103 protein-coding genes, 1 tRNA gene and 2 pseudogenes (2 of these 106 cut by a window edge) are annotated in these 115343 nt (G+C 65.2%); 53 read left to right on the plus strand and 53 right to left on the minus strand.

Annotation, left to right across the window (positions count from 1 at the left end):
* Positions 1-1341 carry the 5' portion of a glucose-1-phosphate adenylyltransferase gene (gene glgC, locus KTR40_RS09135; protein ID WP_139029159.1) on the minus strand. 69 nt of this gene lie to the left of the window's left edge, so the window shows 1341 of its 1410 coding nt (coding positions 1-1341); its start codon is at positions 1339-1341; the stop codon falls past the left edge of the window.
* Positions 1342-1443: 102 nt separating this feature from the next.
* Here glgC and glgA point away from each other — a divergent pair, with 102 nt between their 5' ends.
* The gene (glgA, locus tag KTR40_RS09140) at positions 1444-2649 is read left to right on the plus strand and encodes a glycogen synthase (protein ID WP_139029160.1); all 1206 of its coding nucleotides are present in this window, start codon (positions 1444-1446) and stop codon (positions 2647-2649) included.
* 84 nt (positions 2650-2733) lie between these two features.
* Here the strand turns inward: glgA and KTR40_RS09145 are convergent, their stop codons facing one another.
* Both KTR40_RS09145 and KTR40_RS09150 read right to left on the minus strand, forming a co-directional pair.
* Positions 2734-4848, minus strand: a complete 2115-nt coding sequence (locus KTR40_RS09145; protein ID WP_228405951.1) for an acyl-CoA dehydrogenase — start codon at positions 4846-4848, stop codon at positions 2734-2736.
* 95 nt (positions 4849-4943) lie between these two features.
* A complete protein-coding gene (locus tag KTR40_RS09150; protein ID WP_370633184.1) occupies positions 4944-5630 on the minus strand; it encodes a TetR/AcrR family transcriptional regulator in 687 nt (228 codons plus the stop codon).
* 61 nt (positions 5631-5691) lie between these two features.
* Between KTR40_RS09150 and KTR40_RS09155 the strand changes: the two genes are divergently transcribed.
* From KTR40_RS09155 to KTR40_RS09165, 3 genes are read left to right on the plus strand one after another with little or no spacing between them, the layout of a single operon-like run.
* Entirely contained in the window at positions 5692-7053 is a 1362-nt protein-coding gene (locus tag KTR40_RS09155; RefSeq protein ID WP_139029162.1) for an acetyl-CoA C-acetyltransferase, read from the plus strand.
* 9 nt (positions 7054-7062) lie between these two features.
* Entirely contained in the window at positions 7063-8403 is a 1341-nt protein-coding gene (locus KTR40_RS09160; protein WP_228405952.1) for a 3-oxoacyl-ACP reductase, read from the plus strand.
* The gene (locus KTR40_RS09165; protein WP_228405953.1) at positions 8400-9311 is read left to right on the plus strand and encodes a MaoC/PaaZ C-terminal domain-containing protein; all 912 of its coding nucleotides are present in this window, start codon (positions 8400-8402) and stop codon (positions 9309-9311) included. The genes KTR40_RS09160 and KTR40_RS09165 overlap by 4 nt, the downstream gene beginning before the upstream one ends.
* On the opposite strand, the gene KTR40_RS09170 is transcribed toward KTR40_RS09165, so the two are convergent.
* The 5 genes from KTR40_RS09170 to KTR40_RS09190 all read right to left on the minus strand — a co-directional run bounded on the left by KTR40_RS09170 (position 9308) and on the right by KTR40_RS09190 (position 13966).
* Positions 9308-10360 (minus strand): aromatic acid exporter family protein, encoded by a 1053-nt coding sequence (locus tag KTR40_RS09170; RefSeq protein ID WP_228406089.1) that lies wholly within the window; start codon positions 10358-10360, stop codon positions 9308-9310. The two genes, KTR40_RS09165 and KTR40_RS09170, sit on opposite strands and share 4 nt — an antisense overlap.
* A 147-nt stretch (positions 10361-10507) precedes the next feature.
* Complete coding sequence (locus KTR40_RS09175; protein WP_228405954.1) at positions 10508-11617, minus strand: serine hydrolase domain-containing protein; 1110 nt, start codon at positions 11615-11617, stop codon at positions 10508-10510.
* A gap of 25 nt (positions 11618-11642) precedes the next feature.
* Positions 11643-12755, minus strand: a complete 1113-nt coding sequence (locus tag KTR40_RS09180) for a glutathione S-transferase family protein (protein ID WP_139029166.1) — start codon at positions 12753-12755, stop codon at positions 11643-11645.
* A 9-nt stretch (positions 12756-12764) separates the two neighbouring features.
* The gene (locus tag KTR40_RS09185; RefSeq protein WP_139029167.1) at positions 12765-13505 is read right to left on the minus strand and encodes a M50 family metallopeptidase; all 741 of its coding nucleotides are present in this window, start codon (positions 13503-13505) and stop codon (positions 12765-12767) included.
* 158 nt (positions 13506-13663) lie between these two features.
* On the minus strand, positions 13664-13966 hold the full coding sequence (locus KTR40_RS09190; RefSeq protein ID WP_066275770.1) for a DUF4193 domain-containing protein: 303 nt from the start codon (positions 13964-13966) through the stop codon (positions 13664-13666).
* A gap of 208 nt (positions 13967-14174) precedes the next feature.
* On the opposite strand from KTR40_RS09190, the gene KTR40_RS09195 reads away from it, so the two are divergent.
* Both KTR40_RS09195 and KTR40_RS09200 read left to right on the plus strand, forming a co-directional pair.
* Positions 14175-15320 (plus strand): glycosyltransferase family 9 protein, encoded by a 1146-nt coding sequence (locus tag KTR40_RS09195; RefSeq protein ID WP_228405956.1) that lies wholly within the window; start codon positions 14175-14177, stop codon positions 15318-15320.
* A complete protein-coding gene (locus KTR40_RS09200; RefSeq protein ID WP_228405958.1) occupies positions 15317-16288 on the plus strand; it encodes a glycosyltransferase family 9 protein in 972 nt (323 codons plus the stop codon). Before KTR40_RS09195 ends, KTR40_RS09200 begins: the two co-directional genes overlap by 4 nt.
* A 327-nt stretch (positions 16289-16615) precedes the next feature.
* Here the strand turns inward: KTR40_RS09200 and KTR40_RS09205 are convergent, their stop codons facing one another.
* Positions 16616-17278 carry a GDSL-type esterase/lipase family protein gene (locus KTR40_RS09205; protein WP_228405960.1) on the minus strand — a complete coding sequence of 221 codons (663 nt, stop codon included), beginning with the start codon at positions 17276-17278 and terminating at the stop codon, positions 16616-16618.
* Positions 17279-17442: 164 nt separating this feature from the next.
* On the opposite strand from KTR40_RS09205, the gene KTR40_RS09210 reads away from it, so the two are divergent.
* Entirely contained in the window at positions 17443-18147 is a 705-nt protein-coding gene (locus KTR40_RS09210; RefSeq protein ID WP_228405961.1) for an HNH endonuclease family protein, read from the plus strand.
* A 53-nt stretch (positions 18148-18200) separates the two neighbouring features.
* Here KTR40_RS09210 and KTR40_RS09215 read toward each other — a convergent pair whose 3' ends face one another.
* Both KTR40_RS09215 and KTR40_RS09220 read right to left on the minus strand, forming a co-directional pair.
* Positions 18201-18434 carry a hypothetical protein gene (locus KTR40_RS09215; protein ID WP_228405963.1) on the minus strand — a complete coding sequence of 78 codons (234 nt, stop codon included), beginning with the start codon at positions 18432-18434 and terminating at the stop codon, positions 18201-18203.
* 226 nt (positions 18435-18660) lie between these two features.
* Positions 18661-19686: a DUF808 domain-containing protein gene (locus KTR40_RS09220; protein WP_228405965.1), complete on the minus strand. Its 1026-nt coding sequence runs from the start codon at positions 19684-19686 to the stop codon at positions 18661-18663.
* Positions 19687-20579: 893 nt separating this feature from the next.
* Between KTR40_RS09220 and KTR40_RS09225 the strand changes: the two genes are divergently transcribed.
* Entirely contained in the window at positions 20580-20753 is a 174-nt protein-coding gene (locus KTR40_RS09225) for a hypothetical protein (RefSeq protein WP_171058986.1), read from the plus strand.
* 53 nt (positions 20754-20806) lie between these two features.
* The gene (locus KTR40_RS09230) at positions 20807-21076 is read left to right on the plus strand and encodes a hypothetical protein (RefSeq protein WP_228405967.1); all 270 of its coding nucleotides are present in this window, start codon (positions 20807-20809) and stop codon (positions 21074-21076) included.
* Between the two features lie 544 nt (positions 21077-21620).
* Here KTR40_RS09230 and KTR40_RS09235 read toward each other — a convergent pair.
* Positions 21621-21703: transfer RNA gene (locus KTR40_RS09235), tRNA-Leu, on the minus strand.
* Between the two features lie 170 nt (positions 21704-21873).
* Between KTR40_RS09235 and KTR40_RS09240 the strand changes: the two genes are divergently transcribed.
* Entirely contained in the window at positions 21874-23178 is a 1305-nt protein-coding gene (locus KTR40_RS09240; RefSeq protein ID WP_228405969.1) for a M20/M25/M40 family metallo-hydrolase, read from the plus strand.
* 11 nt (positions 23179-23189) lie between these two features.
* The gene (locus KTR40_RS09245) at positions 23190-24350 is read left to right on the plus strand and encodes an acyl-CoA dehydrogenase family protein (protein WP_228405970.1); all 1161 of its coding nucleotides are present in this window, start codon (positions 23190-23192) and stop codon (positions 24348-24350) included.
* Position 24351: 1 nt separating this feature from the next.
* Here KTR40_RS09245 and KTR40_RS09250 read toward each other — a convergent pair whose 3' ends face one another.
* Positions 24352-24585, minus strand: coding sequence for a DUF5703 family protein (locus tag KTR40_RS09250; RefSeq protein ID WP_139029176.1), 234 nt, complete (start codon positions 24583-24585; stop codon positions 24352-24354).
* A 40-nt stretch (positions 24586-24625) separates the two neighbouring features.
* Between KTR40_RS09250 and KTR40_RS09255 the strand changes: the two genes are divergently transcribed.
* Complete coding sequence (locus KTR40_RS09255; protein WP_104997960.1) at positions 24626-24892, plus strand: hypothetical protein; 267 nt, start codon at positions 24626-24628, stop codon at positions 24890-24892.
* 24 nt (positions 24893-24916) lie between these two features.
* Here the strand turns inward: KTR40_RS09255 and KTR40_RS09260 are convergent, their stop codons facing one another.
* Positions 24917-25852: an aldo/keto reductase gene (locus tag KTR40_RS09260; RefSeq protein ID WP_139029177.1), complete on the minus strand. Its 936-nt coding sequence runs from the start codon at positions 25850-25852 to the stop codon at positions 24917-24919.
* A gap of 52 nt (positions 25853-25904) precedes the next feature.
* Between KTR40_RS09260 and KTR40_RS09265 the strand changes: the two genes are divergently transcribed.
* Together KTR40_RS09265 and mshC are read left to right on the plus strand one after the other, a co-directional pair.
* Positions 25905-26738, plus strand: coding sequence for an undecaprenyl-diphosphate phosphatase (locus KTR40_RS09265; protein ID WP_104997962.1), 834 nt, complete (start codon positions 25905-25907; stop codon positions 26736-26738).
* A gap of 15 nt (positions 26739-26753) precedes the next feature.
* Positions 26754-28031: a cysteine--1-D-myo-inosityl 2-amino-2-deoxy-alpha-D-glucopyranoside ligase gene (gene mshC / locus KTR40_RS09270; RefSeq protein WP_228405972.1), complete on the plus strand. Its 1278-nt coding sequence runs from the start codon at positions 26754-26756 to the stop codon at positions 28029-28031.
* Positions 28032-28040: 9 nt separating this feature from the next.
* Here mshC and KTR40_RS09275 read toward each other — a convergent pair whose 3' ends face one another.
* Positions 28041-28946 carry a PAC2 family protein gene (locus KTR40_RS09275; protein ID WP_139029179.1) on the minus strand — a complete coding sequence of 302 codons (906 nt, stop codon included), beginning with the start codon at positions 28944-28946 and terminating at the stop codon, positions 28041-28043.
* 151 nt (positions 28947-29097) lie between these two features.
* Here KTR40_RS09275 and KTR40_RS09280 point away from each other — a divergent pair, with 151 nt between their 5' ends.
* The 18 genes from KTR40_RS09280 (at position 29098) to KTR40_RS09365 (ending at position 49584) form a co-directional block, all read left to right on the plus strand.
* Positions 29098-29841, plus strand: coding sequence for an HAD family phosphatase (locus KTR40_RS09280; RefSeq protein WP_228405974.1), 744 nt, complete (start codon positions 29098-29100; stop codon positions 29839-29841).
* Positions 29834-31000 (plus strand): site-2 protease family protein, encoded by a 1167-nt coding sequence (locus KTR40_RS09285; protein ID WP_228405976.1) that lies wholly within the window; start codon positions 29834-29836, stop codon positions 30998-31000. Before KTR40_RS09280 ends, KTR40_RS09285 begins: the two co-directional genes overlap by 8 nt.
* A gap of 93 nt (positions 31001-31093) precedes the next feature.
* Complete coding sequence (locus KTR40_RS09290) at positions 31094-32161, plus strand: tRNA (adenine-N1)-methyltransferase (protein WP_228405978.1); 1068 nt, start codon at positions 31094-31096, stop codon at positions 32159-32161.
* Positions 32162-32243: 82 nt separating this feature from the next.
* Complete coding sequence (gene arc / locus KTR40_RS09295; RefSeq protein ID WP_139029183.1) at positions 32244-33995, plus strand: proteasome ATPase; 1752 nt, start codon at positions 32244-32246, stop codon at positions 33993-33995.
* The gene (gene dop, locus KTR40_RS09300; RefSeq protein WP_228405980.1) at positions 33992-35662 is read left to right on the plus strand and encodes a depupylase/deamidase Dop; all 1671 of its coding nucleotides are present in this window, start codon (positions 33992-33994) and stop codon (positions 35660-35662) included. Before arc ends, dop begins: the two co-directional genes overlap by 4 nt.
* 85 nt (positions 35663-35747) lie before the next feature.
* Positions 35748-35951 (plus strand): ubiquitin-like protein Pup, encoded by a 204-nt coding sequence (locus KTR40_RS09305; RefSeq protein WP_104187137.1) that lies wholly within the window; start codon positions 35748-35750, stop codon positions 35949-35951.
* Positions 35952-36031: 80 nt separating this feature from the next.
* A complete protein-coding gene (prcB, locus tag KTR40_RS09310; protein WP_228405982.1) occupies positions 36032-36853 on the plus strand; it encodes a proteasome subunit beta in 822 nt (273 codons plus the stop codon).
* A 1-nt stretch (position 36854) separates the two neighbouring features.
* Positions 36855-37565, plus strand: a complete 711-nt coding sequence (prcA, locus tag KTR40_RS09315; protein WP_228405984.1) for a proteasome subunit alpha — start codon at positions 36855-36857, stop codon at positions 37563-37565.
* Between the two features lie 13 nt (positions 37566-37578).
* Positions 37579-38943 carry a Pup--protein ligase gene (pafA, locus tag KTR40_RS09320; protein ID WP_139029187.1) on the plus strand — a complete coding sequence of 455 codons (1365 nt, stop codon included), beginning with the start codon at positions 37579-37581 and terminating at the stop codon, positions 38941-38943.
* Positions 38944-39055: 112 nt separating this feature from the next.
* Positions 39056-39982: an FKBP-type peptidyl-prolyl cis-trans isomerase gene (locus KTR40_RS09325; protein ID WP_139029188.1), complete on the plus strand. Its 927-nt coding sequence runs from the start codon at positions 39056-39058 to the stop codon at positions 39980-39982.
* Positions 39983-40082: 100 nt separating this feature from the next.
* Positions 40083-40478, plus strand: a complete 396-nt coding sequence (locus tag KTR40_RS09330; protein WP_104997974.1) for an FKBP-type peptidyl-prolyl cis-trans isomerase — start codon at positions 40083-40085, stop codon at positions 40476-40478.
* Between the two features lie 118 nt (positions 40479-40596).
* On the plus strand, positions 40597-42576 hold the full coding sequence (locus tag KTR40_RS09335; protein WP_228405985.1) for a YafY family protein: 1980 nt from the start codon (positions 40597-40599) through the stop codon (positions 42574-42576).
* A 10-nt stretch (positions 42577-42586) separates the two neighbouring features.
* A complete protein-coding gene (locus KTR40_RS09340; protein ID WP_228405987.1) occupies positions 42587-42937 on the plus strand; it encodes a hypothetical protein in 351 nt (116 codons plus the stop codon).
* A 27-nt stretch (positions 42938-42964) separates the two neighbouring features.
* Positions 42965-43237 carry a Sec-independent protein translocase subunit TatA gene (gene tatA / locus KTR40_RS09345; protein WP_045731378.1) on the plus strand — a complete coding sequence of 91 codons (273 nt, stop codon included), beginning with the start codon at positions 42965-42967 and terminating at the stop codon, positions 43235-43237.
* A gap of 48 nt (positions 43238-43285) precedes the next feature.
* Positions 43286-44080: a twin-arginine translocase subunit TatC gene (tatC, locus tag KTR40_RS09350; protein ID WP_228405989.1), complete on the plus strand. Its 795-nt coding sequence runs from the start codon at positions 43286-43288 to the stop codon at positions 44078-44080.
* A gap of 20 nt (positions 44081-44100) precedes the next feature.
* Entirely contained in the window at positions 44101-47034 is a 2934-nt protein-coding gene (locus tag KTR40_RS09355) for an RNA helicase (RefSeq protein WP_139029192.1), read from the plus strand.
* A gap of 54 nt (positions 47035-47088) precedes the next feature.
* Positions 47089-48744 carry an amidohydrolase gene (locus KTR40_RS09360; RefSeq protein ID WP_228405991.1) on the plus strand — a complete coding sequence of 552 codons (1656 nt, stop codon included), beginning with the start codon at positions 47089-47091 and terminating at the stop codon, positions 48742-48744.
* A gap of 93 nt (positions 48745-48837) precedes the next feature.
* Positions 48838-49584 (plus strand): polyprenol monophosphomannose synthase, encoded by a 747-nt coding sequence (locus tag KTR40_RS09365; protein ID WP_228405993.1) that lies wholly within the window; start codon positions 48838-48840, stop codon positions 49582-49584.
* 101 nt (positions 49585-49685) lie between these two features.
* Here KTR40_RS09365 and KTR40_RS09370 read toward each other — a convergent pair.
* From KTR40_RS09370 to KTR40_RS09400, 6 genes and pseudogenes are all read right to left on the minus strand, one after another.
* A pseudogene (locus tag KTR40_RS09370) lies at positions 49686-50970 on the minus strand (IS3 family transposase).
* 161 nt (positions 50971-51131) lie between these two features.
* Entirely contained in the window at positions 51132-51479 is a 348-nt protein-coding gene (locus KTR40_RS09380) for an RNA polymerase-binding protein RbpA (protein WP_013600997.1), read from the minus strand.
* Positions 51480-51742: 263 nt separating this feature from the next.
* Positions 51743-52684: an SPFH domain-containing protein gene (locus KTR40_RS09385; protein WP_228405995.1), complete on the minus strand. Its 942-nt coding sequence runs from the start codon at positions 52682-52684 to the stop codon at positions 51743-51745.
* Between the two features lie 33 nt (positions 52685-52717).
* Positions 52718-53182, minus strand: coding sequence for an NfeD family protein (locus tag KTR40_RS09390; protein WP_139029201.1), 465 nt, complete (start codon positions 53180-53182; stop codon positions 52718-52720).
* Positions 53183-53307: 125 nt separating this feature from the next.
* Positions 53308-54189, minus strand: a complete 882-nt coding sequence (locus tag KTR40_RS09395) for a putative RNA methyltransferase (protein WP_228403480.1) — start codon at positions 54187-54189, stop codon at positions 53308-53310.
* 94 nt (positions 54190-54283) lie between these two features.
* Entirely contained in the window at positions 54284-54964 is a 681-nt protein-coding gene (locus tag KTR40_RS09400) for a peptide deformylase (protein WP_139029203.1), read from the minus strand.
* 59 nt (positions 54965-55023) lie between these two features.
* On the opposite strand from KTR40_RS09400, the gene KTR40_RS09405 reads away from it, so the two are divergent.
* Complete coding sequence (locus KTR40_RS09405; RefSeq protein WP_139029204.1) at positions 55024-55437, plus strand: nuclear transport factor 2 family protein; 414 nt, start codon at positions 55024-55026, stop codon at positions 55435-55437.
* Between the two features lie 34 nt (positions 55438-55471).
* Here the strand turns inward: KTR40_RS09405 and KTR40_RS09410 are convergent, their stop codons facing one another.
* Genes KTR40_RS09410 through KTR40_RS09420 form a run of 3 tightly spaced genes read right to left on the minus strand, consistent with a single transcriptional unit; the run spans position 55472 to position 58531 of the window.
* Positions 55472-56620 (minus strand): NAD(P)/FAD-dependent oxidoreductase, encoded by a 1149-nt coding sequence (locus tag KTR40_RS09410; RefSeq protein ID WP_139029205.1) that lies wholly within the window; start codon positions 56618-56620, stop codon positions 55472-55474.
* A gap of 1 nt (position 56621) precedes the next feature.
* Entirely contained in the window at positions 56622-57272 is a 651-nt protein-coding gene (locus tag KTR40_RS09415; RefSeq protein ID WP_255708892.1) for a methyltransferase domain-containing protein, read from the minus strand.
* A gap of 50 nt (positions 57273-57322) precedes the next feature.
* Positions 57323-58531 (minus strand): type III polyketide synthase, encoded by a 1209-nt coding sequence (locus KTR40_RS09420; protein WP_228403482.1) that lies wholly within the window; start codon positions 58529-58531, stop codon positions 57323-57325.
* 333 nt (positions 58532-58864) lie between these two features.
* On the opposite strand from KTR40_RS09420, the gene KTR40_RS09425 reads away from it, so the two are divergent.
* Positions 58865-59527: a DUF4304 domain-containing protein gene (locus KTR40_RS09425; protein ID WP_171058988.1), complete on the plus strand. Its 663-nt coding sequence runs from the start codon at positions 58865-58867 to the stop codon at positions 59525-59527.
* A 92-nt stretch (positions 59528-59619) separates the two neighbouring features.
* Here the strand turns inward: KTR40_RS09425 and KTR40_RS09430 are convergent, their stop codons facing one another.
* The 3 genes from KTR40_RS09430 to KTR40_RS09440 all read right to left on the minus strand — a co-directional run bounded on the left by KTR40_RS09430 (position 59620) and on the right by KTR40_RS09440 (position 63395).
* The gene (locus tag KTR40_RS09430) at positions 59620-61203 is read right to left on the minus strand and encodes a triacylglycerol lipase (RefSeq protein WP_139029209.1); all 1584 of its coding nucleotides are present in this window, start codon (positions 61201-61203) and stop codon (positions 59620-59622) included.
* 564 nt (positions 61204-61767) lie between these two features.
* Positions 61768-62484, minus strand: a complete 717-nt coding sequence (locus tag KTR40_RS09435) for a BTAD domain-containing putative transcriptional regulator (protein WP_228403483.1) — start codon at positions 62482-62484, stop codon at positions 61768-61770.
* 437 nt (positions 62485-62921) lie between these two features.
* Complete coding sequence (locus KTR40_RS09440; protein ID WP_139029211.1) at positions 62922-63395, minus strand: VOC family protein; 474 nt, start codon at positions 63393-63395, stop codon at positions 62922-62924.
* 72 nt (positions 63396-63467) lie between these two features.
* Here KTR40_RS09440 and KTR40_RS09445 point away from each other — a divergent pair, with 72 nt between their 5' ends.
* Both KTR40_RS09445 and KTR40_RS09450 read left to right on the plus strand, forming a co-directional pair.
* A complete protein-coding gene (locus KTR40_RS09445) occupies positions 63468-63869 on the plus strand; it encodes a DUF3054 domain-containing protein (protein ID WP_139029212.1) in 402 nt (133 codons plus the stop codon).
* Between the two features lie 104 nt (positions 63870-63973).
* A complete protein-coding gene (locus tag KTR40_RS09450; protein WP_139029459.1) occupies positions 63974-64255 on the plus strand; it encodes an Lrp/AsnC family transcriptional regulator in 282 nt (93 codons plus the stop codon).
* A gap of 20 nt (positions 64256-64275) precedes the next feature.
* On the opposite strand, the gene trpD is transcribed toward KTR40_RS09450, so the two are convergent.
* On the minus strand, positions 64276-65331 hold the full coding sequence (gene trpD / locus KTR40_RS09455; protein ID WP_139029213.1) for an anthranilate phosphoribosyltransferase: 1056 nt from the start codon (positions 65329-65331) through the stop codon (positions 64276-64278).
* Between the two features lie 229 nt (positions 65332-65560).
* Between trpD and KTR40_RS09460 the strand changes: the two genes are divergently transcribed.
* The 4 genes from KTR40_RS09460 to KTR40_RS09475 all read left to right on the plus strand — a co-directional run bounded on the left by KTR40_RS09460 (position 65561) and on the right by KTR40_RS09475 (position 69813).
* Positions 65561-66118: a heme-copper oxidase subunit III gene (locus KTR40_RS09460; RefSeq protein WP_240793685.1), complete on the plus strand. Its 558-nt coding sequence runs from the start codon at positions 65561-65563 to the stop codon at positions 66116-66118.
* 86 nt (positions 66119-66204) lie between these two features.
* Positions 66205-66993 (plus strand): c-type cytochrome, encoded by a 789-nt coding sequence (locus KTR40_RS09465; RefSeq protein ID WP_139029214.1) that lies wholly within the window; start codon positions 66205-66207, stop codon positions 66991-66993.
* A 98-nt stretch (positions 66994-67091) separates the two neighbouring features.
* Positions 67092-68165: a ubiquinol-cytochrome c reductase iron-sulfur subunit gene (locus KTR40_RS09470; RefSeq protein WP_139029215.1), complete on the plus strand. Its 1074-nt coding sequence runs from the start codon at positions 67092-67094 to the stop codon at positions 68163-68165.
* Positions 68143-69813, plus strand: coding sequence for a ubiquinol-cytochrome c reductase cytochrome b subunit (locus KTR40_RS09475; RefSeq protein ID WP_139029216.1), 1671 nt, complete (start codon positions 68143-68145; stop codon positions 69811-69813). Before KTR40_RS09470 ends, KTR40_RS09475 begins: the two co-directional genes overlap by 23 nt.
* A 120-nt stretch (positions 69814-69933) precedes the next feature.
* On the opposite strand, the gene KTR40_RS09480 is transcribed toward KTR40_RS09475, so the two are convergent.
* Positions 69934-70704 (minus strand): GntR family transcriptional regulator, encoded by a 771-nt coding sequence (locus KTR40_RS09480; protein WP_139029217.1) that lies wholly within the window; start codon positions 70702-70704, stop codon positions 69934-69936.
* A 164-nt stretch (positions 70705-70868) separates the two neighbouring features.
* On the opposite strand from KTR40_RS09480, the gene KTR40_RS09485 reads away from it, so the two are divergent.
* On the plus strand, positions 70869-71162 hold the full coding sequence (locus KTR40_RS09485; protein WP_139029218.1) for an HPr family phosphocarrier protein: 294 nt from the start codon (positions 70869-70871) through the stop codon (positions 71160-71162).
* 75 nt (positions 71163-71237) lie between these two features.
* Here the strand turns inward: KTR40_RS09485 and KTR40_RS09490 are convergent, their stop codons facing one another.
* From KTR40_RS09490 to KTR40_RS09510, 5 genes are all read right to left on the minus strand, one after another.
* Entirely contained in the window at positions 71238-71639 is a 402-nt protein-coding gene (locus KTR40_RS09490; protein ID WP_139029219.1) for a cytochrome c oxidase subunit 4, read from the minus strand.
* 2 nt (positions 71640-71641) lie between these two features.
* Positions 71642-73363 carry a cytochrome c oxidase subunit I gene (gene ctaD / locus KTR40_RS09495; protein WP_139029220.1) on the minus strand — a complete coding sequence of 574 codons (1722 nt, stop codon included), beginning with the start codon at positions 73361-73363 and terminating at the stop codon, positions 71642-71644.
* Between the two features lie 10 nt (positions 73364-73373).
* On the minus strand, positions 73374-74246 hold the full coding sequence (coxB, locus tag KTR40_RS09500; RefSeq protein ID WP_139029221.1) for a cytochrome c oxidase subunit II: 873 nt from the start codon (positions 74244-74246) through the stop codon (positions 73374-73376).
* 186 nt (positions 74247-74432) lie between these two features.
* Complete coding sequence (locus KTR40_RS09505) at positions 74433-74822, minus strand: iron-sulfur cluster assembly accessory protein (RefSeq protein ID WP_066275924.1); 390 nt, start codon at positions 74820-74822, stop codon at positions 74433-74435.
* A 189-nt stretch (positions 74823-75011) separates the two neighbouring features.
* Positions 75012-76454: a dipeptidase gene (locus KTR40_RS09510; RefSeq protein ID WP_228403485.1), complete on the minus strand. Its 1443-nt coding sequence runs from the start codon at positions 76452-76454 to the stop codon at positions 75012-75014.
* Between the two features lie 91 nt (positions 76455-76545).
* Here KTR40_RS09510 and KTR40_RS09515 point away from each other — a divergent pair, with 91 nt between their 5' ends.
* Positions 76546-77145 carry a DUF3043 domain-containing protein gene (locus KTR40_RS09515; protein WP_139029223.1) on the plus strand — a complete coding sequence of 200 codons (600 nt, stop codon included), beginning with the start codon at positions 76546-76548 and terminating at the stop codon, positions 77143-77145.
* Between the two features lie 77 nt (positions 77146-77222).
* Here KTR40_RS09515 and KTR40_RS09520 read toward each other — a convergent pair whose 3' ends face one another.
* Positions 77223-78293, minus strand: a complete 1071-nt coding sequence (locus KTR40_RS09520; protein WP_228403486.1) for a quinone-dependent dihydroorotate dehydrogenase — start codon at positions 78291-78293, stop codon at positions 77223-77225.
* 75 nt (positions 78294-78368) lie between these two features.
* Between KTR40_RS09520 and KTR40_RS09525 the strand changes: the two are divergent.
* Positions 78369-79369, plus strand: a pseudogene (locus KTR40_RS09525) (alpha/beta hydrolase).
* Entirely contained in the window at positions 79366-80394 is a 1029-nt protein-coding gene (locus KTR40_RS09530; RefSeq protein WP_228403487.1) for an alpha/beta hydrolase, read from the plus strand. The pseudogene KTR40_RS09525 and the gene KTR40_RS09530 overlap by 4 nt, the downstream one beginning before the upstream one ends.
* On the opposite strand, the gene KTR40_RS09535 is transcribed toward KTR40_RS09530, so the two are convergent.
* The 3 genes from KTR40_RS09535 to leuA form a co-directional block, all read right to left on the minus strand.
* Positions 80375-81217 (minus strand): isoprenyl transferase, encoded by an 843-nt coding sequence (locus KTR40_RS09535; protein WP_139029227.1) that lies wholly within the window; start codon positions 81215-81217, stop codon positions 80375-80377. The two genes, KTR40_RS09530 and KTR40_RS09535, sit on opposite strands and share 20 nt — an antisense overlap.
* A 2-nt stretch (positions 81218-81219) precedes the next feature.
* The gene (gene recO, locus KTR40_RS09540) at positions 81220-81972 is read right to left on the minus strand and encodes a DNA repair protein RecO (RefSeq protein ID WP_228403488.1); all 753 of its coding nucleotides are present in this window, start codon (positions 81970-81972) and stop codon (positions 81220-81222) included.
* 98 nt (positions 81973-82070) lie between these two features.
* Entirely contained in the window at positions 82071-83810 is a 1740-nt protein-coding gene (gene leuA, locus KTR40_RS09545; RefSeq protein WP_139029229.1) for a 2-isopropylmalate synthase, read from the minus strand.
* A 252-nt stretch (positions 83811-84062) separates the two neighbouring features.
* Here leuA and KTR40_RS09550 point away from each other — a divergent pair, with 252 nt between their 5' ends.
* The gene (locus KTR40_RS09550) at positions 84063-86015 is read left to right on the plus strand and encodes a M13 family metallopeptidase (protein ID WP_139029230.1); all 1953 of its coding nucleotides are present in this window, start codon (positions 84063-84065) and stop codon (positions 86013-86015) included.
* Positions 86016-86070: 55 nt separating this feature from the next.
* Here the strand turns inward: KTR40_RS09550 and KTR40_RS09555 are convergent, their stop codons facing one another.
* The 5 genes from KTR40_RS09555 to KTR40_RS09575 form a co-directional block, all read right to left on the minus strand.
* Positions 86071-87519 carry an LCP family protein gene (locus tag KTR40_RS09555; protein WP_228403489.1) on the minus strand — a complete coding sequence of 483 codons (1449 nt, stop codon included), beginning with the start codon at positions 87517-87519 and terminating at the stop codon, positions 86071-86073.
* Positions 87520-87737: 218 nt separating this feature from the next.
* On the minus strand, positions 87738-88697 hold the full coding sequence (era, locus tag KTR40_RS09560; RefSeq protein WP_228403490.1) for a GTPase Era: 960 nt from the start codon (positions 88695-88697) through the stop codon (positions 87738-87740).
* On the minus strand, positions 88681-90012 hold the full coding sequence (locus KTR40_RS09565; protein ID WP_228403491.1) for a hemolysin family protein: 1332 nt from the start codon (positions 90010-90012) through the stop codon (positions 88681-88683). The genes era and KTR40_RS09565 overlap by 17 nt, the downstream gene beginning before the upstream one ends.
* A complete protein-coding gene (ybeY, locus tag KTR40_RS09570; protein ID WP_139029234.1) occupies positions 90009-90482 on the minus strand; it encodes an rRNA maturation RNase YbeY in 474 nt (157 codons plus the stop codon). Before ybeY ends, KTR40_RS09565 begins: the two co-directional genes overlap by 4 nt.
* Positions 90479-91567: a PhoH family protein gene (locus KTR40_RS09575; protein WP_228403492.1), complete on the minus strand. Its 1089-nt coding sequence runs from the start codon at positions 91565-91567 to the stop codon at positions 90479-90481. Before KTR40_RS09575 ends, ybeY begins: the two co-directional genes overlap by 4 nt.
* A gap of 359 nt (positions 91568-91926) precedes the next feature.
* Between KTR40_RS09575 and KTR40_RS09580 the strand changes: the two genes are divergently transcribed.
* Positions 91927-92874, plus strand: a complete 948-nt coding sequence (locus KTR40_RS09580) for a GerMN domain-containing protein (RefSeq protein ID WP_228403493.1) — start codon at positions 91927-91929, stop codon at positions 92872-92874.
* Positions 92875-92901: 27 nt separating this feature from the next.
* On the opposite strand, the gene KTR40_RS09585 is transcribed toward KTR40_RS09580, so the two are convergent.
* From KTR40_RS09585 to hrcA, 3 genes are all read right to left on the minus strand, one after another.
* Positions 92902-93696: a 16S rRNA (uracil(1498)-N(3))-methyltransferase gene (locus tag KTR40_RS09585; protein WP_228403494.1), complete on the minus strand. Its 795-nt coding sequence runs from the start codon at positions 93694-93696 to the stop codon at positions 92902-92904.
* A 2-nt stretch (positions 93697-93698) separates the two neighbouring features.
* Entirely contained in the window at positions 93699-94826 is a 1128-nt protein-coding gene (gene dnaJ, locus KTR40_RS09590; RefSeq protein ID WP_228403495.1) for a molecular chaperone DnaJ, read from the minus strand.
* A gap of 80 nt (positions 94827-94906) precedes the next feature.
* Positions 94907-95920, minus strand: a complete 1014-nt coding sequence (gene hrcA, locus KTR40_RS09595) for a heat-inducible transcriptional repressor HrcA (protein ID WP_139029239.1) — start codon at positions 95918-95920, stop codon at positions 94907-94909.
* A 176-nt stretch (positions 95921-96096) separates the two neighbouring features.
* Between hrcA and KTR40_RS09600 the strand changes: the two genes are divergently transcribed.
* Positions 96097-96951: a DUF3097 domain-containing protein gene (locus KTR40_RS09600; protein ID WP_228403496.1), complete on the plus strand. Its 855-nt coding sequence runs from the start codon at positions 96097-96099 to the stop codon at positions 96949-96951.
* A 146-nt stretch (positions 96952-97097) separates the two neighbouring features.
* Complete coding sequence (locus tag KTR40_RS09605; RefSeq protein ID WP_139029241.1) at positions 97098-97520, plus strand: DUF4870 domain-containing protein; 423 nt, start codon at positions 97098-97100, stop codon at positions 97518-97520.
* 82 nt (positions 97521-97602) lie between these two features.
* Here the strand turns inward: KTR40_RS09605 and hemW are convergent, their stop codons facing one another.
* Both hemW and lepA read right to left on the minus strand, forming a co-directional pair.
* Positions 97603-98832: a radical SAM family heme chaperone HemW gene (gene hemW / locus KTR40_RS09610; RefSeq protein ID WP_228403497.1), complete on the minus strand. Its 1230-nt coding sequence runs from the start codon at positions 98830-98832 to the stop codon at positions 97603-97605.
* Between the two features lie 36 nt (positions 98833-98868).
* Positions 98869-100722 carry a translation elongation factor 4 gene (gene lepA / locus KTR40_RS09615; RefSeq protein ID WP_228403498.1) on the minus strand — a complete coding sequence of 618 codons (1854 nt, stop codon included), beginning with the start codon at positions 100720-100722 and terminating at the stop codon, positions 98869-98871.
* 187 nt (positions 100723-100909) lie between these two features.
* Between lepA and KTR40_RS09620 the strand changes: the two genes are divergently transcribed.
* Positions 100910-101473 carry a type II toxin-antitoxin system PemK/MazF family toxin gene (locus KTR40_RS09620; protein WP_228403499.1) on the plus strand — a complete coding sequence of 188 codons (564 nt, stop codon included), beginning with the start codon at positions 100910-100912 and terminating at the stop codon, positions 101471-101473.
* Between the two features lie 170 nt (positions 101474-101643).
* Positions 101644-101904 (plus strand): 30S ribosomal protein S20, encoded by a 261-nt coding sequence (rpsT, locus tag KTR40_RS09625; RefSeq protein ID WP_011692086.1) that lies wholly within the window; start codon positions 101644-101646, stop codon positions 101902-101904.
* 208 nt (positions 101905-102112) lie between these two features.
* Here the strand turns inward: rpsT and holA are convergent, their stop codons facing one another.
* The 5 genes from holA to leuS form a co-directional block, all read right to left on the minus strand.
* Positions 102113-103129, minus strand: coding sequence for a DNA polymerase III subunit delta (holA, locus tag KTR40_RS09630; RefSeq protein ID WP_228403500.1), 1017 nt, complete (start codon positions 103127-103129; stop codon positions 102113-102115).
* On the minus strand, positions 103063-105228 hold the full coding sequence (locus KTR40_RS09635) for a ComEC/Rec2 family competence protein (RefSeq protein WP_228403501.1): 2166 nt from the start codon (positions 105226-105228) through the stop codon (positions 103063-103065). The genes holA and KTR40_RS09635 overlap by 67 nt, the downstream gene beginning before the upstream one ends.
* A 112-nt stretch (positions 105229-105340) precedes the next feature.
* A complete protein-coding gene (locus KTR40_RS09640) occupies positions 105341-106252 on the minus strand; it encodes a ComEA family DNA-binding protein (protein ID WP_139029246.1) in 912 nt (303 codons plus the stop codon).
* Between the two features lie 49 nt (positions 106253-106301).
* On the minus strand, positions 106302-107315 hold the full coding sequence (locus KTR40_RS09645) for a DegV family protein (protein ID WP_139029247.1): 1014 nt from the start codon (positions 107313-107315) through the stop codon (positions 106302-106304).
* A 56-nt stretch (positions 107316-107371) separates the two neighbouring features.
* Positions 107372-109900 carry a leucine--tRNA ligase gene (leuS, locus tag KTR40_RS09650; RefSeq protein WP_139029248.1) on the minus strand — a complete coding sequence of 843 codons (2529 nt, stop codon included), beginning with the start codon at positions 109898-109900 and terminating at the stop codon, positions 107372-107374.
* Between the two features lie 570 nt (positions 109901-110470).
* Here leuS and KTR40_RS09655 point away from each other — a divergent pair.
* The 3 genes in view from KTR40_RS09655 to KTR40_RS09665 are tightly spaced (at most 1 nt apart) and all read left to right on the plus strand, a layout consistent with a single transcriptional unit that may run on beyond the window.
* Positions 110471-113617 carry an efflux RND transporter permease subunit gene (locus KTR40_RS09655; RefSeq protein WP_228403502.1) on the plus strand — a complete coding sequence of 1049 codons (3147 nt, stop codon included), beginning with the start codon at positions 110471-110473 and terminating at the stop codon, positions 113615-113617.
* Positions 113614-114069 carry a hypothetical protein gene (locus KTR40_RS09660; RefSeq protein WP_139029250.1) on the plus strand — a complete coding sequence of 152 codons (456 nt, stop codon included), beginning with the start codon at positions 113614-113616 and terminating at the stop codon, positions 114067-114069. Before KTR40_RS09655 ends, KTR40_RS09660 begins: the two co-directional genes overlap by 4 nt.
* A 1-nt stretch (position 114070) precedes the next feature.
* Positions 114071-115343: the 5' portion of an efflux RND transporter permease subunit gene (locus tag KTR40_RS09665; protein ID WP_139029251.1), read on the plus strand. Its footprint extends 1868 nt past the window's final position; only the first 1273 of its 3141 coding nucleotides appear in the window; its start codon is at positions 114071-114073; its stop codon lies beyond the right edge, outside the window.

Below are 115343 nucleotides of genomic sequence, written 5' to 3' on the forward strand. Positions count from 1 at the left end.
GGAATCGCGCACATCCGGGTACTGCGCAGCTGCTGCCTTGACGGCGTTGGGCACTAGGTGCAGGTTGGCGGCCGCGAGCTTGCGCTCATCCTCACCGGGTTCTGGAACTTCCTGGCCCTTGGACAGGACCGTGATTCCGGAGTCCGTGACCTTGAAACCACGGGCACGGTCCAGGTCCGCGTCAAGGCCGATCGCCGCCCCAGCCGGTACCTTGACGTTCTTGTCGATGATGGCGCGGTTGATCACGGCGCCCTCGCCGATCTGGACCTTGTCCATCAGGACCGAGTCGATCACCCGGCTGCTGGTGGCCACATAGACGTCGTTGGACAGGACGGAGCCCTCCACGACGCCGCCGGAGATTACCACCCCGCTGGAGACGATCGAGTCCAGGGCGGTGCCGACGGTGTTGTTCTGGCCGCGGACGAACTTGGCCGGGGGTGAGATGCTCTGCCGGGTGTAGATGGGCCACTCGGAGTTGTAGAGGTTGAAGACCGGCAGCGGGGAAATGAGGTCCATGTGGGCATCGTAGAAGGAGTCGATGGTGCCCACGTCGCGCCAATAGGTGCGGTCGCGTTCTGTGGAGCCGGGAATGTCATTGAGGGTGAAGTCGTAGACATCTGCTTCGCCCTGGTTCACGAAGTAGGGAATGATGTCCCCGCCCATGTCGTGCTTGGTGTCCAGCCGTTCTGCGTCGACATGGAGCGCCGCCACCAGCGCGTCGGCGTCAAAGACATAGTTGCCCATGGAAGCCAGGAACTGGGAGGGATCGGCTGCCAGGCCGGGAGTGCTGGCAGGCTTTTCCACAAATGCCGAAATCTTCTGGGGATCGTTCTGGTCCACCTCGATCACGCCGAACTGGTCGGCCATGTGAAGTGGCTGCCGGACGGCAGCGACCGTTGCTTTGGCACCGCTGTTCACGTGCTGCGCCACCATCTGGGCGAAGTCCATGCGGTAGACGTGGTCCGCGCCCACCACCACCACGATGTCGGGGTTGGCGTCATGGATGAGGTTCAGGGACTGGTAGATGGCGTTGGCGCTGCCCAGGAACCAGCTTTTGCCCACACGCTGCTGCGCCGGAACCGAGGCCACATAGTTGCCCAGCTGGGTGGACATTCGCCAGGTCTCCGAGATGTGGCGGTCCAGGCTGTGGGACTTGTACTGCGTGAGCACGACGATCTGCAGGTACCGCGAATTCACCAGGTTGGACAGCGCGAAGTCGATCAGGCGGTAGCTCCCTGCGAAGGGTACGGCAGGCTTGGCCCGGTCTGCCGTCAGTGGCATCAGCCTGTTCCCCTCGCCGCCTGCGAGGACAATGGCCAGGACTCTTTTGTTCAACGGCATAATGGTCGCTCCTGTACGCCTTCGTAACTCCCCAAGACAGTCCGGCATGCCCGGACTCCTTCACACTAGAACAGTTAAGCGTGAAGGACTACCTTGGGTCTTGTGCGAATAGACATTGTGACTAAAGAGTTCCCGCCGGAGATCTACGGTGGCGCCGGAGTCCACGTGGCCGAATTGAGCAGGGTGCTTAGTAAGCATGTTGACCTGCAGGTTCGTGCTTTTGGTGCTCCCCGCGACACCGACTATCATGGCGCCACCGTGACGTCCTACCAGGTACCGGAGGACCTCGGCGGGGCCAACGCCGCGGTGCAGACCCTCGGGGTGGACCTCCGGATCGTCCCGGACGTGGAAGGCGCGGATGTGGTCCATTCGCATACCTGGTACGCCAACATGGCAGGCCACCTCGCGTCCCTGCTGCACGGCATCCCGCATGTCCTCAGCGCCCACAGTCTGGAGCCCCTCCGCCCCTGGAAGGCCGAACAGCTCGGCGGCGGCTACGCGCTCTCGTCCTGGGTGGAGAAGACTGCCTACGAGGCGGCGGCAGCAATCATCGCAGTTTCCGAAGGCATGCGGCAGGACATCCTGCGCAGCTACCCGGACGTCGATCCCGCGAAGGTCAAGGTGGTCCACAACGGCATCGACGTCGAGCTGTGGCAGCGTGACGAAAATGACGACGCCGTCCGTGCCCTGGGCATCGATCCGGCCAAGCCCAGCGTGGTTTTTGTGGGCAGGAACACCCGCCAGAAAGGTGTTCCCTACCTGCTGCGGGCCGCAGCCAAGCTGCCCGCCGACGTCCAGCTGGTCCTGTGCCTGGGGGCGGCCGATACCCCGGAGCTCGCCGCCGAGACCGCCCGCCTGATCGAGGACCTGCAGAGCCAGCGGACAGGCGTGGTGCTCATTGAGCGCATGCTGCCACGGCACGAGCTCATCCAGGTCCTCAGCCACGCCACCGCGTTCGCCTGCCCGTCCATCTATGAGCCGCTCGGCATCGTGAACCTGGAAGCAATGGCGTGCGGGGCGGCAGTGGTTGCCAGCGCCACGGGCGGTATACCGGAGGTCGTGGAGCACGGCCAGACCGGACTCCTCGTTGACCTTGAGCAGGTCACCGACGGCACCGGGACGCCCCTCGATCCGGAAAAGTTCGTCACCGAGTTCGCGGCCGCCCTCACCGAGGTTGTCTCCGATCCGGAGCGGGCGCGCGCCATGGGCCAGGCCGGCCGGCTGCGCGCCGAGAAGCACTTCTCCTGGGAGTCCATCACCGAGACCACCCTTGAGGTGTACCGCTCGGTGCTGCCGTCCAAGGGCTAGCGACCCCTTCGTAATTAATCACGACGGCGCCGCTCCCCTCGCGGGGGGAGCGGCGCCGTCGGAATTCATGCCGTCAGCCGGAAATTAGTTCCGTTTCGCCGCAACGGTCCTGGCCAGCAGCACCTTCTCGTCCACCGGGGACTCGCCGCTGGCCCGCTGGCGTCGGAAGTAGGCCCTTGCCTCGTCCTGCCGTTCTTTCTCGGCGCCAGTGGCAATTGCCGCGCGCACGTGGTCGCCGTCGTAGCCAAAGGCATCCACGAGGTGCAGCGCGTGCGGGCGGATCTTCACAAGCAGCCTGTTGATGTATTCACCCACGGTCCGGGCCCGTTGCATGGAAAGGCGGCCGTTCATGAGGTACCAGGACAGGTTCTTTTCGATCAGCGACAAGCCAAAGAGGTCACGCAGCCATGTCAGCACCATCTTGGTGCCGGGATCCTCCACCTCGCGGAGGGCGTCGGTGAAGGCCTCCCATTGCAGCAGCTCGGCGTGCGCCTGCGCGGCATCGATCAGCTCGTTCTGGTGCCGGTTGAAGAGCGCGGCGCCCTTCTCCTGCGATAGCCGGCCTGTGCCCTTCAGCGCTGTTGCCGCTTCCGCCACCATGGTCTGCACCCGGTCGGTGAGGAGCTCGCGCTGGCCTTCCTCGTCGCGCAGGGCGATCGCCGCCTTCTGCACGGACCCGGTGTCAGCCATGAACTGGGCCACCTGGCGCAGCCCCGTCCGGTGGATGGCGGCGCCGGTTGCCTGTCCCACCACATAGCGGGCCAGCACGCCGAAGTCCACGTTGCGGAACTCCTTGGCGTAGTCGGCCAGCAGGCGTTTGGCCACCAGTTGCAGCAGCACGGTGTTGTCGCCCTCGAACGTGGCATAGACATCAAGGTCCGCCCGTAGTGACGCAAACCGGTTCTCGATCAGGAAGCCGGCACCGCCGCACGCTTCCCGGCATTCCTGCAGCGTGTCCAGCGCGTGCCAGGTGCTGAGGGCCTTCAATGCCGCGGCAAGGGTTTCCAGGTCCTGGCGGTCGGCGTCCGTGTCATGCGCGCCGGAAAAGACGTCGTCGAACTTCTGCAGCAGCTGCTCATGCGCGAACCCGGCGGCGTACGTGGTGGCCAACCGGGTGAAGAGGCGGCGCTGGTGCCGCTGGTAGTCGAGCAGGACTTCCTCGTCCGTATGTGAGGAGGCGTTGAATTGGCGCCGTTCGGAGGCGTAACGGATGGCTGCCTGCAGCGCCACCTTCGAGGCTGCCACCGCCGCACCATCCAGCGACACCCGGCCCTGCACCAGGGTGCCGAGCATGGTGAAGAACCGCCGGCCCGGGCTGGCGATGGGGGAGGTGTACGTTCCGTCCGGGGCGACGTCGCCGTAGCGGTTTAGGAGGTTCGTTCGGGGGATACGGACGTTGGTGAAGTGCAGCCGCCCGTTGTCGATGCCGTTGAGTCCGCCCTTGATGCCGTCGTCCTCGCCACCGATGCCCGGCAGGAACGCCCTGGTCTGCGGATCACGCAGGTCCACGTAGAAGGCGTGGACGCCGTGGTTGACGCCGCGGGTGACAAGCTGGGCGAACACCACGGCGCCCAGTCCGTCAATGGCGGCATTTCCGATATAGTCCTTCCACGCGGCGCGGAACGGCGTGTGCACCACGAATTCCTCCGCGGATGGATCGTAGGTGGCCGTGGTTGCGATGCTGGCCACGTCTGAGCCGTGTCCCGTTTCGGTCATGGCGAAGCAGCCCGGGATCTGCAGGTTCATGATGCCCGGAAGCCATTTCGCATGGTGATCGGCGGTGCCAAGGTGCATGACCGCCGAGCCGAACAGGCCCCACTGCACCCCTGCCTTGATCTGCAGCGAGGGATCCGCCACCACGAGTTCCTCGAAGCCGGCGATGTTGCCGCCGTGGTCGTCGGCGCCGCCCAGGGCTTTAGGAAAAGCGCGGTGCACGGCCTCATTTTCGACGAGGTACTTCAGCTGGCCGAACACCCGGGCGCGGTGCTCGTTATGGGTCAGCCCCTCGATTTTGTGAAGCTCTGGGCGGGCCGCAAGGTCCCGGGCCTGGAGCCGCACTGCGGCCCACTTGCCGAGCAGTTGCCTGCCCAGCGTTTCGACGTCGACGGCGGGCTGCGGCCTGGCGCTGCCCGGCACCGGTAGGTGCGGGGCTGCAGCGCGCTTCCCCTTGCCGGTGGGACGGTCCACTACTTCAGTCATGTCAATGTCCTTCGTTGGTGCTGACAGTGCTTGGTGGTTACGGGTGGTTGGTTACGTTGGCTGAGGGTCGTGTTTGCCTGGCGGGCAGTGTGGGGTCATCCGCGCGCCGAGGGTGAGAGTTCGGGGGCGATGCCTACGCACAGCCAGGCTGTGATCTGCCGTGCCATCGCCTCTTGGCCGGGTTTGGCAGGGGAGTCCGGAGTGCTGAGCCATTGTTCCCCGGCGTTGCGCACCAGTCCGATAGCCGCCTTGGGCCAGTAGCCGATCACTGCCTGCTTGCCGTCGCCCAGGTGCGATCTCATGGGGGTGGCAATCATGTCGGCCACGGCGTCAAAGAAATGTCCGAGCGCCCCGGACACTGCGCCCGAGGAACCCTCCGGGTCGCCGCTGCCGTACCGGGTGACGAACGTGTAGACGTTCGGGCTGGTGTCCGCCATCTGGAGGTAGGCGGAGACCATGGCCAAGAGGCCTTCGCGCGGAGTGTCCGCGTTCTGGGCGGCTTCCTGGATCCGGCGCTGCATCTGGCTCAGGACAACTTCGCCTACGGCCTGCTGAAGCCCGGCCTTGTCACCGAAATAGCGGTAGAAAACGGACTTCGAGGTGCCGGCTGCAGCAGCGATCTCTTCCATGGAGGCGTCGCTGCCCAGCACGTGTACTGCACGCCGTGCGGACTTGATCAGCTCCCTGCGGCGTTCCTCCCGGTGGCTCTGCCAGCGCGAAGAGCGCCCGTCAGGGCTGCCGGGTGCAGGCGGGGCGGCCGGGCCGTTGTCGTGGTTGTTCACGATACTCAGCGTATCAGGTACGCTGGGTATCGGTAACCGCACGTGACCCGAGGAGATACCCATGTCCATTGACGGACAGTCCACCGCTGGACCCGAAGAAGCAGGCAGCCTGGCTGCAGGAACCCCTGGCCTCCGCAAGGCAGTGATCGTCGGAGGAAACCGGATTCCGTTTGCCCGCGCCGGCAGCGCCTACGCAAAGTCCTCCAATCTGGACATGCTGACCGCGGCACTGGACGGGCTCATCGCCCGGTTCGGACTGCAGGATGAGCACATCGGGGAAGTGGCCGCCGGTGCGGTCCTCAAGCACTCCAGGGACTTCAACCTCACCCGCGAAGCGGTCCTGGGTTCCGCGCTCTCCGCCGAGACCCCTGCCTATGACCTGCAGCAGGCGTGCGCCACCGGCCTGGAGGCGGTGGTGGGATTGGCCAACAAGATCAAGCTGGGCCAGATCGATTCCGCCATTGCCGGTGGGGTGGATTCCGCCTCCGATGCTCCGATCGTGGTCAGCGAGGGCCTTCGCGAAGTGATCCTGGACCTCAGCCGGGCCAAGACGCTGCCGCAGCGGCTGCAGATCCTCGGCCGGCTGCGGCCCAAGGACCTGGCCCCGTTGGCTCCCGGCACCGCCGAGCCGCGGACCGGCCTTTCAATGGGCGAGCACCAGGCCCTGACCACGGCGCAGTGGAAGATCACCCGCGAGTCCCAGGATGAGCTGGCCTATAAGAGCCACCAGAACCTGGCTGCCGCCTACGAGTCCGGGTTCTTCGATGACCTTGTGACGCCCTACCGGGGCCTGGTGCGGGACGGCAACCTCCGCGCGGATACGTCGCTTGAGAAGCTCGCTACCCTGAAGCCGGTCTTCGGCAAGAACCTCGGTGCCGCGGCTACCATGACTGCAGGCAACTCCACTCCCCTGACGGACGGGGCCTCAACCGTCCTGCTGGCTTCGGAGGCCTGGGCGGACGCCCATGACTTGCCTAAGCTTGCTGCCGTGGTGGACGCAGAGGCCGCTGCAGTGGACTTTGTCCATGGCAAGGACGGCCTGCTGATGGCACCCGTATTCGCCGTGCCCCGGCTGCTGGCCCGCCAAGGCCTCACGCTGGCCGACATTGACTTCTTCGAGATCCATGAGGCTTTCGCAGCCACGGTCCTCAGTACCCTCGCGGCATGGGAGGACGAGGAGTTTGGCCGTACCCGCCTTGGGCTGCAGGGCGCCTTCGGCAGCATCGACCGGTCCCGGCTCAACGTGAACGGGTCTTCGTTGGCCGCCGGCCACCCTTTCGCCGCAACCGGCGGCCGGATCGTGGCTTCACTGGCCAAGCAGCTGCATGCCAAGGGCAGCGCTGATGGCCGGCCCGCGCGCGGCCTGGTCTCGGTCTGCGCGGCCGGCGGCATGGGCGTCGTGGCTGTTCTCGAATCGCTGTAGGGGGTCCAGGTGACAGACAAGTATGCACAACTGGTAAACCAGGGCCTGGGCAGGAATGTGGCCAGGAAGCTCGGACTGCCCCAGCCCACGCTCCTTCGGCGCTACGCGGCCGGACAGCCCCTGATCACCGGCCCCATCCTGGTCCAGGGAAGCACACAGGGGGCCGATGCCCTGTCCGCCGAACTCCTTTCCTGGGACCTTGATGTCCGGCGGCACGCAGTACCGCGCGAAAAACTGGGCGCCATCATCATGGTGCTGGATGAAGTGGCACACCCAAGGGACCTCGAAAAGCCCATTCTCTCGGCAGCTGCCTCACTGCGGGATCTTGCCCCCGGCGGTCGCGTGGTCACGGTGTCCAGGCCGGCGTCGGACGCTAATTCCCCTGCAGCTGCCGCTGCCCGGCAAGGGATCGACGGTTTCCTCCGCTCGCTGGCAAAGGAACTCCGCGCCGGCGCCACAGGCAACGGCATTGTCCTGAGGAGCGGGATCCAGGCCACCAGCCCCAGTGCCCTTGCAGCACTCCAGTTCTTCCTCTCCGGCCGTTCGGCCTTCGTGGACGGGCAGTTTGTGACGGTGTCCGGCACATCCGGACAACTTGCCAGTGACCCGGAAAAACCGCTGGCCGGCAAGATTGCGGTAGTCACCGGAGCAGCACGCGGCATTGGAGCGGCCATCGCCCGCACCCTGCAGCGCGATGGCGCCACGCTCATCCTCGTGGACGTCCCCGCGGCAGGCGACCAGCTGGCGGCGGTGGCGAACGAGGTACGGGGGACCGCGCTCCAGCTGGACATCAGCAGGGACGACGCAGGACAACGGATTGTTGAGCATGCCGCGCAGCGCCACGGCCGCCTGGACATCATGGTCCACAACGCCGGCATCACCCGCGACAAGCTGCTGGCCAACATGGACCAGCCCCGGTGGAACTCGGTGATCAACATCAACATCACCGCACAGCTCCGTATCAACGAAGCGCTGCTCTCCTCGGAGCACTTTCGGGAATCGCCGCGAATCGTGTCAATTGCTTCCACCAGCGGCATCGCCGGCAACCGGGGGCAGACCAACTATGCGGCATCCAAGGCCGGGGTCATGGGAATGGTCAGGTCCACTGCTCCGCACATGGCCGCGCTCGGCGGCAGCATCAACGCAGTGGCCCCGGGGTTCATCGAAACCGAGATGACCGCCCGGATCCCCTTTGCCATCCGCGAGATCGGCCGGCGGCTGAACTCGCTGCAGCAGGGTGGACTGCCGGTGGATGTTGCGGAGGCCGTGTCCTTCCTTGCCAGTGATGCAGCGGCCAGCATCAACGGTGAGGTGCTGCGGGTCTGCGGGCAGAACATGGTGGGGGCATGACGGCCGCCCAGCCGGTCATCCTTGGGGAGATGCCCTCGCTGTCCAAGCTCTACGTCAACGCCGCGGCCCAGGCCGCACGCCGGCGGTTGCTGGGCGCCCAGGATGGATCCGTCCTGCCAGCCGCAAGCCATGAAGTGCGGGGGGCCGGCGTGGACGTTGCCACGCTGACCGCCTACCAGCACCTGATTGGGGAGACGGCCAGCGACGTCCTGCCTGCCGGATTCATCCACGCCCTCGCCTTCCCCCTGGCCATGAGCGTGCTGAACAGGGACGACTTCCCTCTGCCGTTGCTCGGTATGATCCACCTCCGTAACAGCGTTCAGCAGCGTTCCCCGCTGCTCTTCTCGGACACCATGGATATCTCTGCGAGGGTTGAGAACCTCCGCGGACACCGTGCAGGGACACAGGTGGACGTCGTGGCGGAAGTGCGGTTGTCAGGTGCAGCGGAGGCGTCCTGGCTGGGGGTGTCCACCTACCTGGCCAAGGGAGTCTTTCTCCCTGGAATCGATAAGCCGTCCCCGGCCCCCGCGCGGGCGGAATTCAAGGCACCGGATCCCACGGCACTCTGGCAGCTTGGCGTGGATACCGGCCGCGCCTACGCAGCGGTATCCGGCGACTTCAACCCCATTCACCTGAGCGTGCTGTCCGCCAAGGCATTGGGGATGCGGCGGTCCATAGCCCACGGCATGTACCTGGCGGCCAGGGCGCTCGCCGACGTAGGTCCGTCCCGTGGAGATTCCTTCACCTGGGACGTCGATTTCGACTCCCCGGTGTTCCTTCCCGGGGTGGTTGCCTTGGAGATCAGCACGGAAGAAGGCGATGCCGGTACGCGGACACGCTCCGACTTCGTGGCATGGAATCCCAGGTCGGGCCGCCGCCACTTCAGCGGCTCGGTCAGCGCCCTCTAGCCGGGCATCCGCACAGCCCGCAGGATGCGGTGCAGGCTCAGCAGGACCGATTCGGACGCGGGAACTATTCCCTGCTCCGCCGGCCTTCCGGCGGTGGCAGCCATGCAGGCTTCCACCGCCGCCCTTGCCGCCTCGAAGTGCCCATCCTGTGCCGAGGCATCGTCCTCGCTGAACGAGCGCAGGAGGTCGCCTGTTGCTGACAAAGCGTCTGCCAGGGGACCGTTGTCCTGCAGGGGAACGCTGTACGGTGCCTCGCTGTCCCAGATGACGTCGGACAGCACGTCCGTGATGTCCTGGATGTGGAAGGTCACCCTCTCCAGTTCGCGCAGGTTGCGGTAATCAAGGTCCACGTCGCGGGGATGCAGTTTGCGCCTGGGATTCGCCCGCCGGCTCGCATCGGCTTCCTTGACCAGGTGCCGGACCGAGCGCGCCGCAGCGGCAAGTTCGTCTGAACGGCTGGACCAGTCCTCATGTTTGGGTGGCCACTCTTCCTTAAGGGCCGCTCCCATGTCGCTGAGTTGCCGGCCGAGGGCCAGGCGGAGCTCATCCAGGCTGGCAGCCGCGGCGTTCAGGTGCAGCGGCGGAAAGACCAGGAAGTTGATGCCGATTCCAACGGCAACTCCGAAACCCATCTGCAGGAGGTAGCCGAACGAAAAGTCGTCCGGATTGCTGCCGCCGACAAGCAAAACCAGCAGCGCCGCCGTCGGAATCCAGTCACTGCCCGAGCCGATCCCCGGCAGGCCGCCGAGCAACACTCCTATGCCCATGATGAGTGCGACGGCGAACGGTGACGGGTCCGTGACGGTAACCAACACGTACGCCAAGCCGATGCCGACCGCGAGCCCGGCAAGGGCCTGGAGTCCCTGCCGCACCGAACCGGCAACATTGTGGTACATCGCCACCAGCGCACCCAGGGGGGCGTAGTACGGATAGTTCGCGGCGGCCCCGGGCATGTGCGGCGCAAGGGCGAAGGCGAGGCCGGCCGCAAGAGCCGCCTTGGCCGCCAGCTGCAGCCGCTGCGCCGCAAAGGCCGACGACAGGCCGGACACCGCCTGTTTGAGAAAAAGGGTTCCCCTGGCCCACCTGGCATCCGGGCGTGCTTCAGACTGGCGCATTTGTACCACCCTACGGCGCCCTTGCAGCTGCCCCCAAAGGCGCAGGTCAGGCGGCCGGGCATCGGGGCCAGGCGGCGTGATTCAGGACAGTCCTGCCGCTGAGCGGCGCACCTCCGCCGCCAGGCGGTGGGCACGTCCCGGCGTTCTTCCCTCCTCCTGCCGCCGTGGAATGTACCCGAAGCCCAGGCCGTAGGCAGGATCCGCGAACCCGAGCGCTGCGTTGGCGCCCTCATGCCCGAACGCGCGGTGGCTGCCGAAGTTCCGCGACGGGTGCGGCTTCATGAACACGACGGCGAACGCGTTGTCCAGCCCGGAGGACCGGTCAAGTCCCCATACCTGTTCCTGCGACATCTGCTCGAGGGTGGTGGTTGTCAGGAACGGTTTGCCGCCCTGGAGTCCGGTGGTGGCCGCCGCATAAAGCCTTGCCAGGCCCCGTGCCGCTCCTACGCCGCCCGCCGCAGACATTCCTGCCGCCCGGACCGGGCGGATGTTGGGAAGCTCCATGATGGTGCTGACCGGGGCGTTGCTGTTCAGGCCCTCGAGGCTGAGCGGATCGAGCCAGGGCAGCTCCGGGCCGGCCGCGTAGAGGACGTCGCGGTAGCGGAACTCCTGGTCTTCCGGCAAGCCAAGGAAGAAATCGATATTGAAGGGGCTCCTGATCCGCCCTTCGTAGAGCTCCTGCAGGCTTTCCCCTGCTGTCCGCCGGCACAGCTCTTCCATGATGATCCCGATGGTGAGCGCGTGGTAGCCAAACTGCCGGCCGGGCTGCCAGGTGGGTACAGCCAGGGCTAGCCGGGCCGCGGCGGCAGGGGTGGTGAATTCGTCCAGCCCGAAGCCGCCTTCAATGCCCATGAGCCCTGCCTGGTGCGACAGAGCCTGCCGGACCAGGAGTCGGTCCTTGCCGTGCGCGCCGAATTCCGGCCAGTAGTGCGCTACGGTGCGGTCGAGGTCGAGCACACCGTCCTGCACCAGCAGCGCTATGACCATGGCAGCCACCCCCTTCGAACAGGAGTAGGCTCCCGTCAAAGTGTCCGGCGCCATGTCCGGCCCGCCCGTCAGTTCCACCACCGGGACCCCGTCCTTGTAGGCGGCCAGCTGTGCGCTGTAGTGCGGATCCTCGCGCAGGAGCGACTCGAACAGGTCCAGGACGTTGTTGTATCCGGGCGCTACGTAGCCTTGAGCTCTATCCATGGCGCCCAGCTTATCCGGAAAACGCTTACTGCCCCTCGGCTGGCGCCCCGTGCCCAGGCATGACTTCCTCCCCTTCCCGGACGGGCCCGGGCGGTGTCCCGTCCCCGAAGGGGCGGCCTCCAAGCGATTCCCGGCCATGGGGTTCCAGCCAGCCCTTGAGGTCCGGTCCTGCAGGGACAATGCCGGTGGGGTTGATGTCCTCATGGACGATGTAATAGTGCTGCTTGATCTGGACGAAATCGATGGTGTCGCCGAAGCCGGGAGTTTGGAACAGGTCCCGCGCGTAGCCCCACAGGGCGGGCAATTCGCTGAGTTTTTGCCGGTTGCACTTGAAGTGGCCGTGGTAGACGGGATCGAACCGGGCAAGTGTGGTGAAGAGCCTTACGTCGGCCTCGGTGATTGTGTCACCCACCAGATAGCGCTGTCCCGAGAGGCGCTCCTCCAGCCAATCAAGGGCTGCCCATAACCGGGCGTAGGCGGAGTCGTAGGCTTCCTGGGACCCGGCAAAACCGCAGCGGTAGACGCCGTTGTTGACCTCGGTGAACACGCGTTTGTTGACCTGGTCGATTTCCTGGCGCAGATGCTCCGGGTACAGGTCCGGCGCTCCGGCACGGTGAAATTCGGTCCACTCGGTGGAAAAGTCCAAGGTTATCTGCGGAAAGTTGTTGGTCACCACTGCGCCGCTGGCGACATCCACGATCGCGGGGACGGTGATGCCGCGGGGATAGTCCGGGAACCGCCTGAAGTAGGCGTCCTGGATGCGCTCGATGCCCAGGACCGGGTCCACCCCGCCAGGATCGAGGTCAAACGTCCATGAACGGGCATCGTGGGTGGGACCGGGTTGTCCCAGTGAGATGGCGTCTTCAAGGCCAAGCAGGCGCCTGACGATCACGGTCCTGTTGGCCCAGGGGCAGGCACGCGCCGCGATCAGCCGGTAGCGTCCGGCCTCCACCGGCCAGCCCGGCTCCCCGTTCGGGCCGGGGGCTGCGTCCCTCGTGATGCGGTCTTCGATGTAGTTGGTGTCGCGGTTGAATTCCGCTCCACCAGTGACGTACGCGCCGCGGGTGCTGTGTTCGGCCTTGTTCTCCGAGGCCTGTGCCCTTGCCGCCTGCTGTGTGCTGTCCGTTTCCTGGCTCATGGGACCACCCTATGCTCCCGTGGGCAGGACAGTGGAGATGGGCTGCCAGGCCCAGAGCCACGAGCCAGCCACAAGGGCCGCGAACAGAAGGATCCAGACGGCGGAGGGCACCGAAGTGGCACGCCAGAGGAGGTACGCGTCGGAACTGGCCAGCCGGTCCCTGCGGCGCAGGTGCACGTGGGTGAGCTTGATGAGGTCGCGTACGGCGGCCACGAGCAGGGCCAGGCCCAGGATGACGGCCAGATGTCCGACGAAGGCGGCCGGCACAAAGAGGATCAGGAGCAGGGTGACGGCAATTGCCGCGGACGTGATCAGCACGCCTGTCAGGTTCCGGAGGAAGAGCAACGAGGCAGCCAGGGCCACGGCCCCGCCTGCAACGGCCGCCGGTCCCCATCCGCTGAAGCCGCACCACACAAACGTCGCGCCGACAATGGCGGGTACCGGATAGCCCCAAAAGCAGGACCAGGCGGTGGCGAGCCTGCTGCGGCTGTACGTGGTGGTGGTGCCGGAGTGGTCCAGGCCGAGCCGGATCCCGGATAACCGCTGGCCGCTGAGCACCGCAGCAACAGCGTGCCCCATCTCGTGTGTGGCCGTGGCCAGCAGGCCGAAGTACCGCCAGGAGCGGCGGGGCACTGACAGGGCGGCAGCTGCCATCACCGCCAGTGCCAGTTCGGTCAGTGTCACGCTGGGAGCATCTGCCCGGCTGAACGCTCCCAGCAGTTTGTCCCAAAGGTCCCCAGGTATAGTCATCAGGGCCGCTCGCTGACGGGGTCATCGTAAGCCATGGGCGCAACGGTACAGGGGCCGGCTGGGTGCGGGCTTAAAACCGGAAGGCACGCCAACAGCCGGGCGTGCCTCAGGATCGGTGGGACTGCGGACGTGCCGCAGCCCCACGTCGGCTGAATTATTTAGCCTTCGCACTCGGTGCAGTAGCTGTGGCCATCCTTCTGGCGCGCAATCTGGGACCGGTGACGGACCAGGAAGCAGGAGTAGCAGGTGAATTCGTCTTCAGCCTGCGGGATGACCTGTACCACGAGCTCTTCGGCCACGAACTCGCCTCCGGGCACGCCGGCTCCGTCGAGCCCGTCAGCCTCGTCCAGCTCCAGCACAACGCTGCGTGCGTCGGGAGCATTTGCTGACTGGAGCTGCTCGAGTGAGTTGTCCTGCGATTCCTTGACGTCGGAGCGCAGTTCGTCGTAATCGGTTGCCACTTTAGGTGCTTCTCTTTTCTTTGGTTCGCCTGTCGCGTATGAAACGTACAGCATCATGCGGCTATTCCCCAATACCCGGAGTATATTGACCGTCCCCTGGGTAATGGTTCAAGGAAGGCAGCCTTGCGGTTTACCGCCGCGTTGGGGCTGCATGGGCAGCGGATGGCGCGGCAATCAGCGCGGTCCGCACTACTGGTAAGGGGAGCATGTGGAGCAGCTCACTGCCGAATTCGGTGGTTCAGTGCAGGTAGGTACGGGTGTTGGTCCGGTCCTGGAAAAATTCGAGTCCGTTTCAAGGATCGCCGTGTTGCGGGGCGGAGGCCTTGGAGACCTGATCTTCGCCATCCCTGCCATGGCAGCGCTCAAGGCAGCCTACCCCGGAGCAACCCTGACCTTGCTGGGCACTCCCGTCCACAGGGCGCTGCTTGCGGCAACCAAGAGCCCGGTGGATGAAGTGTGCGTGTTGCCATTCGCTGAAGGCGTGCGCCCGGGGGAGGAGGACCCGGCGGAGCTGGACGCGTTCTTTGATGACATGCGCGGACGCCGGTTCGACCTGGCCGTCCAGCTACATGGCGGCGGCAGGTACTCCAATCCCTTCCTGCTTCGCCTTGGGGCGCGGCACACGGCAGGCACCCGGACGGCGGACGCCGCCAGCCTCGAGCGCACGGTTCCCTATATCTACTACCAGCATGAGCCCCTAAGGGCGCTGGAGGTCGCCGGCATGGCCGGCGCTTTCCCCCTCGACCTGGAGGCCCGCCTGGCGCCGGCTGAAGGCGGCGCCCCGCCCGCCGTCGTAACGCGCGACGACGGTGCCGGGCCTTGGGTAGTGGTGCATCCGGGCGCCACGGATCCCCGCCGCCGCTGGCCCGTCAGCCGGTTCGCTGAACTTGCGGCGGCATGCGCCGCGGACGGCTTCCGCGTTGCGGTCATCGGGGATGAGAATGAACGCGCCCTTGCCGGGCAGGTGGTGGAACAGGCAGCTTCCGCCAATGTCCATTCATTCGCCGGGGACCTGGACATGGGCGGACTTGTGGCACTGCTGGTCCGGGCGGCCGTAGTTGTGGGTAATGACAGCGGGCCCCGGCACCTTGCCCAGGCGCTGGGAGTTCCAACAGTGGGTATTTTCTGGGTGGGCAATGTCATAAATGCCGGTGCGCTGGGCAGGAGCCTCCACCGCATCCACGCCTCCTGGGTGACCGCCTGCCCTACCTGCGGCATAGACGTGACCCAGGTTGGGTGGACGGCGCCGCGCTGCCCGCATGATGACTCAGTAGTGGCCGGTATCCCGGTACGGGATGTACATGAGGACGTACGCAGCCTGGCAGCTTCCGAACTGGCCAAAGCGGACGCATGAGCGGCGCGGACATTTCCATGGCTACCGGTCCGGACAACCGCATTGATGGTAAGCCGGAGCTTCTTGTCCTGCGGGCCCTGAAGCTGGGCGACCTGCTGGTTGCGGTGCCTGCCCTCAAGGCCCTTCGGCGCACGTTCCCCGGACACCGGCTGCGGTATGCGGCCCAGGGGTGGCTCTCGGAAGCCCTGGGACTTGTGGGTGGCTACGAGCTCCTGCCCACGCATGGCCTGGACGAGCCGCTGGCCCTGGAAGCGGGCATGGTAGACGTGGCAGTGAACCTGCACGGCAGCGGCCCTGAAAGCCAGGGGCGCATCGATGCCCTTAAGGCGCGGCAGACGATCGGCCACCGCAGCGAGCACCGGGACGGGCCGCCCTGGCGGGCAGAACTGCATGAGCGGGAACGCTGGGTACGCCTCCTGGAATGGCACGGGATCGACGCCGACCCGCTGGACGTTGGTTTGAACACGCCGCACGTGCGCAGCCCGGTTCCCCATGCCACGGTCCTGCATGTTGGCGCTGCCTACGGCAGCCGGCTCTGGCCCGCTGATCGTTTCGCTGCTGTTGCCACGGCCCTGGATAAGGCAGGGCACAACGTTGTCTTCACTGGGGGAAGCGGGGAACGGGACAGGGCGGTTGACGTCTGCCGGCGTGCGGGGCTCCCGGACGGTGCGGTGCTGGCGGGGCGGCTTGGCCTGGGCGAGTTTGCTGCAGCCATCGCTGCCGCGCGCCTTGTCATCTCGGCTGATACCGGTGCTGCCCATCTCGCGTCGGCTTACGGAACGCCGTCAGTGGTGCTTTTTGGACCCGCCCCACCCGAGATCTGGGGGCCTCCGCCCGGACCGCATGTTGTCCTGACGCGTGCCGAGCTGCGGCGGGGGGACACCTTCGCTGACCAGCCGGACCCGGCGCTGCTGGCAGTCACGGTTGCGGATGTCCTGGCCGCGGTCCGCGAGTTGGGGTTGTTGTAGCGCTTCCAAGGCTGGAAAGCGCTAGGTTTGGGGGCTCCTTCAGGGGCTTGGAGCCCTAAAATAGGGCTATGGGCGCTGACATAGAGATTGCGTTGGTGTTTACGGTGGCGTTCCTCTGGATGGGCGGAACGTTCGCGATCCTGTCCGGGATAGACCGCCCGGAACGGAAAGCCCGGCGTCAGGAGCGGAGAGCCAGCCGGTCAGGGAAGCGGCGGGTCAGGTACCGCCCGGTTGTGCAGGACTCCCGGATGGAGGAACAGGCCAGGCGCCATAGGCCGCCACGCAGACTGCGTCCGCACTGACGCGACTCAATGCCGTCGCCTTCCCTTACCGGGTGATGACGATCGATTGGCCCATGTCCGGCAGCGGTTTCCTCTGCGTAAAGGAGGAGATGGCGCGGGCGATTTTCTGCCCGCCCTGCGATGACGGTTCAATGGGGTTGGCGTAGTCGGTGTCGACGCTGCAGATGAGCCGAAGGTCGATAAGTGCAGCGCCACGGGAAAACGCGGCCCTGGTAATGGCATCGTTGAACAGGCACAGTGCCGCCTTGATGATTCTCTGCCCCGGCTCCGAAGGCGGAGTGTCATAGATGGTGCACACTGCGAAAGGCAGCCCTGCTGACCCCACCCTGTCCAGCATCGCCCCGTAATCGGCGGCAAACGTATCCTGCGCGCTCGCGAGCATGGCGAGAGCTTCCCCCACGGAAGAGGAACGCTCCTGCAGGAGCGGTGCATAAGCCAGGGCGTCGTTGCCGCCCGCGCTGACCACCAGATGCGTGGCATCGGACGGCAGGAAAACAAGCTGGCGGGAAACGCCTCCCACAACGTCCCCGTCCACGGCCAGAAGCGTGCACTTCCACCCGGGCACGGCGTGCCGCAACTGGGCGATGACGGCGGGACCGCCGCCGACATAGGCGGCGTTATCAAAGATGGAATCGCCCAGCAGGACGATATGCCCGGTGCCAGCCTCCGCCGTCGGAAAGTCTTCCATGGGCACATACTGCCTTGCCGGGCGAACCTCCGCCAGAGTTCCGACTGTGACCGGCACAACGGACCGCCTCCGCCGGGGCTGCTGTTACGCCCGGTAGCGTGGACGGAACCGCTGCCCCGAAGGAGGATCCAATCAGACGGCCCCACGCCACTTGTTCCGCGCTCATGGCCGGCATCATCCTTGCGGGAGCGCTCGCAGGTTGTGGCGGCGCAGCGCAGTCTGTGACGGAGATTCTGGACGGCGGCCAGGGAATCGCCCTTGGGCGACCTGCCAGCGAGCCCGCAGGGCATGGCTTCGAGCTGCAAGGGGCTGCCGAAGCGCTGGCGGCACTGGAAAGAATCCCCATCAAAGGCCGCGCCCCCAAAACCGGTTATTCCCGGGAGGAGTTCGGCCCTGCCTGGGCTGATGTGGACCGCAACGGCTGCGACACCCGAAACGACATCCTTGCCCGCGACCTTGAGGATGAGACCTTTAAGCCCGGTACACGCGACTGCGTCGTCAGCACAGGAACACTGGCTGACAGATACACCGGGACCACGATCAGTTTTGTCCGGGGCGACAAGACTAGTGCCGCAGTCCAGATTGACCATCTCGTTCCGCTCAGCGACGCGTGGCAGAAAGGCGCTCGGCAGCTGAGTGGGGAGCAGCGGCAGCAGTTCGCCAATGATCCGCTGAACCTGATGGCGGCGGACGGTTCCACCAACGGCGCCAAGGGAGACAAGGACGCGGCCACCTGGCTGCCCCCAAACAAAGCTTTTCGCTGCGAATATGTTGCCCGCCAGACAGCCGTGAAGGCCAAATACCAGCTGTGGGTCACCCCTGCCGAGCATGATGCAATCGCCACTGTCCTGGCTGCCTGCCTGAAATGACGGGATGTGGCCCACCCCCGAAATGGTGCGTCACTGGGCCACATCCCGCCGGCTTATTCCGGCCCTGTGGGACGGGAATCTTGCGGACAGTTCGGCTCGCGCGTGCGGTGGTGCAGTTCCTGCTCCGTCGGCCGCAGCAGCTTTCCGGCCTCATCCGAATCGACGAAGTCCCGCGGCCGCTGAAGGGTGCGGCGCAGCTTTACCAGGTCCGGGGTGGAAACCCATGGCCATCGCCTGGACGTTTGGAAGACGTAGTTGCCCTGCCCACGGAGGCCGCCCGCACTCATGATGGACGCCCCCGGCGGGGCTGTCGAGCGGGCGTGACCCTTGGCTGGATGTGCACGCCGACGGCGACGGAAACCTGGGTGGCCATGGACGGGCTCCTCTTCGAAACAAGTGAGCGGCCGTCTGCCTGACCAAATTCCAGCCTAGCAAGGCCTTCCTGTAAACGAGAAGTGTTGAGTGTTCCCTTGCACAGGGCCAACTGCCGGGCGCTGCAGTCAGACTTTAGGACTACGAGGACGAATCAGCCTCGCCTCGAGCCGGTTTGGAACCGGCGGCCGCAGCCCGGACGTCGTCCACTTCGTGCGCGCTCTTCTTCTTGCCGAACGGCAGGACCTTCAGGAGCGGCCCTACTACAGCCACGACGATGAGGCCCCAAGCGAGTCCGAAGACGGCCGAACACAGGGTGTTCACGAGCCAGGCCAGGGCGCCGCCCACTACAGCGATACCGGCGAAGGGGGCCTCCAGGGCATGGACCACGTCATACGGGCCGTGCCAGCCGAGGTCGTACGCTCCCTGCAGCATGATGTGGCCGCCGACCCACAGCATTGCGACCGTCCCCACCAGGGTTATCGCGGCCAGCACGGAGGGCATCCCCTTGACGAGCAGTTCGCCGACGCGCTGGGAGCCGGCGGAGTCCTTGGCTGCCAGGTGCAGGCCGACGTCGTCCATCTTGACGATGAGCGCGACGGCCCCATAGACGAGCACCGTAATTACAAGAGCCACAAGCACCAGGATGAACGCCCGGACCCACAGGGACTCGGCTGCAACCTCGTTCATGGAGATGACCATGATTTCGCAGGACAGGATGAAGTCCGTGGTGATGGCGCCCTTGACCACTTTGGCTTCTGCCTCGGGCCCCCGTTCCACTGCGGGCTTATCCTCGTCCGCAGTGTGGTGGCCGCGGAGCTTGTGCCAGACCTTTTCGGCGCCCTCGTAGCAGAGGTAGGTCCCGCCCAGCATGAGGATGAATGGGATGGCCCCCGGAACGAAAGTGCTGATGAGCAGCAGGGCCGGCAGGATGATCAGCAGCTTGTTCCGGAGTGAGCCCCAGAAAATCCGCTTGATCATCGGCAGTTCGCGGGAGGGGTCCGTGCCGGACACGTACTGGGGAGTCACGGCAGCGTCATCAATGACCACGCCGGCAGCCTTAGCCCCCGCCTTGGCCGCCCCGGCAGCGACGTCGTCCACGGACGCGGCTGCTATTCGGGCCAAAGCTGCGACGTCGTCCAGCAGGGCAACGAGACCGCCGCTCACAGACCGCTCCCGCACCGGTTGATGATGGACTGCTGGACGTGGAGGCCTCGCTTGAGGCGCATGATCGGCATTCTTCAGATTATAACGAGTCTGCTCCGGGCAGGACCCGGTCATGGCCGAGAACCCCCAGCCAATGGCTGCCCGCCGCGGACCTTTGCCAGTTCCCTCTTGGAGGCGGTGAAGTCCATTATGGGGAAGTACAGGGCGCTGCGATCTGAATCGGCGGCTGCCATGACCAGGCCCCTGCTGTGCAAGTTCAACCTGCGGCACGAATGGCATCTCGAACATCCTGATGACGGGACCGTGTAAGGCCCGTCATCAGGATGAGCGTTGGTAGCGACACAAGAAAGCCCCGGTTTCGGGGCTTTCTTTGTGCGTGGAGAGGGATTTGAACCCCCATCTCGGCGTGGCGTGTCCAAGGAGAACCGCTGGATTACGGGGTTTTTGGCACTCCTTGTCCCTTCTGATGCATCCAAATTCCAGCCAGAAGAACCCGCCGAGCGTCTGGGCATCCCCCTGCGGATGGTGCGGGAAATGTACTACACAAACGCCTGGCCTCACTTGCGGCTCAATGAACGCACCGTCCGCTTCACTGAAAGTCACTACGAACAGATCATCGCCATGGGCGAACGGCGGCCAACTACGGAGATTCGCAACACTTCATCGGCTCAGAAGGCGGCCGAGTTGGCCGGGCTGCTGGGAAGAAAAAGCCAGCGTAAGGGACACCTGCCGCAAGGAGGGTTACCGGCGGCCATCTTGTGCGGTCCGAGGCGCCGCGGTTCATCCTCGACGTCAGAATGCTCTTTAACGTTTCAAACACGGGTTGTTGCGGCTAGTGTGTGGGCCATCGGCTCGTGCAGCAGGGCCGCAACCTACCTCTCGGAAGGACAGCCGTGTCTGAACGGGCATTCAAGAAGCGGCCCCGGAGCGACAAGCTCGAGAAGGACAAGGACAGCCTGCACACAAACCCAAGGGACTACGCCGCCCCCGAACCGGACACGGGCGTCCGTGAACGCCGCCGCTCCGGGCAGTTCGGCTACCGGCCGGAGGACTGGCCCAGCCGATGACGACCGAAGCTTCCCGCACAGGACGAGCGCGCGCGCCACGTCGCTGGCTAAGCATGGGGGCGATCTCCCTCATGCTGCTGGCGCTCAACACTGCCGGGGTCTTCTGGGCCGCATGGATTATTGGCGGTGGCGTGGACTCCGGCATCCCATTCTTCTACTTTCTGTCGGGCGTGACCTTTCCCCTCTTCATCACAACCCTGGTCCTGGCCGTGATCGCTGTGGTCCGACGTCGGGGGCGCATTCCGGGAGCCATCACATCCGTCATCTCCGTCGGGGTGCTTGCCTGGGCCGTTTACAGCTTCCTGGAGAGCCAGGTCTTCTAACCCAGCAATGGACCCGTGGTCTCCGCACACATGATGGCCATGCCCGACACACTCGCGTTCCAGCGCCCTGCCGATCGTCTCCACAACAGCCGCACTGGCGACCGCGAAGTTCAACCGCCTCCGCCCCGAGGTCGACGAGCTCGCCGGCTTCGACGGCCGCACCCAACACCTGGACGGCCGGGAAGGCGACCTCGAAAACCTGAGGTGGCCGCAGGCAGACGCGGTGCGGAACAGCGTCGGGATGCTCCCGTATCACCACTTCGGCCATAAGGAACGGACCGGAGTGCCGGTGCCGCGGCGGAATGCAATGCTCGCTGAATGCGGGGTCCATTAGGAGGAGCTCTCCACGGAGGTGCGTCAGGGCAGCTTCGTCAGCCGGGACCACGCACACGGCCTCTCCCGTTCTTACACAGCGGCGAAGGAGTGCAGAAGACTATGCAACGAACCCCCTGAAGGGCGTCGCACATTCACTCAGACGTGGTTGAAAATGCATCTCGCGTGGGTGGAGACACAAAAAAGCCCCGGTTTCCCGGGGCTTTCTCTGTGCGCGGAGGGGGACTTGAACCCCCACCCCCTTTCGAGGACTAGCACCTCAAGCTAGCGCGTCTGCCATTCCGCCACCCGCGCAGGTGGTATTTCGGGGAAGCATTTGCGCCTTTCAGCGTTTCGCGCCTCTCCGAAGCAGCGAGAAAAACTCTAACATGAACTTTCACCAAACATGGAATCGGGCCAAGTGGGTAGGCTGGGGGCAGCGATTCAGCACGTTCCCAGCGCCATTTCCAAGTGAGGAGCTTTCCATGCCTGACGTCCTGCCCGAGGATGAAGTTGTCCGGATCTGCCAGGAACTTATCCGGATAGATACCTCAAACTACGGTGACGGTTCGGGGCCGGGGGAGCGGGCGGCGGCGGAGTACGCCGCAGGGCTGATCGAGGAAGCAGGCCTGGACGCGGAGATCTTCGAGTCGGCGCCGGGGCGGGCCAATGTGGTGACGCGGATGGCCGGTGAGGACCCCTCCGCGAGCGCGTTGGTGGTGCACGGCCACCTGGACGTCGTACCCGCGCTGCGGGACCAGTGGTCCGTGGACCCGTTCGGCGCCGAACTGAAGGACGGGCTCATCTGGGGCCGCGGCGCCGTCGACATGAAGGACATGGACGCCATGATCCTCGCCGTCCTGCGCAGCTTTGCCCGCACAGGCAAAAAGCCCAAGCGGGACATCATCTTCGCCTTCTTCGCGGACGAGGAAGCGGGCGGCGCCTACGGAGCCCGCTACGCGGTGGACAAGCGGCCTGAACTGTTCGAAGGCGCCACCGAAGCCATCTCCGAGGTAGGCGGCTTCTCGGCCACCATCGGAGGGCAGCGCACCTACCTGCTCCAGACCGCGGAAAAAGGCATCTCGTGGCTCCGGCTCGTGGCCCACGGCAGGGCCGGCCACGGCTCCCAGATCAGCACCGACAATGCGGTGACCCGGCTTGCCGCCGCCGTTACCAGGATCGGTGAGTACAAGTGGCCCATCGAGCTGACGCCCACCACCCGGCAGTTCCTGGACGGCGTGACCGAACTCACCGGCGTGGAGTTCGACGCCGAGAATCCAGACGTCCTGCTGAGCCAGCTGGGGACGGTGGCGCGCTTTGTGGGCGCCACCCTGCAGAACACCACCAACCCCACGCTGCTCAAAGGCGGCTACAAGCACAACGTCATCCCGGAATCCGCCGAGGCACTGATCGACTGCCGGACCCTTCCCGGCCAGCAGGACCACGTCCTGGAGATCGTGCGCGAGCTGGCCGGTGCCGGCGTTGACGTCAGCTACGTCCACAACGACGTCTCGCTGGAGGTCCCCTTTGCCGGCAACCTGGTGGACTCGATGATCGACGCGCTGCACTCCGAGGATCCCGGTGCGAAGGTCCTGCCCTACACGCTCTCCGGCGGCACGGACAACAAGTCGCTGAGCCGGCTGGGCATCACAGGCTACGGTTTCGCGCCCCTGATGCTCCCCGACGACCTCGATTTCACCGGTATGTTCCACGGCGTGGACGAGCGCGTGCCTGCCGACTCCCTCAAGTTCGGTGCCCGGGTGCTGAACACCCTCCTCACCAACTACTGAGCCGGGCCGCCATGACTCCGGAGGAAATCCTGCCGGACGCGTTGCTGGAACAGATCCGCGGGCGCGCCGCCGGCTACGACAGGGACAACGCCTTCTTCCACGAGGACCTCCGGGACCTGGCCGCGGCCGGCTACCTGAAGCTTTTTGTTCCAGCGTCCGACGGCGGTGCCGGGCTTGGCCTCGAGGCGGCAGCGCAGTGCCAAAAGAGGCTGGCAACGGCCGCCCCCGCCACCGCACTGGCCCTCAACATGCACCTTGTCTGGACCGGCGTCGCGCATGTCCTCGGAGCCCGCGGCGACGACTCCCTGGACTTCGTGCTCAAGGAAGCGGCCAACGGCGAGATCTTCGCGTTCGGCAACTCGGAGGCCGGCAACGACGCCGTCCTGTTCGACTCCCGGACCTCCGCCGAACCCCTGCCCGACGGCGGCTACTCCTTCACGGGAACCAAGATCTTCACCAGCCTCTCACCTGTATGGACGAGGCTGGGTATCTTCGGGAAGGACCCTTCCGGCCGGGACGGCGAGGGCGAACTGGTCCATGGCTTCATCACGCGCCAAACGCCCGGATACCGCATCCTCGACGACTGGGACACCCTTGGGATGCGGTCCAGCCAGTCCTGCACCACCGTCCTGGACGGCGCCAGGGTTCCGTCCGGGCGGATCTTCCGCAAGATTCCCGTCGGCCCCAGCCGTGACCCCCTGATCTTCGCTATCTTTGCCTGTTTCGAGACGCTGCTGGCCGCCGTCTACACCGGGCTGGGGGAGCGGGCCCTGGCCGTCGGGGTGGAAAACGCCAGGCGCCGCACCTCGTTCAAGAACGGCGGGCGCAGCTACGCCCAGGACCCGGACATCCGCTGGAAGGTGGCCGATGCCGCCATGGCCATGGATAGCTTGTACCCCCAGTTGCGTGCGGTCACAGCTGACGTGGATTCCCTTGTGGACCATGGACCGCAGTGGTTTCCCAAGCTGGTGGGCCTGAAAGTCAACGCCACGGAAACGGCGCGGCGCGTCGTGGACCTGGCCATCCGCGTCAGCGGCGGATCCAGCTATTTCCGGGGATCCGAACTGGAACGGCTGTACCGGGACGTACTTGCCGGCATGTTCCATCCATCCGACGACGAGTCTGCCCACAACACAGTGGCCAACGCCTGGTTGGGTCCGCTCGAGGACTGACCTAGACCGTCCTTTGGACCTGCATTACCCGGCGGCGGAGCCAAAAGCGCCGTCCTCCGCCCATGTACAGCTTGCTGCGCTCCAGCTCCCACTTGCCGTACTCGGAGTGTTCCACCAGGCGGCGCCGTGCCTCATGCAGGGAATCGACAGGACTGACGGTCAGTACGAGGTACTCGTACTGCCTCAAATAGTCCCGTTCCCGCTGGACCGAGCTGGTGAGAAATTGTTCCTTCATTTGCTCTCCATTTTCGTCCTTTTCCGGCTAACGTGAAGTCATGAGCATCGATCCGCGTGTCGCGCTTCAGTCCTTGACCACCGCTTTGGAAGAACACCTTATAGCAGCATCCAACCGCCGCGGAGATGGTGACCCCTCCGTGGAGGCAGCGTTTTTTGCAGTCGCAGACGCCTTCGAGGTTTATGAGGACGCACTCTATGAGGCTTATAACGAGGTCACGCCGCTCCAGGTTTTTGATGACGAGGACGAGGAAGACGACGAGAGCGACGTGGACGACGACGAAGACCTTGAAATCGTCCAGGAGTAGGACCGCGGACCCAGTGCAGGGGACCTAATGCTGCGCTGACACGTCCTCCAGGGCCCTGGCAATTTCAGGCGGCAGCGGGGTGAGCTGCGCATCCACCAGTTCCTTCAGCTGGGCAGGCGTCCGTGGGCCCACGATCGCCGTGGCAACACCGTGCTGGGACAGGAGCCAGCTGAGGGCTACGTCCTGGGGTGTCCGTCCCAGGCCTTTGGCGGCCATGCAGACAGCTTCCACCGTCCGGGACGGCTGCTCCTCCAGGTACGGCTCAACGTACCCGGCCTCGGTTGCGGAGGCTGCCCTTGATCCGGACGGTATGCTGCCGCGGTACTTGCCCGTCAGTACACCGCGGCCAAGCGGTGCCCACGCCATGAGGCCCATACCGGCGTCCTCAACAGCAGGAATCAGTTCGGCTTCAGGCCTGCGCTGCAGGAACGAGTACTCCGCCTGCGCGGCCACAAGGGGGAAACCGGCGATGGCTGCCGCCTTCGCCGCCTGCCAGCCATTGAAGTTGGAAACCCCCACATACCGTGCGCGGCCGGTGCGGAGAGCGAACTCCAGAGCGGACAACGTCTCCTCCAAAGGCACATTGCGGTCCCAGGCCTGCGCGAACCAGATATCCACGTAGTCGGTGCCCAGCCTCGCGAGGCTGGCGTCAAGGCCGGTGAGCATCGCGTTGCGCGACGTGTCCACGCCGCGGCGGCCATCGGGCGTCGTCATTCCCGCTTTGGTGGAGATGGAAATCTCCGTCCGGGCCACCACGTCGCCCAGCATGGAACCGATCAACGCCTCCGAACGTCCGTCCGCGTACGAGGCAGCGGTATCGACGTGCCGGCCGCCGGCATTGAGGAAGGTGCGCAACAACTCAGAGGCGTCCTGTTCGTCCGTTTCGCCGGCCCAGGACATGGTGCCGAGGGAAAGGGCGGAAACTCGCAATCCACTGTTGCCGACGTAGCGCTGCTGCATAGCAGCAAGCTTACGGGCAGAACCGGCGCTGCCCATGACGTAGGGTCTTAGCGTGAACTGGTTTGAGGCGGCCCTGCTGGGCCTAGTGCAGGGACTGACCGAATTCCTTCCGATTTCATCGAGCGCGCATCTTCGGATTGTGGGGCAGTTCCTGCCCAATGCCGAGGATCCCGGCGCCGCTTTCACCGCCATCACCCAGCTGGGAACCGAGACGGCGGTGCTCATCTACTTCTGGCGGGACATCGTCCGGATCGTGAAGGCCTGGGCCGGTTCACTCACCGGAAAAGTCTCCCGGCAGGACCCGGATGCCCGGATGGGCTGGCTTGTCATTCTGGGCAGCCTCCCCATCGTGATCCTTGGCCTGCTGTTCCAGGACCAGATCGAATCAGTGCTCCGCAGCATGTGGATCGTGGCCACCATGCTGATTGTATTCGGCCTTATCCTGGCGGTTGCCGATGCCGTGGGCAGGCAGGAACGCGACTTGAGCCGCCTGACGTACAAGCACGGCATCCTCTACGGCTTCGCCCAGGCCATGGCCCTGATCCCCGGCGTGTCCCGGTCCGGCGGCACCATCACCGCCGGCCTCCTGATGGGCTACACCCGTGAAGCGGCTGCACGGTACTCCTTCCTGCTGGCCATTCCAGCTGTTTTCGGCAGCGGCCTCTTCCAGCTGTACAAGACGGTGTCCAAGGAAGGCATTACCGGCCCCTACGGTTTGCCGGAAACCGCCCTTGCCACCGTCATCGCCCTGGTGGTGGGCTACATCATCATCGGCTGGTTCCTGAAGTTCGTTTCCACGCGCAGCTACCGGCTGTTCGTCTGGTACCGGATCTTCCTGGGGCTGGCGCTGTACCTCCTGCTCGGTTTCAATGTCATCAGCGCCTAGCACTAGGCTTGGCGTGTGAAATCCTGGATATCCCGCCCCGTTCCCGACGTGCCCGGAAGCATGCCCGCGCTCCGGCTGTTCGACACCGCTTTGGGGCGCGAGGTCGTCCTGGAAGACGAGGGACGCCCCTCCATGTATGTCTGCGGCATCACGCCGTACGACGCCACCCACATGGGGCACGCCGCCAGCTACGTGGCGTTTGACCTCCTGAACCGGGCCTGGCGGGACGCCGGCCACGAGGTCGACTACGTACAGAACGTCACTGACGTCGACGATCCGCTCCTGGAACGGGCCACGGCCACCGGTGTTGACTGGCAGGAGCTCGCCGCCAGCCAGATTGAGCTCTTCCAGACGGATATGGAAGCACTCAACGTCCTCGCTCCGGACCACTACGTGGGCGCGGTGGAATCCATCGGCCTGATAGTTCCGGAGGTGGAACGCCTTGTCAGCCTGGGGCTGGCGTACAAGGTGCAGGGCACCAACGGCGAGCCTGACGGAGATGTCTATTACGACGTCGAAGCGGCCGGCAAGCAGTCCGTCGCACCGGACGCGTGGACACTTGGATGCATCTCCGGGCTGGCCGAGAGCGAAATGCTTGAGCTGTTCGCGGAACGCGGCGGCGACCCCGGACGGGCAGGAAAGCGGCAGGCACTTGATCCGCTGCTGTGGCGGGTGGAACGCGAAGGTGAGCCGAGCTGGCCTGGCGGCAGCCTGGGCGCCGGCAGGCCCGGCTGGCACATTGAGTGCACGGTGATCGCACAAAAATACCTGCCCTCGCCGTTCACCGTTCAGGGCGGCGGCTCGGACCTGATCTTCCCGCACCACGAGATGGGTGCCGGCCACGCCTATTCACTTGCCGGCGTTCCGCTCGCCCGGCACTACGCCCACGCGGGCATGGTGGGCCTGGACGGCGAGAAAATGAGCAAGTCCAAAGGCAACCTGGTGCTCGTGTCGAAACTCCGGGCAGCGGGGGAGGACCCCGCCGCCATCCGCCTCGGCATCCTTGCCCACCATTACCGCTCCGACTGGTCCTGGACGGAAGATGGATTCCAGGACGCAAAGTCGGCCCTGGCCGCGTGGCGCAGTGCGCTGGCCCACGCTCCCGAGGGGTCTGCCCTCCCGCTTATCGCAGAGATGCGGGCAGCGCTGGCCGCCGACCTGGATGCCCCGGCTGCCGTCGCTGCAGTATCCCGCTGGGCGGAGTTGGCCAACAACGCCGCCGGGCCGGCAAGTCCTGCGGACCAGGCCATGGTCAAGGCCGCGGTGGACGCCCTGCTTGGTGTGGTTCTCTAGGCCACCCGCTCAGGGGCGGTCCTGGCCCCGCCGCTTGAGATAGCGCTCAAACTCGCGGGCAATTGATTCACCGGTAGCTTCGGGAAGGTCCGCCGTGTCCTTGGCTTCCTCCAGCTGGCGGACATACGCGGCGATTTCGGGATCTTCCGTGGCGAGTTCGTCCACTCCCCGTTCCCAGGCATCTGCCTCCTCTGCCAGCTCGTGGGTGTCCAGCGGCACCTGAAGCAGCTCCTCGATGCGGTGCAGGAGCGCCAGCTGCGCTTTCGGCGACGGCGCCTGGGCGACATAGTGGGGGACTGCCGCCCAGAGCGAGACGGTGGGGAGTCCCGCCAGCAGGGCCACCTCCGAGAGCACGCCAACGATTCCCACCGGGCCTTCATACTGCGAAGCTTCCAGGTTCATGCGCTCCCGCAGCGGGGCGTCATCAGAAGAGGTGCTGACCGGAATGGGCCTGCTGTGCGGAACATCCGCCAGCAGCGCCCCGACCAGGACAACATAGTCAACATTCAGCGCCTCGGCGTGCACCAGGAGCTCCGCGGTGTAGGCACGCCACTTGTAGGACGGCTCGGTCCCCTGGACAAAAATGACGTCCACGTTCGAATCCGGCGCGCTGGCCTTGTAAATCCGCGTTGAGGGCCACTTGATTTTGCGTTCACCGGCAGCATTACGGCGGACGGTAGGCCGCGTGAACTGGAAGTCGTAATACTCGTCCGCGTCTATGGACGCCACCTTCTTGCCGCCCCACAGTTTGTTCAGGTAGCGCAACGAGTCACTCGCCGCTTCCCCGGCGTCGTTCCAGCCTTCAAAGGCGGCAAGCATCACTGTCACGCGCTGTCCGTCAGCGACCGGCTGCAGGAACCGCTCCTGTTCGGGTCCGGCACCCGGTTCGGCGGTGTCTCCCTCGAAGCTATTCATTTCTTCACCCTACGTCCAAGGACCACGGCTGTGCATTGAATGAAGCGCCGCAAAATCCCCCAAAAGCAGGGTGGACAGCATGAAGGAGCCCAATATTCGCCGAAGGCGTAGCCGTCAGCCCGCGTCCAGGCTGTCCCCGTAGACTGGGGGCATGCGATTGCCAGCCGACAGTTCCCCGCTCAAAGCCGTCCTATGGGACATGGACGGGACGATTGTTGACACGGAGCCCTACTGGATTGCTGCCGAGCATGCACTGGTGGAAGCCCACGGCGGAACCTGGTCCCACGAGCAGGCCATGCAGTTGGTGGGACAGTCGTTGACCTTTTCCGCGGGCATCCTGCAGGAGGCCGGCGTCGACCTTGAAATACGCGAGATCATCGACACCCTGACCGGGGCCGTCATCAGCAGCGTGCAACGCCAGGTGCCGTGGCGGCCGGGTGCGCGCGAACTCCTCGAAGAACTTCACCTTGCGGGGGTGCGCTGCGCCCTGGTCACCATGTCCGAGGGCCCGCTGGCCCGCCAGGTAGTGGCCAGCCTTCCGCGGCCCTACTTCGAAGTCCTCGTAACCGGAGACACTGTCGCCCAGGGCAAGCCGCACCCGGAGGCGTACCTGACCGCCGTCGAATGGCTTCAGGACTCGGACCCGGACCTTGCCATCCACCATTGCGTCGCCCTGGAGGACTCAGGGCCGGGTGTGGCGGCTGCCGTGGCGTCCGGCGTGGCGACCGTCGCCATCCCGCACATCGTCCCGCTTCCCGAGGATGACCGCTACACACTTTGGGACTCCCTGTCCGGCCGCTCGGTAACGGACCTTGAATCCCTGGTGCTCGCCGGTCCTGCCTCCAACGGGTTTGTCCCTGCGTCAGCACGTCCGCTGGGGATCTCCGGTGGCTGAAACCGGTGCGCCGAGCCGGCGCGAGGGCATCCCGCTGGGGAGGATCGCCGGCGTGCCGGTGGTGCTCGCGTATTCGTGGTTTGTCATCGCCGCCTTCACGGTGATCGTGTATGGCCCCGTCCTGGGTCAGGAGAACCCGGCGCTCGGCGCCAGCGCGTACATCGTGGCGTTCGCCTACGCCGTCCTGCTCCTCGTCTCAGTCCTGGTCCACGAGCTCGCCCACGCCCTGACCGCGAGAATCTACGGCTGGCCGACGCAAAAGATTGTGCTCAACCTCTGGGGCGGGCACACCCAGTTCGAGAGCTTTACCGCCACGCCGGGACGGTCGGTTCTGGTGGCACTTGCCGGGCCCGCCGCGAACTTCGTCCTGGCCGCCGGCGCCTGGCTGGTGCTCGGCACGGCGCCCCTCGGCAGCGTTGCCGAAATCCTCACCAATATCTTCATGTGGGCGAACTTCCTGATTGCCGTGTTCAACGTGCTCCCGGGACTTCCCCTTGACGGAGGGCGCCTGGTCGAATCCGTCGTATGGAAAGTAACCGGAAGCCAGGCAAAGGGTACTGTGGCCGCTGGCTGGGGCGGCCGCATCATAGTCGTCGCCATCTGTTACTGGTTTATTGCCCGGCCGCTGCTGGCCGGAGCGTCCCCGGACTTCAGCCTGCTGATGATCACCGTCCTGGTAGGCAGCTTCCTTTGGATGGGGGCCTCGGCTTCCATCCAGCAGGGAACCCTCCGCGGGCGGCTCCACCTTGTCAGCGCCGCAGGCCTTTCGACGCCGGCCACCGGGCTGCCCGCCACAGCAACCGTGGAGGAAGCCCTCCGGCATGATGGTGCGGGCGCTTCATGCCTGGTGGTCTGCGGGCCGGATGGCCGGCCGGAGGGAGTTGTGGATGCCGCCGCCCTGTCCTCGGTTCCTGCACACGCCGCCGCGTCAACCCCCATCACGGCTGTTTCCTTCGCCCTGGCACCAGGCGCCTACGTTCCTGAGTGGTCGAAGGGGCAGGAGCTGCTCCAGTTCCTGTCCCAGCTCGAAGGGCGGCACTACGCTGTGGTGGACCACAATGGCAAGGTGACCGGACTTCTTTCCCAGGACGCAGTCCTGGCTGCCATCACCGGAAAACCCCGGCGGCCGGATACACGCCGGCAGGGCCAAAACCGGTAGAGTTACCTGCCGGCCGGTGCATTGCCGCCGTAGAAGCCGGATTGTCTGCAACGGGACATCCAGGCGCCGTGTTTTACAGGAGCGAGGAAATTCATGAGCAGCGAAACTGCCGTCAACGAGGCCACAGCAGCCTCCGGCCAGTCCGGAACTGCCGCCGGCGGCCCGCAGCCCGTGGGCGCCGCCCGCCGTCGTGGTCCCTTCCGCGAAGGCGAGCGTGTCCAGTTGACCGACGAGCGCGGCCGCATGAACACCATCACTCTTGAGGGCGGCGGAGCGTTCCACACGCACCGGGGCTTCCTGAACCACGATGACATCATCGGCAAGGTGGACGGCTCGGTGGTTGTCAACAACGTTGGCCAGCAGTACCAGACCCTGCGCCCCCTGCTCTCCGACTTCGTCCTGTCCATGCCGCGCGGAGCCGCAGTGGTGTATCCCAAGGACGCCGGACAGATCGTGACGATGGCCGATATCTTCCCCGGTGCCCGCGTCGTGGAAGCGGGCGTGGGCTCCGGCGCCCTGTCAATCTCCCTGCTCCGCGCGGTCGGCGACCAAGGGTACCTCCACTCTTTCGAGCGCCGCGAGGAATTCGCGGACATCGCCCGCGGCAACGTCGAGACGATTTTCGGCGGGCCGCACCCCGCGTGGCAGATCTCCCTGGGCGACTTCCAGGACGAGGTTGTCCGGAGCGAGGCGCCGGGTTCCGTGGACCGGGTGGTCCTGGACATGCTGGCTCCCTGGGAATGCCTGGATGCGGTGGCCACCGTCCTGGCACCCGGCGGCGTCTGGATCAACTACGTGGCCACCGTTACCCAGCTTTCGCGCACTGCCGAAGCCATTCGGGCGGACGGCCGGTTCACTGAACCCGATGCGTGGGAATCCCTGGTGCGGGGCTGGCACCTCGAAGGACTCGCCGTCCGGCCGGACCACCGGATGGTGGCGCATACGGGGTTCCTGCTGGTAACCCGGCGCCTCGCCGACGGCGTTACCGGCATCTCCGTAAAGCGACGCCCCTCCAAAACCGACTTCAATGAAGAGGACGTCAACGCCTGGACGCCGGGCGCGGTGGGGGAACGGCAGGTCTCCGACAAGAAGCTCCGGCGAGCCGCGCGGGACGCCATCGCCGGAACGAACGTCAAGGATGAGCCCGAGGTCACGAAGTAGTCCATATTTCGGGAGTCGCCATCCCTACCTGCCGTGTTGGGGCTAATGTCTTAATAGAAGCGCAGGAAGGGGCTGATACATCATGGAGACGCCAAACCAGGACTCCGGACGTACACCGGCAGAGCAGTCTGCCGCCAATGACCTCTCGGTTGCCGACCGCCAGGTCAACATCCTCCGGGACAAGCTCAGGCATATTGACCGCCAGTTGGCTGCGGCAACGCAGAACAACACCAAGCTGGTCAGCATGCTTGAAACCGCGAAGGCCGAGATCCTCCGGCTGAAAAACGCGTTGGACCAGGAGGGGCAGCCGCCCTACAGCTTCGGTACCATCCTCCAGTTGAATCCCAAGCGGCAGCCCTCACCGGGCAGCAGCGGACAGGCGGCAACCGAGGAGTCGGTGGACATCTTCAACGCCGGGCGGAAAATGCGCGTGGGCATCAGCCCCCTGGTCAACATCAACCAGCTGGCCGTGGGCCAGGAGGTCCTGCTCAACGAGGCCCTCCTTGTGGTTGCCGGACTGGGATACGAGCGGGCCGGCGAGCTGGCCACGCTCAAGGAAATGCTCGGTGCCGACCGCGCCCTGGTGGTGGGGCGTGCGGATGAGGAGCGGGTTGTCCGGCTTTCCGGAGCGCTCCTGGCAGAAAAACTCCGCGTGGGCGATGCCCTGTCGGTTGACTCAAGGACCGGCTACGCGCTCGAAAAGGTGCCCCGCTCCGAGGTGGAAAACCTCGTGCTGGAAGAAGTTCCTGACATCACCTACGAGGACATTGGCGGCCTTGGGCCCCAGATCGAGCAGATCCGGGACGCCGTCGAACTGCCGTTCCTCCACCCCGACCTCTACCGGGAACACGGCCTCAAGGCTCCCAAGGGGATCCTGCTGTACGGTCCTCCCGGCTGCGGCAAGACGCTCATTGCCAAGGCCGTGGCCAATTCCCTGGCCGCCCGCGCCGCGGAGCGTTCAGGCAACGTTGACCTGAAGAGCTATTTCCTCAACATCAAAGGGCCGGAACTCCTCGACAAGTACGTCGGCGAGACCGAGCGCCACATCCGGCTGATTTTCTCCAGGGCACGCGAAAAGGCCTCCGACGGCAGCCCGGTAGTGGTGTTTTTCGACGAAATGGACTCCCTCTTCCGTACCCGCGGCACCGGGATTTCGTCCGACGTCGAAACAACCATCGTGCCGCAGCTGCTCAGCGAGATCGACGGGGTGGAGCGGCTGGACAACGTGATCGTCATCGGCGCGTCAAACCGTGAGGACATGATCGATCCGGCGATCCTCCGGCCGGGCCGGCTTGACGTCAAGGTCAAGATCAACCGTCCGGATGCGGAGGCTGCCGCTGACATTTTCAACAAGTACATCACTCCGGACCTGCCGTTCCATGAAACGGACCTCGCTGAGCACGACGGCGATGTCCAGGCCACGGTGGACGCCATGGTCCAGCGCACGGTCGAGGCCATGTACTCCACGGACAAGTCCAACGAGTTCCTGGAGGTCACCTACGCCAACGGCGACACGGAAATGCTCTACTTCAAGGACTTCAACTCCGGTGCCGTGGTGCAAAACGTTGTGGACCGGGCCAAGAAGTATGCCATCAAGGACCTCCTCACGACGCACCAGAAGGGCCTTAGGATCGAGCACCTGCTGCGCGCCGTCGTGGACGAATTCCGCGAGCACGAGGATATGCCCAACACCACCAACCCGGATGACTGGGCTCGGATCTCGGGCAAGAAGGGCGAGCGGATCACATACATCCGCACCATCGTCCAAGGCAAGGCAGGCCAGGAACCCGGCAAGTCGATCGAAACCATGCCGACCACAGGGCAGTATCTATGACGGCTGCACCGGAACCCGCGGCCGGGGGAACCCTGCCGGCCGGCGGGGCCATGCGGGTGATGGGGGCGGAAACCGAATACGGCATCCATGCTCCCTCCGCCCCTACTGCCAATGCCACAATGATGAGCGCCAGGGTGGTCCAGGCGTATGCGCAGGTAACCCGGCAGCGTGCCGCCGGTGGAGCGGAGACCCGCTGGGACTACACGGATGAGGAGCCGCTGCACGATGCCCGCGGCTGGACAGTGGACCGCGGCTCAGCGCATCCGAGCCAGCTCACCGACCAGCCGCCGGTGCTTGACGCGGAGACGGTGGCACTGGCCTACGGGCGCGAGGAGCTGGAGCTCGACGGGCAGGACGAGTCCGGAACGCTGCTGATGAACATGGTCCTCGGCAACGGCGCGCGGCTGTACGTGGACCACGCCCACCCCGAGTACTCCAGTCCGGAGGTGACCAGCCCCCGCGACGCCGTTAAGTGGGACGCCGCCGGAGACCTGGTGGCGCTGGCCACGGTGCGCCGGCTGGCAGCAGATCCAGGCCTTCCCCCCGTCAACCTCTACAAGAACAACACGGACAACAAGTCGGTGTCCTACGGCTCGCACGAGAACTACCTCATGCCGCGTTCCGTCCCCTTCGGCGACATTGTGCGGGGCCTGACGCCCTTCTTCGTGAGCCGCCAAATCCTCTGCGGATCCGGGCGGGTGGGAATCGGCCAGGACAGCTCCACCCCGGGGTACCAGATCAGCCAACGTGCCGATTTCTTCGAAGCGGAAGTGGGCCTGGAAACCACCATCCGCCGGCCCATCATCAACACCAGGGACGAGCCGCACGCGACGGCGGACAAGTACCGGCGCCTGCACGTCATCATCGGCGATGCAAACCTCAGCCAGGTTTCCAACTACCTGAAGTTCGGAACCACTGCCATGGTCCTCAGCCTCATTGAGGCGGGCCTCGCTCCGAAAATCGAAGTGTATGAGCCGGTGTCCGCGCTCCAGGCGATCAGCCACGATACGACGCTCACCGCAAAGCTGCGGCTGCTGGACGGCAGGCGGGTCACGGCCCTAGACCTCCAGTGGATGTACCACGAGGCTGCTGCCAAGCTGGCCCAGGACACCGGGGTCGGGGACGCAGTGGACGGGGACGGCCACACGCACGAAGTCCTGGAGCGTTGGGCTACCGTCCTGACCCAGCTCGACAACGACCGGGCCGCGGCTGCTTCCTCGGTTGAGTGGCTTGCCAAACTGTCGCTGCTCGACGGATACCGTGAACGCGACGGGCTGGAGTGGAACGACGCCAGGCTCGGCCTCGTCGACCTCCAGTGGGCTGACATCAGGCCCGAAAAGGGGCTCTACTACAGGTTCCTCGCCCGGGGCAGGATGCAAAGAATCCTTGAAGACGATGCTATTGCCGCGGCCGTCACTGAACCGCCCGCCGATACCCGCGCGTACTTCAGGGGCAAGTGCATCAGCAGCTTCGGCAAGGACGTCGTGGGCGCCAGTTGGGACTCCGTCATCTTCGATGTCCCAGGATACGGCCGGCTGCAGCGGGTGCCCACCAGGGAACCGCTCCGGGGAACCAAAGCCCTTACCGGAGCGTTGTTTGAACGCTACCGGGACGCGGGCCCGTTCCTCGCGGAGCTTCTGGGACATAACGCTCCGCCTGCGGCGTAAACCGCCCCGGTTGGCCCACACCGTGGCAGGATGGGCATATCGGAGGATCCGCCGGATCCGAAGACGGATATAAGGAGGGGTAGCAATGGCAGGCCAGGAGCAGCAGCAGCCGCAGTCACGCGACAGCCAGGTCGAAGAGGACATTCCCGAGGCGCCTCCCGCACCGCCTGAGGCGCAGGCCTCGGCATCAACGGAAGGCGTGGACGACCTCCTCGACGAGATCGACGGCGTCCTCGAATCCAATGCGGAAGAATTTGTCCGGGCGTTCGTCCAAAAGGGCGGTCAGTAACCCGGACCGGAGGCTGGCGGAAGCCGCGGACGGCCCGAATCTGTACCGACGTTGAAGTACCACGTTCAAGGAGTGCATGAGTGCAGGAATCAACCGCCAACCAGGTAGCCGCCAACGCCACCTCATCGTTCACCGAACACCTGCAGCGGGACCGGCCCGAGCTTCTGCCCTACAACCGGTCCCTCCAGGCAGGCGCGCCCGCCGCCGCCCCGTTGCAGGTTCCGCATGCCACCACGATCGTGGCGATGAGCTATGACGGCGGTGTCCTGATGGCGGGGGACCGGCGGGCCACCATGGGCAATGTCATAGCCAGCCGGCACATCGAAAAGGTGTTTCCTGCCGACCGCTACTCCGTCCTGGGGATCGCGGGGACCGCCGGCATCGCGATTGACCTCACCAGGTTGTTCCAGGTGGAACTCGAGCACTACGAGAAGATCGAGGGCACGCTCCTCAGCCTTGAAGGCAAGGCAAACCGGCTTGGCGCCATGATCAGGGGAAACCTCCCGCTGGCACTGCAGGGACTCGCAGTGGTGCCGCTCTTCGCCGGGTTCGATACCAGCGCCGGTGAGGGCCGGCTGTTTTCCTACGATGTCACCGGCGGCCGCTACGAGGAACGTGAGCACCACACGGTGGGATCCGGATCCGTTTTTGCACGCGGCGCCCTGAAGAAGCTCTGGCGGCCTAACCTTACGGCGGCAGAAGCCACCGCCGTCGCGGTTGAATCCCTTTACGACGCCGCCGATGACGACTCGGCCACCGGTGGTCCTGACACAGTGAGGCAACTCTGGCCCGTCATCTACACCGTGGACAGCTCAGGGGCCCGGCGGGTTCCGGACAGCGAGCTGGCAGCTGCTTCGAGGAACGTCATCGAAGCCCGCACCATCGCTGGACGGGAGGCCTAAGATGACGCAGCAGTTCTACGTATCACCCGAGCAGCTGATGAAGGACCGTGCGGACTTCGCACGGAAGGGCATCGCCCGCGGCAGGTCGGTCGTCGTCGTCAGCTGCGAGGACGGCATCGCGCTTGTTGCGGAAAACCCCTCCCCGTCCCTCCACAAAATCGGTGAGATCTACGACAAAATCGCCTTCGCCGCCGTCGGCAAGTACAACGAGTTTGAAAGCCTCCGCCAGGCCGGGGTCCGCTACGCCGATGTGCGCGGATACTCCTACGACCGCGAGGACGTGACGGCCAGGGGACTGGCCAGCGTCTACGCGCAGAGCCTTGGCGCGGTGTTCACCGCCGAACAGAAGCCCTTCGAGGTGGAGCTTGCCGTGGCGGAGGTTGGCCCCACCCAGGCGGAGGACCACCTGTACCGGCTGACCTTCGATGGATCAATTGCAGACGAACACTCCTTTGTTGTGATGGGCGGCCAAGCAGATAAAGTCTCGTCCATAATCGGCCAGGGCTGGCGCAGCTCGCTGAGCTTCGCAGACGCTGTGCGCCTGGCGATGGCGGGACTGGTTCCGCCGGGCGAGGGGGAGGAACCGGCGAAGGCACTGCCGGCTGGAGCGCTGGAGGTGGCGGTCCTGGACCGGCAGTCGGAAAGCAGCCGCGGATCAAGGCGTGCGTTCCGCCGGCTCACTGACGCAGAGATCACTGCATTGCTGGCCTAGGAGGACAGGACAGATGGACAAGAGAATTTTCGGTATCGAAACCGAATTCGGCATCTCGTATTCGAGCCCCGACTCGAGGCCCCTTGCCCCCGAGGAGGTGGCCCGGTACCTCTTCCGGAAAGTCGTTAGCTGGGGGCGTTCCTCCAATGTCTTCCTGACCAACGGCTCACGGCTCTACCTCGATGTGGGGTCCCACCCGGAATATGCCACCGCAGAGTGTGATGACCTGGCGCAGCTCATTGCCCATGACCGGGCGGGGGAGCTCATCCTTGATGACCTTGTGGACGAGGCACAGGCCCGCTTGGCGGCCGAAGGGTTCAACGGAACGGTATACCTGTTCAAAAACAACACGGACTCGGCCGGAAACTCGTACGGCAGCCACGAAAACTACCTGATTCCCCGCCGCGGCGAGTTCTCGCGGCTGGCGGAAATCCTGATCCCGTTCCTGGTCACCCGCCAGCTGATTGCGGGCGCCGGCAAGATCCTCAAGACGCCACATGGGGCAACGTATGCCTTCTCGCAGCGGGCTGACCATATCTGGGAGGGCGTGTCCTCAGCCACCACCAGGTCCCGCCCCATCATCAACACCCGCGACGAGCCGCACGCGGACGCGGAATTCTATCGTCGCCTCCACGTCATCGTGGGGGACTCGAACATGTCCGAAGCCACGGCCATGATGAAGATCGGCACCGTGGACCTGGTGCTGCGGATGATCGAGGCCGGGGTGATCATGCGGGATATGCGCATGGAGAACCCCATCCGAAGCATCCGTGAAATTTCCCACGACCTCAGCGGCCGCGCACTGGTCCGCCTGGCGAACGGCCGCCAGCTCACCGCACTCGAAATCCAGCAGGAATACCTGACCAAAGTCACGGCCTTCGTCAAGGAGCACGGGGCCCATAACCCCCACGTCCCGCTGATCCTGGACCTCTGGGAACGCACCCTCAAGTCCATCGAAAGCGGCGACTTCCGCAGCATCGACACCGAAATCGACTGGGCCATCAAGAAGAAGCTCATGGACAATTACCGTGAGCGCCATGGACTGGGCCTGGACGCGCCGCGGATTGCCCAGCTGGACCTGACGTACCACGACATCTCCCGCAGCCGAGGCCTCTACTACCTGCTTCAGTCCCGTGGTGCTGTCCGCCGCATTGTTGATGACACAGTTATCAAGGACGCCGTGGACGTCCCGCCCCAGACAACCCGGGCAAAGCTGCGCGGGGACTTCGTGCGGCGAGCCCAGGAACTGGGCCGGGACTACACCGTGGACTGGGTGCACCTGAAGCTGAATGACCGGGCACACCAGACCATCCTGTGCAAGGATCCCTTCCGCAGCGTTGATGAGCGTGTGGATGCGCTGCTTGACTCTATGGGCTGACACCCAGCTTCAGGGGCTATTCTGGATAGGGCCCTTTATCAGGGCCCGGCGCGATGCCTGCCGTTGCCATGCGGAACATCGCATCCATCCTGCCCCGACGAAAGTTTTCTACGTGCGCCGACTACTAGCAATCCTTCTTCCCGGCCTGCTGCTGCTGACCGCCTGCGGCGGGTCAACCGCAGAGCCGGAACCCACCAGCGTATCCGCCGGTGAGACTGCCAAGTTCGACTCCCTCAAACTGACCGACAACGGGGACAAGAAAGCTCCCGGTGTTGAATTCACCAAGCCGTTGGAAGTGGCAGAACCCACCATCAAGGTGATCACCGAGGGCAGCGGCGAAACGGTCAAGGCCAACCAGGTCGCCAACATCTCCATCCTCGCCCTGAACGGCACTGACGGCACCACGCTCGAGGACACGTTCCCGGGTGAACCGGAACCGCTTGAGCTGAACGAGGAGCTGAAAACCGGCAGCGAGGTCATCTACAACGCATTCGTCGGGTCGAAGGTGGGCTCCAGCCTGGCACTGGCTGTTCCCGGCCAGGCGGCATCAGCCGGAGCCGAAGCCCAGCCCACCCAGCTCCTGGTCATCAAGGTGCTGTCCGCGGAGGATGTTGCGCCGGTCCTGGAAAAGCCCGAGGGCGAGACCGTGACCCCGCCGGCAGGATTGCCCACCGTCACCGAAAAGGACGGCATCCCCGAGATCAACGTCGAAGGCGTAGCCGCTCCCACAGCCTTGGTGTCCCAGGACCTCATCAAGGGCACCGGCGCCACCGTGAAGGAATCCGACACCCTGACCGTCAACTACGTGGGCGTCACCCTCGTTGGCGGTACCAAGTTCGATTCAAGCTTCGACCGGGGCGAACCCGCAAGCTTTCCGCTGACCGGCGTCATCAAGGGCTGGACCCAGGGCCTTGCCGGCAAGACCGTTGGTTCCCGCGTCCTCCTGGTCATCCCCAAGGATCTTGCCTACGGAGACGCCGGACAGGGCGAGGCCAAGGGGGACCTCGTCTTCGTAGTGGACATCCTCGGGGCGAAGTAGCAACACTTACAGTCGGGCCGCCGCTTCGCCGGCGGCATCGATCAGCAGCACCCCACGTGAGCAGCAAGACACGAGCAGCACTGACCCTAAAGGAGTAACCATGTCATTTGGCCAACGTGATTTCGACCGCCAGAAGCCCGAAATCGACTTCCCGGAGGGCGACGTCCCCACGGAACTGGTCATTACCGACCTCATTGAGGGCGACGGGCGGGAAGCCAAAGCCGGCGACACCGTTTCCACCCACTACGTGGGCGTTGCCTGGTCAACGGGTGAAGAGTTCGACGCCTCGTGGGGCCGCGGGGCGCCGCTCGACTTCCGCGTAGGCGTCGGCCAGGTCATCCAGGGCTGGGACCAGGGCCTGCTCGGCATGAAGGTGGGCGGCCGCCGTCGACTCGAGATCCCCTCGGAGCTGGCGTACGGTTCGCGCGGCGCCGGCGGAGCCATCGCCCCGAATGAAGCCCTGATCTTCGTCGTGGACCTCGTCGGGGTCCGCTGACCGGAACCAGCCGGTAAGCGGCACCCTCCACCGCCGGGAGCGCGGCAGGACCAGGAAGTGAACACCTGGGCTGCCGCGCTTTCTGCGTTCCGGCGCGGACTTTAGTAACGTAACCAGAGTGTCCGTATCCCGTACTGAACGTCTCCTCAACCTGCTCATCGCGCTCCTGAACACCCGGTACGGCCTCCGCCGCAGTGAGCTGCGGGAAAAGGTCTACCACGACCAGTCAGGCAACGACGTTGCCTTCGGCCGGATGTTCGAACGGGACAAGAACGACCTGCGCCAGTTCGGCTTCGAGGTGGAAACGCTGACGGACTTGGGATGGAGCGAGGACGATCCCGCCACCACCCGCTACCGCATCGGAAAGGAATCGAACCGCCTTCCCGACGTCCAGCTGGGGCCGGAGGAATGGACCGTGCTCCTCCTTGCCTCACAGCTGTGGGAACGCGCCGCCCTGGGCACGTCCGCCCAAAGCGCGCTCAGGAAACTCAAGGCGTCCGGCCGCATGGCCGACGTCGGACTGCCCGCCGGTGTCCAGCCGCGGATCAAGCCCGCCGGACAGGCCTTCGATGACCTGGTCGCCGCGATGCACTCCCGGCACCCCGTCACGTTCACCTACCTCGCGGGCACCACCGGCAAGGAGGAACCGCGGACGGTGGAGCCGTGGGGGCTGGGCAGCCGGTTTGGCCAGTGGTACCTCGTGGGCCATGACCGGGTGCGGAACGCCACCCGGCATTTCCGGCTCTCCCGCTTCACCAGTGCCGTGGCAACGCTGGACAAGGAGCACTACACGCCACCCGTGGACTTCAATGTGCGGGAGGAACTGGCGCGCCTCCCGGAACTTCCGCTGCGTACCGCGGTCGTGGACGTCAGGGAAGGCCGCCTCCTGGCCCTGCGCCGGCGGAGCTCTCCTGCAGCCATGGACACCGGCCAGCCGGAGCCCGGGTATGAGCGCCTGGCCCTGCAGTTCAGGGATCCTGAGAGCCTCGCTGAGGAACTCGCCTCCTACGGGCCGGATGCGCGGGCAGTAGCGCCCGCCGAACTGGCGGGCGCCGTCCGTCGCAGGCTTCGCGCCGCGGCCGACTTCAGCGCCGCACCTGCGCCCTCCTACCGCTTCGGCGAGGCCCGCACCCGCAGTGTCCGCAAACGCACGTCCGAAGACCAGCTCAAGCGGATGCTCCAACTGGTGCCCTTCCTGGTGCACAACCAGGGACTGCACATCCAGGACGTCGCAGACCAGTTCGGCGTCAGCAGGCAAGAACTTGAGGACGACCTCCAGATCCTCATCTGCTCCGGCCTTCCCGAGGGATACCCCGATGATCTCCTGGACATCCAGTGGGACGACGACCATGTCTACATCACCCAGGACCTCGACCTGACGAAACCGGTCCGCTTCACCGTGGAGGAAGCATGCGCCCTCCTGACCGGGCTGGAGACACTGAACGGGCTGCCGGAAGTAGCTGAGGGCGGCGCCCTGGAATCAGTGACGCTCAAGCTCCTGGCGGCCGCGGGCGAGGAAGGACTCAGGGCGGCTTCCCTTTCCGGTCCCGAAGTCACCCCTGCGGAGGCCGCCACGCACGCCACCGTGCGGCAGGCGATCGAGTCCCGCTCCCAGCTTCGCCTGACGTACCTGTCGCCCCAGCGCGACTCCATCTCCGAACGCGATGTGGACCCGCTCCGGCTCTATTCCCTGGACAACACTTGGTACTTCGAGGCCTACTGCCACCTTGTCCGCGGGCTGCGGAACTTCCGCCTGGACCGCGTCCAGGAGCTGCACCCGAACGGTGCTCCCATCCCTGCCGGTATCACCCCGGCGGAGGGGGCGCCCGCAAAGCTTTTCACCGCCAACGACGACGACACCACCGTCACCGTCCAGCTCACCCGGCAGGGGAGGGGACTGGCAGATGACTACTACGCGGAACGCACCGCGGAACTGCCCGACGGCGGCCTGGTGGCTGATATCCGCTTCGGCAACACCGCCTGGCTGCCGATGTTCGTGGCCCAGCACGGCGGTTCGGCCCGAATTCTTGCACCGGACGAGTTGGCGGAGGCGGCCCGCAACTGGCTGGCGGCATCCCTGGCCATGTACGGCGGCTAGACTTCTCAGCATGCCTTGGTGGTCCTGGATCCTGATATGGGTGGCGCTCGTTGCGCTCTCGCTGCTTTTCTATGTCCTGCTGGGCATCCGGTTGTTCCGCCAGTTCATGGCAACCGTCAAGGACCTGGGGGCGGCCGGTGAAAAGCTGGGGCACTTGGGCCCTGTTGAAACGCCCGAGGCCCCAGCGCCGGCGACGCCCCGCCCTGGATCCGCGGTTTTTGCCTCGCCGTCCGTCATGAGACATGATTACGAGGCATCCAAGTCCTCCCGACAGGAAGAACGCCGCCTTCGGCGGGTGCAGCGCAAGATTGACCGGGGCCAGCCACAGGCGCTCGGCGATCTGGACTTCACCTCGAAGTAAAATTGTTTGTACACGAAAGGATTTCCCGTGGGAAGACTCTTTGATGGCCCTTGGCCCATCGTAATCATCATCGTTGTTGCTCTGCTCCTCTTTGCCGCGCCCAAACTTCCGGCCATGGCACGCAGCCTTGGCCAGTCCATGCGGATCATCAAATCCGAGGTCAAGGAAATGAAGAACGACGGCAAGACCGAATCCACTGACGCCTCAGGTCCGGTGGAAGGCACCATCGTCAACCACCCCAAGGCGAAGCCCGGTGAGCCGACAGACGGCACTGACGTTCCGCCGTCGAACCGCGCCTGACCCAAAGTGGCACTGTCGCGGGCCCGTAAAGCCAACCCCGAGGGGCGGATGGCTCTTTGGGACCACCTCAAAGAGCTGAAAAACCGGCTGATCAAGTCGGCTATCGGCGTCGTCATTGGCGGCATCGGGGGCTGGATACTTTACGATCCGCTGCTGAAGGCGTTGGCCGAGCCGGTCAACCGCATCTCAGAGCAAACCGGCGGGCTCTCGGCTATCAACTTCGGCAGCATTGCGTCTCCGTTCGATTTCAAGCTGCAAATGTCGCTCCTCATCGGCGTGGTCATTTCCAGCCCCATCTGGATCTACCAGCTCTGGGCGTTTATCACGCCCGGCCTGACCTCCAAGGAACGCCGCTACACACTGGGGTACATGGCGGCAGCCGTCCCGTTGTTCCTGGCCGGCATCTGGGCCGGCTGGCTTGTTGTGCCGCAGGTGGTCCACGCCCTGACGCAGTTCACCCCGGAGGGGTCCTCGAGCGTCATCGACGCCCGCACCTACATCGAGTTCGTGACCCGGATGGTCCTGGTCCTGGGCCTTGCCTTCCTGGTTCCCGTGGTGCTTGTAGGCATCAACATGGCCGGCATCATCTCCGGCCGCACCATCCTTAAAGCCTGGCGCATAACGGTGTTTCTGGTGTTCGTCCTGGCGGCCATCGCCGCTCCCGGAGCGGACGCCATCTCGATGTTCATGCTGGCCGGTCCGCTGCTGGTGCTTTTCTTTGCCGCGATCGGCATCTGCCTGATGAACGACAAGCGCCGCGAACGCAGGACAGCCAAACGGGCAGCTGAAACCGAAGCCACGGCAGACATCGCCACCCCCGGCAGTGAGCTCAAGAACCTCTGAGCGCCCGTTAGGCTTGGGGTATGTCCTCCAACACCGGGCCTTCGTCCATTGGACCGTTCCCTGCCGGGCCCAGCGAGCCTGAAGAGCTCTCTCCCGCCGAGCGGTACCGTGCCAGCGCCGAGCGCAGGGCCGAAGCGGCGACCTACCTCGGAGCCTTCGTCCGCACCCTCGACTTCGAACTGGACGACTTCCAGCGGCAGTCATGCCGCTCCCTCCAGGAGGGCAGGGGAGTGCTGGTGGCGGCACCCACCGGTGCCGGCAAGACCATCGTCGGTGAATTCGCCATCTACCTGGCGCTGCAGCGGGGCCTGAAGGCGTTCTACACCACCCCCATCAAAGCCCTCAGCAACCAGAAGTTCACCGAACTCTCGGAAAAATACGGCGCCCAAAACGTTGGCCTGCTCACGGGCGACACCAGCATCAATGGCGACGCCCCCGTCGTCGTGATGACCACAGAAGTCCTGCGGAACATGCTGTACGCGGATTCGGCAACGCTGGACGATCTTGGCTACGTGGTGATGGACGAGGTGCACTACCTTGCCGACAGGTTCCGCGGTGCCGTCTGGGAGGAAGTGATCATCCACCTGCCCAGCGAGGTTCAGGTGGTCTCACTCAGCGCCACCGTCTCGAACGCCGAGGAGTTTGGAGCCTGGCTGGATACTGTCCGCGGTGATACCGACATCATCGTCTCCGAGCACCGTCCGGTACCCCTCTGGCAGCACGTGATGGTTGGCCGCCAGATCATGGACCTGTTCGCAGGCGAGGTCACCTTTGACGAAATTGCCCCGCCCGTGGACGACGGGGAGACGCAGCCGGTCTCGTCCGGGGACAGTGCCAGGGGGCGCGGCTTCGACGTCAATCCGGACCTCCTTACCGTGGCGCGCAGCGAGAGCCAGCAGAGCTTCCGGAGCCGCCAGGGCGGACCGGCCGGGCGCGGCCAACGCGGCCGGCGCGGCAACGAACGGCCCGGCCGGGGCAGCGACGAGCGGGGAGTCCGCCCCGCCAGCCGCCCGCAGGTCATCGCAAGCCTTGACCGCATGGACCTGTTGCCGGCCATCACCTTCATCTTTTCCAGGGCCGGCTGCGACGCCGCCGTGGCCCAGTGCGTGGGCTCGGGGCTGTGGCTGACCACGGAGAAGGAGCAGCGGATCATTGCCCAGCGCGTGGACGAAGCGGGCCAGGATATCCCGCCGGACGACCTCGACATCCTGGGCTTCTGGACCTGGCGTGACGGCCTGATCCGAGGCTTTGCCGCCCACCACGCCGGGATGCTGCCCACGTTCAAGGAAGTGGTGGAGAAGCTCTTTGCCGACGGCCTGGTCAAAGCCGTTTTCGCCACGGAGACCCTGGCCCTGGGCGTCAACATGCCTGCCCGCTCGGTGGTGCTGGAGAAGCTGGACAAGTTCAATGGTGAAGCCCACGTGGACATCACCGCAGGGGAGTACACGCAGCTGACCGGCCGCGCAGGCCGCCGCGGCATCGATGTCGAAGGCCATGCCGTGGTGCTGTGGCAGCCAGGAACGGACCCGACGGCGGTCGCTGGCCTGGCGTCCCGGCGCACCTACCCCCTGAACTCAAGCTTCCGGCCCACGTACAACATGAGCATCAACCTTCTGGCCCAGTTCGGCCGTGCCAGGGCGCGCGAAATCCTTGAATCCTCCTTCGCCCAGTTCCAGGCTGACCGTTCCGTGGTCGGCCTGGCCAAGCAGGTGCGCAGCCGGGAGGAATCGCTGGCCGGATATGCCAAATCAATGACGTGCCATCTGGGCGATTTCACCGAGTACGCCCGGCTGCGGAGGGAACTCTCCGACGCCGAAAACGCCGGCTCGCGCACCAAGTCCCGCGCCCGGAAATCGCTCAGCGACGATTCCCTCGCCCGCCTGCTGCCGGGGGACGTGGTAGACGTTCCCGGCGGCAGGGCGCCCGGTCCGGCCATCGTGCTCAGTTCGGACCACAGCAGCCGCGAGCCGCGGCCCGCCGTCCTGACGCTGGACAACCAGCTGCGGAGAATTGGAACCGACGATCTTGAGGGCCCCATTGCGCCCGTGACCCGCATCCGCATTCCGAAGTCCTTTAACGCCAAGGTGCCCAAATCCCGCCGCGACCTTGCCTCCTCGGCCCGGAATGCGCTCCGCGAGAACCGGCCGCCTGCCCCGGGCAATAACCGGAACAACGACTTCGGCCTCGCAACGGCGCTGCCCAACCAGGAAAAGCGCATCGCCGACCTCCGCCGCGCCCTCCGGGCCCACCCGTGCCACGGCTGCAGCGAGCGGGAAGACCATGCACGCTGGTCCGAACGCTGGTGGAAGCTGCGGCGGGAAACGGACGGGCTGGTGCGCCAGATCCAGGGCCGCACCAACACCATCGCCAAGACCTTCGACCGCGTCTGCGACGTCCTGACCGCGTATGGGTACCTGGAGCCGGCTGCCGACGGCCGGCTGGGCATCAGTCCCGACGGCCAGCGGCTGCGGCGGATCTACGGGGAGAAGGACCTCCTCATTTCCCAGTCCCTGCGCCTGGGCGCCTTCGACGACCTGGACGCCGTGGAGGTAGCGGCCCTGGCCAGCGTGCTGGTGTACCAGGCCAAACGGGAGGACCGGGGGCTCCGGCCCCGGATGCCCAGCATCTCCCTGGAGACCTCGGTGGACATTGTCATCCGCGAATGGTCTGCCCTGGAAGACGTGGAGGAGGAGAACAAGCTTCCGCTGACCGGAGAACCCGAACTGGGCCTCGTCTGGCCTGTCTACAAGTGGGCCCGTGGCCGCCACCTGCAGGACGTCCTGAGCGGCACGGACCTGGCGGCCGGTGACTTTGTCCGCTGGGTCAAGCAGGTTATCGACCTCCTGGACCAGCTCGCCAAGATTCCAGGCCTGGATCCCCGCCTTGCCCGGCTCTGCGCCGAAGCCATCTCACTGATCCGCCGCGGCGTTGTGGCCTATTCCTCCGTACTCTGACAAGCTTCGCCGGCCACCCGCCGGCCCATACCAACCCCAGGAGCACTGCCCCGCATGTCCCACCCCGAACCGCTGCCCGCTACCCGAACGAAGACCGTCCTCTACCGGAACGGGTCCGTCTACACCGCCGCGGACCCGTTCGCCACGGCCATGGTGGTGGACGGCGGCACGGTCGCCTGGGTGGGGTCGGAACAGGCTGCCTCATCCATCGTGGACAGTTCCATGGAGGTCATCGATCTCCGGGGCGCCCTGGTGGCGCCGGGCTTTGTGGACTCCCACATCCACCTGACGGAGACCGGCATCGCGCTGGAGTCACTGCAGCTGGCCGGAGTCCGTTCGGCCAAGGAACTGCTGGACGCCGTGGCCGGCGTCCCCGGCAACGGTCCTGTCCTGGGCCACGGCTGGGACGAAACCACCTGGGTGGACGGGGCCCTGCCCACAGCCGAGGAACTGGAACGGGCTTCCGCCGGGCGCCTCGTGTACCTCTCCCGGGTGGACGTGCACTCAGCCCTGGTGTCCGGGTCCCTGGCCAGCGCGTCGGGCGTCCGGGAACTGGACGGGTTCGACGGCGGCGCGACGGTCCGCAGGGAGGCGCACACGGCTGTCCGCCAGGCTACGCGCCGGCTGCCGCAGGACGAACTGCGGCGGCACCAGGGCCGCGCGTTGTCCGAAGCGGCAGCGAACGGCTATGTGGCAGTGGCAGAAATGGGCGCACCGCACATCGGCGGCGCAGAGGACCTGCGGCTTGCAGCCGAATGGAACAACAGCAGCCCGGAAAGCGCCGGAGTCCCTGAAGTCCTGCCCTACTGGGGGGAGCTGGCCACCTCCGAAGAGCATGCGCGCCGGCTCGTCGGCCAGTTCGGCTTTGGCGTACGGGGACTGGCCGGCGACCTCAACATCGACGGCTCCATCGGGTCACGGACGGCTGGCCTGAGGTCCGCATACACGGACGCTCCCGTCGAGCAGGGGAGCCTGTACCTGACGGTTGATGAAGCTGCCGCACACCTCGCCGCCTGCTCGCTTGCAGGGGTCCAGGGCGGGTTCCATGTTATCGGCGATGCCGGGCTGGATACTGCGCTGGCCGCCCTTGAGTTGGCTGCCCGTGAGGTGGGTGAGCAGCGCGTGCGCGCTGCCGGCCACCGCTTTGAACACGTGGAAATGGTTGATGCAGCCGCCGTCGGGACCCTGGCCCGCTATGCGGTAACCGTCAGCGCGCAGCCGGCGTTCGACGCTGCCTGGGGCGGTCCCGGCGGGCTGTACGAGCAAAGGCTGGGGGAGCGGAGCCGGTCCATGAACCCGTTTGCCACGCTCTTCGCAGCCGGGGTTCCGGTGTGCTTCGGCAGCGACAGCCCCGTGACCCCGTTGCGGCCATGGTCCAGCGTCCGCGCCTGCCTGGAGCACAACAACCAGGACGAGCGGATCTCAGCCCGCGCCGCATTCCTGGGCCACACCAGGGCCGGCTGGCGGGCAGCTAAGCATTCGGACCCCATGGCAGGACAGCTAGTGCCGGGGGCTCCCGCGAGCTTCGCTGTGTGGGAGGTCGAGGAACTGATGGTCCAGGTGGCGGACGGCCGCGTCCAGTCCTGGAGCACCGATCCAAGGGCCCGGACACCGCTGCTGCCTGCCCTGGACACCGGCACTGACCCGGTGTGCCTGCAAACGGTCCGGAACGGCGTCGAACTTTTCGCTAGTCCCGCCCTCCGGTCTTGACCAGGCGCCCGCCACACTATAATTGGTAGTTGCGCCTGCCGGAGCTCTCATTGCGGCCGGCGCTCTGACCGTTTCCCCCAGGAAAGGCCCTTTGTGCGCGTCCTCACGATCATTCCCACCTACAACGAGCTGGAATCGCTGCCCAAGACCCTCCAGCGGCTTCGCGCGGCGGTCCCGGCGTCCGACGTTTTGGTGGTGGATGACAACAGCCCTGACGGCACCGGCCAGCTCGCGGACCGTTTCGCTGCCGAGGACAGCCAGGTGCACGTCCTGCACCGCAAGGGCAAGGAGGGCCTGGGCGCCGCGTACATTGCCGGCTTCCGGTGGGGGCTGGACGCAGGCTATGACGTCCTGGTTGAAATGGACGCTGACGGTTCCCACCAGCCAGAGCAGCTTCCCCAGCTCCTGGAAGCCGTCGAGCAGGGCGCCGACCTGGCCATGGGCTCCCGGTGGGTTCCCGGCGGCAGCGTGGTCAACTGGCCCCTCTACCGCCAGGCCATTTCGAGGGTGGGAAGCACCTACGCCCGGCTCATGCTGGGTTTGAAGATCAAGGACGTCACGGGCGGTTACCGTGCGTTCCGCAGGACAACCCTGGAAAAGCTGAACCTGGACCAGGTGGACTCGGTCGGCTACGGCTTCCAGGTGGACCTCGCCTTCCGCGTGGCGCGCATGGGCCTCCGCATCGAGGAACGTCCCATTACTTTCGTGGAGCGGGAACTCGGTGCCTCCAAGATGAGCGGCAACATCGTGCTCGAAGCCATGGTCAACGTCACCAAATGGGGCCTGCAGGCCCGCTGGAACACCCTGACCCGCAGGAAAGCAGCTGCGCAGCAGCCGTAACCGCTGGACACGGTGCTGAAGAAACTGGATTAACAGGAAGGGGCCTGTCCCTGCACCGAGTGTGAACTGGTCCCCGAAAGCTGGACTGGCTAAGTAAGAGCCTAAGCCGCAAGGGCCTGAGCACGGTATTGCACCGGGCTCAGGCCCTTGAGCTTTGTTGAGATCCGGTCGTTGTTGTACCAGCGGATGTACTCGTGCAGTGCCGTGGTGAGTGCGTCGGTGTTGAGGAACCGGACACGGTGGAATAGCTCTTCTTTGAGGTGTCCGAAGAAGTTCTCCATTACGGCGTTGTCGTAGCAGTTGGCTTTGCGGGACATCGATTGGATGGCGCCGGCGCTCTTCAGGAGAGTTCGCCAGGAAGCGTGCTGGTACTGAAAGCCTTGGTCCGAATGCACCAGCGGCTGCTGGCCATGATCGAGTCTGCTGAGGGCCTCGCGCAGCGAAGTGTTGGTGAGCTCCAGGTTCGGGGACGAGCTGATGGTGTGGGAAATGATTTGTCGGTCGAAAAGGTCCATGACCGGTGAGAGGTAAAGTTTCCGGTCCCCGACCCGAAACTCGGTTACATCTGTCACCCATTTCCTGTTGGGGCCATCGGCCTCAAACTTCCGATTGAGTATGTTCGGGGCAACCTTCCCCTGGTCACCCTTGTAGGAGCTGTAACGCTTCTTTCGCCGGACTTTGCAGACGAGACGCATCGCATGCATGAGTTTCAGCACGGTCTTCTTGGCGATCGTCCATCCTTGCTTGACCAGCTCTGCATGGATCCGCCTGTGCCCGTACCGGCCATGGTTCTTCTCGAAAATGTCGATGACCTTGGCCTTAATCGCCTCCATGGGGTCGGGAGCTTGGAGACGGGCCTGATGGTAGAAGAATGTGGACCTGGCAAGACCTGTGACCTGAAGCAGTGCCGAGAGGGAAAAGTCAGCCTTGAGAGCGATGAGGGCTTGAACCTTCACCGTCGTTCCTGCGCCCTCAAGGCCCGCAATTTTCCCAGGTAAGCCACCTCGGCCCGCAAACGCTCGTTTTCCCGCCGGAGTCGTTCCAGTTCCGATAGCTCCACTGGTGGCGGGCCGCCGGTCTTACTGGGTCGGCCTTTTGCTTTCGGGCGCAGGGCGTCCGCCCCCTCCCGGCGATATGCGCGAGCCCACGTTTCCAGAAGTTTGGGTGATGACAGGCCAGCTTCTGAAGCGAGATCTTGCGCAGTCTCGCCTGCAGCGAAGCGTTTGACCAGACCGAGCTTGAATTCAAACGAGTATGCGCGTTTTGTCGGCTTAGTCATCAACGCTCCCCGGCCATGGATCTTCCACCGCAGATAAAGACGACGGACCGGCGAGCGGGCGACGCCCAGCAAGTTGGCCGTCGCCGTATCGGCAACGCCCTTCTCAAACCACGTTACAACGACCTCGCGCTGATCCTCCGATAACGAACTAGACGCACGCATAAAACTGCTCCCCGGGAGTCGGAACTGAATTTCTCAGTCCAACTTCCGGGGAGCAGTTCAGTGCAGGGACAGGCCCCTTCGAGTTAAGGCCTTGGGCTGGAGTCCGTTAGGCGGAGCGCCGTTCTCCGCGGCGTTCGCGCAGGATAGTCAGCCGGTCTTCGAGGATCTGCTCCAGCTCGGGGAGCGAGCGGCGTTCCAGGAGCATGTCCCAGTGCGTACGGACCGCTTTGTCGTTGCTGGTATCGGGACGTTCGCCATCAACCAGGAGGGCTTCCTTGCCGGTCTTCGAAACCCAGACCGGGGGGATTTCCGCTTCCGAGGAGAACGTAACGAAGACCTGCTCGCCGTCTTCGCACCGGTACTCGACACGCTGGCGCGGAGCCGGCTCGACTCCGGACTCGGTCTCCATGCTCTGCGCGCCAAGGCGCATGCCCCGCAGGCTGCGATCGCTCATGATTTCTCCCTCTGGTCGGTTCGCGGTGTACAACACCGCGCCAGCCGGCGGTGACAAGCACTGCCGGACTACTGTGTGCTCTGTGCTGCATCTTTAGATTCAACGCATCGCGAAGCTTTGTTGTTCCAGCGGATCTGCTCCAGCCGGACAAATACACAATTATACCGGCGCGGGGCCGGAACAGCCAAAAGAGGGCCCGTGGCTGCACGGACCCCTCCTCGGAACCGGCAACGACGGTCAGCCGGCACTCGCGGTGCTGGGCCTTAGGGCTCCGACGGCTTGGCGCCAACCTCGTCGAACAGGCCTCCCGTGGACTCGGGGCTGGTTCCGCCGAGGGCGTTGCCGATTCCCTTGAGTGCCTCGCCGACTTCGCTGGGAATGATCCACAGCTTGTTGGAGGAGCCTTCTGCCAGCTTTGGCAGGGTCTGCAGGTACTGGTACGCCAAGAGTTTCTGGTCGGGATTTCCGCGGTGGATGGCGTCAAAGACCTTTTGGATGGCCTGCGCCTCCCCATCGGCGCGGAGGATGGCGGCCTTGGCGTCGCCTTCCGCCTTGAGGATGGCCGCCTGCCGCTGGCCCTCGGCGGTCAGGATGGCGGACTGCTTGGTTCCTTCGGCGGTCAGGATCGCGGCCCGGCGGTCGCGTTCGGCACGCATCTGCTTTTCCATCGAGTCCTGGATGGAGTGGGGCGGATCGATGGCCTTCAGTTCCACTCGCGAAACACGGATGCCCCAGCGGCCGGTGGCCTCGTCCAGGACGCCGCGGAGCTGTCCGTTGATCTGGTCCCGGGAGGTGAGCGCCTCCTCCAGGTTCAGCCCGCCCACCACGTTGCGCAGGGTGGTGGTGGTGAGCTGCTCCACGGCCTGGATGTAGTTGGCGATCTCATACGTGGCGGCGCGCGGGTCCGTGACTTGGAAATACACCACGGTATCGATCGAGACCACCAGGTTGTCCTCAGTGATGACAGGCTGCGGCGGGAAAGAGACCACCTGCTCGCGCAGGTCCAGCAGCGGCAGGAGCCGGTCCACGAACGGAATCAGGATGGTCAGTCCCGGATTGAGCGTCCGCTGGTATTTGCCCAGCCGTTCAACAACACCTGCCCGTGCCTGTGGAATGATCCGGATGGCCCGGACCAGGACGATGATCACAAACACGATTAGGACCACCAGCACAATGGCGAGGGCGGCTCCTCCTGCGTTATCCATACATTTCCTTCTTCCCCAATTGATCAGGCAGTATCAAGGCCTGGTGTCTGATTCCGACGCTGCCGAAACCACGGCGGTGGCACCGTCGATGGCGGCCACCACTACTTTTTGCCCGGCAGGAAGGACTCCCGCGGCTGAGCGGGCACTCCAGATGTCCCCGCCGATTTTGACCAGGCCGCCGTCGGAGGAGACGGGTTCCATGACAATGGCGTGTTCGCCGATCAGGCGGTCAACATTGGTCCGCTGTTCGGACGGGCCCTTCTTCAGATGCGACAGGGCCACCGGCCGGACGAAGGCGATCATGAGCAGGGAGACGACGCAGAAAACCACGATTTGCAGCCAGAGGTCCGCGCCGGCGAAGTCAGCCACGAGGGCGGCGAGGGTTCCTCCGCCGAGCATGATGAAAAACAGGTCAAGGGTGATCATCTCGATCACTGCAAAAGCGAGGAAAGCGGTGAGCCACAGTGCCCACCAGTTCTCGCCCAACCATTCGAACAACGTGCTCCCCCTTCGCTACGGGGAGCCGCTACCGCGGACCCACCAGCAACTGTCCTTCCATCCTAGTGCGGGCAGCCGTGGCATGGGTGGGCCGCAGGCAGTTGCAGTAGATAGTGGCCAATCCGTTATTGGATGGGGGCTTTGGCGGGGCGGAAGACTGTCAGGCGGAACCGGGCTTCCGAGACAACGGGCTCCGGCTGGCCCTCCAGCCTTGCGGCGATGGCGGTTCGGCCGCTGTGATGCCCCGCCGGGCCCATGAACGCAAGGTCGGCCGCCTCCCGGCGGGTGAGCGCCAGGGGGAAGTCGACGTCCCGGGCTGTCTCGACCGTGAAGTGCGCTTCCATTGCCCCGGCCAGCCGGCTCTCCTTGCCTTCTTCAATACTGAGCATGCCGGTCACGTCCGCGATGGAGGCGAGGTGGCCGGGCCGGGGCGTGACCACCGTCAGCCGGCCTGTTGGCCGCAGGACGCGGGCGAACTCCGCTGCGTTCCTGGGCGCGAAAATAACGGTGATGGCGTCGACTGAGTTGTCCTTCACGGGCAGCGGCTGCCAGATGTCCCAGGCGACGTTCACCGCCTCCGCGTTGAGCCGGGCGGCTCGCCGCAGGGCGAACTTGGAGATGTCCAGGCCAAGGGCTGCCACCTCCCGGCCGTCGGCCACCGCTGCGTCGAGCAGGACGCGCAGGTAATGTCCGGTTCCGGTTCCGGAGTCAAGGACGACGGCGTGTTCCCCTGGAAGGGTAGGGACGACGGCGGCTGCCACCGCCTGCGCCAGCGGCAGGTAGTGCCCCTGCCCCAGGAAGTTGAAGCGGGCTTCCACCATCTCGGCGGTGTCGGCCTCGAACGCGGTGCCTTTTCCCACCAGCAGGTTGAAGTACCCCTGCCTGGCGGCATCAAAGCTGTGGGACGAGCCGCAGACGAGACGGCTTTGGCCGGAGGGGTGCGGTCCCGCCAGCTCCAGCGGCTGGAAGCACACGGGGCACAGCAAGGGCAGGTTGGGAGCGGGCATAGCCACCATCTTAGGGCGGCCCGCCTGGCCGCCTGCCCGGTTGCTGTACTGGATCGTGCCCGCCGCGGCAGCCCGTCGCCCCGGCTGGGTCCGCCTAGGATCCGGCGGCGCTGACCGGGCCGGTATCGAACCCGAGCCCTGCCCTGGCCTTGCCGATCCCGGGCTCCGCCCAGTGGGCGGCGTATTCCGCGTTGCTGCTGAGCGAGCGCAGCTGCGCCCGGTCCACGTACAGCACACCGTTCAGGTGGTCGGTTTCGTGCTGCACAATGCGGGCCTGCCAGCCTGCGAATTCCCGCTGCGCCGGCGAGCCGTCCGGCGCCTGGAAGTCCAGCAGGACGTTCTGGGGCCGGGCCACGACTGCCTGGAGGCCGTTCAAGGAGAGGCAACCCTCGTAAAAGGAGGCATACTCCGTTCCCAGCGGGGTGTACCGGGGGTTCAGGAGCGCCAGGAACTCCAGGGGGCTGCGCTTGCGCAGCGCAGCGGCCTCCGGATCGACGTCGTACTGGTCCTCCACAACGGCGATCTGGAGGGGGATGCCGAGCTGCGGCGCTGCCAGTCCCACACCGGGGGCCTCGTGCATGACCTGCCGCATGAGGGCAATAAGGCGGTCCAGCTGGTCTGGGGAGAGCTGGCCGTCAAAGGCGGCGGCGCGCTGCCGAAGGGCGGGGTGGCCGGCCTGCACGATAGGCGGGAGGGTGCCTGCTGAGAGGATCCGTTCCACGGTTTCCCGGATCTGTTCATCGCTGAGGGTGGTCTCAGGCGGGATGGGGCTCATGCAGAAAGCCTACTGGCCGGGCGCCACCCTGCCGGGCACGGTGGGTTAGTGTCGTTTCCATGGCTGAAGACCCCTCCCTGAGCACCTCTCCGCTGGACCGCGTCCTCGGATTCATCCGGGTTCTGGAAGCAGGCGGAGGCGCCGCTGAGGTCAGGCCCTACCTGGCGGACGACTTCGTGCTGGTGGAGGCACCGCACCTGCTGGCGCCGGCAGGCTCCACCCGTTCGCTCGCTTCGGTCCTTGCCGGCGCGGAACGAAGCTCCGAGGTGGTGTCCGGGCAGAAGTTCAGCATTCGGCGGACCACCTGTGAAGGCGGCAGGGTGGCCGTGGAGGCAGACTGGTCCGCGACGGTCCAGATGGACCTCCCCTACTGGGACCGGGGGGAGACCATCCGGGCCAGGACGTCGTCGGTTTTTGAGGTCGCTGACGGAAAGATCGTGAGCCAGGACAGCTACGACTGCTACTTTCGGTAACTCGCCCCGCGCCCTCCGTCCGGGCGTCCCCGGCCTACTGCATGGTGAAGCGCCGCGCCGTCCACTGGTTTATGGCCGGCACTGACGCGACGCCGCCGATGGCAAGGTTGCGGACCTTCAGGAGCGGCACCGGCAGGGGGCGTCCCAGCAGCATGTTGACCTCCGACTGGCGCCTGGCAATCGCGGCGGCGCGCCGGCGGGCAGCGTCGAATTCCTTCAGCCGCCCGTCCACGCGCTTTCCCGCTGCGGCCTCCCGGACCAGGGGAGCAAGGGCCTGGGCGTCCAGCCAGCCAAGGTTCATACCTTGGCCGCCGATTGGGCTGATTTCGTGTGCGGCGTCTCCCACCAGTACCACCCGCCCCGCGACGGTGCGCCGGGCAAGGGTGGAACGGACGCTGAAGCCGCTCAGCATGGTGTTCGTCCGGACGTCCGGCAGGATCCCCGTCCGCCGCTGCACCAGCCCTGCCAGCCGGCCGGCGTCGGCTGTTCCTGCTGGCTGGCTGAGCCGCACCACCCAGCGCCGGAGGGCGCCCGGCAGCGGGAAGGACTCGACGATCCCCTCCGGTTCGAGGAAAAGGACGGCCAGCTGCCCATGGGTTCCGGAGTCGGCGAAGTCGCCCATCAGGTAATGGTCCGGATAGGCCCTGGTGCGGACAGGTATGCCGAGCGCATCACGCAGCACCGACCTGGCGCCGTCGGCGGCAATGACCAGCGAGGCATCAAAGCGGCTGCCGCCTGCCCTTTCGCCCCCGGAACATTCGACGACGACGGCGCCTGTATCGCCGTCGTCGGTCACTCCCGTGACGCGTACGCCCCTAACGATTGCCCGGCTGTCGAGGGTATGGACGCGTTCCTCCAGGAGCTGTTCCGTGCGGTACTGGGGGAGGGCCAGCACGAACGGAAAGTCCTCCGACACGCCTGCGAAGGACATGGTGCCCACTGTCCTGCCGCCGCTGAGGGCCATGCCCGCATGGATCGGGACGCCCTCCCGGACCATGGCACCGGCCAGGTGCACCCGTTCCAGCGCTTCGAGGGCGGGCGGGTGGATCCCGATGGCGCGGCTGTGGATATTGCGTTCGGTCCGCTGCTCGAGGACGCGCACGGACATGCCGTCCTGGAGCAGCGACGCCGCCAGGTAGAGGCCCACGGGCCCGCCGCCGACGATGACCACGTCCGTTGCCATGTCAGCCCTTAGAAAAGGCGAGGACCTGGTGGAAGGCGCTGCCGGGCCTGACCACCCAGCCGGGGGGAGCGATCGCCGCGAGCTCCGGGCGCGTATAGCTCCGCCGGATGGACGTGAGCCCGTCCGCGCGGATGAAGGAGTGGCGGAAAGGTAGGGCGGCGGCACTGAAAAGGGCATAGGCTACCGGGCTGCGGCGAAGATCGTTGTGGAGCACGGCTTTGCGGGCCAGCACCCGCGAGTGCGCCAGCAGTTCCTGCAGCTGCCCCGCATCGAGGTGGTGCAGGACATGGTTGGAAATCACGAAGTCGTACTGCCTGCCCTCGCTGACAAGGTCGGCGCTGTGTGCCTGCCGGAAACTGAGTCCCGGCACTGCGGCCCGGCGCCCGGCGAAGGCGGCGGCGCGGGGGTCGGGATCGATGCCGGTGATGTGCAGGACCAGGTGGTCGCGGGTGGCCCAGTGCGCCAGCAAGGCGGGGAGATCGCCTCCGCCTGAGCCGATGTCCAGGAGCGTGCCCGGGCCGGAGCTGCCGGCCAGGAATGGACGCAGCTCCCGCACATACAGCCGGCGCCATCCGGACAGCACACGGTTTACGACCGCGAACTGGCGGTAGGTGTTGTCCAGGGCCTGCGGGTCGCAGTCAGGCAGGTCCATGGTTTCGATCGCCCCGACGGCGCGCTGCCGCAGCAGGAGATCCACGGGGATCAGGCCACCGGCGCTTCCGCGGGCAGCCGCTCCGGTGCCTGTTCCGCCGGCGAGGTGCGCGCTGGCCTGGCGGTGCGCGCCTGCCGCAGCTTGGTGAAAACCGCTGTTTCCACGGTGAGCCCGGGGCCGAAGGCCATGGAGCAGATCCGCTCGTCGCCCGGTTCCGGGTCCTGTTCGAGGATGTGCTTGATGACGAAGAGGACGGTTGCGCTGCTCATGTTGCCGTAATTGCGGAGGACTTCACGGGCTGGAACCAGCTGTTCCTGCGTCAGGCCGAGCCTGGACTCGACTTTGTCAAGGATGCTGCGGCCGCCCGGGTGGATGGCCCAGTGGCGGATGGAGGAGTAGGGGAGTGCGGCCAATTCCGGTTCCCGTGCCAGGAGGGGGTCCAGCGCCCCGACGATGTGGTCGTCGATGATGTGCGGGACGTAGTTTCCCAGGACCATCTCGAATCCGTGGTCGCCTATGTTCCAGGCCATGGCGTCCTCGCCAACGGGGGTGAGGACAGTTTCGAAGTGGTCCAGCCGCATCAGTGCATGTTCTTCGGTGCCTTGCCGGGCAGTGACGACGGCGGCTGCCGCACCATCGGCGAAAAGGGCTGACCCCATGATGGTGTCCGGGTCGTTGGACGTGCGGACGTGCAGCGAGCATAGTTCTGCACAGACCACCAGCACGACGGCGTTGGGGTCGGCTTCGCAGAACAGCTTTGCTGCGCGCAGGGCGGGAAAGGCCGCATAGCAGCCCATGAATCCGAGGTGGTAGCGCTGGACCGCCGGATCCAGGCCGAGCTCGCGCACGATCTTGTAGTCCGGCCCCGGGTTGAAGAATCCCGTGCAGGAGACTGTCACCAGGTGAGTTATGTCAAGTAGATTGAGTTCCGGGCAGGCGTCGACGGCGGAGCGGGCAGCTTCCACAAAAAGCTTGGTGGCCTCGCGGCCGAAGATCTCGTTGCGGACTTTGGTGCTGGGATTCAGCAGGAGGCCGGTGGCAGGGTCATAGAACTGCGGATCGTCCGCGCGGAACTCGTTGGTGAGTTCCTCGACAGCGGTAAAGCGTGTGTCGATCGCAGCTGAATCGAAGCAGGTGTTCACCAGCCGGGAACCAAGCCTGGACAAACCCGGCTGCGCCGCAAAGACATCCCGGGCCTCTGACTGGATCAGCATCGTTTTCGGAACTGCAGTTTCAAGTGAACGCACGTAGACCGTCATTTGTTCATTCTTAGCGAGCCCTTGGATTAAGGCAACGGTGGGCCGGGGCGGTGACCTGCGCAGTTATCCAGCGGGCGCGGGATTCCCATGGTGGTGCACCCTCGCTTCCGGACACTGCAGCAAACGCCGATAATCTACATTATGTAAAGTAGAAGAATTCGATGTCGCCTCTGCTGCGTCCTTCCATGCCGTCCAGCGCCGGCTGTGATCGACATGGAGATCAGTGCGTGCATGATGGTTGGAAGACATGAACAAAGCCCAGCGCGTCCAACCGGGGCATTAACACTGCTTTTCTACGCTTGGAGAACCTTGAATGCTCAAAATGCGCTAAAAGTGGCATTGAACGAGTTCGTTGGTCCCGCAGTCCGGGATGCGGGTTTCAACGGCTCCGGAAAGACGTGGAGACGCATCAACGGACATGGGGACTGGGCAATCGTGAACGTCCAGTCGTCAGCGTGGAGCACTTCCGAGGAACTGCGCTGCGTCATCAACATTTCTCTCGTTCCACAGCCATGGATCGCTTGGACTTCCCATCTCTTGGACCAAGAAGTGCCGAAAACCCCAGACGAGGCATCGGGGCTCTATCGCGACCGGATCCATCCCACAGGATCCCCGGCAAACACGGACGAGTGGTGGACGGTCCGGAACGAAGCGGATGCAGCGACCGTCGCCCGGGATATGGTGCTCAGGCTCACAACGGATGCCCTACCGCTTCTGGCTAATCTTCTTGAACGTCCCAAGCTTCTGGAGTCCTTGCGAAACAAGGACCTGGGAATGGTCCGCGGGGCGGGCTGGGACCTGCACTTCATGCGAGCCGAAGCCGTTCTCCGCGCTGAAGAGGGAATGTCCCCCACGCTTGAGGAGCTCCTGGACGATATCGACCGGCATTCAGGGGAAAAACTTCGTGCCAATGCTGAGAGGTTAATCTCCTGGGTCCAGTCTAGAGCGGCCGCGGCAGACCATGGAGACCGGCGCGTCGCAAGCGACCGTGAATAGTCACAAATCGAACAATGTCCAGCCACGGCGGCGAAAGCATTCCCAGGTGTCCTGGGACTGTGCCCCTCCCCCGCGTCCGGAAACGATCAGCCTTAGAACGTGAGAGCTCTCGGGGTCACGGTGAGGTTGATGCCTGCGTTTCGTCCCAGCAGGTCCCGGGCGGCCTCCGGGACGCTTATCCGTCCGCTCCAGCGGTGAACGGTGGTGTCCGTGTCCTTCAGTTGGTCCCTGTCCCCCGGCTCCCAGTCCCTGAGGGCCGTCGGGATCAGGCTGTTCCACGCGGCCCAGGCCCTCGGCAGCGGCCGGTTTTTCCCGGGAGGTTCAATGTCAACCACCAAGGTATCCTGCCAGTCCTCGGTCTGTTCCAGGTGGTCATCGAAGAAGAAGTGCCCCTCCTTTTCCCTGATGGACATCAGCCGAAGGCGGAGCGCGTGACGGAGCCGGGGTACTACCCTGCCCCCGACACGGGGCCGTGGTGCCTTGGAGGACAGGAAGGTCGTCAGCAGCGGAACCGGAGAATCGATGGGGTCCCCTTCCCGCCAATGCTCAATCTGCACCGGACAGAAGTGGGCCGCGCTTTGCTCGTGGACCATGACCGGCAGTCCCCTGATGGCCAGCGCGACGTCAAGCTGGAATTCGACGTCGGCGGGGGCCTCCCTGCCGACCGTGAAGCCGACCAGCTCCACTTCGACCTTGAGATCACCGAAAAGGAAGCGTTGGAGGTTCTGGTAGCCCTCCTCCGAGTTGACGATTCCGTACCGTCCGCTGTGACTGCGGTGCACAACGGCCAGCGGCGCACCGCGGACTGCCGCGTTGTCGATCTGGACCAGCCCGTCACTGCGGGCTCCCACCGCTTTGGATGACAGACCCATGGCCACGTCGTAGTCTTCAGGGTTGGAGCCGACGAGGCAGAACAGTTCTTCTACCGGGAACCCGTCCCCGGGCATCTCGGTTGCGACGAATTGGTCACGTGTCCGTGTCCGCCTGGAGGCCGGCGGAGTGAGGTATTCGTACATTCGGTCAGGGCCAAAGATGTCCGCCCCCTGGAGGCCGGTGGCGTCGCGAATTTTCTCGAGCAGGCCAAATCCGATGGCGAAACGGATTCCACCGTGCGGCGTCGCGTAGGTGAAAACCCTGGCGACAAACCCGGCCCCCGCGGCGGGGTCTACTGTGCCGTCTTGCCCGGCCAGGCTTTCGGGGATGACGCGTTGCAGCAGCGAGCGGCAGATCAGCCCGCCCATGGAATGGGCCACCAGGAAGACCTTTGGCGCGCCGGTTTTCTCCAACACAAGCTTGATCAACTTGAACAGGTCACGTGCCGCCTGTTCAAAGGAGAAGTCCTCCGCGTCCGCGCCAAAGGTGTCTGCTGATACATCGTAAAAGCGGTGGATCCAGACCGACGCCGGGCTCACCGAGCCGGCGTCCGCGCTGTTGAGGAAGGCCCATTGGTCCCCGTGGACAGGAACCTCGTACTTATGGTCGCTCACCAGCCGCAGCATCGGAGATTCGAACTGGTGGAACTTCGCCCGGCCGTTGCTGTCGGCCCTGACGTGGACAGAGCCCTGGCTGAAGCCGTAGAAGGGGTCATCGACGGCGCTATTGACCGCCGCCCCCGTCCCTGCGAAACCTCTGACGTAGATCACCGGCAGCCGGCCGTCGTCACCAGGGAACCCCATGGTTGTCCCTCCTTGTGCAGTTGTTCACGACTGTGTGGAGCCCGCTGGAGCGTCCAAGTCTTCGCCGATTCGAACACCGCGGGCGTTACTGCAGCGTTACTGCCTCCCGCTCCCTGGTTGGCCTGCCTGCCCGGCGACGGTAACGCAGCGGTAACGGCGCCCCGGGTGTACTGGGCTGGGGTGAGCAATCTTGCGTCAATATTTCGGAAACGCGAGCCAACTCCTGATTTTCCTCCAGCAAGATCAAAGGGACCAAGAGGAAGGCCTCCAATGTCAACGGAGGGCGCCTTGGGCAGCCAAGGGGATTGGCGGCGTAGAAGCCTGAACCTTCCCGCAAGTATCGTGCCAGGACGGGGAGGGGTGACTGCAATGATGCAAGACCATCATTGGGGAGAGGCTGCGGGTGACCAGGAACCAGAGCCGGAGCTCCCCTCCGCCGGCTTTATGGTCATCCGAACCTGGCACGAGCCCGGCCACCCACAGGAATTCCGCGCGCGGATAACCTACGGGCAGACTCCCAGCAGTTCCCAAAGGACCGTGGCCACAGCCGATCCAGCTGAGGTCCTAAGCGTGGTCAAGCGCTGGCTGGCCGCTCAGCCAGGGGTGACGGGGCGGAACTGACCGTTCCGTCCGCAAACCCGGCCGGCGCTCAAGGGCTCCGGCGAGGAGCGCACTGACTGATTCCGAAGGCAGCAGCCCCATGTCATCCCCAAGCTGTTTCCGGTACCGCTCGTAAGCCCTGAGCGCGGCGGCAGGGTTGCCGTCCTGCAGTTCAGCCTGGATAAGGAGCTGGACGGCACTCTCATAGAGCGGCTCGATCTCCACCGCCGCCTCAGCGGCTGCCTCCGCCGTCGCGGTGTCGCCCAAGGCAAGCGAATGTGCGGCAATGGCTACGTAGGCCCGCAACCGGTCCTGCTGCAGCCGGCTCTGTTCAACCATGATCCAGTCCTCGTACCAGCCGGGAAGCAGTTGCGCATCCCGTAACCCGTCCAGCAAAGCCGCACGGTTGGTCTGCAGCGCCGCAGCGCCCAGGGACCTGGCCTGGAGCCGGACCCGCCTTAGGTCGACATCCACGTCGTCGCTGAGGTACAGCATCCGGCCTTCATTGACGATCAGGCCGGGCACTTGGCGTGAAATCAAATGAACACTGACCCGCAGGCTCTCCAACGCCTTGGAATCCGGATACTCGGGCCACAACAAGCCAACGAGGTAGGTACGAAGGAGTGGACCCTTGATGGCCAGCGCCGCGATGAGCCGCTGCTGGCGCGTTGCAACATGCACGACTGCACCGTCCCGCCAGAGACGCCAGGACCCGAGCAGTTCCAGTTTCAATTCTCCATAGCCGTCGTCGCCCATGGGAACCTGATTTCGGTTCAGAAAAACTTGTGGTGGATGGTACGAATGAGGATCCTCAGGACGGTGGGTCCTGTCAATGGTGCTGTTCCCAAACTTTCAAAGGGAGAGTCCCCTATCCGAAGCGGGGCAGCCCGGATGCAATCTAGCGCTTTGATCCGATCCCTGCGCCCACCACTGCACCGACGCCGAGTCCCAGCGCAAAACCGAGGAAGGGACTGTCAAATACCGCGAGCCCAAGGGTGATTCCAAGAGCAGCGCCAACGAGGCAACAGATGGCCAGTGGCTTGTTCACGGCGCCCTCCAGCAGCGGATATTTCGGCAACACAGGTCCCCCAGAGACTACTGGGCGTTTCCCGGCAGCGTCACCCGTGGTACGCCCTCTGGAGTTCGGCGATGTCCAGCTTGCGCATCCCCAACATCGCCTGCATGGCCCGCTGGGACCCGTGGGGGTCGGGACCCGCGATCAAGGACGGGAGGACAGTGGGGACGATCTGCCAGGACAAGCCGAAACGGTCCTTCAGCCAGCCGCACTGGCTCTCCGAGCCGCCGTCGGTCAAAGCCGCCCAATACCGGTCCACGGTGGACTGGTCCTCACAGTCCACCACGAACGAGACCGCCTCAGTGAAGGTGGATCCCCGGGCACCATTCAGGGCGGTGAACCCCCGTCCTTCCAGTTCAAAGTCGACGGCGATTGCCTCGCCCGCAGCGCCTGGTCCTCCCTCACCGAAGCGCGAAACGTTGAGGATCCTGGAATCATCGAAAACCGAAGTGTAGAACTGAGCCGCTTCTTCCGCCTGGTTCTCGAACCAGAGGCAGGTCCCGATCTTTCGAGGCATTGGTGCTCCCTTCCGGCTTGAGCCTAGCGCCGCGGTGTGAGGCATACAACGGCTGGCGTTAAGCTCGATTCCATGACTTCCCGCAATGAGAAGACCGCAAGACCGCAGGCCCTCCGCCTGGCGGTGGCCGCGGCGGGAGCCGACGCCGCCATGATCCTGGTGTTCGCCGCCGTCGGCCGCGACGCCCACCAGCGCGGCGAAGTGGTGACCGGGGTGCTGCTGACTGCCTGGCCGTTCCTGGCCGGAGCTGCGATGGGATGGCTTATCGCAAGGGCCTGGCGGGATCCCCTTTCGGTACGCCGGACGGGCATTGCCGTTTGGCTCGGCAGCGTGGCGGGAGGGATGGCACTGCGCGCCCTGACGAGCCAGACCGTGGTGCTCCCGTTCGTCATTGTGGCCTTGCTTAGCCTGGGCGTCCTGCTGCTTGGCTACCGCCTGCTGGCGGCGGGGCTCAAGCGCCGCCGCGACGCCTGAACAGGCGCAGGATGGTACGGCCGCAAGCAACTGCCGATGTAATAGGCTGGCAGGAGAAGCTTGCCGGGCACTGCTACGGCGCAACAGATCCGGAAGGGTTCAACGTGATCACTGCATTCGTTCTGATCAAGACCGACGCCGCCCGCATACCCGAGACAGCCGAGGAAATCTCCGCTATCGAGGGGATCAGCGAGGTTTACTCCGTCACCGGCGAATGGGACCTTATCGCAGTGGCCCGGGTTCCCCGGCACGAGGACCTGGCCGACGTCATCGCGGACAGGCTTTCCAAGGTCCCTGCGGTGGTCCACACCACGACCCACATCGCTTTCCGCGCGTACTCACAGCACGATCTGGACGCAGCGTTCGCGCTGGGCTTTGAACAGTAGCGGGCAGGCAACTCCGGCGCTCACCGGGCGGTGAGCGCGACCCACTTCCCAAGGACGGCCGCGGCGGCCCCGGAATCAATGGACTCGGCCGCGCGGACAAAAGCCTTGCGCATCCGGTCAAGGAACGGGCCCTCTGCGGATTCATCAAAGGCCACAAGTCCGGCCGCTGCATTAACCAGGACGGCATCCCTGACAGGGCCTTCCTTGCCGGCCAGGACATCGCGGACAACGGCAGCGTTTACCTCTGCGTTTCCGCCCCGCAACTGTTCCACGGTGGCAAGGCGGATCCCCAGGTCCTGCGGAGAGAAAGTCAGTTCGGTGACCCGGCCATCACGGATTTCCCACACTGTCGAGGGCCCTGTGGTGGTGAGTTCGTCGAGGCCGTCGTTGCCGCGGAATACCAGGCCCCTGCTCCCCCGCTGAGCCAGCACGCCGGCTACCAGGGGCGCCATCCTGGCGTTTGCGACGCCGACTGCTGAGGCCTGGACCTTGGCAGGGTTTGTGAGGGGGCCGAGGAAGTTGAAAGCAGTGGGAACGGCCAGCTCCCGCCGCGGAACCGCGGTGTGCCGGAACGAGGGGTGGAACACCTGCGCGAAGCAGAACGTGATGCCGGCTTCTTCGGCGTTGCGTGCCACCTCCTCGACGGACAGGTCCAGCCGCACGCCCAAGGCTTCGAGCACATCGGCAGAGCCTGACGACGACGACGCGGCCCGGTTGCCGTGCTTGACCACCTTGGCGCCGGCTCCCGCGGCGACCAGGGCCGCCATGGTGGAGATATTCACGGTGTTCAACTGGTCGCCGCCGGTGCCCACGATGTCCAGCTTTTCGCCCGAAATGGTCACTGGCCTTGCATGCGCAAGCATGGCTTCCACCAGGCCCGAAAGCTCCTCAACCGTTTCACCCTTGGAGCTTAGTGCCACCAGGAATCCGGCAATCTGTGCAGGTGTGGCCTCCCCCGCCATGATGGTGTCCATCGCCCAGGAGGTATTGTCCGCCGTAAGGTCAGCTCCGCCGATCAGGGCGGAGATCAGGCGGGGCCAAGAATTGCCGGACGGTGCGGGAGCCTGTGAAGTCACCTCCTGATGCTATCGACCGTTGCCCGGGAGTGACCAATATGAACCCCTCCGGGAACTTTTCCAGGCGATTTCGCGTCTTTGTAGAAAAAGTCCTCCGAAAAGGCGGTTTGCGTTGGGCAGCACGGACTTTTACAGACATAATGTCTATGTGACATCTGCGACCCATGCCCCCAGTACCCCGGCGCACCCCACGCTGAACCGCCCCAACATGGTTTCCGTCGGAACCGTTGTGTGGCTGTCCAGCGAGTTGATGTTCTTCGCCGGTCTCTTCGCCATGTACTTCACACTGCGCTCCACGAGTGCGCAGATGTGGGCCGAGGAGACAGCCAAGCTCAACTTCCCCTTTGCGCTCGTTAACACCATCGTCCTCGTGGCCAGTTCCTTTACTTGCCAGATGGGCGTCTTCGCGGCCGAACGGCTGCAGCCGCGCCGGACCGGGGGTGCGTTCCAATTCGCCCGCTGGGGTATGAACGAATGGTTCACCCTGACCTTCCTTATGGGCGCATTCTTCGTTGCCGGACAGACCACCGAGTACGCAATGCTGGTCTCTGAGCACGTCTCGCTGTCCTCCAACGCCTACGGCTCCGCCTTCTACATGACCACCGGCTTCCACGGCCTCCACGTCATCGGCGGGCTCATCGCCTTCCTGCTCATCATGGGCCGGTCCTTCGCCGCGAAGAAGTTCGGGCATTTCGAAGCGACATCAGCGATTGTCACCTCTTACTACTGGCACTTCGTGGACGTCGTGTGGATCGGCCTCTTCCTGGTCATCTACGTACTCAAGTAGCCAGCTTTGATTCTTTTTCTACAAGAGGCAGAATTTCAGGTAGCGGCTCCCGGAGCCGGCGCAGGATCGAATAAAGGAACCACCACGTGAAGGCACTCTCACAAAAGCGGCGTCACCCACTAGCAGCACTAGCGCTGCTCCTGATGGGGCTCCTCATCACGGGTGGGCTGTACGCCGCGGCCACCACCGTCAACGAGGCAAAGGCCTCCACCACTTCCTACAGCGCCAATGACGTGGAAGAGGGCGGCAAGCTGTTCGCCGCCAACTGCGCCACCTGCCACGGCATGGGCGCAAGCGGAAGCCAGGACGGTCCTTCGCTGGTTGGCGTTGGCGCAGCAGCCGTTGACTTCCAAGTGGGCACCGGCCGCATGCCGATGCAGATGAACGGCCCCCAGGCCATGAAGAAGCCCGTCCAGTTCAACGATGAGCAGACCCGGCAGCTTTCAGCCTATGTTGCTTCCCTGGGCGCCGGCCCGGCAGTTCCCGAAGAAAGCCTGCTTGATGAAGGCGGTGACGCCGCTGCCGGCGGCGAACTGTTCCGCACCAACTGCGCCATGTGCCACAACGCGGCTGCTGCCGGTGGTGCCCTGACCCGCGGCAAGTTCGCCCCGGCCCTGGCGGACGTATCCGGCAAGCACATCTACGAAGCCATGGCCACCGGCCCGCAGAACATGCCCGTGTTCAGCGATTCGAACATCACCCCTGAAGGCAAGCGCGACATCATCACCTTCCTGAAGCAGATCGAGACCACCGGTTCGCCCGGCGGAGCAGACCTCGGATCCTTGGGCCCGGTGGCAGAAGGCCTGTTTGTCTGGGTTGCCGGCCTCGGTGTCATCATCGCCTTCACTATCTGGCTGACTTCCCGGACCTCTTGACCCCGGGGAACCACCACACACTTCTGCTGATCCTTCAGCAGCTTGATATTAGAAACTAACCCGGCAACCGCCGGGACGAGAGAAGGATGAGGCGAATTATGGGCAACCATAGTGACGGCAGTCCGAACCACTCGGGCACCGTAGCTACGGCTGGTCAGAATGAGGTGGAGAAATTCCAGGATCCTGGAATCCCTCCGCACCGTTTGCGCCTGGCTGACACGGACCCGAAGGCCGCAAAGCGGGCAGAACGGCAGGTCGCCTTACTATTTGGCATCTCTGTTGTTGGAACCCTGATCTTCCTGGTGGCGTACTTCGCCATCGACCTGGGAGGCGAAGACTCGAGCATCGGCACCATAAGGCTGCAGAACATGCTGCTCGGCCTTGGCACCGCATTTGCCATGCTTGGCATCGGTACCGGCATTGTGCACTGGGCCAAGGCCCTCATGCCGGACCACGAAGTCTCCGAGGAACGCCACGCGATCCGCTACGAGGAGGACCGCCAGGCGGCGGTCCGCATTGTCGATGACATCGTCGAAGAGACGGGCATCAAGCGCCGTCCGCTGATCCGGAACACCCTCCTGGGTGCTGTTGCCCTGGCGCCGCTGCCGGCCATCGCCATGTTCGGTGACCTCGGACCGCGTCCGGACAACAAGCTGGCCCACACCATGTGGGCACCCCAGGAAGGCAAGCTCAAGCGGCTTGCCCGTGATCCTGACGGGACGCCCATCAAGGCTTCCGACGTCACCATCGGCTCCGCTTTCCACGTCATCCCGGAAGGGCTGAACGAACTCCACGAGGGCAAGCTCAACGAAAAGGCCAAGGCAGTTGTGCTGCTTATGCGGCTGGACCCGGCATCGCTGAACCCCTCCGAGGGCCGTGAGGACTGGGGCTACAACGGCATCGTTGCCTACTCCAAGATCTGCACCCATGTCGGCTGCCCTGTTGCTCTGTACGAGCAGCAGACGCACCACCTGCTGTGCCCGTGCCACCAGTCCACCTTCGACCTCACCCAAGAGTGCAAGGTGATCTTCGGCCCCGCCAGCCGGCCTCTCCCCCAGCTGCCCATCGCAGTTGACGACGAGGGCTACTTGGTCGCCACGAGCGACTTCAAAGAACCCGTAGGACCAAGTTACTGGGAGCGTGATATGCATGAGCGCAGCATCAACAGCTGAGCCGGCTTTCGTCGCCAAAACCAAGACGGGGCGGTTTACCGACTTCGTCGATGCACGTGTGGGCGGTTCCGGGATCCTCCGCGAATTCGGCCGCAAGGTCTTCCCGGACCACTGGTCCTTCATGTTCGGCGAAGTGGCCCTCTACTCGTTTGTCATCCTCCTGCTTTCGGGCACGTTCCTGACATTCTTCTTTGATCCGTCCATGGCGGAGACGCACTACGACGGGTCGTACGTTCCGCTGAAGGGCGTCGAGATGTCCGTGGCGTACAGCTCGTCGCTCGACATCTCCTTTGACATCCGCGGCGGCCTGTTTATGCGCCAGGTCCACCACTGGGCAGCACTGCTGTTCGTGGCGTCCATCGCAGTGCACATGCTGAGGGTCTTTTTCACCGGCGCCTTCCGCAAGCCCCGCGAAATGAACTGGGTGGTGGGTGGCGTCCTGCTCATCCTCGCCATGGCCGCCGGCTTCACCGGCTACTCACTCCCTGATGACCTGCTCTCCGGAAACGGCCTGCGCATCATCGACGGCGTGATCAAGTCCATCCCGGTCATCGGCACCTACATCTCGTTCTTCCTCTTTGGAGGAGAATTCCCGGGCACGGCCATCATCGGGCGCCTGTACATGCTCCACATCCTGCTGGTGCCGGCACTGATCCTGCTCATGATCGTCCTGCACCTTTTCATGGTGGTTGTCCACAAGCACACCCAGTACCCCGGCCCCGGCCGCAACGACAACAACGTTGTCGGCTACCCCCTGGGTCCGGTCTATGCAGCCAAGGCCGGCGGATTCTTCTTCATCGTCTTCGGCGTCCTGGCCCTGATGGCAGGCTTCTTCACGATCAACCCGATCTGGAACTACGGGCCCTACGACCCCTCCCCCGTATCCGCCGGTACCCAGCCCGACTGGTACATCGGATTTGTTGACGGCGCACTGCGCCTGATGCCGGGCGTCATTGGCGACTTCCACTTCGAGTACGTGATCTTCGGCTACACGCTCACGCTGAACGTCCTGCTCCCGGCCCTGGTCCCGGCGGGTATCCTGTTCACGATCATGTTCATGTACCCGTGGATCGAACGGTGGGTCACCAAGGACGAGCGCGAGCACCACGTCCTTGACCGTCCCCGGAACGCGCCCACCCGTACGGCCATCGGTATGGCTGGCTTCGTCTGGTACTGCGTCATGTGGGCAGCTGCAGGCTCCGACCTCATTGCAACCCACTTCCATGTCTCCCTGAACGACGTCACGTACTGGCTGCGGGCCCTGTTCTTCGTCGGGCCGATTATTGCCTTCGTCGTTACCAAGCGTGTGGCCTTGGCCCTTCAGCGCAAGGACCGGGAGATCGCCCTGCACGGACGCGAGACGGGCCGTATTGTCCGCCTCCCGCACGGGGAGTTCATCGAGGTCCACGCTCCCCTGGATGAGTACAAGCGCTACAAGCTGGTCGGCTTCGAATCGCCTGAAGTTCTTCCTGCCGTACCGAACGAACACGGCGTGGTGACCCGTAAGGAGAAGCGCCGCGCATTCCTGTCGAAGTGGTTCTTCGAGGACCGCGTTGCGCCGGCAACTCCCGCTGAGCTTGAAGCTGCGCACGGCCACGGCCACGCTGCAGTGGAAGCACCTGAGGAAGCAAAGAGCCTGTCCCACTAGGGTTCATATGGCAAAGCAGGAAGGCCCGGTCCAATGTGGACCGGGCCTTCCTTTTTGTCTTTTACCTGGCTGCTGTTGCAGCCATGGGCTGCACGGCGTGTCTCCGCGGCAACAGTCGTCTCAGTGGTTTCGCGACCGGCGGGCACCGGGCCGCTGCAGCGGAACCCACAGCTTGTATCTGTCCGCGCGGTAGTACGAAACGGAATAGTCAACCATTGCCCGGGCAACGAATGCATGCCGCTGGATCTTCAGAAGCGGCGCACCCACTTCAACGTTCAGCAACCGGGCCGTGGACGGGGACGCCGCGGTAGCCTCGATCATGTCCTCGCCCCACTCCATCACCAGCCCGAATTGCTCGCTGAGGACGTTGTACAGCGAGGTGGGCGGTTCGCCGTCGAGCAGGCCCGGCACCCGGTGCGCTGGAATGAAGTTCTCGTCAACGCTCATGGGTTCCCCGTCGGCCAGCAGCAGGCGCCGGAAACGCACCAACGGGGTTCCTTCGTCCAGCTGCAGTTCGCGGGCAAGGAACGCACTGGCAGCAATCTGCTCAAAGCTCAGGACCTTCGCCGCGGGAACCATCCCCCGCCGCTGCATCTCCTCGCTGTAGGAGGTCAGCTTTACCTGGAGATCGAGCTTCGGCCGGCGGACGAAGGTCCCCAAACCAACCACCCGCTCAATCACTTCTTCGCCAACCAGCGCATCAATGGCCTGGCGCACGGTCATGCGGGCAAGGCCAAACCGTTCGGCGAGATCCCTCTCGGAGGGCAGGGCCGATCCGGGCGGGCAGGAGTCGGCGATGTACGTCCGCAGGATCTCACGCAACTGTACGTAGATTGCCGTGCCACTGCCCCGGTCAATTTCGCCACCGATGGCTGCCGCGCTAGCAGGCATGGGTCATCTCCCCTGCATTGAAGTTCACCCTCCAATTTTAGGTCAGGTCTAGACCAGCTTTGGCCACCCTGCCCAGCGGTTTAGCAGGGCCGGGTGGCAGGCCCTATATTTGACATGAAAACGCGATGTCGACGGCGGGGGGCCGTCATAACGAAGGAGTCCCTTTGCCAACACATAAGGCCGTGGTCAAAGCCCCGGTGGGGCTGCACGCCCGACCTGCCGCAGTCTTCGTCCGGGCTGTTACGGAAACCGGACTGCCAGTAACCATTTCGAAGGCGGGCACCCCTGATGTTGACGCCCGCTCGCTCCTGCAGGTGATGGCGGCGGACTTTCACCAGGGATGCAAAGTGGAACTGGGCATCAGCGACGCCGCGCTCAGCGGCGCGGTGGGCCGCCAGAAGGCCGAGGATGCCCTCCGGGCGCTCGGTGAGCTGCTGGAGTCGCAGGGCAGCGCCTAGGACTTGCCAAGTGCCTTAACTAGGACGTCGGGCCCCACCAAAGGTGGGGCCCGACGTCGTTATGAGCAAGAAGCGCTAGTGTGCGTGGTCTCCGCGGCTGTATTCGTACACCCAGCCAATAAGTGCCACGACAGCCAGTCCGCCTGCAATGAACACAATCCAGAAACCGACTGCAAGGCCAAGGAAGCCCGTGGCGCAGGCAATGCCCAGGACCAGCGGCCACCAGCTCCAGGGGCTGAAGTGCCCCTGCTCGCCGGCGCCCTCGTGGATCTCAGCATCGCTGCGGTCCTCGGGACGCATGCCGACACGCTTGCCGGTGAATCCGAGGTATCCGCCGATCATGCCGGCGAGACCGCCCACCAGCAGGATGCCGAGGATGCCCACCCACTCACCCCAGTTGGTGAGGAAGCCGTATACCAGGGACACCGGGACGAAGAAGAAAACTCCGGCACCAAAAATCCAAGATTCAATTTTCATTGTCAGTTGTCCCTCTGGTCGGCGTTTCCGAGTACCTTGGCGGCCGGAGCCGGCGACTCAACGGTGTGGACCTGGCGGAGTTCCGGGTGGTGCAGGTCCAGGGCGGGCCGCTCCGAGCGGATCCTGGGCAGCGAGGTGAAGTTGTGCCGCGGCGGCGGGCAGGACGTGGCCCATTCCAGTGACGCGCCGAAGCCCCACGGATCATCCACCTGGACCTTTTCAGCGCTGCGCCACGTGATGTACACGTTCCAGAAGAACGGAATCAGCGAGGCACCCAGGACGAACGAGGCCACCGTGGAGAACTGGTTCATCCAGGTGAAGTTGTCCTCCACCAGGTAGTCCGCGTACCGGCGGGGCATGCCCTCGACGCCCAGCCAGTGCTGGATGAGGAACGTGCCGTGGAAGCCCAGGAAGAGGAGCCAGAAGTGGATCTTGCCCAGGCGTTCATTGAGCATCTTCCCGGTGAACTTGGGCCACCAGAAGTAGAACCCGGCGAACATGGCAAACACCACGGTGCCGAACACCACGTAGTGGAAGTGCGCCACCACGAAGTAGGAATCGGAGACGTGGAAGTCCAGCGGCGGGGAGGCCAGGATGATGCCGGTCAGGCCGCCGAACAGGAACGTGATCAGGAAGCCGATGCTCCAGAGCATCGGAGTCTCGAAGGTCAGCGAGCCGCGCCACATGGTGCCGATCCAGTTGAAGAACTTCACGCCGGTGGGGACCGCGATGAGCATGGTCATGAAGGCGAAGAACGGCAGGAGCACGGCGCCGGTGACGTACATGTGGTGGGCCCACACGGTGACGGACAGCGCGGCGATGGCGATCGTTGCGTAAACCAGGCCCTTGTAGCCGAAGATCGGCTTACGGCTGAAGACCGGGAAGATCTCCGAAACAATACCGAAGAACGGCAGCGCGATGATGTACACCTCGGGGTGGCCGAAGAACCAGAACAGGTGCTGCCAAAGGACGGCACCGCCGTTCTCAGGATCGAAGATGTGGGCACCGAAGCGGCGGTCCGCGCCAAGGGCGAACAGTGCTGCCGCCAGCGGCGGGAAGGCCATCAGGACCAGTATGGACGTCACCAGGGCGTTCCACGTGAAGATCGGCATCCGCCACATCGTCATGCCCGGGGCGCGCATGCAGACAATTGTGGTGATGAAGTTGACCGCACCCAGGATGGTGCCGAAGCCCGACAGCGCCAGGCCAAAGACCCACAGGTCCCCGCCGATGCCGGGGCTGAAGGTGGTGTTGGAGAGCGGCGCGTAGGCGAACCAGCCGAACGACGCCGCGCCCTGCGGGGTGATGAAGCCGGACACCGCAATGGTGGAGCCGAAGAGGAAGAACCAGAACGCCAGCGCATTTAGGCGCGGGAACGCGACGTCCGGCGCGCCGATCTGCAGCGGCATGATGACGTTCGTAAACCCGGCGAAGAGTGGCGTTGCGAACATCAGCAGCATCACGGTGCCGTGCATGGTGAACAGCTGGTTGTACTGTTCCTTGGTCTGCAGGATCTGCATCCCGGGCTCGAACAGCTCAGCACGGATGAGCAACGCCATGACGCCGCCAAGGCAGAAGAACACGAAGGATGCGATCAGGTACATGTACCCGATGGTCTTGTGGTCGGTGGAGGTGATCCAGTTGACGACGATGCGTCCCTTGGACTTCGGAACCACGGGAGCTGCGAGGACTCCGGTGGGTGCGGATTGAGTGTACGTGGCCACGTCGCTCCCCTTACTTAATTTCGTTCACGTTCGGGTTGCGGTCGTACTCGACGCCGAGGAGACCCGTGTTGCCCGCTTCGCGCAGATCGTTCATGTGGGCCTGGAATTCGGATTCCGACACCACCTTCACGCGGAACAGCATTTCGGAGTGGTACTCGCCGCAAAGTTCGGCACACTTGCCGTCGTAGGTGCCCTCTTTAGTGGGGGTGAACCTGATGTAGTTGGTCTTGCCCGGGATCATGTCGCGCTTCTGGAGGAAGGCGGGTACCCAGAAGGAGTGGATGACGTCGCGTGCGTTGAGCTCGAGGTCAACGGACTTGTTGACCGGCAGGTACAGCGTGGGCAGCTTTTCCTTGTCGATGGTGTTGCCCGTGAGGTGCGCCTGAACCCCGGCCTCGTGGACGTCCTCCTGGATGACGTCGCCGGCCTTGTAGTTGAAGTCCCATGCCCACTGCTTGCCGCGGACGTCAACAACGACGTCGGCTGGCTGGGAGCGGTTGTCAATCGCCTGCTGGTCACGGTCGGTGAAGTAGAAGAACACCACGACCATGAACAGGGGGATGGTCAGGTAGAAGACTTCAAGGGGCAGGTTGAAGCTGGTCTGCCGCGGGAACCCGACGGTTCCCTTCCGGCGGCGGTATGCAACAAGGCACCACACGATCAGTCCCCAGGTAATGATGCCCACAACCAGAGCGGCAATCCATGAGTTGACCCAGAGGTCCATGATGCGGTCGGTGTTGCTGGTGGTGCCACGTTCAGTGGGCAGCCACCCCTTCTCTACCTCTGGCGAACATCCGGTCAAAACCAACGCGCCGGCAATTGCCAAGCTTGAGATCGTTGTGATCGTTTTGCGTCGGCTGCCGGTTCGGTTCTGCGAACTCACAGACGGCCCTTCCTACTTGTTGCTGTTGTCCGGGCAGCCTTGGCCGCCCCGGGCACACTAAAAGTTTTACTACTCGGTGTAGAGCTTACCGCTCCGCCGGGCGTTTCGCCCACATGTCGGCGCCGTGCCTCCGTACCGATATTTTCGGCAGGAGATCCGGCGCCGGCATCGGGCGAAATAACCGGCTTAGTGGAACGAATCGCCGCACGCGCAGGAGCCGCCGGCGTTCGGGTTGTCGATGGTGAAGCCCTGCTTGGAGATGGTGTCCTCGAAGTCGATGCTGGCGCCGCTGAGGTACGGAACGCTCATCTTGTCGACGACAACTTCGACGCCGTCGTAGTCGCGGACTGCGTCTCCGTCCAGGAGCCGCTCATCGAAGTAGAGCTGGTAGATCAGTCCGGAGCAGCCGCCGGGCTGCACTGCAACCCGGAGGCGCAGATCCGTACGGCCTTCCTGCTCGAGAAGGCTGCGTACCTTGCCTGCGGCGACGTCGGTCAGCTTGACCTCGTGGACGGGCAGTTCGTCACTGGCCGTGCTGGTGGTACCGGTGCTGTTCTCATTGGTTGCGGTGCTCATTTGGCCTACCTTCTTAGGACGGTCTGGCGGCGCCGCGCTGGCGGCGCCTGCCCCTACGGTTTCGGTATGGGCTATAGCTACATGCTACGCGGGGCGGAGGTGTAGCTCTAACTCCTGAACGTAACCATGGAAGGTCCCGGGTTGTTCCCCGGGACGGTCCTGCACAGGGCCCCAACCGGTGCCGCTGCCTCAGAGTCCCTGGTGGTTAATCCGGGCCAGGAGCAGGGCCTCGGCAAGGATGGCCTTGCGGAAGTCGCCAAGGTGCAAGGACTCGTTGGCACTGTGTGCCCGGGAGTCCGGATCCTCCACGCCGGTCACCAGGATCTGCACGTCCGGATACAGTTCCGTGAGGTCGGCAATAAAGGGAATGGATCCGCCGATCCCGGTTTCAACGGCCGTGACCCCCCAGGCCTCGCCCAGCGCCCACATGGCCAATGTTGCCGCCGGCGATGACGTGTCGGTCAGGAACGGGTTGCCGCTCTCCCCCGGCGTGAAGGTCACCATGGCGCCGAACGGTGCGTTCGCCTCCACATGGCGGCGGACGGCCTCCATGGCTTCCTCCGGGACCTGGCCGGGAGCCAGGCGCAGGCTGAACTTCGCCCGCGCGCGGGGCAGCAGGGTGTTCGAGGCCGCGTCCACCGAGGGAGCGTCGAATCCGATGATGGAGAGGGCCGGCTTGGTCCACAACCGGGAGGCGATGCTGCCCGACCCTGCCAGCCGGACGCCGTCGAGCACTGATGCGTCTGCCCGGTAGTCCTCCTCGGAAAGGTCCACGGTGGCTGTATCCCGCGCCACCAGCCCCTCGATCGCGACATTTCCTTCGTCGTCGTGCAGGGTGGCAATGAGGCGCGACAGGAGCGTGGGCGCATCCAGCACCGGTCCCCCATACATGCCGGAGTGGACGGCGTGGCCAAGGACCTGGACTTCGATGGTTCCGTCCACGAGTCCCCGCAGGCTGGTGGTCAGCGCCGGCACCCCCACCTTCCAGTTGCTGGAATCGGCGACGACGATCACGTCGGCGCGGAGCAGTTCCCGATTTGCTTCCAGGAACGGGCGGAAAGTCGGTGAGCCGGCTTCTTCCTCGCCCTCGAAGAAGAAGGTGACGCCGAGGCCCAGCGAACTGCCAAGAACTTCCGTGACCGCCGCATAGGCGGCTATGTGCGCCATGATGCCGGCTTTATCGTCCGCCGCGCCCCGGCCGTACAGCCGTCCGTCCTTCTCGACAGCGGTGAAAGGTTCGGTCTGCCACAGGCTTCGGTCCCCTGTGGGCTGGACGTCGTGGTGGGCGTAGAGGAGGATCGTGGGCTTGCCGTCAGCAGCAGGCCGTTGGGCGACGACGGCGGGGCCTCCGGGAGTGCCGTCAGGCTTGTCGCAGCCGAGGATCCGGACGTTCCCGAGACCCACGCCGCGGAGCAGTTCCGCCACGGCTTCGGCGCTGCGTTCCAGCGGGGCCCGGTCGAAGCTTGGCCAGGCGATGCCGGGGATGGCGACCAGTTCTTTGAGCCTGGCCAGGGTCTGGTCAAAGGAGCGGTCAATGGCGGTACGGAGGTCTTCCGTCCAGCCGTGTCCTGCAAGGCCCGGGGATGGAAGGGCACTGTGGTTGTGCGGCGTTGCCGTCGGCGATGAAGTCATGGCAAAACATTACCCGCGTCACATCACCTGCTTCAGGCAACGCCTGGCTTCGGCATGACGTCCGTTCCCCGCCGCAAGGTATTCTGTTCTGGTGTTCGGACGTAAAAAGGAAGCGCCCTCGGCGCAGCAAACAGTAGACCAACAGGCTGCAGAGCCGGCGCGGCCAGAGGGATTGGCCGGCAAGGGGGCTCCGACTCCCACGCGTAAAGCACAGGAAGCGGCCCGCAGGCGGCCACTGGTCCCGGAGGACCGGAAAGCCTCCAAGGCAGCCGAGCGCCAGGCAGTCCAGGACCAGCGGCTTAAGATGCGCCAGGCGCTGGACACCGGTGACGAAAGGTTCCTGCCGCTGCGCGACAAGGGTCCGCAGAAACGGTTTGCCCGCGACTATGTGGACGCCCGCTTCAGCCTCGGTGAGTACTTGATGTTCGGCGCCCTCGTCTTCGTCCTGGTGTCCTTGGTGGTCCCGGCGTCCAGTGACATGATGATCTACGTCCTCGGCGGCTTCTGGGTGATGTTCCTGGCCGTCTTCGTGGACGTGTTCATCCTGTCCCGCCAGCTCCGTAAGCGGCTCACCGCGAAATTCGGCGAGGTTGAGCGCGGAACTGTTTGGTACGGATCCATGCGTTCCCTGCAGTTCCGCAAGCTCCGCCTCCCCAAGCCCCAGGTCAAGCGCGGCCAGTACCCGGCCTGAGCCCCCTGCGGCACGCTCCAACAGACAATAAAAACCCCGGCGGATTTCCGCCGGGGTTTTTTCACCTTTTGAGGGGCTTAGGAGCGGTGGCCCTTGGCCAGTTCGCGGTTGATCCGGGCAGCCCAGAACGGTCCTTCATAAAGGAAAGCCGTGTAACCCTGGACGAGGGTCGCCCCGGCGTCGAGCCTGTCCTGGACGTCCTGCGCTGTTTCGACGCCGCCGACGGCCACCAGGGTGAGGGCGTCACCGGTGACCTGCTTTAGCCGCCGCAGCACCTCAAGGGAACGCTGCTTCAGCGGTGCGCCCGAAAGTCCTCCGGCGCCGCACCTTTCCACCTCTTCCGCCGGTGAGGCCAGGCCGGTCCTGGCGATGGTGGTGTTGGTGGCGATAATGCCGTCCAGCTTGAGGTCCAGCGCCAGCCGTGCGACGTCGTCGATATCCTCATCGCTGAGGTCCGGGGCGATCTTCACAAGCAGGGGTACATGGCGCCCTGCTGCCCTGTCCGCTTCTGCACCCACAGCCGTCAGCAGCGGCCGCAGCGACTCCACATCCTGCAGCAGTCGGAGGCCTGGGGTGTTGGGGGAACTTACGTTGACCACCAGGTAGTCCGCAGCCGGTGCAAGGCTGCGGGCACTGACGAGGTAATCCTCCACGGCGTCGGCCAGGTCCACCGTTTTAGTCTTGCCGATATTGACGCCGATAACGGGCCGAACGCCCGGGTGCCGCCGCTGGAGGGCTGCACGTGCGGCCTTAAGCCGCGGGGCCACGGCCGTTGCGCCGTCATTGTTGAATCCCATCCGGTTGATGACCGCCCGGTCCTCCACCAGCCGGAAGAGCCGCGGTTTCTCGTTGCCGGGCTGGGACTGGCCGGTGATGGTACCTACTTCCACGTGGCCGAAGCCAAGCTCCGTCAGCGCCTCGATTCCGTGGCCTTCCTTGTCGAACCCGGCAGCAAGCCCGAACGGTGAAGGAAAGGTTAATCCAAAAGCGGTGGTCTGGAGGGACGGCGCGGGAGCTGTCAGCTTCGCCAGGAATTTCCCCGCCCCGGAGCGATGCGCCAGCCTGATGCCCGTGAATCCGATCTTGTGGGCGCGCTCGGCGTCCATCCATGAAAAGGCCAGCCTGAAGAATGTGGGATAAACGCGCATGCCCCTAGTTTTCCGTCTTGGACGGCCCAGACCAAAATGAGGCGGCGGAAACCGGCGGCGGATTAGCATAAGCCCATGGAATGGCAGCAGGACATCCTGGGCGCTGACTTCGAGTCACATGCCTTCCGCGCCACGGGCCGGACGGTGTGGAGCGCACGGCCACCCTGGTCCGGTTCCGCCCCGCACCCAGGAAGTTGCCCCAATCCCCGGGCCGCCGCAGGGCCGTCCTGTTCCTGCATGGCTGGAGCGACTATTTCTTCAACGTGGACCTTGCCCGCTTCTGGTCCACGGCGGGTTATGACTTTTACGCACTGGACATGCACAACCACGGCAGGAGCCTGCGTCCTGACTTCCCGGGCGGGTACGTCGCGGACCTCACGGATTATGACGCTGAAATCGAAGCCGCGTTCCGGCTGATCGGCCAGGACGGCGCCGCCCCCTCACTGACCCTTATGGGCCATTCAACAGGGGGGCTGGTGGCGGCGCTGTGGGCCAGCCGGCACCCTGGCAGGGTATCCCGGCTGGTTCTGAACAGCCCGTGGCTGGAAATGCATGGAAGCTCCCTGGTACGGCGTGCGGCGTCCAGGATGGTGGGGCCTGTTGCGCGGTTCCGGCCTGAAGCCGTGCTTCGGCTTCCGGAGCGTGGGTTCTACTGGCGGACGATCAGCAGTTCGGCGGACGGTGAATGGACGCTGGATGACCGGTACCGTCCCCCTATGGCGTTTCCCGTCCGGGCAGGCTGGCTCAATGCGGTGCTGGCCGGGCACTCCAAGGTGGCCCGGGGACTTAACATTGATGTTCCCATCCTTGTCCTGCTGTCCAGCGGCAGCGCCAACGGCCTCTTCTGGTCTGAAGAGATGCGGCGGACGGATGCCGTACTGGACGTCAACATCATTGCCGCCCGTGCCCTTACCCTTGGCCGTACGGTGACCGTTGAACGGATAGGCGGTGCCCTTCATGACGTGTTCCTCTCCCCCGCCGCGGTGCGTGCGGATGCCTACGCCCGGCTGGCACGCTGGCTCAGGGCCTATGGGGACGAGGAGCCCGAGCGGTCCGAAAGTTGGAAGAGCGGATGAACGGCGGGCACACAGGCCCGGAAACAACCACCGCCCTGTGGTCTGCCGATTTCCTGGGGCCGCGTTTTAAGCAGCGTTTGCTGGCGCTGGAGCCCGATGACGAGGGTGAAGTGTGCGCAACGCTTGTCCGTTGCGCACAGCACGCGCCACGGCAGGGGACGGCGGGACAACGGGCGGCCGTCAACGTGGTCCTGTATGTCCACGGCTGGGCGGACTACTTCCTCCAGGCGGAAGCCGCGGAGTACCTGACCGACGCCGGGTTCCCCTTCTACGCCGTGGACCTGCGGAAATTCGGCCGCAGCCTGCGCCCCTGGCAAACGCCGGGCTTTACTGATGACCTGGCCGTTTACGACGAGGACCTGGCCGCGGCCATTAGCGCCATCAGGGAAGACCTCGCGGAAGAATTGGGGCCGGACGTCAAGCCCACGGTTCATCTGCTGGCCCATTCCCTGGGCGGACTGATCGCCGCGCTGTGGGCGGACCGGCACCCTGAAGCGTTGGGCACCCTGATTTTGAACGCCCCCTGGCTGGAGCTGCAGGGCAGCAGCATCATCCGCACAATCGCCATGCACCTGGTGGACCCGCTGTCCAGGGCCGACCCCCGCCGTCCGTTGTGGCTTCCCGAGATGCCCGGCTACTGGCAGAGCGTCAGCAGTGAGGCCCACGGGGAGTGGCACTTCGACCCCCTGTGGCGGCCCAAGGCATCATTTCCCATCCGGGCTGGCTGGGCGAAGGCGGTCCTTGCCGGCCACGCCGCCGTGGAGCGCAGGCTGGACATCAAGGCCCCGGCGCTGGTCATGCTGTCGGACCGGACCCACATACAGGTCGACTGGTCAGCTGAGCTGATGGCGGCGGACGCCGTCATTGATGTGGAGGAAACCGCGAACCGTGCGCTGCGCCTAGGCCGGCGGGTGGCGGTTTTCCGTTACCCCGGTGCGATCCACGACGTCTTCCTGTCCCGCCACGGTGTGCGGGAGGAAGCTTACCGGGACCTGGCAGCGTGGCTTAGGGGCTATCCGGACTAGGGGCCGCCGGCGCGGCAGCATCCACTGCTCCGCCGTACCGGCGGTCCCGCTGGGCATACTCCTCCACTGCCGCCCACAGCGTCCGGCGGTCGACGTCCGGCCACAGGGTGTCCATAAAGACGAACTCCGCGTATGCGGACTGCCACAGCAGGAAGTTGGACAGCCGCTGCTCGCCCGAGCTGCGGAGGAACAGGTCGACGTCCGGCAGGTCCGGCTCGTCAAGGTGCTTCTGGATGGTCTTCTCCGTGATGGCACCCGGCTTCAGCCTGCCGGCGGCGACCTCGGCGGCGATGGCCGAAACGGCGTCGGTGATCTCAGCCCGGCCGCCGTAATTAACACACATGGTCAACGTGCACGTGCTGTTGCCGGCGGTGTACTCCTCGGCCTCTTCAAGCTCCCGGATGACCGAGCCCCACAGCCGGGGCCTGCGGCCGGACCAGCGGACGCGCACGCCCCATTCATCCAGCTGGTTCCTCTGCCGGCGCAGCACATCCTTGTTAAATCCCATCAGGAAGCGCACTTCCTCCGGCGACCGGCGCCAGTTCTCCGTGGAAAAGGCATACACGCTGACATACTCGATACCCAGTTCAATGGCCCCAGCCATGACATCCAGCAGCGCCGGCTCCCCTGCCTTGTGCCCTTCAATCCGGGGCAGTCCGCGCTGGTTGGCCCAGCGCCCGTTGCCGTCCATCACGATCGCCACGTGGCGGGGAATGAACTCTGCGGGGATGGCGGGTGCCACTGCACCGGAGGGATGCGGGTAGGGGGCAACCACCGGGTGGGTGCGCTTACGGGACGCGGGGTTCTTTTTGCCGAGGGCCACTGTCAGCTTCGCTCCACATGTTTGAGGGACTTCAGGACTCGTTCAAGATGCCATTGCAGGTAGGCGGCCACCAGGCCGGCAGCTTCTTTCCGGTGCACGGGAAGGGAACCGTCCGCTGTCGTCCAGTCGCCCGTCAGCAGTGCCGCCAGGAGGTCCACGGTTTCCGGCGCCGGAGCCGGCGAGCCAGGGGGCCTGCATCCGCTGCAGACCATTCCTCCCAGCGGGGCGGAGAAGGCGGTGTGGGGGCCGGCAGCCCCGCAGCGGGCGCAGTCCGTGAAGCTCGGGGCCCAGCCGCCGGTGGCCAGGGCCCGGAGAAGGTAGGAATCAAGGATCAGTCCGGCGGCATGTTCGTCCCTGCTGAGGGACGCCAGCGCGCCCACCAGCAGGTTGTACTGCGCTGTCCCCGCCTCGCCGTCCACGTCCGTCAGCTTTTCAGCGGTCTCCGTCATGGCAGCGGCCACCGTGTACCGCCCGTAGTCCGCGGCGATGTTCCCGCCGTAAGCACCCTTGGCCACGGCCTGGGTAACGATGTCCAGAGTCTTCCCGGACACAAGCTGCAGGTCCGCCACCATAAAGGGCTCAAGGCGCGCGCCGAAACGGCTGCTGGTGCGCCGGACCCCCTTGGCAACGGCACGTACCTGTCCGTGGTGCTTGGTCAGGAGTGTGATGATCCGGTCCGCCTCGCCCAGCTTGTGGGTGCGCAGTACGACGGCGTCGTCCCGGTATGCGCGGGAGGCGAAAGAGTGTTGGGCCACGCCTTATCTTCCCATCCTTTGCAGGCACAATTCCGCCGCCACGGGGGCGGGGCGCCCTTGTGCCGCCGGCGGGTCCCGGCGGCACAAGGGTGCGCTGTCTAGGCCCGGGCGTCCCGGATGGCGCGGTTCACGGCTGAAATAACTGCCTTCAGTGAAGACATGCTGGTGTTGGCGTCGATGCCCACACCCCACAGGACACGCTCCCCCACGGCGCATTCGACGTAGGCGGCCGCCATGGCGTTGCCGCCTTCGGAGAGGGCGTGTTCGCTGTAGTCGAGGACCCGGACGTCCACGCCGTCTTCGCGCAGGATGCTCAGCAGTGCGGCGATGGGGCCGTTGCCGGTGCCGGTCCGCTGGACCTGCACGCCGTCCACGGTGAGCGAGGCGTGAAGCGTCATGCCGCCGTCGTCATCCGTTTCCGTCTTCACAGCGCCGAGGGAATAGCGGCCCCACTGCCCGTCGGCCTTCCCGGACGGCAGGTACTCGTCCTGGAAGACCTGCCACAGCTGGGCGCCGCTTACTTCGCCACCCACCGTGTCCGTCCGCTTCTGGATGACGCCGGAGAATTCGATCTGGGCGCGGCGCGGCAGGTCCAGGCTGTGCTCGTTCTTGAGGAGGTAGGCCACGCCGCCCTTGCCGGACTGCGAGTTGACCCGGATAACGGCCTCGTAGCTGCGGCCCAGGTCCTTGGGGTCCACGGGCAGGTAGGGCACCTGCCAGGTGAAGTCTTCGACGGCCTTGCCGGCAGCCGCTGCGTCCCGCTCCAGCGCCTCGAAGCCCTTCTTGATGGCGTCCTGGTGCGAGCCGGAGAACGCCGTGAAGACGAGGTCGCCGCCGTAGGGTGACCGCTCGGGGACGGGGAGCTGGTTGCAGTACTCCACGGTCCGGCGGACGTCGTCGATGTTGGAGAAGTCGATCATGGGGTCGATGCCCTGGACAAACAGGTTAAGGCCCAGCGTCACCAGGTCAACATTGCCGGTCCGTTCACCGTTGCCGAACAGGCAGCCCTCGATGCGGTCGGCGCCGGCCATGTAGCCCAGTTCCGCGGCCGCCACGCCCGTGCCGCGGTCGTTGTGCGGGTGCAGCGAGAGGATGATGCCTTCGCGCGGGTGCAGGTGGCGGCTCATCCACTCAATGGAGTCGGCGTACACGTTGGGGGTGGCCATCTCCACCGTTGCGGGCAGGTTAATGATGACCTGGCGGTCGGCGGAGGCCTCAAAAACATCCGCGACGGCGTTGCAGACGCGCACGGCGTATTCCAGCTCCGTGCCCGTAAACGACTCCGGGGAGTACTCATAGGTCACGTGGGTGTCCGCGAGGGTTTCCTCGTACTTCTTGCACAGCCGCGCACCCTGCAGGGCGATGTCCAGGATGCCGTCCTCGTCCTGGTTGAAGACCACCCGGCGCTGCAGGACGGAGGTGGAGTTGTAAAGGTGCACGATGGCCTGCTTGGCGCCCACCAGCGATTCGTAGGTTCGCTCGATCAGGTGCTCGCGGGCCTGGGTGAGGACCTGGATGGTGACGTCGTCCGGGATGTGGTTGCCTTCAATGAGCTGGCGGACAAAGTCGAAGTCCGTCTGGGAGGCCGAGGGGAAGCCTACCTCGATCTCCTTGTAGCCCATCCGCACCAGGAGATCGAACATCTTCATTTTGCGGGCGGGGCTCATGGGATCGATCAGGGCCTGGTTGCCGTCACGCAGGTCCACCGCGCACCAGCGGGGGGCTTTGGTAATGACCTTGTCCGGCCAGGTGCGGTCCGGCAGCTCAACCTTGATCTGGTCCTGGAAAGGCGTGTAGCGGTGGGCAGGCATTCCTGAGGGCTTCTGTGCGTTTCGCATTACTATCGGGGCCTTTTCTGTGGTTCTTCGTTGAAAGGGTGGCCGGGCAACACAAACTCCGCAGCGAGGGTGGGCCTTGCGCTAGATCGCGTCTGAGGCCTCGCCGCGGCAGCTAAGGAGAAGGAGCTCTGCACGCACCTTTTGAGGGTAACACGCGTGCGTAAGATGAAAGGGCACTACCGTCCGTAAAGTCCACCATGCAGACGCCTCCGGGTATTCGACCGGGCGCGGCCCTTCATCAAAGGAGTTTCAGTGCCCATATCGGGGATCGACCTGTCCACCATCGACCACACGGTCCGGCCGCAGGATGACCTGTACCAGCACGTCAACGGTGCCTGGCTGAAGGCCACGGAAATCCCTGACGACCGCCCCCTGGAGGGCACCTTCACGGCCCTCCGGGACGGTTCGGAGATCGCGGTCCGGGACATCATTGAAGAAGCGGCAGCCAAGGGTGGGGCCGCCAGCGGAATCGAGCGGAAGATCGGGGACCTTTACAACAGCTTCATGGATGAGGCCTCTGTAGAGGCCAAGGGCCTTGAACCGATCCGGCAGAGGCTGGCGGCCGTGTTCGCCACGACCTCCGTGGCAGAGCTCGTGTCCCTGGCAGGGCGGCTCTTCCGGGCCGACGTTGGCGGGCTCTTCTACATCTACCCCGCGCCGGACGCCGGCAACCCCGACCGGATTCTTTTGTACACCGGCCAGGGCGGCCTCGGACTTCCCGACGAGTCGTACTACCGGGAAGAGAAGTTCGCACCGATGGTCACTGCGTACCAAGCGCATGTAAAAACCATGCTCGAACTGGCGGGCGTGGCCGACGCCGGTGCCGCCGCAGGGCGGGTTGTGGAGCTGGAGACCAAGCTCGCATCCCACCACTGGGACAATGTCACGCTGCGGGACCCGCAGAAAACCTACAACCTCAAGACGGCGGACGAAGCGTCCGCCCTGTTCCCGCTGCTCACCACCTGGTTCGAAGCTGCCGGGATCGACGAGGCCAAACGGCAGGAAATCGTGGTGAGCACCCCGCCGTTCTTCGAGGGCGCCGCGGCGCTCCTCGAATCCGAGCCCCTGGCCCACTGGCAGGAATGGCTCGCCATGCGGGTGGTGAGCGCCGCGGCCCCCTACCTGTCGTCGTCGTTCGTGGATGCCAACTTCGCGTTCTACGGGACCACCATCAGCGGCACCCCGCGGAACAAGGACCGCTGGAAGCGCGGCGTCGCCGTCGTCGAAGCGGCACTGGGCGAAGCCGTGGGACAGATCTACGTGGCCCGCCACTTCCCCGAGACGCACAAGGCCCGCATGCAGGCGCTTGTTGCCAATCTGATTGAGGCCTACCGGCAGAGCATCACCGCAGTGGGCTGGATGGGAGAGGCCACGAAGGCGGAGGCGCTTCGGAAACTGGAGGGCTTCCGGGCGAAGATCGGCTACCCGGAGGAATGGATTGACTACTCAGCCGTGGAGATCGATCCGGCTGACCTCCTGGGCAACGTGGAGCGTGCACACAATGCCGACGTCGACCGGCACCTTGACGAGGTGGGCAAGCCGGTGGACCGCAACAAGTGGCTCATGACACCGCAGACGGTCAACGCGTACTACCACCCCATGATGAACGAAATCGTGTTCCCGGCAGCGATCCTGCAGCCTCCGTTCTTCACCGCCGACGCGGACGACGCCGTGAACTACGGCGGCATCGGGGCCGTCATCGGGCACGAGATCGGCCATGGTTTTGACGACCAGGGATCCCAGTTCGACGGCGGCGGAACGCTGCGGAACTGGTGGACGGATGAGGACCGGCAGGCTTTCGAAAAGCTCACCGCCAAACTCGTGGCCCAGTACGATGCCCTGTCACCCTCCGCGGCGCCGGGACACAACGTCAACGGCCGGCTCACGCTTGGCGAAAATATCGGCGACCTGGCCGGGCTGGCGATCGCCTACAAGGCGTATCAGATCAGCCTTGACGGTAAGGAGCCGGAGGTCCTGGACGGCCTGACCGGGGAGCAGCGCTTTTTTGCCTCCTGGGCCGCCGGATGGCGGCAGGTCATCAGGCAGGAGGAGGCTATCCGCCGCCTCGCGACGGACCCCCACTCCCCCAACGAGTTCCGCACCAATGCCATTGCCAGGAACCTCGACGCCTTCCACGAAGCATTCGATGTTTCCGAGCAGGACGGCATGTGGATGCCTCCCGGGGAACGCGTCAGCATCTGGTAGCAGCGCGGGATGGGGCCCGCCCTCCGGCGGGCCCCATCGACGTTAAGCCTGCCTGCTAATCCCCGACGACAAGGGCCGGGTTGGCCTGCTGGCAGGAAGCGTCTTTTGCTGTCTGGTTAACGATGTCCTCGGGCAGTACGGCCGCCCCGTACGTAGTGCCGGCGGTGAAGTCGGTACCGAGGTACACCTGGACCCCCGCAATGTTCGGCGCAGGCAGCATCTGTGCGGCCGGGATGCCCAACATCGCCGCAACATCCGCTGCAACATCCGCGAAATCCGCGCCGTAGTAGACCACCGACTGCGCCACCGCCGTCGCCTCGAACTGGCCGGCCTGCGTGAATCCGCCGGAGATCAGTGCCTGGACAATTTCCTGCGCACGGCCCGGGACGCCGCTGCCGTTGGCCACAGTGACCGGTTGCAGGGCTTTGTCGTAGGGCGGGAGCGCAGGCGCGGTTTCCGTGGGGGCCGTGGTGGGGGGCGCCGATGTTTCGGAAGGCGCCGGCGACGGCGCGGTGGGATCGGTCAGGTCGACGTCCTGGCGCAGGGCGGAGAAGAGCTGGGAACCGGCGGGCTCAGCAATCTGGAGCCTGTTGGGATCCATCACTGCCGGCGCAGTGGGGACAGCCACGAACGCCACTTTGCTGATGTCGATGTCCTTGAGCCGGGTCCCGATGGTGAGCAGGCTTGGCACCGAGGCGAGTCCTTCATCGACGGTCAGGTTTTGGGTGACGACGTCGGCGATCTTCAGCATCTTGCCGGGATCCGAAAGCGTTCCGTCGTCCTTGATCTTGCGGGTCAGGGACGACAGGAAGCCTTGCTGCGCCTTGATGCGGCCGAGGTCGCCGCCGTCGGCAAAAGCGTGCCGGGTGCGCAGGAACGCGAGGGCCATTTCGCCCTGGACCGCGGAGGTTCCGGCGGGCAGCCGGAGGCGGGAGTCAGGATCGTAGACGGCGTCGCTGATGCACACCTCGACTCCCCCGACCGCGTTGGACAGTTCCTTCACCGCGTTGAAGTCGGCCATCATGAAGTGGTCAACCTCCAGGCCGGTGAGCTTGTTGACCGTATCCACGGCGCAGCCAATGCCCGCTTCCGCCATGGCTTCGTTGATCATCACGCCGCTGCGGGCAGGATAGACCTGGTTGGTTTTTGTGTCCTTGCACTGCGGGATGTCAACCAGCAGGTCCCGCGGGAAGCTGATGACGCTGACGCGTTTGTTGTCCTCGGAGATGTCCATCAGCATCATGACATCGGACTTGCCGTATCCGTTGGAGTCATCCGCGGTGCCGTAGCCGGAGTTCTTCCCGTCACGCGTGTCCGAACCGAGAATAAGGATCTGCATCCGTCCGGAGGCGTCACTCACCGAATCGGTGCTGCCGCCGCCTGCATTCAGGGGGGCTTTGGAAATATTGCCCTGCAGGCGCAGGAACCAGAAGCCGGCAAACACGAGGCCGCCCACAATGGCCACTGAGAGGACGGCTGTGACCACCTTGAGCCACACCGGCATGCGGCTGACGGGCCCAAGATGGCGGGCCGCGCCGGCGGCTCCGTCCTCGGCATGTCGGGATACGGGTCCGGGCCCTGCGGGCCCGTCGAATCCGTTGTCGCGTCTATCGCGGCCTAGCCCCACGTGGTGAACCTTCCTCTAAAAACCAAATCCGGCCCATTTTAGTGGCCCAGGCTGGGAAAATGCCGGGCGGTCCGCGCCGGCACGGCTGTCGCGGCTCAGAAGCCCAGCTTTACCAGCTGTTTCGGGTCCCGCTGCCAGTCCTTCGCCACCTTCACGTGAAGGTCAAGATAGATCCGCGTGCCGAGGAGCGCCTCGATGCCCTTGCGGGCATTGGTGCCAACTTCGCGCAGCCGGCTGCCGCCCTTGCCGATGATGATGGCCTTCTGCGAGGGACGTTCAACGTACAGGTTGACCCGCACGTCCAGCAGCGGGCTGTCTTCCGGCCGGTCTTCGCGGGGAACAATTTCCTCCACCACAACAGCGAGCGAGTGGGGCAGTTCATCGCGGACGCCTTCCAGCGCCGCCTCCCGGATCAGTTCGGCGACCATGACGGCCTCGGGCTCGTCCGTCAGCTCACCGTCCGGGTACAGCGGGGGCGACGGCGGCATGTGGGTGATCAGGACGTCCGCCACGGTGCCCACCTGGAAGCCGTCGGTGGCAGAAACGGGAACGATATCCTTCCAGCCGTCCTCCCCCATCACCTCCCGGCCGAGGGCCGCAACAGCCAGGAGCTGTTCGGTCAGGGCCTGGCGGTCCACGAGGTCGGCTTTGGTGACGATGGCAATCACGGGCTTGCTGCCCACTGCTGCAAGCTGCGCGGCAATGAATTTGTCCCCGGGGCCGATCTTTTCGTTGGCCGGCAGGCAGAAGCCAATCGCGTCCACCTCGGCCAGCGTGTCTGCCACGAGGTCGTTGAGGCGCTTCCCGAGAAGGGTGCGGGGGCGGTGGAGCCCTGGCGTATCCACGAGGATGAGCTGGGCATCCTCGCGGTGGACGATGCCTCGGATGGTGTGGCGGGTCGTCTGCGGCTTCGCGGAAGTAATAGCCACTTTCTTGCCCACCAGCGCGTTCGTCAAAGTGGACTTGCCCGCGTTGGGCCGGCCCACCAGGATCGAGAACCCTGCCCGGAAACCGCCAAAATCGTCGTGGCTTTCGGCCTTATTTTTCTTGCTCACGTGAGACTCCCTGCTGGGTTGCTTCCGCCTCGTCGAAGAGGTCTTCAAGGTCAGTGTCTTCTTTTGCCAACGGCGCCGCAATGATGTGGCTGACGCGGTTCCGTCGGCCTTCAAGCCGGTCGGCCCTGAGGGACACGCCGTGTACTTCCACGGAGCTCCCCACGATGGGAACGCGGCCCAGGGCCTTGGCGAGGAGGCCGCCGACGGTGTCCACTTCGTCGTCGTCAAGCTCAATGTCAAAGAGCTCCCCGAGGTCGTCGATGCCCATGCGTGCGCTGACCCGGTACGAGCCGTCACCCAACGCAACCGCCTCGGCGCTTTCGGTGTCGTACTCGTCCACGATTTCGCCCACGATTTCCTCGATCAGGTCCTCCAGGGTGACCAGGCCGGCCGTTCCGCCGTATTCATCGATCACGATGGCCACGTGCGTGGACTCTTTCTGCAGCTCGCGGAGCAGGTCGCTGACGGGTTTGGACTCCGGTACGTACCGGACGTCGCGGGCGAGCGACTCCACCAGCGGCGGTTCCTCATTGGGCGCCAGCTCATGGATGACGGCGGCAACATCCTTCAGGTAGATGATGCCGAGGATATGGTCGGTGCTGTCGCCGATGACCGGAATCCGGGAATAGCCGGAGCGGAGGAACAGGGACATTGCCTGGCGCAGGCTGGACCCCGCCTCGATGGTGAGGATGTCTGTCCGGGGCACCATGACGGCCCGGACAAGGGTGTCCCCGAAGTCGAAGACGGACTGGATCATCTCAGCCTCGGTGTCCTCGATCATGTCCGACTCGCTGGCGCGCTCCACGAGTTCACGGAATTCCTGCTCGCTGAAGAACGCCTCGTCACCGCCGGGCGCTCCCGGGGCCGCGGTACTTCCAAGCCTCACCAGCCAGCCGGGGATGGGCCCCAGGACCCAAGTGAGGAAACGGATCATGGGCGCGGTGAAGCGGACAACAGCAGCTGCGTGGAGCCGGCCGAGCTGCCGCGGTGAGACGCCAACAATGACAAAGCCCAGCAGGGCCATGATCCCGGTTGCCGCCAGGCCCGCAAGCCAGACATTGCTGAGCAGGCTGTAGAGCAGGACGGACACGGCGACGGCGGACGCCATTTCGAACCAGACGCGCCAGAACCGCAGGGCCCTGATGTGGGCCACCGGCTGGCCGAGGATGCGCCGCAGGGCGCCACCGCGGCTTTTGACCAGGGCTTCTTCGGCGTCATGGCGCGGAATGAAGTTGAATGCGGCCTCCGCCGCGGTCAGCACGGCCGCAACGGCCAGGAAAACCAAGGCCATTGCCACGAGGAGCAGGGGCGTCACTGGGTGGTCTCGGCAGGCGCTTCTTTGCCGGTGAAGCCGGACAGCAGTTCACGCTGGAGCCCGAACATTTCGGCCTTTTCCTCGGGTTCGGCGTGGTCGTAGCCCAGCAGGTGCAGGATCCCGTGGGTGGTCAGCAGCAACATCTCGTCCTGGAGGGGGTGGCCGGCGTTTTTGGCCTGGACCTTGGCCACCTGCGGGCAGATGGCAATGTCGCCCAGCATTCCCTGCGGTGTGGGCCGGTCCGGCGTACCCGGGGTCAGCTCGTCCATGGGCACGGACAGCACATCTGTGGAGCCCGGCTCATCCATCAGCTCAATGTGGAGCTTCTCCATGGCAGGTTCGTCCACCAGGAGGATGGACAGTTCAGCTTGCGGATGGATGTAGAGCTGTTCGAATATGTACCGGGACAACGCCACGAGTTCAGCTTCATCCACCTGGACGCCGGACTCATTGTTCACCTCGATGCTCATGAGTGTTCCCCCCGCTTGCCGGCGCCCGCCGAATGCTTCACCCGGCTGCGCTGTGCGTCATCCCAGATGCTGTAGGCATTGACAATATCCCCCACCAGCCGGTGCCGGACAACATCCGCTGCGTCCAGCACGGAAAAACTGACGCCTTCGATGCCCTGCAGGATCTCCTCGACAATGCGGAGCCCGGAACGGGTGCCGAAAGGCAGGTCCACCTGGGTGACGTCACCGGTGACCACCATCTTGGAGCCAAAGCCAAGCCGGGTCAGGAACATCTTCATCTGCTCGGGCGTGGTGTTCTGCGCCTCGTCAAGGATGATGAAGGCGTCATTGAGCGTTCGTCCGCGCATGTAGGCCAGGGGAGCCACTTCTATGGTGCCGGCCGCCATCAGCCTGGGAATGGACTCCGGGTCCATCATGTCGTGCAGCGCGTCGTAAAGCGGGCGGAGGTAGGGATCGATCTTGTCGCTCAGGGTTCCCGGCAGGAATCCCAGCCGCTCCCCCGCCTCAACTGCCGGACGCGTCAGGATGATCCGGCTGACCTCCTTCTGCTGAAGCGCCTGCACTGCCTTGGCCATGGCCAGGTAGGTCTTGCCGGTTCCGGCCGGGCCGATGCCGAAAATCACGGTGTTGTCGTCGATGGCGTCAACGTAGGTCTTCTGGTTCAGCGTCTTCGGCCGGATCGTCTTCCCGCGGCTGGACAGGATGTCGTGCGTCAGCACGTCCACGGGGTTTTGCAGTGACTGGGTACGCAGGAGGGCCACGAGCTGCTGCAGGACGGCCGGACTGATGACGGTTCCACGGGCCACCAGGCCGCGGACCTCGTGGAGGAGCCGCATGATGCGGGGCACGTCGCTGGCAGGACCGGTGATGGAGAGCTCGTTGCCGCGGACATGGAAATTGACGTGCGGGAACTGTTCCTCGATGAAGCGCAGCGCCTCATCGTGGCTGCCCAGTGACTGGACCATCTGGTCGGAGTTGTCGAAAACAACAACTTCGGTACGGCTGCCGGGGAGAGAGTGGGGAAATTCCCCTGCGGCGCCTTCGCCCGTGTTGAGCCGGCGCTTTCCATTCGCTGATTCAGTCATGGTGATGGCCCGCAGGCCCGTTATCCCCTCAAAGTCCGAAAATAAATGTCCACCGCCGGGCCGGTCACCGCATCCGGTGCGCCTTGCCCAAGCGGTCCCTCCATCTTACGCCAGTACGGCGTCGACACCGGATTGTCCCACTACAAGGACAAGCGTGAACACGCCGTCCGGTACAGGAGGTTGCTTCATTAGGTATCAACTTCATATCGGCCTCATATCGTTCCTGTTGCAGTTGGCTCCAGTGGCTCCGGCAGGGCCATTCTGTTCGATGCCCTGTGCCATGCTGGAAATCCAGATTCATTGCTGGAGTACCGCCGCCCGGGGAAGCGGCCCATTCGTGAAAGGACGGGCAAACAAACGTGCCGGAATCTGCTGCGCCCCTGAGGGCAGGACGACGACAGGGCCGTGTCCGCCCTGCGGTCCTCGCGGCGGTTCTGGCAGTGACACCGCTCCTGGCGGGGTGCCTCGCCGAGCCGAATCCTGCACCGAGCGGGCTCCTGAATTCCGGCCCTGCTGCCACCGGCACTGCGCCGTCCACCAGCGCACCGCTCGAAACCACGCAGTCCTCCAACAAGGCGCCGGTGTACTGGATTGGCCGCACCGGCAGCAGCGTGTTCCTCTACCGTGAGTTCAGGGACGTGCCGGAGCAGGAGAACCCCGTGACCCGTGCCCTGCGGGCGATGATGCAGGATAAGCCGCTTGACCCCGACTTCTTCACCCCCTGGCAGAACCCCAGCGAGCTGGCCACCTCGATTTCCGGCAAGGACGTCATCACGGTGGACGTGTCCGAGGACGCGTTCAACAGCAACCTCGACGCCGACATGGCGGCCCGTGCCGTCCAGCAGCTGGTCTACACGGCCACGGCCGCTGCGGCCAGCTCCGGGCTCATCGATTCCGGGCAGCAGATCCGCGTGCGGATCCTGGTGGACGGGCACACAGACTACGTTGCTTTCGGCCACGTCCAGCTGGGCGACCCGATGACGAGGGCCGCGGGCATGGTGGCGCCCGTCTGGGTCATCGATCCGCAGGAAAATGTGGAAATCGCCGGCGGAAGCGTGAAGATCACTGGCCGCAGCACGCTTGCCGGCAGCAAGTTGCGCTGGCAGATCCAGCGGATGGAGGCGGGCGGCACCAAGGCGCCCTTCCTCACCGGAGAAACAACGGCCTCTGCCGAACCGGGACAGGGAGGGCTCTTTACGCTGGCCCTCACGCTCCCTGCGGGCGACTACGAGCTGCGCGTTGCCCAGGCCGGCGCCAGCGGGCAGCCGGACCAGAACGAGGACTCGCGGGCCTTCAAGGTCCGCTAGCCCGCACCCTGCAGCTCCGCTGCCTGCTCAACCGGCAGGTGCGGCGCGAGGGGCCGCCCATCGTCCCAGGACGTCGCTGGCGAGCACGACGGCGGCGGGCCCGGCAGTAGATGAGCGCAGCACATGGGGGCCCAGCAGCGCCGTGACGGCACCTTTGCCGCAGAGGCGGGTGACTTCCCGGGGACTGATGCCGCCTTCCGGTCCAACAAGCAGGAGCACTTCCCGCGGTTCCGTCCCGTTTCCGCCGCCCTGCCATGCTTCCAGCACGGTCCGCAGGGGCCTGACCGCGTCCTCATGCAGGATTATGGCAAGCTGAGCCGTCTCCACGAGGCCGGCCAGCGCGGCCGTGTCGACGGCGGGCCGTACCTCGGGAATCCATGCGCGGCGGGCCTGCTTGGCTGCCGCCGTGACCACGGACTGCCATTTGGCGTGGGCTTTCGCCGCCCGGTCGCCTTTCCACCGGACGATGGACCGCTCGGACTGCCAGGGTATAACGGCGTCGATCCCCAGCTCTGTTGCCGTCTCAATGGCAAGTTCGTCCCTGTCGCCTTTGGCCAGTGCCTGCACCAGCACCAGCCTGGTGCCTGGCTGCGGCTCGACGGACAGGGAGGCGCACTCAACATCAAGCCCGGACGGGGATGCCGCCAGCACCTTTCCGCTCATGCGGGTCCCGGCGCCGTCCACGATGTCAACGGGCTCGCCGGGGGCTATCCGCTTCACCGTGACGGCGTGCCGCGCCTCGGGCCCTTCAAGGACAAAGACCTCCCCCGCCACCATCTGGTCAAGGGAACCGGGAGGGGTGAAAAAGACCGGGTTGCTCACCGCTACAGGTTACCGAGCCGGTCCCGGAGCTTGGCGAACATGCCTCCGCTGGCCGCAAGCTTTCCTTCGGTGATCTGCTCACCGCGGAGTTTGGCAAGCTGCCGCAGGAGGTCCTCCTGTGCAGGGTCGAGTTTCGCGGGGGTTTCGACCTGGAGGTGCACTTTCAGGTCGCCGCGCCCGTAACCGCGGAGGTGGGTCACGCCAAGTCCACGAAGGGTGATGATCTCGCCGGACTGGGTGCCGGGCTTGACGTCGATTTCCTGCGGCCCGTCGAACGTTTCCAGGCTCACTTCGGTACCCAGGGCTGCCGCCGTCATGGGAATGTGCAGGGTAGCGTGGAGGTCGTCGTTGTCCCGGACATACGTGGCGTCGTTGTTTACGCGGATCTCGACGTAGAGGTCGCCGGCAGGGCCGCCGGCAGGACCTGCTTCGCCCTGGCCCGAGAGCTGGATGCGGGTTCCGGTGGCCACGCCGGCTGGAACCTTGATGGTCAGTGAACGGCGGCTGCGGATGCGTCCTTGGCCGCTGCACTCGTTGCAGGGGTCCTTGATGACGGTGCCGAAGCCTTCGCAGGTTCCGCACGGGGCGGCGGTCATGACCTGTCCCAGGATGGACCGGACTGCGCGCTGGACCTGGCCGCTGCCGCCGCAGATGTCGCAGCGTTCCGGGTGGGTTCCCGGCTGGCAGCACGAACCGTCGCAGGTGGGGCACGTAACGGCTGTGTCCACTTCCAGTTTCTTATTGACGCCGAAAACAGCGTCACGCAGTTCAATGCGGACACTGATGAGGGCGTCCTGGCCGCGCCTGACGCGGGAAGCCGGGCCGGTGCTTCCGCCGGCACCGAAGAAGGTGTCGAAAATGTCCTGGAACGCGAAGCCCTGGCCGGCGTATCCGCCTCCGCCGAAGCCGTTGTCCGTGCCGTTTTCGTTGCCGGTGGTGTCATAGACGCGGCGCTTCTGCGGGTCAGAGAGAACCTCGTAGGCGTGGGTCACGGCCTTGAAGCGGTCCGACGCGTCCTCACCCGGGTTGACGTCCGGGTGGAGGGTGCGCGCCAGTTTGCGGTAGGCCTTCTTGATCTCTTCTCCCGTGGCCTCCGGTGAGACTCCAAGGACGTCGTAATGGCTGCTCAAAGTTCGTATCTCTTCCTTGTTGTACTGCCTGCAGTTGGACTGCGGAAAATGCTCTGCCTGCCCGGGGGAACCGGAAAACGTCAGGGGCCCAGGATCCGCGAAAGGTACCGGGCGACGGCCCTGACGGCGGCCATGGTGGTGGGATAGTCCATCCTGGTTGGCCCCAGGACGCCGATTTTGGCAACGTGGTCCGGACCGTACCCTGTTGCAACCACGGATGCCTCGGCCAGGCCGTCGTAGGGATTCTCGCGGCCGATGCTGACAGCCACCCCGCGGTGGTCCTGCGCCATTTCGCTCAGCAGGCGGAGCATGACCACCTGCTCCTCAAGCGCTTCGAGGACCGGACCGATGCTGAGCGGAAAGTCCACGTTGGACCGCGCAAGGTTGGCTGTGCCCGCCATGACCATGCGGTCCTCCCTGCTGCTCTGGGCCAGTCCCTCGAGGCCGACGGCGAGGGCATGGGCGGCCTGCCTTTGGCTCGGGGCCGCTGTGGCCACCACCGCCGGCAGGGACTGGGCGAGCTGGCTCAGCGGCGTGCCGGCAAGGGATCCGAGGAACCGTGCCCGCAGGCTGGCGAGGGCGTCATCCGCCAGGTCCTGGCCGACGTCGATGACGCGCTGCTCCACCTTGCCGCTGTTGGCGATCAGCACCACCAGCACCTTCCGCGGTGCAAGGAGGACGAACTCGATATGGCGGACCAGTGCCCGGCTCAGGTGCGGGTACTGGACCACCGCAACCTGGTTGGTCAGCTGCGACAGCAGCCGGACGGTGCGGTCAAGGACGTCGTCAAGGTCGTCCGATCCTTCCAGCAGTGACTGGATGGCCCTCCGTTCCGCCTGGGACAGCGGTTTGACTGCAGAGATCTGGTCCACGAACAGCCGGTAACCCTTGTCTGTGGGGATACGCCCGGCGCTGGTGTGCGGAGCGGTGATCAGGCCCTCTTCCTCCAGGGCGGCCATATCGTTCCTGATCGTCGCGCTGGACACACCGAGATGGTGCCGCTCCACCAGGGCCTTGGACCCGACGGGTTCCCGGGAGTGGACGTAGTCCTCCACGATTGCACGCAGCACTTCGAGTTTGCGTGGCTCGCTCACACTCCACCTCCATCCAGGGTTCGGGGCGGCAGCACCGCCCGCGCTGTGCCACCTCAAGGGTTAGCACTCGACATGCCTAAGTGCTAACAGTCTATTATGCCTCCCCCCGTTGCTAGCATTGGTACCGCTCCGGGCGAAATTCCGGACCTGTACCGAACGCTAGGCGGAGTGAAACCATGCAGTACCAGAACTGGGGCCCGCGGGACTTGTCCGCTCCCGCAAAGACTGAACTGCCCGAGGTGCCCGTTGAACGGGGAATGGTGCTCGAGGACGTCCAGTCCGGCTGGGTGGGTGCCGTGACCCGCGTCGAAAAATCCGGCGGAATGCATGTGGTTGCCCTGGAGGACAGGCGCGGAAAGTCCAGGTCTTTCCGCTTGGGCTTCGGATTCCTCCTCGAAGGGCAGGCCATCAAGCTCCTGCCCCCGGCCCCGCGGCAGGCAGCCGGTGCCGTTGCCGGGCCCGGCCGGACGGCTTCCGGGTCAGTCCGGGTTGCCGGCCAGCGGGCGCAGGTGGCCAAAGCCAGCCGCATCTGGGTGGAGGGAAAGCACGACGCGGAACTGGTGGAAAAGGTCTGGGGAGATGACCTGCGCGTGGAGGGCATCGTCGTCGAACCCCTCCACGGCATTGATGACCTCGCGGCGGCAGTCGCAGGGTTCAGGCCCGGACCCGGCAGGCGGCTGGGTGTCCTGGTGGACCACCTCGTGCCGGACTCCAAGGAATCACGCATAGCCGACGCCGTTATGGCCTCGCCGGGTGCCGCGGGGAACGTCCTGATTGTGGGCCACCCCTATGTGGACGTGTGGCAGGCCATCCGGCCCGCTGTCCTGGGCATTGAGCAGTGGCCAGTGGTGCCGCGCGGGCAGGACTGGAAGACCGGCATCCTCGCAGCGTTCGGCTGGCCCCATGCCACCAAAGAGGACATCGGGCTCGGCTGGCAGAAACTCCTCGGCGCCGTCCGCACCTACGCAGACCTTGAAGCCTCGCTGTTGGGGAGGGTTGAGGAAGTCATCGACTTCCTCACCGTTCCCTGAGGGCGCTCCACCCCGGCGCGCGCATTCCGGCGCCGATACCGGGCAGTACCAAGTATTCTTGGTACTGCGGATCCTGCAACAATGCAGGCCTGCGCACCAAGTAAGCATTCTTGGCCGGCACCATTGCACTTCAGAAGGAACAGACTGTGGCAGAAAACGCACGCGATCACAGGGACACCCAGGGCGGCCAGGGCCGTTCGGAGTACCACGGCGTTCCCGCGAATGCGCTGCCCCTCACAGCCAGCGAAGACCGCCAATGGGCCACGATGGCCCACTTTGGGGGCATCCTGGGCTGTGTTCCGTCGCTGCTGATCTACCTGATCTTCCGGGACCGGGGGCCTTTCACCGCCCAGGAATCCAAGGAAGCCCTGAACTTCAGCCTGCCGCCCACCATCGCTGCCCTCGTTGCGAACATCCTGGTGGTCTTCGTCCCCGTGATCGGCAACGTCTTTGCCGTCATAGCCACCCTCATCTGGATTGCCCTGACCTGCTTCTCGGTGGCGGCCGGCATCCATGTCAACCGTGGACAGCCGCACCGGTACCAGTACAACCTGCGCTGGATCAAGTAACCCCACCCCCGCCCCGCAAGGCCGCACCGGCTCCACGGCCAGGGGAACGCTGCGGGCGCGGGCCCGCGTTGCTTTGTGCCGATCAGTCCGGGAGGACCCGGCGTACCACCGCGTCTGCCAGCAGCCTCCCTTTGAGCGTGAGGACCAGCCTTCCCTTGAAAGCGGCGGCAGGATCCACGAGGCCGTCCGCGATCAGTCCGGCCACCTCGTGCCGTCCCGCCTGGCCCAGTGACGACACGTCGAGGCCGGACTGGAGACGGGCCTCGAGCATGACACGCTCGACATTCCGGGTCTCCTGGTCCAGGGTTTCCCTGCCCGCTGCCGGTGACACTCCCTGCGCAAGGCGTCCGGCGTAGGCCGTGGGGTGCTTGACATTCCACCAGCGGACGCCGCCCACGTGGGAGTGCGCCCCCGGTCCAATCCCCCACCAGTCGTCGCCCCGCCAGTAGGCGAGGTTGTGCCGGCAGGCCTGCTCCGGCGTGCGGGCCCAGTTGCTGACCTCGTACCAGCCGAGGCCGGCCTGGGTGATGAGGTGGTCGGCGAGTTCGTACTTGTCGGCGTGGTCGTCGTCGTCGATTCCGAGAACTTCGCCACGGCGGATCTGGGCGGCGAGCTTGGTGCCGTCCTCCACAATGAGGGCGTAGGCGCTGATGTGGTCCGGCTGGTAGGACAGCGCCGTCTCAAGGGAGTAGCGCCAGTCGTCCAGCGACTCCCCTGGTGTCCCGTAAATGAGGTCCAGGCTCACGGCAAGTCCGGCATCACGCGCCCACTGAACGACCTGCGGCACGCGGCTGGGCGTGTGGGTCCTGTCCAGGACCTTCAGGACATGGGGAACAGCGGACTGCATGCCGAAGGAGACCCTGGTGAACCCGGCGTCCTTGAGAATGGCCAGGGATTCAGGGGTGACCGAGTCCGGGTTCGCCTCCGTCGTGACCTCGGCGCCGTCCTCGATTCCCCACTGGTCAATGGCGCGACGCAGGATGAGCGCGAGGTCCCCTGCGGGAAGGAGGGTTGGTGTGCCGCCGCCGAAGAACACCGTGCTCAGCGCGCGGGCGGGAAGTCCCGATTCGGCCAGAACCCTGGCAGCCAGCGACACTTCGGAGGCCGCAGTGGCGGCATACGCGTCCTGCGACGCGCCGCCGCCGAGCTCGGTGGCGGTGTAGGTGTTGAAATCGCAGTACCCGCACCGGACGGCACAGAAAGGAATGTGCACGTACAGCCCGAAAGCCCGGTCCGCCGCACCGTCCGCTGCCTGGGCAGGCAACAGACCGTCCGACGGCGCCGGGTCGCCGAGGGGAAGAATGCTAGGCATTGCTGGGGCCTCCGGTGTTGCCGGACGCTGTGTTCACTACTTCTTTGCCTTGTCCTTGGACTCATCGGTGGTGAGGGCGGCGATGAAGGCTTCCTGTGGAACCTCCACGCGGCCCACCATCTTCATGCGCTTCTTGCCTTCCTTCTGCTTTTCCAGCAGTTTGCGCTTACGCGAAATGTCACCGCCGTAGCACTTGGCGAGAACGTCCTTGCGGATGGCGCGGATGCTTTCCCGGGCAATGATCCTGGAGCCGATGGCCGCCTGGATGGGCACCTCGAACTGCTGGCGTGGAATCAGCTCGCGCAGCTTGGTGGTCATCATGACGCCGTAGGAGTATGCCTTGTCGCGGTGGGTGATGGCTGAGAAGGCATCCACCTGCTCGCCCTGGAGCATGATGTCCACCTTGACGAGGTCCGCCACCTGGTCGCCGTCGGCCTTCCAGTCAAGCGAGCCGTAGCCGCGGGTCTTGGACTTGAGGATGTCGAAGAAGTCGAAAACGATCTCGGCGAGCGGCAGGCGGTAGCGGATTTCCACCCTGTCCTCCGAGAGGTAGTCCATTCCGCCCATAACGCCGCGGCGGCTCTGGCACAGTTCCATGATGGCGCCGACGAACTCGTTCGGAGCGAGGATGGTGGCGGACACCATCGGTTCGCGGACCTCGTGGATCTTGCCGGAGGGGTATTCGCTGGGGTTGGTCACATGGACCACCTTCTTGTCCTCCAGCGTCACTTCGTATTCCACGTTGGGTGCGGTGGAAATCAGGTCCAGGTTGTACTCGCGCTCGAGCCGTTCGCGGGTGATTTCGAGGTGGAGCAGGCCGAGGAAGCCCACGCGGAAGCCGAAACCCAGCGCGGCCGACGTCTCGGGTTCGTAGACCAGCGCGGCGTCATTAAGCATCAGCTTCTCAAGCGCGTCCCGGAGCACCGGGTAGTCGGTGCCGTCCAGCGGATACAGGCCGGAGAACACCATCGGCTTGGCATCGGCATAGCCCGGCAGTGATTCAGCGGCCGGCTTCGCGAGGTTGGTGACGGTGTCGCCGACCTTGGAAAGGCGGACGTCCTTCACGCCGGTGATGAGGTATCCCACTTCGCCGACGCCGAGGCCCTTCGAGGGCGTGGGTTCCGGGGAGCTCACGCCGATCTCCAGGAGTTCGTGCGTGGCCCGCGTGGACATCATCTGGATGCGCTCGCGCGGGTGCAGCATGCCGTCCACCACGCGGACATAGGTGACCACGCCGCGGTAGGTGTCGTAGACGGAGTCGAAGATCATGGCGCGGGCCGGGGCGTTTGCGTCGCCCTCGGGAGCCGGCAGGTCGCGCACGATCTTGTCCAGCAGCGCTTCAACGCCCATGCCGGTCTTTCCCGATACGCGGAGCACGTCCTCCGGGTCGCCTCCGATGAGGCTGGCAAGTTCCGCAGCGTACTTCTCCGGCTGCGCTGCCGGAAGATCGATCTTGTTCAGGACCGGGATGATGGTGAGGTTGTTCTCCATCGCGAGGTACAGGTTGGCCAGCGTCTGGGCCTCGATGCCCTGCGCCGCGTCCACCAGGAGGATCGCCCCTTCGCAGGCTGCGAGGGAGCGGGAGACCTCGTACGTGAAGTCGACGTGGCCCGGGGTATCGATCATGTTGAGCGCGTAGCTCTTGCCGTCAAGTTCCCACGGCATCCGGACCGCCTGTGACTTGATGGTGATGCCGCGTTCGCGTTCGATGTCCATCCGGTCCAGGTACTGGGCCTTCATGTCGCGGGGCTGGACCACTCCGGTCAACTGAAGCATCCGGTCGGCCAGCGTGGACTTGCCGTGGTCAATGTGCGCGATGATGCAGAAATTCCGAATAATGGCCGGATCTGTCGCGGCGGGCACCGGGGCGGTGCGGGCCATGGGAGACACGCAGGGTCCTTACTGTTGGCATTCACTGATGGCATTGGGCAACCAGGCAGGACGCGCCGATGGCACGCTGCGGCCCGACCGCACATTTTCAACTTCCAGTGTCCCACGTCAGCGCCTGCGCCACCGCATCCTGGCTGGACCAGCTGTCTTCGTTCCCCCGTACCGGGCCCGGCTATAGGGTTGCTGGATGGTTCTCAATCTCCGATCACTGCAGGATGCCGTCCAGGCAGGCCTCCGGGCACTCACAAAAGCAGCCAGGACTTCCGCCGCACCGGACAGGGTTTCCTCCCCCGGCCCGACGGCACCGGCATCCGGCAACAGCCGCCGCCCTGCCTCCGTCCGCGACGGCGACGGGTACCCAGGTGACTTCCAGGGCCAGTTCAGCGCCCACTACGCGCCCAAGCCGGACGGTGAACCGGATCCGGGCGAGGTGGTGTGGGCGTGGGTGCCCTACGAAGAGGACCACAGCCGGGGCAAGGACCGCCCCGTACTTTTGGTGGGCCGCAGCGGCCGATACCTGCTCGGGGTAATGCTGACCAGCAAGGACCGTGTTCCCGAAGCGGCAACGTCGCAGGACTATGTTGACCTGGGCGCCGGCGCCTGGGACAGGCAGGGCCGGGCCAGCGAGGCCCGGCTGGACCGGATCGTACAGCTTCGGCCGGAGGGCATCCGGCGGGAAGGTGCAGTCCTGGACCGTGCGCGGTTCGAAAACGTGGCGGACGGGCTGCGCAGGCGACACGGCTGGACGTAAGGACGGAAAATGGCCAGCCCTGCCGCTGACCTGCTATTCTTTATAGCTGTGTGTCCGTGCAGGTCGACGGCCACTGATGGTTGGCCGCCATAGGTATCCCCACGCCGCTCAGTCAATGGCCAACCTGAAAGCCCTCTAGACCATTTCCGCATTAAAAAGAGAGTTCACACGTGGCGAATATCAAGTCCCAGAAGAAGCGCATCCTCACCAACGAGAAGGCACGCCTGCGCAACAACGCAGTCAAGTCAGAGCTGAAGACGGCCATCCGCGCCGTCAACACCGCCGTTGAGTCCACGGACAAGGATGCAGCTGCTGCTGCCCTGGTTGCTGCCAGCCGCAAGCTGGACAAGGCTGTTAGCAAGGGTGTCCTGCACAAGAACAACGCAGCAAACCGCAAGTCGGCGATCTCCAAGAAGGTCAACGCACTGTAAGGTTTCCAGTTCCACCGAACTGATGGTCGTGGCCGGTCCCCTCGGGGGCCGGCCACACATCTTTAAGCTGCGGATTCAAGCGGAAGGGTTCCTGCCGGTCCAAGGCTTGTGCGCGGATCCGAGCCTTGCAGGTTCTGAGGCGCCTACAAGTTTAGGTCCTGCGCGGCCCGGAGTCTGTGGAAGGTCCCGTAGGACTGGGGGACAACACTCAGCGGCCCCGGACTGACATGGCGATCACCGTGACGGCATGCTCCACCGCATACACGGGGTCCCGGGAAAGCCCTTTGACCTGCGCGTCCGCCTCGGCCGTTGCCTGGATGGACCGGACCAGGCCATCCGGGGTCCACCGGCGGACGTCCCGCTGCGCCTGCTCCACGAGCCAGGGCTGCATGCCGAGCTCCGCCGCGATCTGGGCAGAGGAGCCGGATGCACCGGCAACGCGGGCCACGGTACGGAGCTTTGCGGCCAGTGCGGCAACAAGGGGAACGGGGTCTGCTCCCGTGGCCAGGGCATGGCGGAGCGTGGACAGGGCCAAGGGAGCGTTGCCTGCCATTGCCGCGTCCGCCACCTTGAACGCCGTCGCTTCAATACGGCCCCCGTAGTAGCGGTCTACAATCTCCGCAGTCACGGTGGTCCCTGCATCGGCGATGAGCTGGCTGCACGCCGCCGCAAGCTCCGAAAGATTCGCGCCGACGGCGTTCACCAGTGCCTGCACGGCGTCCTGCTCGATACGGCGGCCGCCGGCCTTGAACTCGGCCGCTACGAACGCAGTCTTGTCTGAGTCTTTTTTGAGGGGCTGGCAGTCCACCACGGGCCAGCCGCCCTTCTTGACCGCGTCCAGGAGTTTTTTCCCCCGGACTCCGCCGCCGTGCCGGAGGACCAGGACGACATCCGCTTCCGGATGGTCCAGGTATGCGAGGCAGTCCGCCAGGAAGGCGTCGTTCATGGCCTCGACGGATTCCACTTCAATGAGCTTGCTTTCGCCGAAGAGGGACGGGCTGACCTGCATCAGCAGGGTGCCCGCCTCGTAGGCCGCAGCATTGATCCGGCTTACCTCGACGTCCGGGGCCGAGGCCCGGACCTGGGCACGGACGTGGTCCATGGCCCTGATGCCCAGGTACTCCTCCGGGCCGCTGACCAGCACCACCGCTGCCGGCGCTACATCCCGCCAGGAGGCTGAATTCGCTGCCGGGGAACGGGTTGCTCGCTTCTGCGCAGCGGCCATCGTGGGTTCCTTCCGGAAAGTCTTGTGGAGTATTCCAGCCTGCCACGTCCGGCCGTCCGCTCCAAGCTGGCCTCGGACAGTGGCACCCGGGGCCGTCCCGGCTCAGGCACGGACCTGCAGCCAATGCGGCGCAGGGTCCCGGCTTGTCGCGTTTCCAGGACTTCGATCAGGGCAACAGTTTGCCGATGCAAAGCAAGGATCAAGTGGCCGAGCCGGCGGGGACGGCAGGCCACCCACACCGTCCCGAAGGTCAGGACAGACAGCAGGAGCATGGTGGACAGCCCTGCAATGCCTTCCGGCCACGGCAGCGATGCACCCGGAAGTTGTGCAGTGAACCTTGCCGTAGCTGCAACGCCGGCGCTGAAGGTGCCTGCCACGGCGATCAGGGCTGTGGCGGCCCAGGGCGCCGGAATCACCAGGGGCACGGCTGCCGTCCCCAGGAGTGTCACCGGGGCCACCAGGGGTGACGCAATAACATTTGCCAGCAGCGAGTACGTTGAGAACTGGGGCTGCAGCATGACCAGGACGGGCCCGCACATCAACTGCGCGGACAACGGGACGGCCGCCGCGGCGGCCACCCAGCGCGGAATGACTGCCGGCGTCCAGTCGATGACGCGGCGTCCAAGGACAATGATCCCCAAGGTGGCCAGGACGGACAGGAGGAACCCGAAACTCGACCCCAGCCCAGGGTCGATCAGCAGCAGCCCGATCACGGCAAGGCACAGGAAGCTCAGCCCGCGCCCGGATCGCCCGCCAGCCAGCGAGATCACGCCAACAGCCCCCATCAGCGCCGCCCGCAGGACGCTTGCATCGGGACCCACGAGCACCACGAACAGGCCCAGCCCAGCGCCGGCGAGCACAGCAGCGGGCACGCGCGGAAGGCGCAGGCTCCGGCAGGCCAACAGCAAGGCGCCGAGGACAAGGCTGCAGTTGGCCCCGCTGACGGCTGTCAGGTGCGTCATGCCGACGCTTCTCATGGCGTTGTCCAGGCCCTCATCCAGCTTGCTGGTGTCTCCCGTGACCATGCCGGGAAGCAGGCCCGCCGGATCGGGGGCCAGGAAGGAGGCTGCCGCCACAAACCGTTCCCGCAGTATCTTGGCCGATCCCTGCAGCAGGGGAGGTGCGTTAGGCCGCCCGGGGGCGGAGGAAGCAGTGAGGATCCCGGCTTCGTTCCGGCCTGGATCAGGCGGGCGAAACTTTCCGGCAGTGCGGACCAGCTGGCCCGGTACAAGGTTGGCCCACGCCTGGCCGCCCATGACCACTACCTGGGCACGGGTCCGGAGGATGGCTCCCCCGGTGCTGATCTCCTGCGTCCAGACGGGTACGGACCACCGTTCCGGCGGTCCTGCCTGCCCGGGTGCCGACAGCGCGCGAGGCGTCCCCGCCACTTCGACCACGGCCACCACCGACTTTCCGGCCGCGATCGCTTCCGCCAGTGGACCCTCGGACCTCTGGGTGGCTGCCACAGCCGAATGCGAGGCCGCGGCGGCAGCGAGGAAGAGCGCTGCCGCACTGGTGGCCAGGAAGCTCCGCTGAACAGGAGTACCTCCGGCTCCCGCCGCCCGTCTTCCCCATACCCCTGCTCCCGCCGCCCGTCGTCCTGCAGGGCGGGCCTCCCCTGCCACAGTTTCCCCTGGCCTGCGCCGGCGGAAGCCCGCCAAGGAGGCCCTGGCTGCCCTGGATAACAGGAGCAGTCCAAGGACCACCGCTGCGCAGCACAGGATTCCCAGAGGCAGCGGCGTCAGCCAGAGTCCAGCGATTGACGCGGCCCACACTGCTGCCGCCGGCAGGGTGAGGCGAATGTCGGTGCGGCGGCGCGGGGCCTCACCGGAAGTGCCGGTGGTTGTCCCTTGACCGTCCTTCACCGCCCGCTGCCAGGCCGCCTCCCGGATCAGGCTCCAGCGCCCCAGGACACGGTGCCCGGACGGCGACGCAAGGGCCAGCGTCCGCCGCCGGCCAGGAACATTTTCGGAGCGGACTGCCGGAATGTCAGGGGCCTCCTGAAACCCCGCGCCTGCTTCAGGGCTGCCCCCCGGACCGGATGGTGTGGACGGGCCACGGACCGCGGACTCCACATAGCGGCTCCAAGGACTCGTCACGGACGACTTCCTTCCACTACCCATCGGGAGCGCTGGCCATCAGCAGCACCTGAGGACCGCAGCTCACACGTGCGTCCAGATCGTAGGGGCCTTCCCGCACCGGCGGGCCTTCTCACACGGTCACCAGCGGCAGGAGCGCTTCAAGCATCTTGGGTCCCACGCCGTCCACGGCATCCAGCTCTTCGACGTTCTTGAAAGCCCCATGCTCTTTGCGCCAGTCCACGATGCGCTGGGCAAGCACGGGGCCCACTTTCGGCAAGGCATCCAGCTCCTCCACGCCCGCGGTGTTGAGGTTGATTTTTCCGTCCGCCGATGTTCCGGTTCCGCCACCCACGCCGCCACCGCCGTCCTGGCCCGCGCCCTCCTGTTCGGAGGCAGGGCCCTCTTCGCCTTCCCGCGGAACGTGGATTTTCTGGCCGTCCTCCACCGCGAGGGCCAGGTTGAGGCGGTTCAGGTCGGCCCCGGGTATCCCTCCTCCGGCAGCTGCGATGGCCTCGTGGACCCGGCTGCCTGTGGGCAGCTGCACCACGCCCGGCCTTGCCACCGCACCGGCCACATGGACCACCACCGATCCGGTGGAATCCCTTCCGTTGGCGTGCCTGGCAGGTTCAGTGGCACCTCCTGCCGCCTGGTCCCCTGCGGGGGCGCTTTCGTCCACCAGGCTGCCGGTGCTGATGCCGCTGAGCGGCAGGATCTCCGGACGGCCTGATGCGGCCTGCCACCAAAACCATGCACCGGCTGCAACGGAAAGGACGCCCAGCAGCACGGCGAGGCGCTGCCCCACCCGCCAGCGGAGCACGGGCCCCACCGCTGAGGGGGCAGGATCCCTGTCCGGCGCGGAGCCAGCGGATGGGGAATGCGGGGAGGCGCCCGGCGGGTCCCCTGCCGGTCCCCGGTACTCGAAGGGTGCCTCCCCGCTGCCGTCCAGGAGCAGGCCGGCGGGAGCGTCCCCGAGGGCGGCCTGCAGGCGTTTCCTGGCATGGCGCGCCGAACCACCTGCTTCTCCAGCGTCCCGGCGTGCCATAGCTTCACGCTAGGGATACGTCCGGGCGCGGCAACAGTGCTGGTACCCGTTATGTGGAAAGGCCCGCGGAAGGGGTTCCCGTTTCCGCCAGCTCCTCCCCAACGATCACGGCCAGGACTCCCAGCCCGGCATGGGCTGCGAGGACGGCGGGAAGGGAGCTGGTCTGGGCCCGCGGGCACCCGGGCAAGGCCAAGGCCAGCCGTGCGGCCAGGTTTTTCGCTTCTTCGGGGTTGCCAAAGTGGTGGACGGCGAGGTGGACGGCCGACGCCGGCCGGCCAGCAGCATCGGCGGCAACGATCTCCTCCAGGCGCGCAACGGCCCTGGCAGCAGAGCGCACCTTCTCAAGCGGCACAATCCTGCCGCCATCCACGGCGAGGATCGGCTTGATGGCCAGCATCGTCCCCAGCAGCGAGGCGGCGGCACCGATCCGGCCCCCGCGGCGCAGCTGCTCCAGGCTGGGAACATAGAAATAGACCTTCGTCCGTCCTGCCTGTTCGGCCGCGGCAGCGGCAACGGCTGCAGCGCCACCGCCGTCGGCCGCTGCCCTCACGGCCGCCTGGACGGCCATGCCCAAAGCCATGCCAACGGTCCGGGAGTCCACAACTTCCACCGGAATGTCCACCCTGTCCGCGGCCAGCCGGGCCGCGTCCACCGTGCCGGACAGGTCCCCGGAGATATGGACGGAGACCACCGCTTCGAAGCCCTTCTGCCGTGCAGCGCGGTAAGCCTGCTCGAATTGGCCCGGCGAGGGCCGGGATGTCTTCACGGAGGTTCCGCTGGCCAGGGCAAGGGCGATTGTTTCGGAGATGTCGTCTTCGCCCTCGCCGTAGATCTCCTCCCCCACCATTACGGGCATGGGGATGACGGTCAGGACGCCGTCGCCCGTGAGCGCGGCCACCCATTCCGGCGGCAAGGCAGCGGCGGAATCAGTGACCACGGCAGTGCGCACGACGGCGGCCTGCCGGGTTCCAGCACCATCCCGCCGGACAGCGTCCTGCCTGGCGCGCATCGCCGCGAGGCGTCCGCGGATCCACGGCCAGGCGGCGGCGTCACGGTCGGGCAAGGGGGCCTCCTGGGGTCACGGCAGGCCGCCGGAGCTGTTCCGGCGGCCTGGTCCGGCTAGGCCGGGACGATGTTGACCAGTTTAGGGGCGCGGACAATCACCGTGCGGATGCCGCGGCCATCCAGTGCACGCTGGACGTTTTCCGATGCAAGCGCCAGCTCGCGCAGCTGGTCCTCGGAGACGTCCGGGGAGACCTCGAGCCTGTCCCGGACCTTGCCCTGGACCTGCACAACGGCGGTGACGGTGTCCTGGACCAGCAGGGAGGCATCATGGGCCGGCCAGCCCGCATTCGCGACGGAGGCCGGGTGTCCCAGGACGTTCCACATGTCCTCCGCGGTGTAAGGCGCGAAGAGGCTGAGGATCACCGCGACGGCCTCCGCAGCCTCACGGACGGCAGGATCCGCGCCGCCGGCGCCGGAGTCGATGGCCTTGCGCGTGGCGTTCACCAGCTCCATCAGCTTGGCCACCACCACGTTGAACTTGTTGGCGTCCAGCAGTTGGGCAGCGTCGGCGATGGTCCGGTGCGTGACGGAGCGCAGGGTGCGGTCGCCCGTGGTGACGTCGGCGCCGGGTTCGCTCGCCACGTCCTGGGCCAAGCGCCAGGCGCGGGCCAGGAACTTGGCGGAACCGGACGGCGAGACGTCGGCCCAGTCCACGTCGTCCTCAGGCGGGGAGGCAAAAATCATTGTGAGGCGGACCGCGTCCACCCCATACTTGTCCAGCTGCTCGCCCAGGTCCACGCCATTGCCCAGGGACTTGCTCATGGCCTTGCCGCCGTTGAGCACCTGGCCCTGGTTCAGCAGTGCGGTGAAGGGCTCGTTGGCTTCAATCAGGCCCAGGTCATTGATGACCTTGGTGAAGAACCGGGCGTACAGCAGGTGCAGGATGGCGTGCTCCACGCCGCCCACGTACTGGCCCACAGGCATCCAGTCGTTGACCTTCTCCGGGTCGAACGGGCCCTCGGTGTAGTGCGGGGAGACAAAGCGGAGGAAGTACCAGGACGAGTCCACGAAGGTGTCCATGGTGTCGGTATCGCGCTTGGCCGGGCCATGGCAGGACGGGCACTCGACGTTGACCCAGGCCTCGGCCGCGGCCAGGGGCGAGGTGCCCTTCGGCGACAGGTCCTCGCCGCGCAGGTCGGAGGGAAGCGTGACGGGCAGCTGCTCGTCGGGAACCGGGACCTCGCCGCAGGACGGGCAGTGGATGATGGGGATGGGCGTGCCCCAGAACCGCTGGCGGCTCAGCAGCCAGTCCCGCAGCCGGAAGTTCACGAACTTTTCGCCCGTGCCCTGCTTCTCCAGCATGGCGATCGCGGCAGGGATGGCTTCGGACTTGGGCAGGCCGTCGAGGTTGCCCGAGTTGATCAGGGTGCCCTCTCCCGCCGTTGCGGTGCCGGACACGGCCGGGTCTTCCTCACCGGTGTCCAGCACTGCCCGAACGGGCAACTCGAACTTCCTGGCGAAATCCAGGTCCCGCTGGTCGTGCGCGGGCACGGCCATGATGGCACCGGTGCCGTAGTCGGCCAGGACGTAGTCAGCGGCCCAGACCGGCAGCTTCTCCCCGTTCAGGGGATTGATGGCGTACCGACCGGTGAAGACACCGGTCTTTTCCCGTTCCGTGGACTGGCGCTCGATTTCGGACAGCGCCTTGACCTGTTCACGGTACTCGTCCAGCGCAGCGGCGTGCTCGTCCGTGACGAGTTCGACGGCGAGCGGCGCGTCTGCTGCCACCACAAAGAACGTTGCGCCGTACAGGGTGTCCGGGCGGGTGGTGAAGACCGTCACCTCCTTGGCGGGCCTGCCGCCGTCGGCCTCGATCACGAAGTTGACGTGGGCACCCTCCGAGCGGCCGATCCAGTTCTTCTGCATGGCCAGCACGCGCTCGGGCCAGTGCCCGCGGAGCTGCTCCATGTCATCGAGCAGGCGGTCGGCGTACTCGGTGATCTTGAAGTACCACTGGTTGAGGGACTTCTTGGTGACCGTGGTGCCGCAGCGCTCGCAGGCGCCGTTGACTACCTGCTCGTTGGCCAGCACGGTCTGGTCCTTGGGGCACCAGTTGACCGGCGAGTCCTTGCGGTAGGCCAGCCCGCGCTCGTAGAAGCGCTTGAACAGCCACTGGGTCCAGCGGTAGTACTCGGGGTCCGAGGTATGGAGCCGTCGGGACCAGTCGGCCGAGATGGCGTAGCGCTTAAAGGATGCAGCCTGGGTGTCGATGTTGGCGTAGGTCCACTCGCTGGGGTGGGCATTGCGCTTGATGGCAGCGTTCTCCGCCGGCAGGCCAAACGAGTCCCAGCCGATCGGGTGGAGGACGTCGAAGCCCTTCTGGCGGAAGTAGCGGGCCACCACGTCACCCATGGCGAATGCTTCCGCGTGGCCCATGTGGAGGTCCCCCGAAGGGTACGGGAACATGTCCAGTACGTAGCGCCGTTCCCGGGACCCGTCGTCGACAGGGGTGAAGACCTTAAGGTCTTCCCATACCTGCGGCCACTTGGCCTCCATCGCCGTGAAGCTGTAGGTGCCCTCCTCGGGCACTTCCGCTGACACTGCTGCTGTTGTTCCGGTCTCTGTCTCCGGCTGAACGCCCACTGCTGCCCTCTTCTGTTCTGTTACGGCATCTGTGCTGCCATAACGGCCTGATCCTCCTGCTGCCACCGGAATGCTCCCGGACACACAAAAGCCCCTCACCATGGAGGGGCTGCCGCACGCTATCCGTTGTTCCGGATACCGGGCGGCTGGCTAAGCAGGAGGATCGCACGCATGAGACCACTTTAGCGCACCCGGGAAGGAACACCGCCGGACCTTTGCCGGGAAGGACGGCCTCCGCGGGAACCCGGTCGGCAACGGGTTCCCCCTACTGCAACGGGTGCCGGGATTACCTGTCCCCCTACTGGCCCCATCGGTAAAACTACGTGCCCTCCCCTACCCCCTACCGCCGCGAAATTGAGTGCCTTTCCCCTCTTGCCAATAACGTCAGGGCAGGTGCATTGTAATGTTCAAGTCTGTGGGGAAACTGACTGGTCTCCGGCGTAGGAGCCTGAAATGTATTCTTGCCATTTACACCCGCAGCAACGTAGCCGCGGGCTGCACCCCTCGTTCTACCCCAGCCGAGAAACCAACGGGTGACGAACCATGTTTGGCTGGGTTACCCGGTTCAGCATGCAGTTTCGGATCCTGGTTCTCGCGATCGCAGCGGGCCTCATCACTTTTGGCGTAGTGAATGTTCCACACATGGCTGTGGACACCATGCCGGAGTTCGCCCCCGCACAGGTCGAGATCCAGACCGAAGCCCTTGGGCTTTCCGCCGCTGAGGTCGAACAGCTCATCACCGCCCCTATGGAGGCGGACCTCCTCAACGGCGTGGCCTGGCTGGACGAGATACGCTCCAAGTCCGTTCCCGGGCTCTCGTCCATCGAACTCGTCTTCGAGCCCGGAACGGACGTCCTGCGCGCCCGCCAGCTGGTGGCGGAAAGGATGACGCAGGCGCATGCGCTGCCCAACGTCTCCTCGCCGCCCCTGATCATGCAGCCGATGTCCTCCACCAGCCGCGTGATGATGATCAAGATGAACTCCACCGAGCTCTCCGGCATTGACATGTCGGTCCTGGCCCGGTGGAAGATCAAGCCGCGCCTGATCGGCATTCCGGGCGTCGCGAACGTATCCATCTGGGGCCAGCGCGAACAGCAGCTCCAGGTTGAAGTTACTCCCACGCAGCTCCGCGACAAGGGCATAACCCTTGAACAGCTGGTCAAGACCACCGGTAACGCCGTATGGGTATCGCCGTTGAGCTTCCTGGAGGCATCCACACCGGGGACCGGCGGTTTCGTGGAGTCGCCCAACCAGCGCCTTGGCATCCAGCACGTTCTCCCCATCCGCACCCCGGCCGACCTGGCCAAGGTGAGCGTAGAGGAAGCGGACCCACCGGTACTCCTGGGTGACATCGCCCAGGTCAAGGAGGACCACCAGCCACTGATCGGCGACGCCGTGACCGGCACCGGTGCAGGCCTGATGCTGGTGGTGGAGAAGTTCCCCGGCACCAGCGCCGTGGAGGTCACGCGCAACGTTGAAGCCGCCCTGAAGGACATGGAGCCGGGCCTCACCGGGATCCAGATCGACACGTCCGTCTTCCGGCCCGCAACAGGCGTCCAGGAGTCCGTAGAGAGCCTTGGCCTCGCACTGCTGATCAGCCTGCTGATCGCCGTAGCCCTGTTCTGGCTGTTCTTCCGCTCCTGGCGTGCGGCCCTGATTGCGCTCGTGGCCATCGCCACGACGGTCACGACGGCGGCAGTTGTGCTGTTTGCCCAGAACGCAACACTCAATATCGCCATCCTGCTCGGGGTGCTGCTCGGCACATCGGTGATCGTGGGCGACATCGTGGAGGACATCCAGGCCCACCGGCGACGTGCCGTGGGCGAGGACGCGACGCAACCTGGGACTTCCCCAAGATCGAGGATCAGCGTCATCGCCAAGGGTGTCCGCACCCCGCTGTTCCACGCATCGCTCATCATGCTGGTCGTCCTCGTTCCCACGCTCTTTGTGACCGGGGTCGGCGGCGCGTTCTTCACCCCGCTGTTCTGGTCGCTGGCGCTGGCGTTGGCCGCTGCACTGCTCGTCGGCCTGTCCGTGACGCCCGTGCTGGCGCACTTCCTGCTTCCATCCACGACGACAACCCACAAAGAGTTTGCTGCTGTCAACCGCGGGAAGGCGTACTACGAGCGCGCGGTAGGCGGAATCAACCCTCGTAAGGGCGTGGCCCTGGTGTCTGTTGCGGTGGTGGGCGTCCTTGGCATCGCTGCCGGCTCCCAGCTGACGCAAAACAGGCAACTCGTGCCCACGATGCCCGACCGCACCCTCTTGGTTCAGTGGGACACCATGGCCGGGACCTCCAACGATGAAGTCCAGCGGATTGCCGCGAAGGCCGCCGACGAGCTTCGGGCCCTTCCGGGGGTCTCCGGGGTCGGTGGGCATGTGGGGCGTGCCATCTCCGCAGACCAGGTGGTGGGCAACAGCTCTGCTGAGCTGTGGGTGTCCATCGACCGGGGGGCCAACTTCGGCGAGACCGAGCGGGCCGTGCGGGACGTGGTCCAGGGCTACCCTGGCATCGCACACAATGTGATGAATTACTCGCAGCAAACCATCGGTGACGTTCGCTCCAGCATGGAACCGGGCTTCGCGGTCCGGGTGTTTGGAACCGAAATGCCGGTGCTGCGCGAAAAAGCAGCGGAAATTCGCCAGGCCCTCCAGAAGATCGATGGGGTGAACAATCCGACCATTAACACCCCGGACATGGTCCCGATGGTGGAGGTCCAGGTCAACCTCGAAGCCGCCCAAAAGGCAGGCATCAAGCCCGGCGACGCAAGGCGCGCCGCTGCGACGCTGATGCAGGGCATCGTGGTTGGGAACCTCTTTGAACAGCAGAAGGTTTTCGAGGTGGTTCTGCGGGGAGCCGTTGGCGTCCGGGACGACCTGACGAGCATCCGTGAACTGCTTCTCGACACCCCCAACGGCGGCCACGTCCAACTGGGGCAGATCGCCGACGTGCGCATGGTCCCGAATGAAGTCGTCATCCAGCATGATGCCACGTCGCGGCGCATCGACATTGTCGCCGACATCAGCGGACGCCCGCTGGAAGACATCCAGCGGGACATCCGGGCAGCCATCCAGCAGATCGAGTTCCCGCTCGAGTACCACGCCGAGATCCCCACGAAATATGGCGAACTCCAGGCCGCGGATACCCTGGTGCACGGGCTCGGAGCTGCTGCGGCCCTGGCTGTGCTGCTCCTGCTCCAGACAGCGGTCAGGAGCTGGAAACTGGCGTTCGCCACCTTCCTGGCACTGCCTGCCGCAATGTCCGGAGCAGCGGTGGCGGCATGGTTGGGATCGGCGTCGCTGTCCTGGCTTTCGCTGACAGCGTTTGCTGCCGTCCTGGCCATCGCCGCACGCAACGCAGCCCTGTTGTCCGCACGCGTCGACGAAATCTGGCGCGAAACTGCCGGAGCGTCGCGCACGGACGTGGTCATGCAGGCAGCCCGGGACCGGGTATCACCAGTCCTGAAATCGGCCATCATCACGGTCCTCATCCTGATACCGCCAGCCTTCCTTGGCGGCACGGTGGGGCAGGCCCTGATAGTACCGATGCTGCTGATCATTGCCGGCGGCCTGGTGACCACCACGCTCGTGGGGCTCTTCATCCTCCCGCTGCTCACCCTCTGGTTCGGTCCCCGCACGGAGCCCGAAGAGTGGTCGGAAGTCTACGAATCAGAACAGCCAGTCATGTCAATGCCGGAAAAGGTGAAAGTATCATGACCAGTAAAAGCCTCCTTCGGCGCCTGCCAGTCGCAGCTGCTGTCTGCGCCGCCCTGTTGTCCTCCCTGCCCGCCTGTGCCCAAACCACGGCTCAGGCGGAGTCGGCAGCCGAGGCGCCGGCCAAGGTGGAGAAGAATGCCACCACGGGCATCGCACGCATAACGCTCAGCGAACGGGCCATTGACCGGCTCGAACTGCTCACGGACACCGTCAAGCCTGCCCCTGAGGGGGGAGGCATTGTCCTCCCTTATGCTGCCCTGCTTTACGACGCCCAGGGGAAGACGTGGGTCTATACGAACCCCGAGCCACGGGTGTTTGAGCGACAGGCCGTGACCGTGGCCAAAGTGGAGGCAGGCGTGGTCACGGCCAGCGCGGGCCCAGCGGTCGGGACCACAGTGGTGACCGTGGCCGCCGCCGAGTTGTTCGGCGCAGAGTTCGTTACGGGCAAGTGATATGCGCCGGATAGTCGCCGCCAGCCTACGCTTCAGATCCATCGTCATAGCGTTGGCGGCGGCCCTGATGATGGTTGGCGGCGCCCAGCTCAGCAGCGCCTCAGTGGATGTCTTCCCTGAATTCGCGCCGCCAAAAGTCGAGGTCCAGACAGCATGCCTTGGGCTGACGGCCGCCGAGGTTGAGGAGCTGGTATCGGTCCCCATGGAGGAGGCCTTCAACGGCATTGACGGTCTCGACCACATGCGGTCGAAATCAGTTCCGCAGCTGTCCTCGATCGTCATGGAGTTCGAGAACGGCACTGACCTGCTGACGGCACGCCAGCTGGTCTCCGAGCGGATGGCGACAGTTATTCCCACGCTGCCCACATGGGCGGCCCCGCCAGTGATGCTGCAGCCGCTCTCCTCCACCAGCCGGGTGATGAAGATCGGCCTGTCCTCCGACACCCGGTCCCTGATCGAGATGTCCATGATCTCCTACTGGAACATCAGGGCCCACCTGCTCCGCGTTCCGGGCGTGGCGAACGTGGCAATCTGGGGCGAACGCCTCCAGATGCTCCAGGTCCAGGCTGATCCGGCCAGGCTGGCTGCCCACAACGTCAGCCTGGAATCAGTGATGAGTTCAACGGCCAATGCGCTGGACGCCGGACTGCTCCAGTACTCCTCCGGTGCGGTGATCGGCACTGGCGGATCCCTGGACACGCCCAGCCAGTCCATCGGGATCCGGCACGTACAGCCCATCACCACCCCGGAGGACCTGGCCCAGGTGTCGCTGGAGGACCGGGAGGGGAAACCCCCACTGAAACTGGGCGACGTGGCAAACGTGGTGGAGGACCACCAGCAGCTTATTGGTGACGCCGTCATTAACGGCGGTCCCGGACTGATGCTGATCGTGGAGAAGCTGCCTTGGGGCAACACCCTTGAAGTCACGCGCGGCGTGGAAGAGGCAATGAAGCAGCTCGAACCCGGCTTGACCGGAATCGCCGTGGACACCACCATTTTCCGGCCGGCAACGTTCATTGAGGAATCCCTCAATAACCTCGGGGTTGCCCTCCTCCTTGGCTGCCTGCTCGTCATTATGGTGTTGAGCGTCTTCCTCTTCCAGTGGCGGACGGCGCTGGTCAGCGTGCTGGCCATCCCCTTGTCGCTGGTGGCGGCGGCCCTCGTCCTTTATTGGACGGGCGGCACAGTCAACACGATGGTGCTCGCGGGGCTGGTGATTGCGGTCGGGGTGGTGGTGGACGACGCCATTATCGACGTCGAAAATATCGTCAGGC

It is taken from the genome of Pseudarthrobacter sp. L1SW (genome assembly GCF_020809045.1).
GTDB lineage: Bacteria > Actinomycetota > Actinomycetes > Actinomycetales > Micrococcaceae > Arthrobacter.

Excerpts from the sequence above, each read along its gene's own strand:
- KTR40_RS09145 (WP_228405951.1), bottom strand. The coding sequence starts at position 4,848 with ATGACTGAAGTAGTGGACCGTCCCACCGGCAAGGGGAAGCGCGCTGCA.
- KTR40_RS09155 (WP_139029162.1), top strand. The coding sequence starts at position 5,692 with ATGTCCATTGACGGACAGTCCACCGCTGGACCCGAAGAAGCAGGCAGC.
- KTR40_RS09165 (WP_228405953.1), top strand. The coding sequence starts at position 8,400 with ATGACGGCCGCCCAGCCGGTCATCCTTGGGGAGATGCCCTCGCTGTCC.
- KTR40_RS09175 (WP_228405954.1), bottom strand. The coding sequence starts at position 11,617 with ATGGATAGAGCTCAAGGCTACGTAGCGCCCGGATACAACAACGTCCTG.
- KTR40_RS09180 (WP_139029166.1), bottom strand. The coding sequence starts at position 12,755 with ATGAGCCAGGAAACGGACAGCACACAGCAGGCGGCAAGGGCACAGGCC.
- KTR40_RS09185 (WP_139029167.1), bottom strand. The coding sequence starts at position 13,505 with ATGACTATACCTGGGGACCTTTGGGACAAACTGCTGGGAGCGTTCAGC.
- KTR40_RS09200 (WP_228405958.1), top strand. The coding sequence starts at position 15,317 with ATGAGCGGCGCGGACATTTCCATGGCTACCGGTCCGGACAACCGCATT.
- KTR40_RS09205 (WP_228405960.1), bottom strand. The coding sequence starts at position 17,278 with ATGGAAGACTTTCCGACGGCGGAGGCTGGCACCGGGCATATCGTCCTG.
- KTR40_RS09210 (WP_228405961.1), top strand. The coding sequence starts at position 17,443 with ATGGCCGGCATCATCCTTGCGGGAGCGCTCGCAGGTTGTGGCGGCGCA.
- KTR40_RS09215 (WP_228405963.1), bottom strand. The coding sequence starts at position 18,434 with ATGAGTGCGGGCGGCCTCCGTGGGCAGGGCAACTACGTCTTCCAAACG.
- KTR40_RS09230 (WP_228405967.1), top strand. The coding sequence starts at position 20,807 with ATGGGGGCGATCTCCCTCATGCTGCTGGCGCTCAACACTGCCGGGGTC.
- KTR40_RS09240 (WP_228405969.1), top strand. The coding sequence starts at position 21,874 with ATGCCTGACGTCCTGCCCGAGGATGAAGTTGTCCGGATCTGCCAGGAA.
- KTR40_RS09245 (WP_228405970.1), top strand. The coding sequence starts at position 23,190 with ATGACTCCGGAGGAAATCCTGCCGGACGCGTTGCTGGAACAGATCCGC.
- KTR40_RS09250 (WP_139029176.1), bottom strand. The coding sequence starts at position 24,585 with ATGAAGGAACAATTTCTCACCAGCTCGGTCCAGCGGGAACGGGACTAT.
- KTR40_RS09255 (WP_104997960.1), top strand. The coding sequence starts at position 24,626 with ATGAGCATCGATCCGCGTGTCGCGCTTCAGTCCTTGACCACCGCTTTG.
- KTR40_RS09260 (WP_139029177.1), bottom strand. The coding sequence starts at position 25,852 with ATGCAGCAGCGCTACGTCGGCAACAGTGGATTGCGAGTTTCCGCCCTT.
- KTR40_RS09275 (WP_139029179.1), bottom strand. The coding sequence starts at position 28,946 with ATGAATAGCTTCGAGGGAGACACCGCCGAACCGGGTGCCGGACCCGAA.
- KTR40_RS09280 (WP_228405974.1), top strand. The coding sequence starts at position 29,098 with ATGCGATTGCCAGCCGACAGTTCCCCGCTCAAAGCCGTCCTATGGGAC.
- KTR40_RS09290 (WP_228405978.1), top strand. The coding sequence starts at position 31,094 with ATGAGCAGCGAAACTGCCGTCAACGAGGCCACAGCAGCCTCCGGCCAG.
- arc (WP_139029183.1), top strand. The coding sequence starts at position 32,244 with ATGGAGACGCCAAACCAGGACTCCGGACGTACACCGGCAGAGCAGTCT.
- dop (WP_228405980.1), top strand. The coding sequence starts at position 33,992 with ATGACGGCTGCACCGGAACCCGCGGCCGGGGGAACCCTGCCGGCCGGC.
- KTR40_RS09305 (WP_104187137.1), top strand. The coding sequence starts at position 35,748 with ATGGCAGGCCAGGAGCAGCAGCAGCCGCAGTCACGCGACAGCCAGGTC.
- prcA (WP_228405984.1), top strand. The coding sequence starts at position 36,855 with ATGACGCAGCAGTTCTACGTATCACCCGAGCAGCTGATGAAGGACCGT.
- pafA (WP_139029187.1), top strand. The coding sequence starts at position 37,579 with ATGGACAAGAGAATTTTCGGTATCGAAACCGAATTCGGCATCTCGTAT.
- KTR40_RS09330 (WP_104997974.1), top strand. The coding sequence starts at position 40,083 with ATGTCATTTGGCCAACGTGATTTCGACCGCCAGAAGCCCGAAATCGAC.
- KTR40_RS09340 (WP_228405987.1), top strand. The coding sequence starts at position 42,587 with ATGCCTTGGTGGTCCTGGATCCTGATATGGGTGGCGCTCGTTGCGCTC.
- tatC (WP_228405989.1), top strand. The coding sequence starts at position 43,286 with ATGGCTCTTTGGGACCACCTCAAAGAGCTGAAAAACCGGCTGATCAAG.
- KTR40_RS09355 (WP_139029192.1), top strand. The coding sequence starts at position 44,101 with ATGTCCTCCAACACCGGGCCTTCGTCCATTGGACCGTTCCCTGCCGGG.
- KTR40_RS09360 (WP_228405991.1), top strand. The coding sequence starts at position 47,089 with ATGTCCCACCCCGAACCGCTGCCCGCTACCCGAACGAAGACCGTCCTC.
- KTR40_RS09380 (WP_013600997.1), bottom strand. The coding sequence starts at position 51,479 with ATGAGCGATCGCAGCCTGCGGGGCATGCGCCTTGGCGCGCAGAGCATG.
- KTR40_RS09385 (WP_228405995.1), bottom strand. The coding sequence starts at position 52,684 with ATGGATAACGCAGGAGGAGCCGCCCTCGCCATTGTGCTGGTGGTCCTA.
- KTR40_RS09395 (WP_228403480.1), bottom strand. The coding sequence starts at position 54,189 with ATGCCCGCTCCCAACCTGCCCTTGCTGTGCCCCGTGTGCTTCCAGCCG.
- KTR40_RS09400 (WP_139029203.1), bottom strand. The coding sequence starts at position 54,964 with ATGAGCCCCATCCCGCCTGAGACCACCCTCAGCGATGAACAGATCCGG.
- KTR40_RS09405 (WP_139029204.1), top strand. The coding sequence starts at position 55,024 with ATGGCTGAAGACCCCTCCCTGAGCACCTCTCCGCTGGACCGCGTCCTC.
- KTR40_RS09410 (WP_139029205.1), bottom strand. The coding sequence starts at position 56,620 with ATGGCAACGGACGTGGTCATCGTCGGCGGCGGGCCCGTGGGCCTCTAC.
- KTR40_RS09415 (WP_255708892.1), bottom strand. The coding sequence starts at position 57,272 with ATGGACCTGCCTGACTGCGACCCGCAGGCCCTGGACAACACCTACCGC.
- KTR40_RS09420 (WP_228403482.1), bottom strand. The coding sequence starts at position 58,531 with ATGACGGTCTACGTGCGTTCACTTGAAACTGCAGTTCCGAAAACGATG.
- KTR40_RS09430 (WP_139029209.1), bottom strand. The coding sequence starts at position 61,203 with ATGGGGTTCCCTGGTGACGACGGCCGGCTGCCGGTGATCTACGTCAGA.
- KTR40_RS09440 (WP_139029211.1), bottom strand. The coding sequence starts at position 63,395 with ATGCCTCGAAAGATCGGGACCTGCCTCTGGTTCGAGAACCAGGCGGAA.
- KTR40_RS09445 (WP_139029212.1), top strand. The coding sequence starts at position 63,468 with ATGACTTCCCGCAATGAGAAGACCGCAAGACCGCAGGCCCTCCGCCTG.
- KTR40_RS09470 (WP_139029215.1), top strand. The coding sequence starts at position 67,092 with ATGGGCAACCATAGTGACGGCAGTCCGAACCACTCGGGCACCGTAGCT.
- KTR40_RS09475 (WP_139029216.1), top strand. The coding sequence starts at position 68,143 with ATGAGCGCAGCATCAACAGCTGAGCCGGCTTTCGTCGCCAAAACCAAG.
- KTR40_RS09480 (WP_139029217.1), bottom strand. The coding sequence starts at position 70,704 with ATGCCTGCTAGCGCGGCAGCCATCGGTGGCGAAATTGACCGGGGCAGT.
- KTR40_RS09490 (WP_139029219.1), bottom strand. The coding sequence starts at position 71,639 with ATGAAAATTGAATCTTGGATTTTTGGTGCCGGAGTTTTCTTCTTCGTC.
- KTR40_RS09505 (WP_066275924.1), bottom strand. The coding sequence starts at position 74,822 with ATGAGCACCGCAACCAATGAGAACAGCACCGGTACCACCAGCACGGCC.
- KTR40_RS09510 (WP_228403485.1), bottom strand. The coding sequence starts at position 76,454 with ATGACTTCATCGCCGACGGCAACGCCGCACAACCACAGTGCCCTTCCA.
- KTR40_RS09520 (WP_228403486.1), bottom strand. The coding sequence starts at position 78,293 with ATGCGCGTTTATCCCACATTCTTCAGGCTGGCCTTTTCATGGATGGAC.
- KTR40_RS09530 (WP_228403487.1), top strand. The coding sequence starts at position 79,366 with ATGAACGGCGGGCACACAGGCCCGGAAACAACCACCGCCCTGTGGTCT.
- leuA (WP_139029229.1), bottom strand. The coding sequence starts at position 83,810 with ATGCGAAACGCACAGAAGCCCTCAGGAATGCCTGCCCACCGCTACACG.
- KTR40_RS09555 (WP_228403489.1), bottom strand. The coding sequence starts at position 87,519 with ATGCCGGTGTGGCTCAAGGTGGTCACAGCCGTCCTCTCAGTGGCCATT.
- ybeY (WP_139029234.1), bottom strand. The coding sequence starts at position 90,482 with ATGAGCATCGAGGTGAACAATGAGTCCGGCGTCCAGGTGGATGAAGCT.
- KTR40_RS09575 (WP_228403492.1), bottom strand. The coding sequence starts at position 91,567 with ATGACTGAATCAGCGAATGGAAAGCGCCGGCTCAACACGGGCGAAGGC.
- KTR40_RS09600 (WP_228403496.1), top strand. The coding sequence starts at position 96,097 with ATGCAGTACCAGAACTGGGGCCCGCGGGACTTGTCCGCTCCCGCAAAG.
- hemW (WP_228403497.1), bottom strand. The coding sequence starts at position 98,832 with ATGCCTAGCATTCTTCCCCTCGGCGACCCGGCGCCGTCGGACGGTCTG.
- KTR40_RS09620 (WP_228403499.1), top strand. The coding sequence starts at position 100,910 with ATGGTTCTCAATCTCCGATCACTGCAGGATGCCGTCCAGGCAGGCCTC.
- holA (WP_228403500.1), bottom strand. The coding sequence starts at position 103,129 with ATGGCCGCTGCGCAGAAGCGAGCAACCCGTTCCCCGGCAGCGAATTCA.
- KTR40_RS09640 (WP_139029246.1), bottom strand. The coding sequence starts at position 106,252 with ATGGCACGCCGGGACGCTGGAGAAGCAGGTGGTTCGGCGCGCCATGCC.
- KTR40_RS09655 (WP_228403502.1), top strand. The coding sequence starts at position 110,471 with ATGCAGTTTCGGATCCTGGTTCTCGCGATCGCAGCGGGCCTCATCACT.
- KTR40_RS09660 (WP_139029250.1), top strand. The coding sequence starts at position 113,614 with ATGACCAGTAAAAGCCTCCTTCGGCGCCTGCCAGTCGCAGCTGCTGTC.